The organism is Vibrio sp. HM8-C (assembly GCF_058630515.1).
On the sequence record NZ_JBMMKS010000013.1, the window covers coordinates 1 to 115,343 of the forward strand.

General features: G+C 43.6%; 95 protein-coding genes (1 of these 95 running past the window's edge). 31 read left to right on the forward strand and 64 right to left on the reverse strand.

Annotated features, from left to right (window positions below):
- Positions 1-79: 79 nt before the first annotated feature.
- The 3 genes from ACOSVQ_RS14850 to murQ form a co-directional block, all read right to left on the reverse strand.
- Positions 80-1,588 (reverse strand): MFS transporter, encoded by a 1,509-nt coding sequence (locus ACOSVQ_RS14850; RefSeq protein ID WP_491983284.1) that lies wholly within the window; start codon positions 1,586-1,588, stop codon positions 80-82.
- Positions 1,589-1,711: 123 nt separating this feature from the next.
- The gene (gene murP, locus ACOSVQ_RS14855) at positions 1,712-3,157 is read right to left on the reverse strand and encodes a PTS N-acetylmuramic acid transporter subunit IIBC (protein ID WP_491983285.1); all 1,446 of its coding nucleotides are present in this window, start codon (positions 3,155-3,157) and stop codon (positions 1,712-1,714) included.
- A gap of 26 nt (positions 3,158-3,183) precedes the next feature.
- The gene (gene murQ / locus ACOSVQ_RS14860) at positions 3,184-4,086 is read right to left on the reverse strand and encodes an N-acetylmuramic acid 6-phosphate etherase (RefSeq protein WP_491983286.1); all 903 of its coding nucleotides are present in this window, start codon (positions 4,084-4,086) and stop codon (positions 3,184-3,186) included.
- A 238-nt stretch (positions 4,087-4,324) separates the two neighbouring features.
- On the opposite strand from murQ, the gene ACOSVQ_RS14865 reads away from it, so the two are divergent.
- Complete coding sequence (locus ACOSVQ_RS14865) at positions 4,325-5,188, forward strand: MurR/RpiR family transcriptional regulator (protein ID WP_491983287.1); 864 nt, start codon at positions 4,325-4,327, stop codon at positions 5,186-5,188.
- Between the two features lie 22 nt (positions 5,189-5,210).
- Here the strand turns inward: ACOSVQ_RS14865 and cyaB are convergent, their stop codons facing one another.
- Together cyaB and ACOSVQ_RS14875 are read right to left on the reverse strand one after the other, a co-directional pair.
- Positions 5,211-5,768, reverse strand: coding sequence for a class IV adenylate cyclase (gene cyaB, locus ACOSVQ_RS14870; protein WP_491983288.1), 558 nt, complete (start codon positions 5,766-5,768; stop codon positions 5,211-5,213).
- 110 nt (positions 5,769-5,878) lie between these two features.
- Positions 5,879-6,799 (reverse strand): LysR family transcriptional regulator, encoded by a 921-nt coding sequence (locus ACOSVQ_RS14875; protein WP_491983289.1) that lies wholly within the window; start codon positions 6,797-6,799, stop codon positions 5,879-5,881.
- 97 nt (positions 6,800-6,896) lie between these two features.
- Here ACOSVQ_RS14875 and ACOSVQ_RS14880 point away from each other — a divergent pair, with 97 nt between their 5' ends.
- Positions 6,897-7,805: a DMT family transporter gene (locus ACOSVQ_RS14880; RefSeq protein WP_491983290.1), complete on the forward strand. Its 909-nt coding sequence runs from the start codon at positions 6,897-6,899 to the stop codon at positions 7,803-7,805.
- A 24-nt stretch (positions 7,806-7,829) separates the two neighbouring features.
- Here the strand turns inward: ACOSVQ_RS14880 and ACOSVQ_RS14885 are convergent, their stop codons facing one another.
- The gene (locus tag ACOSVQ_RS14885; RefSeq protein WP_491983291.1) at positions 7,830-8,345 is read right to left on the reverse strand and encodes a GNAT family N-acetyltransferase; all 516 of its coding nucleotides are present in this window, start codon (positions 8,343-8,345) and stop codon (positions 7,830-7,832) included.
- Positions 8,346-8,554: 209 nt separating this feature from the next.
- Here ACOSVQ_RS14885 and ACOSVQ_RS14890 point away from each other — a divergent pair, with 209 nt between their 5' ends.
- The gene (locus ACOSVQ_RS14890; protein ID WP_491983292.1) at positions 8,555-10,618 is read left to right on the forward strand and encodes an EAL domain-containing protein; all 2,064 of its coding nucleotides are present in this window, start codon (positions 8,555-8,557) and stop codon (positions 10,616-10,618) included.
- A complete protein-coding gene (locus ACOSVQ_RS14895; RefSeq protein WP_491983293.1) occupies positions 10,611-12,026 on the forward strand; it encodes a GGDEF domain-containing protein in 1,416 nt (471 codons plus the stop codon). The genes ACOSVQ_RS14890 and ACOSVQ_RS14895 overlap by 8 nt, the downstream gene beginning before the upstream one ends.
- Positions 12,027-12,137: 111 nt before the next feature.
- On the opposite strand, the gene modC is transcribed toward ACOSVQ_RS14895, so the two are convergent.
- The 10 genes from modC to ACOSVQ_RS14945 form a co-directional block, all read right to left on the reverse strand.
- Positions 12,138-13,235 (reverse strand): molybdenum ABC transporter ATP-binding protein, encoded by a 1,098-nt coding sequence (gene modC / locus ACOSVQ_RS14900; RefSeq protein ID WP_491983294.1) that lies wholly within the window; start codon positions 13,233-13,235, stop codon positions 12,138-12,140.
- Positions 13,236-13,241: 6 nt separating this feature from the next.
- A complete protein-coding gene (gene modB, locus ACOSVQ_RS14905) occupies positions 13,242-13,919 on the reverse strand; it encodes a molybdate ABC transporter permease subunit (RefSeq protein WP_491983295.1) in 678 nt (225 codons plus the stop codon).
- A gap of 36 nt (positions 13,920-13,955) precedes the next feature.
- Positions 13,956-14,720 (reverse strand): molybdate ABC transporter substrate-binding protein, encoded by a 765-nt coding sequence (gene modA / locus ACOSVQ_RS14910; protein WP_491983296.1) that lies wholly within the window; start codon positions 14,718-14,720, stop codon positions 13,956-13,958.
- Positions 14,721-14,833: 113 nt separating this feature from the next.
- Positions 14,834-15,679, reverse strand: coding sequence for a peptidylprolyl isomerase (locus ACOSVQ_RS14915; RefSeq protein ID WP_491983297.1), 846 nt, complete (start codon positions 15,677-15,679; stop codon positions 14,834-14,836).
- Between the two features lie 14 nt (positions 15,680-15,693).
- Entirely contained in the window at positions 15,694-16,155 is a 462-nt protein-coding gene (locus ACOSVQ_RS14920) for a nitrogen fixation protein NifZ (RefSeq protein WP_491983298.1), read from the reverse strand.
- 11 nt (positions 16,156-16,166) lie between these two features.
- A complete protein-coding gene (locus tag ACOSVQ_RS14925) occupies positions 16,167-16,460 on the reverse strand; it encodes a nitrogenase-stabilizing/protective protein NifW (RefSeq protein ID WP_102962332.1) in 294 nt (97 codons plus the stop codon).
- A gap of 10 nt (positions 16,461-16,470) precedes the next feature.
- The gene (nifV, locus tag ACOSVQ_RS14930; RefSeq protein WP_491983299.1) at positions 16,471-17,622 is read right to left on the reverse strand and encodes a homocitrate synthase; all 1,152 of its coding nucleotides are present in this window, start codon (positions 17,620-17,622) and stop codon (positions 16,471-16,473) included.
- Positions 17,623-17,695: 73 nt separating this feature from the next.
- On the reverse strand, positions 17,696-18,913 hold the full coding sequence (nifS, locus tag ACOSVQ_RS14935; protein ID WP_491983300.1) for a cysteine desulfurase NifS: 1,218 nt from the start codon (positions 18,911-18,913) through the stop codon (positions 17,696-17,698).
- Positions 18,906-19,841, reverse strand: a complete 936-nt coding sequence (gene nifU, locus ACOSVQ_RS14940; RefSeq protein WP_491983301.1) for a Fe-S cluster assembly protein NifU — start codon at positions 19,839-19,841, stop codon at positions 18,906-18,908. Before nifU ends, nifS begins: the two co-directional genes overlap by 8 nt.
- A gap of 416 nt (positions 19,842-20,257) precedes the next feature.
- Complete coding sequence (locus ACOSVQ_RS14945; RefSeq protein ID WP_165313402.1) at positions 20,258-21,166, reverse strand: aldo/keto reductase; 909 nt, start codon at positions 21,164-21,166, stop codon at positions 20,258-20,260.
- A 94-nt stretch (positions 21,167-21,260) separates the two neighbouring features.
- Here ACOSVQ_RS14945 and ACOSVQ_RS14950 point away from each other — a divergent pair, with 94 nt between their 5' ends.
- Positions 21,261-21,674 (forward strand): XRE family transcriptional regulator, encoded by a 414-nt coding sequence (locus tag ACOSVQ_RS14950; RefSeq protein WP_491983302.1) that lies wholly within the window; start codon positions 21,261-21,263, stop codon positions 21,672-21,674.
- Here ACOSVQ_RS14950 and ACOSVQ_RS14955 read toward each other — a convergent pair.
- Entirely contained in the window at positions 21,658-22,191 is a 534-nt protein-coding gene (locus ACOSVQ_RS14955) for a hypothetical protein (protein ID WP_491983303.1), read from the reverse strand. The genes ACOSVQ_RS14950 and ACOSVQ_RS14955 overlap by 17 nt on opposite strands.
- Before the next feature lie 205 nt (positions 22,192-22,396).
- Between ACOSVQ_RS14955 and ACOSVQ_RS14960 the strand changes: the two genes are divergently transcribed.
- Positions 22,397-24,457: an alpha-amylase gene (locus tag ACOSVQ_RS14960; RefSeq protein ID WP_491983304.1), complete on the forward strand. Its 2,061-nt coding sequence runs from the start codon at positions 22,397-22,399 to the stop codon at positions 24,455-24,457.
- Between the two features lie 123 nt (positions 24,458-24,580).
- On the opposite strand, the gene ACOSVQ_RS14965 is transcribed toward ACOSVQ_RS14960, so the two are convergent.
- The 5 genes from ACOSVQ_RS14965 to ACOSVQ_RS14985 form a co-directional block, all read right to left on the reverse strand.
- Positions 24,581-26,005: an ABC transporter ATP-binding protein gene (locus ACOSVQ_RS14965; protein ID WP_491983305.1), complete on the reverse strand. Its 1,425-nt coding sequence runs from the start codon at positions 26,003-26,005 to the stop codon at positions 24,581-24,583.
- A complete protein-coding gene (locus ACOSVQ_RS14970) occupies positions 26,002-26,793 on the reverse strand; it encodes an ABC transporter permease (protein WP_491983306.1) in 792 nt (263 codons plus the stop codon). Before ACOSVQ_RS14970 ends, ACOSVQ_RS14965 begins: the two co-directional genes overlap by 4 nt.
- A gap of 1 nt (position 26,794) precedes the next feature.
- Complete coding sequence (locus ACOSVQ_RS14975; RefSeq protein WP_491983307.1) at positions 26,795-27,730, reverse strand: ABC transporter permease; 936 nt, start codon at positions 27,728-27,730, stop codon at positions 26,795-26,797.
- A 5-nt stretch (positions 27,731-27,735) separates the two neighbouring features.
- Positions 27,736-29,259 (reverse strand): ABC transporter substrate-binding protein, encoded by a 1,524-nt coding sequence (locus ACOSVQ_RS14980; protein ID WP_491983308.1) that lies wholly within the window; start codon positions 29,257-29,259, stop codon positions 27,736-27,738.
- Positions 29,260-29,392: 133 nt separating this feature from the next.
- Positions 29,393-29,671 carry a hypothetical protein gene (locus ACOSVQ_RS14985; RefSeq protein ID WP_491983309.1) on the reverse strand — a complete coding sequence of 93 codons (279 nt, stop codon included), beginning with the start codon at positions 29,669-29,671 and terminating at the stop codon, positions 29,393-29,395.
- Between the two features lie 277 nt (positions 29,672-29,948).
- On the opposite strand from ACOSVQ_RS14985, the gene ACOSVQ_RS14990 reads away from it, so the two are divergent.
- The gene (locus ACOSVQ_RS14990) at positions 29,949-30,371 is read left to right on the forward strand and encodes an Hsp20/alpha crystallin family protein (RefSeq protein WP_165313394.1); all 423 of its coding nucleotides are present in this window, start codon (positions 29,949-29,951) and stop codon (positions 30,369-30,371) included.
- A 400-nt stretch (positions 30,372-30,771) separates the two neighbouring features.
- Positions 30,772-31,833, forward strand: coding sequence for a hypothetical protein (locus ACOSVQ_RS14995; protein WP_491983310.1), 1,062 nt, complete (start codon positions 30,772-30,774; stop codon positions 31,831-31,833).
- Between the two features lie 76 nt (positions 31,834-31,909).
- On the opposite strand, the gene ACOSVQ_RS15000 is transcribed toward ACOSVQ_RS14995, so the two are convergent.
- The 3 genes from ACOSVQ_RS15000 to ACOSVQ_RS15010 all read right to left on the reverse strand — a co-directional run bounded on the left by ACOSVQ_RS15000 (position 31,910) and on the right by ACOSVQ_RS15010 (position 33,973).
- Positions 31,910-32,524, reverse strand: coding sequence for a LysE family translocator (locus ACOSVQ_RS15000; RefSeq protein WP_491983311.1), 615 nt, complete (start codon positions 32,522-32,524; stop codon positions 31,910-31,912).
- Between the two features lie 73 nt (positions 32,525-32,597).
- Complete coding sequence (locus ACOSVQ_RS15005) at positions 32,598-33,527, reverse strand: LysR family transcriptional regulator (protein WP_491983312.1); 930 nt, start codon at positions 33,525-33,527, stop codon at positions 32,598-32,600.
- 2 nt (positions 33,528-33,529) lie between these two features.
- Positions 33,530-33,973 carry an Lrp/AsnC family transcriptional regulator gene (locus tag ACOSVQ_RS15010; protein WP_491983313.1) on the reverse strand — a complete coding sequence of 148 codons (444 nt, stop codon included), beginning with the start codon at positions 33,971-33,973 and terminating at the stop codon, positions 33,530-33,532.
- A 285-nt stretch (positions 33,974-34,258) separates the two neighbouring features.
- Between ACOSVQ_RS15010 and yjeH the strand changes: the two genes are divergently transcribed.
- Positions 34,259-35,512 (forward strand): L-methionine/branched-chain amino acid transporter, encoded by a 1,254-nt coding sequence (yjeH, locus tag ACOSVQ_RS15015; protein WP_491983314.1) that lies wholly within the window; start codon positions 34,259-34,261, stop codon positions 35,510-35,512.
- Positions 35,513-35,556: 44 nt separating this feature from the next.
- Here the strand turns inward: yjeH and ACOSVQ_RS15020 are convergent, their stop codons facing one another.
- The 5 genes from ACOSVQ_RS15020 to ACOSVQ_RS15040 all read right to left on the reverse strand — a co-directional run bounded on the left by ACOSVQ_RS15020 (position 35,557) and on the right by ACOSVQ_RS15040 (position 40,861).
- Positions 35,557-37,680 carry a methyl-accepting chemotaxis protein gene (locus ACOSVQ_RS15020; protein ID WP_491983315.1) on the reverse strand — a complete coding sequence of 708 codons (2,124 nt, stop codon included), beginning with the start codon at positions 37,678-37,680 and terminating at the stop codon, positions 35,557-35,559.
- Between the two features lie 500 nt (positions 37,681-38,180).
- Positions 38,181-38,978: a hypothetical protein gene (locus ACOSVQ_RS15025; protein ID WP_491983316.1), complete on the reverse strand. Its 798-nt coding sequence runs from the start codon at positions 38,976-38,978 to the stop codon at positions 38,181-38,183.
- A 150-nt stretch (positions 38,979-39,128) separates the two neighbouring features.
- Positions 39,129-39,767 carry an alanine--tRNA ligase-related protein gene (locus ACOSVQ_RS15030; protein WP_491983317.1) on the reverse strand — a complete coding sequence of 213 codons (639 nt, stop codon included), beginning with the start codon at positions 39,765-39,767 and terminating at the stop codon, positions 39,129-39,131.
- A gap of 22 nt (positions 39,768-39,789) precedes the next feature.
- Positions 39,790-40,248: a GNAT family N-acetyltransferase gene (locus ACOSVQ_RS15035; RefSeq protein ID WP_491983318.1), complete on the reverse strand. Its 459-nt coding sequence runs from the start codon at positions 40,246-40,248 to the stop codon at positions 39,790-39,792.
- Positions 40,249-40,279: 31 nt separating this feature from the next.
- Entirely contained in the window at positions 40,280-40,861 is a 582-nt protein-coding gene (locus ACOSVQ_RS15040) for a histidine phosphatase family protein (protein WP_491983319.1), read from the reverse strand.
- Positions 40,862-41,053: 192 nt separating this feature from the next.
- Between ACOSVQ_RS15040 and ACOSVQ_RS15045 the strand changes: the two genes are divergently transcribed.
- Complete coding sequence (locus ACOSVQ_RS15045; protein ID WP_491983320.1) at positions 41,054-42,172, forward strand: HD domain-containing phosphohydrolase; 1,119 nt, start codon at positions 41,054-41,056, stop codon at positions 42,170-42,172.
- Between the two features lie 28 nt (positions 42,173-42,200).
- Here the strand turns inward: ACOSVQ_RS15045 and ACOSVQ_RS15050 are convergent, their stop codons facing one another.
- Entirely contained in the window at positions 42,201-43,178 is a 978-nt protein-coding gene (locus ACOSVQ_RS15050) for an arginine deiminase-related protein (RefSeq protein ID WP_491983321.1), read from the reverse strand.
- Between the two features lie 482 nt (positions 43,179-43,660).
- On the opposite strand from ACOSVQ_RS15050, the gene ACOSVQ_RS15055 reads away from it, so the two are divergent.
- Positions 43,661-45,514, forward strand: a complete 1,854-nt coding sequence (locus ACOSVQ_RS15055) for an ABC transporter ATP-binding protein (protein WP_491983323.1) — start codon at positions 43,661-43,663, stop codon at positions 45,512-45,514.
- 163 nt (positions 45,515-45,677) lie between these two features.
- The gene (locus tag ACOSVQ_RS15060) at positions 45,678-46,382 is read left to right on the forward strand and encodes a DUF445 domain-containing protein (protein ID WP_165313383.1); all 705 of its coding nucleotides are present in this window, start codon (positions 45,678-45,680) and stop codon (positions 46,380-46,382) included.
- Between the two features lie 100 nt (positions 46,383-46,482).
- Here ACOSVQ_RS15060 and ACOSVQ_RS15065 read toward each other — a convergent pair whose 3' ends face one another.
- Complete coding sequence (locus tag ACOSVQ_RS15065; RefSeq protein ID WP_491983324.1) at positions 46,483-48,357, reverse strand: PhoX family protein; 1,875 nt, start codon at positions 48,355-48,357, stop codon at positions 46,483-46,485.
- A gap of 334 nt (positions 48,358-48,691) precedes the next feature.
- On the opposite strand from ACOSVQ_RS15065, the gene fdhF reads away from it, so the two are divergent.
- A complete protein-coding gene (fdhF, locus tag ACOSVQ_RS15070) occupies positions 48,692-52,828 on the forward strand; it encodes a formate dehydrogenase subunit alpha (RefSeq protein WP_491983325.1) in 4,137 nt (1,378 codons plus the stop codon).
- A gap of 110 nt (positions 52,829-52,938) precedes the next feature.
- On the opposite strand, the gene ACOSVQ_RS15075 is transcribed toward fdhF, so the two are convergent.
- Positions 52,939-53,775, reverse strand: coding sequence for an arginase (locus ACOSVQ_RS15075; protein WP_491983326.1), 837 nt, complete (start codon positions 53,773-53,775; stop codon positions 52,939-52,941).
- A 5-nt stretch (positions 53,776-53,780) separates the two neighbouring features.
- Complete coding sequence (locus ACOSVQ_RS15080; protein ID WP_463597955.1) at positions 53,781-54,515, reverse strand: IclR family transcriptional regulator; 735 nt, start codon at positions 54,513-54,515, stop codon at positions 53,781-53,783.
- 240 nt (positions 54,516-54,755) lie between these two features.
- Between ACOSVQ_RS15080 and ACOSVQ_RS15085 the strand changes: the two genes are divergently transcribed.
- On the forward strand, positions 54,756-55,370 hold the full coding sequence (locus tag ACOSVQ_RS15085) for a DUF2057 family protein (RefSeq protein ID WP_491983327.1): 615 nt from the start codon (positions 54,756-54,758) through the stop codon (positions 55,368-55,370).
- Here ACOSVQ_RS15085 and ACOSVQ_RS15090 read toward each other — a convergent pair.
- From ACOSVQ_RS15090 to nifE, 6 genes are all read right to left on the reverse strand, one after another.
- Positions 55,357-56,634, reverse strand: a complete 1,278-nt coding sequence (locus tag ACOSVQ_RS15090; protein ID WP_491983394.1) for an HD-GYP domain-containing protein — start codon at positions 56,632-56,634, stop codon at positions 55,357-55,359. The two genes, ACOSVQ_RS15085 and ACOSVQ_RS15090, sit on opposite strands and share 14 nt — an antisense overlap.
- 92 nt (positions 56,635-56,726) lie before the next feature.
- Entirely contained in the window at positions 56,727-58,025 is a 1,299-nt protein-coding gene (locus ACOSVQ_RS15095) for an HD-GYP domain-containing protein (protein ID WP_491983328.1), read from the reverse strand.
- Between the two features lie 300 nt (positions 58,026-58,325).
- A complete protein-coding gene (gene fdxB, locus ACOSVQ_RS15100) occupies positions 58,326-58,616 on the reverse strand; it encodes a ferredoxin III, nif-specific (RefSeq protein ID WP_491983329.1) in 291 nt (96 codons plus the stop codon).
- A gap of 94 nt (positions 58,617-58,710) precedes the next feature.
- Positions 58,711-59,193: a NifB/NifX family molybdenum-iron cluster-binding protein gene (locus ACOSVQ_RS15105; RefSeq protein WP_491983330.1), complete on the reverse strand. Its 483-nt coding sequence runs from the start codon at positions 59,191-59,193 to the stop codon at positions 58,711-58,713.
- Positions 59,190-60,596: a nitrogenase iron-molybdenum cofactor biosynthesis protein NifN gene (nifN, locus tag ACOSVQ_RS15110; protein ID WP_491983331.1), complete on the reverse strand. Its 1,407-nt coding sequence runs from the start codon at positions 60,594-60,596 to the stop codon at positions 59,190-59,192. The genes ACOSVQ_RS15105 and nifN overlap by 4 nt, the downstream gene beginning before the upstream one ends.
- Positions 60,597-60,606: 10 nt before the next feature.
- Positions 60,607-62,034, reverse strand: coding sequence for a nitrogenase iron-molybdenum cofactor biosynthesis protein NifE (gene nifE, locus ACOSVQ_RS15115; RefSeq protein WP_491983332.1), 1,428 nt, complete (start codon positions 62,032-62,034; stop codon positions 60,607-60,609).
- A gap of 246 nt (positions 62,035-62,280) precedes the next feature.
- On the opposite strand from nifE, the gene ACOSVQ_RS15120 reads away from it, so the two are divergent.
- On the forward strand, positions 62,281-62,520 hold the full coding sequence (locus ACOSVQ_RS15120; protein ID WP_491983333.1) for a hypothetical protein: 240 nt from the start codon (positions 62,281-62,283) through the stop codon (positions 62,518-62,520).
- A 187-nt stretch (positions 62,521-62,707) separates the two neighbouring features.
- Here ACOSVQ_RS15120 and ACOSVQ_RS15125 read toward each other — a convergent pair whose 3' ends face one another.
- From ACOSVQ_RS15125 to ACOSVQ_RS15195, 15 genes are all read right to left on the reverse strand, one after another.
- Positions 62,708-63,397, reverse strand: coding sequence for a DNA alkylation repair protein (locus ACOSVQ_RS15125; RefSeq protein WP_491983334.1), 690 nt, complete (start codon positions 63,395-63,397; stop codon positions 62,708-62,710).
- Positions 63,398-63,408: 11 nt separating this feature from the next.
- A complete protein-coding gene (locus tag ACOSVQ_RS15130) occupies positions 63,409-64,308 on the reverse strand; it encodes a DMT family transporter (protein ID WP_491983335.1) in 900 nt (299 codons plus the stop codon).
- Between the two features lie 288 nt (positions 64,309-64,596).
- On the reverse strand, positions 64,597-64,911 hold the full coding sequence (locus tag ACOSVQ_RS15135; protein WP_165313369.1) for a DUF6129 family protein: 315 nt from the start codon (positions 64,909-64,911) through the stop codon (positions 64,597-64,599).
- On the reverse strand, positions 64,904-65,614 hold the full coding sequence (locus tag ACOSVQ_RS15140) for a NifB/NifX family molybdenum-iron cluster-binding protein (RefSeq protein ID WP_491983336.1): 711 nt from the start codon (positions 65,612-65,614) through the stop codon (positions 64,904-64,906). The genes ACOSVQ_RS15135 and ACOSVQ_RS15140 overlap by 8 nt, the downstream gene beginning before the upstream one ends.
- 14 nt (positions 65,615-65,628) lie before the next feature.
- On the reverse strand, positions 65,629-65,850 hold the full coding sequence (gene nifT / locus ACOSVQ_RS15145) for a putative nitrogen fixation protein NifT (protein WP_102939849.1): 222 nt from the start codon (positions 65,848-65,850) through the stop codon (positions 65,629-65,631).
- A gap of 62 nt (positions 65,851-65,912) precedes the next feature.
- Positions 65,913-67,484, reverse strand: a complete 1,572-nt coding sequence (nifK, locus tag ACOSVQ_RS15150; protein ID WP_491983337.1) for a nitrogenase molybdenum-iron protein subunit beta — start codon at positions 67,482-67,484, stop codon at positions 65,913-65,915.
- Between the two features lie 77 nt (positions 67,485-67,561).
- Entirely contained in the window at positions 67,562-69,028 is a 1,467-nt protein-coding gene (gene nifD / locus ACOSVQ_RS15155) for a nitrogenase molybdenum-iron protein alpha chain (protein ID WP_491983338.1), read from the reverse strand.
- A 49-nt stretch (positions 69,029-69,077) separates the two neighbouring features.
- The gene (nifH, locus tag ACOSVQ_RS15160; protein WP_102939852.1) at positions 69,078-69,956 is read right to left on the reverse strand and encodes a nitrogenase iron protein; all 879 of its coding nucleotides are present in this window, start codon (positions 69,954-69,956) and stop codon (positions 69,078-69,080) included.
- A 287-nt stretch (positions 69,957-70,243) separates the two neighbouring features.
- Complete coding sequence (locus tag ACOSVQ_RS15165) at positions 70,244-71,686, reverse strand: coniferyl aldehyde dehydrogenase (protein ID WP_491983340.1); 1,443 nt, start codon at positions 71,684-71,686, stop codon at positions 70,244-70,246.
- A 21-nt stretch (positions 71,687-71,707) separates the two neighbouring features.
- Positions 71,708-72,184: an Lrp/AsnC family transcriptional regulator gene (locus ACOSVQ_RS15170; protein ID WP_042479512.1), complete on the reverse strand. Its 477-nt coding sequence runs from the start codon at positions 72,182-72,184 to the stop codon at positions 71,708-71,710.
- A 173-nt stretch (positions 72,185-72,357) separates the two neighbouring features.
- Positions 72,358-72,591, reverse strand: coding sequence for a hypothetical protein (locus tag ACOSVQ_RS15175; RefSeq protein ID WP_491983341.1), 234 nt, complete (start codon positions 72,589-72,591; stop codon positions 72,358-72,360).
- A 209-nt stretch (positions 72,592-72,800) separates the two neighbouring features.
- Positions 72,801-74,291 (reverse strand): sodium/proline symporter PutP, encoded by a 1,491-nt coding sequence (putP, locus tag ACOSVQ_RS15180; protein WP_491983342.1) that lies wholly within the window; start codon positions 74,289-74,291, stop codon positions 72,801-72,803.
- A 104-nt stretch (positions 74,292-74,395) separates the two neighbouring features.
- A complete protein-coding gene (locus ACOSVQ_RS15185; protein ID WP_491983343.1) occupies positions 74,396-75,094 on the reverse strand; it encodes a 1-pyrroline-5-carboxylate dehydrogenase in 699 nt (232 codons plus the stop codon).
- Between the two features lie 24 nt (positions 75,095-75,118).
- Positions 75,119-78,238, reverse strand: coding sequence for a bifunctional proline dehydrogenase/L-glutamate gamma-semialdehyde dehydrogenase PutA (putA, locus tag ACOSVQ_RS15190; protein ID WP_491983344.1), 3,120 nt, complete (start codon positions 78,236-78,238; stop codon positions 75,119-75,121).
- Between the two features lie 381 nt (positions 78,239-78,619).
- On the reverse strand, positions 78,620-79,429 hold the full coding sequence (locus ACOSVQ_RS15195) for an AraC family transcriptional regulator (RefSeq protein ID WP_491983345.1): 810 nt from the start codon (positions 79,427-79,429) through the stop codon (positions 78,620-78,622).
- Between the two features lie 451 nt (positions 79,430-79,880).
- Here ACOSVQ_RS15195 and ACOSVQ_RS15200 point away from each other — a divergent pair, with 451 nt between their 5' ends.
- Positions 79,881-80,987, forward strand: coding sequence for a PEGA domain-containing protein (locus ACOSVQ_RS15200; protein ID WP_491983346.1), 1,107 nt, complete (start codon positions 79,881-79,883; stop codon positions 80,985-80,987).
- A 167-nt stretch (positions 80,988-81,154) separates the two neighbouring features.
- A complete protein-coding gene (locus ACOSVQ_RS15205; RefSeq protein ID WP_491983347.1) occupies positions 81,155-82,978 on the forward strand; it encodes an SUMF1/EgtB/PvdO family nonheme iron enzyme in 1,824 nt (607 codons plus the stop codon).
- An 80-nt stretch (positions 82,979-83,058) separates the two neighbouring features.
- Here the strand turns inward: ACOSVQ_RS15205 and pdxH are convergent, their stop codons facing one another.
- A complete protein-coding gene (gene pdxH, locus ACOSVQ_RS15210) occupies positions 83,059-83,694 on the reverse strand; it encodes a pyridoxamine 5'-phosphate oxidase (protein WP_491983348.1) in 636 nt (211 codons plus the stop codon).
- Between the two features lie 283 nt (positions 83,695-83,977).
- On the opposite strand from pdxH, the gene ACOSVQ_RS15215 reads away from it, so the two are divergent.
- Genes ACOSVQ_RS15215 through ACOSVQ_RS15230 form a run of 4 tightly spaced genes read left to right on the forward strand, consistent with a single transcriptional unit; the run spans position 83,978 to position 90,136 of the window.
- Entirely contained in the window at positions 83,978-85,369 is a 1,392-nt protein-coding gene (locus ACOSVQ_RS15215) for an HlyD family type I secretion periplasmic adaptor subunit (RefSeq protein WP_491983349.1), read from the forward strand.
- A 56-nt stretch (positions 85,370-85,425) separates the two neighbouring features.
- Complete coding sequence (locus ACOSVQ_RS15220) at positions 85,426-86,088, forward strand: transglutaminase-like cysteine peptidase (RefSeq protein WP_491983350.1); 663 nt, start codon at positions 85,426-85,428, stop codon at positions 86,086-86,088.
- 5 nt (positions 86,089-86,093) lie between these two features.
- Positions 86,094-88,004: a bifunctional diguanylate cyclase/phosphodiesterase gene (locus tag ACOSVQ_RS15225; RefSeq protein ID WP_491983351.1), complete on the forward strand. Its 1,911-nt coding sequence runs from the start codon at positions 86,094-86,096 to the stop codon at positions 88,002-88,004.
- A gap of 17 nt (positions 88,005-88,021) precedes the next feature.
- Positions 88,022-90,136: a type I secretion system permease/ATPase gene (locus tag ACOSVQ_RS15230; RefSeq protein ID WP_491983352.1), complete on the forward strand. Its 2,115-nt coding sequence runs from the start codon at positions 88,022-88,024 to the stop codon at positions 90,134-90,136.
- Positions 90,137-90,219: 83 nt separating this feature from the next.
- Here ACOSVQ_RS15230 and ACOSVQ_RS15235 read toward each other — a convergent pair whose 3' ends face one another.
- Entirely contained in the window at positions 90,220-91,893 is a 1,674-nt protein-coding gene (locus ACOSVQ_RS15235) for a flagellar assembly protein A (RefSeq protein ID WP_491983354.1), read from the reverse strand.
- Positions 91,894-92,251: 358 nt separating this feature from the next.
- Between ACOSVQ_RS15235 and ACOSVQ_RS15240 the strand changes: the two genes are divergently transcribed.
- Positions 92,252-93,949 carry a sensor domain-containing protein gene (locus ACOSVQ_RS15240; protein WP_491983355.1) on the forward strand — a complete coding sequence of 566 codons (1,698 nt, stop codon included), beginning with the start codon at positions 92,252-92,254 and terminating at the stop codon, positions 93,947-93,949.
- A 36-nt stretch (positions 93,950-93,985) separates the two neighbouring features.
- On the opposite strand, the gene ACOSVQ_RS15245 is transcribed toward ACOSVQ_RS15240, so the two are convergent.
- Positions 93,986-96,019, reverse strand: coding sequence for a tRNA(Met) cytidine acetyltransferase TmcA (locus ACOSVQ_RS15245; RefSeq protein WP_491983356.1), 2,034 nt, complete (start codon positions 96,017-96,019; stop codon positions 93,986-93,988).
- A gap of 220 nt (positions 96,020-96,239) precedes the next feature.
- Between ACOSVQ_RS15245 and ACOSVQ_RS15250 the strand changes: the two genes are divergently transcribed.
- On the forward strand, positions 96,240-97,271 hold the full coding sequence (locus ACOSVQ_RS15250; protein WP_491983357.1) for an ABC transporter substrate-binding protein: 1,032 nt from the start codon (positions 96,240-96,242) through the stop codon (positions 97,269-97,271).
- A gap of 83 nt (positions 97,272-97,354) precedes the next feature.
- On the opposite strand, the gene ACOSVQ_RS15255 is transcribed toward ACOSVQ_RS15250, so the two are convergent.
- Both ACOSVQ_RS15255 and ACOSVQ_RS15260 read right to left on the reverse strand, forming a co-directional pair.
- A complete protein-coding gene (locus ACOSVQ_RS15255) occupies positions 97,355-98,326 on the reverse strand; it encodes a ParB/RepB/Spo0J family partition protein (protein ID WP_491983358.1) in 972 nt (323 codons plus the stop codon).
- Between the two features lie 7 nt (positions 98,327-98,333).
- Complete coding sequence (locus tag ACOSVQ_RS15260) at positions 98,334-99,551, reverse strand: AAA family ATPase (RefSeq protein WP_491983359.1); 1,218 nt, start codon at positions 99,549-99,551, stop codon at positions 98,334-98,336.
- A 1,254-nt stretch (positions 99,552-100,805) separates the two neighbouring features.
- Here ACOSVQ_RS15260 and ACOSVQ_RS15265 point away from each other — a divergent pair.
- From ACOSVQ_RS15265 to ACOSVQ_RS15280, 4 genes are all read left to right on the forward strand, one after another.
- On the forward strand, positions 100,806-102,782 hold the full coding sequence (locus tag ACOSVQ_RS15265; RefSeq protein ID WP_491983360.1) for a replication initiator protein RctB domain-containing protein: 1,977 nt from the start codon (positions 100,806-100,808) through the stop codon (positions 102,780-102,782).
- Between the two features lie 619 nt (positions 102,783-103,401).
- Complete coding sequence (locus ACOSVQ_RS15270) at positions 103,402-103,599, forward strand: PA3496 family putative envelope integrity protein (protein WP_165313347.1); 198 nt, start codon at positions 103,402-103,404, stop codon at positions 103,597-103,599.
- Between the two features lie 194 nt (positions 103,600-103,793).
- Positions 103,794-104,003, forward strand: coding sequence for a DUF3283 family protein (locus tag ACOSVQ_RS15275; RefSeq protein ID WP_491983361.1), 210 nt, complete (start codon positions 103,794-103,796; stop codon positions 104,001-104,003).
- Between the two features lie 72 nt (positions 104,004-104,075).
- Complete coding sequence (locus tag ACOSVQ_RS15280) at positions 104,076-104,795, forward strand: YebC/PmpR family DNA-binding transcriptional regulator (RefSeq protein ID WP_165313345.1); 720 nt, start codon at positions 104,076-104,078, stop codon at positions 104,793-104,795.
- Positions 104,796-104,808: 13 nt separating this feature from the next.
- Here ACOSVQ_RS15280 and ACOSVQ_RS15285 read toward each other — a convergent pair whose 3' ends face one another.
- Positions 104,809-105,063 carry a DUF2798 domain-containing protein gene (locus tag ACOSVQ_RS15285; RefSeq protein WP_491983362.1) on the reverse strand — a complete coding sequence of 85 codons (255 nt, stop codon included), beginning with the start codon at positions 105,061-105,063 and terminating at the stop codon, positions 104,809-104,811.
- An 82-nt stretch (positions 105,064-105,145) separates the two neighbouring features.
- On the opposite strand from ACOSVQ_RS15285, the gene ACOSVQ_RS15290 reads away from it, so the two are divergent.
- Entirely contained in the window at positions 105,146-106,057 is a 912-nt protein-coding gene (locus ACOSVQ_RS15290; RefSeq protein ID WP_491983363.1) for a LysR family transcriptional regulator, read from the forward strand.
- A 1-nt stretch (position 106,058) separates the two neighbouring features.
- Complete coding sequence (locus tag ACOSVQ_RS15295; RefSeq protein WP_491983364.1) at positions 106,059-106,931, forward strand: NAD(P)-dependent oxidoreductase; 873 nt, start codon at positions 106,059-106,061, stop codon at positions 106,929-106,931.
- Positions 106,932-107,014: 83 nt separating this feature from the next.
- Here the strand turns inward: ACOSVQ_RS15295 and ACOSVQ_RS15300 are convergent, their stop codons facing one another.
- From ACOSVQ_RS15300 to ACOSVQ_RS15310, 3 genes are all read right to left on the reverse strand, one after another.
- A complete protein-coding gene (locus tag ACOSVQ_RS15300) occupies positions 107,015-107,728 on the reverse strand; it encodes a DUF2931 family protein (RefSeq protein ID WP_491983365.1) in 714 nt (237 codons plus the stop codon).
- A complete protein-coding gene (locus ACOSVQ_RS15305) occupies positions 107,652-109,814 on the reverse strand; it encodes a phospholipase effector Tle1 domain-containing protein (RefSeq protein ID WP_491983366.1) in 2,163 nt (720 codons plus the stop codon). The genes ACOSVQ_RS15300 and ACOSVQ_RS15305 overlap by 77 nt, the downstream gene beginning before the upstream one ends.
- 339 nt (positions 109,815-110,153) lie before the next feature.
- Positions 110,154-111,698, reverse strand: a complete 1,545-nt coding sequence (locus tag ACOSVQ_RS15310) for a methyl-accepting chemotaxis protein (RefSeq protein WP_491983395.1) — start codon at positions 111,696-111,698, stop codon at positions 110,154-110,156.
- Between the two features lie 775 nt (positions 111,699-112,473).
- Here ACOSVQ_RS15310 and cyoA point away from each other — a divergent pair.
- Together cyoA and cyoB are read left to right on the forward strand one after the other, a co-directional pair.
- Entirely contained in the window at positions 112,474-113,388 is a 915-nt protein-coding gene (gene cyoA / locus ACOSVQ_RS15315) for a ubiquinol oxidase subunit II (RefSeq protein ID WP_491983369.1), read from the forward strand.
- A gap of 6 nt (positions 113,389-113,394) precedes the next feature.
- A protein-coding gene (cyoB, locus tag ACOSVQ_RS15320) for a cytochrome o ubiquinol oxidase subunit I (RefSeq protein WP_491983370.1) crosses the window boundary here: on the forward strand, positions 113,395-115,343 show its 5' portion. The gene runs 94 nt beyond the window's last position; 1,949 of the gene's 2,043 nt are visible here — the first part of the coding sequence; its start codon is at positions 113,395-113,397; its stop codon lies off the right edge, out of view.

Here is a 115,343-nt window from a genome sequence, read left to right on the forward strand (position 1 = left end):
AAGCGGCATAAGCCGCTTCTTTTTTTATCCTCTGAACACCTTTTTACACTGTAAAGATGTTAGTTCATGGTTATGAAAATCAACTCAAATGCGAGCTGGCTTCGCTCAATTGCTTACGGATCTTCATCGCTCTCAGAGCATGAATCACAAATAAACCTGAGATAAACACGGCAATAGTTGCTAAACCTGCTTTCAATGAAGCGAGATGGAATACATCTTCCGCATTCAGGTTTTGGATAAAAAATGCAGCGCAGAGTGCAGTACCCAAGGCGATGGAGGTTTGCTGCAAGGTCGTCATAAACGCGCTACCTACGCCAGCGTATTGCTGAGGAATATCCGAAAGACCAATTCGAAGTGAGCTGTTTACGGCAAACGCATTTCCGACACCAATAATCAGCATCGGAGCGAGCATAGTCCAAGGAGTAAGATACTCAGCGTTGTCACTAATCACCGCATACAGATAGCTATATCCAAATAGGTTCATCAGCGAGCCACACAAAATCACGCCGGTAAAGCCGTAATGAGTAAACCACTTCGCCAGTTTTCCTGCGTATAGAGAACCAACAAAATAAGAGATACCCAAGCCGACAAAAGCATTTCCAGACTCTAATGAAGTCATATGAAAGCCAGACTGTAGCGTAAGCGCCACAACAAACATGTAACCGCCATAGGACGCAACCTGAAGCATCAAACTGCCGCAACCAAGAATCACGGTTGGGCGTTTAAGCAATGATGGCGGAATCAAAGGCGTCTGTTGCTTCGCTTCTTTATCCCCTTCGACTTTCCATAACAGCAGCATCAGTGGTAACGCTAGAATAAGCAGCGACCACACCCACCAGTTCCAACCAAAATCCGGTCCTGCTGAAATGGACACCAGAATAAGCGTCACTATGATGGCGAGCAATACAGTACCAATCCAATCCAGATTTAAACTGCTCACTTCTTTGGTCTCAGGAATCCACTTCTGACCAAAATAAAGAATCAGGGCGCACAACGGCAAGTTGATGTAAAAAACGCTGCGCCATCCCAAATCAAACAGGTTGGTTGAGATAAGCCAACCACCAAATATCTGCCCAATGATGAATGAAAGCCCACCAACCGAGCCATAAATACCGATAGCTTTAGAGTGTCGTTCACCCTGCAAAGTCACATGTATGGTCGCCAATATTTGCGGCATCAGCATCGCTGCGGCAATGCCCTGTAATACGCGCGCAGCAATCAACATATGAATATTAGGCGCTAGTCCACAAAGAAACGAGGCTACAGCAAAACTGGCAATGCCATACATAAACAGTTTTTTGCGACCGTATCGATCACCCATGCGTCCACTCATTGCCAAGCTGATAGCAAACGCCAAACCATAAAGAGAAACCAGCAGACCTAGCTGTGTTTTGTTGGCGTCGAGTGACACACTGATAGAATCCAATGCCACATTCACTATCGAGAAATCCATTTGAGGCATCAACTGCCCCGCTACCAATAAAATCAGCCCTGTCGCCGTAAGATGATTCGAGTTTGTTTTCTGTACTTCCATGTAAAACACCGATGTTGAGAAAATGAAAATTGAGCCGAAAAAGATGAGCTGCATAAATTGATCTAGATCACCATAATGAACAGCATTCCACAAACGTGCAAGCGATAAACCGGAATAAAAAAAGCGCCTCTGATTTCTCAAAGGCGCCGCTATTTCATTCCTATAGGGGTGAATGAATCAGCTTAAATCGATGTCTTTGCTGCCGAAGAAGTAAGTGCTCAGGAAGCCGACAATGTAAGAGATAACCAAACCTGTAACGAACACCATCATGCCGGTGAAAATACCGTGGTGAGAGGTCATTAGAGGAATCGCAACAATACCCGATGGACCAAATACTGTGTTCAAGCCCACTGGTAATCCTAGGTAAGAGACCAGACCGATAAAGAAGCCACCAGCTGCACCACCAATACACGCCGTCACGAACGGTTTCACGCGAGGCAGTGTCACACCGTAAATCAACGGTTCACCGATACCCAAGATACCCGGAATAATCGCACCTTTAATCTGGGTACGCAGTACTGCTTCTTTCTTCGCTTTCACATACAGAGCCAATGCCGCACCGACCTGACCGCCACCCGCCATTGCAAGAATCGGGAACAGAGAGTTAAAGCCCTGAGCTTCCATTAATGCAAAATAGACAGGCACAAAGCCTTGGTGAATACCGAACACCACTGAAATCAGGAACAGACCTGCCAAAATTGCCGCGCCAATAGGGTTGTCATTCAGATTCAGGAATAACCAAGACATGCCCTTAAACAGCTCGCCACCAATAGGCATAATGACAACGTAAGTTACCACACCCATGATAAGCAGTGTGAACACCGAGGTAAGGATCATATCCAACGAATCTGGCATAAAACGACGGACTCTACGTTCAACCTGCGCACCAATAATTGCAGCAAGCAAAACACCGATGATGTTACCGCGCGGATCAATGGTGTAACCGAAGAACTCACTCATACCGGAATAAATGCCAGAAGTCGCTTCTGGGTTATAACCAAGCACAAACAGTGAAGCGAGGATCGCACCGTTAACGCCTGAGCCACCAAATGCCTGCTGAGCGTTGTAACCAATCAGAATACTTAGGAAGGCAAACAGACCTTTACCGAACACCTTCATGTAGGCAATCAAGTCAACCATAAACTGGCTGGGCTCTTGACCGATAACGAAGATTTGCTCTAACAAAGTCGCAAAGCCAAGCAGTAAACCCGCAGCGATAAAACCAGGGATCAGCGGAGTAAAAATAGTCGCAAATTTGCTGAGAAAACGTTGCACTGAACTGGTTTGTTTACTTTTTACCTGCTTCTTCTGCTCTGCGGCAATCGAAGATAAATCTTGATGTGCAGGCGCTTCACCGCCAGAGGTTAAACTGTCGATGAGCTGGTTCATCAAATCGGCTGCTTGCTGTGCTTTACCCGGGCCAAGGATGATTTGGAACTGCTCATCACTTTCCACCACGCCTAATACGCCAGGAATTTGTTTGATCGTCGCTTGCTCTGCCACTGAGTTATTCGCCAGAGTTAAACGAAGACGGGTCATACAGTTGCCGCATTTGCTGACATTACTGCTACCACCCACCGCAGAGAGAATCTGCGATATCATTGTTTCGGTAATCTTTGCCATAAAAGTGTCCTTAATCAGCAGAGAAATTATTTATCGTTAAGTGCAGCGCGAATAAAACCCTTGTGCTGCTGAAGTTTGGCTGTTGCCTGTTTAGCATCCAGTCCTGAAAGAATCATTAGAATGGCGGTTTTGCAGTGACGACCACATTCGTTAAGTGCTTGTTCCGCTTCTTCACTTGATGCGCCTGTCGCTTCCACCACAATGTTGGTTTGGCGTTGGATAAGCTTGGCGTTGGTTGCTTCCACATCCACCATCAGGTTGCCAAACACTTTACCGCTGCGAATCATCGCGCCTGTTGTCAGCATGTTCAGTACCAGCTTTTGTGCTGTACCCGCCTTCATGCGCGACGAACCCGTCACCACTTCCGCACCAACAATTGGCAGAATCGCAATTTGCGCCGCGTCAGCCATTGCACAAACAGGGTTGCACGCCACAGATACCGTCGTTGCACCCACTTGTGTCGCGTACTCTAAACCACCCAACACATAAGGGGTGCGACCACTTGCTGCGATACCCACCACCACATCTTTATTAGTTAAGTTCAGCGCTTTTAAATCGCTTTGTGCCAATTCTCGGTTGTCTTCTGCGTTTTCTACTGCTTTGAGAATCGCTTGATGACCGCCAGCAATCAGACCGACAACCATATCCGGAGAAGTGCCATAAGTTGGAGGACACTCACTCGCATCTAGAATGCCCAAGCGACCTGAAGTACCCGCACCCATGTAAATCAGTCTGCCACCTTGTGCAAATGCCGCGGTAATCGCATCCACAGCTTGAGCAATCTGCGGAAGTACCGCTTCTACTGCCAACGCAACTTTTTGGTCTTCTTGGTTGATCACTTTCAGCATGTCAGTGGTTGAAAGGGTATCAATCTCAGCACTTGCTGGATTACGGCTTTCAGTAGTCAATCGACTTAAATCAATTTTCATTAGGCATTACTCGATGGGATTATCTGAGGGGGATTCTATGGAATAAAATATTCCTTTAAGGTGACAAAAATCACAGTTAAGGTTATTCTTTAACCAGCAAAACTGTGGAATAATTTGTGGCAAAAGAGTCATACACATTGAATAACTAAGAAAATAATCAAATAAAAACATTAAGGTACAATCAGTAGTTATTATTTCCAATTTGGAATAATTTATTCAAAATAATTGAGTTTTCGTTATGTCTGTAACCAATAAAATTATCGCTAGACGCAGTCAACTTTCACAAAGTGGTCGCCTTGTCGCCGATTGGGTCATCGAAAATGCAGCAAAAGCGGCGTACATGACCAGTCAGGAACTGGCACAAGAAGCGCAAGTGAGCCAGTCGACTATCGTCAAATTCACTCAGAAAATAGGCTTTAAAGGATATAGCGAATTTAAGCTCGCGTTGTCGGAAGAAATCGGTCGCAAACAGGCGATATCAGCTACACCATTGCATAGCGGAATATTTGCTGACGATCCACTGGCGGTAATTGCCCAGAAACTGATTAAATCAAAAACCGAAGCAATGATTCAGACCACCAATGCACTCTCTTTTGATGCCTGTAATCAAGCTGCGCAATGGCTGAATGAGGCTCGCGCAGTTCAAATCGTCGGCATCGGAGGTTCAGCGCTGACGGCAAAAGATCTCGGCTATAAGTTGTTAAAGCTCGGTATCACAGCCTTAACTGAACAAGACAGCCATGTGCAAATTGCGGTTGCTCGAACCCTGACAGAAAAAGATGTTCAAATAGCGATTTCCTTTTCCGGAGAGCGCAAAGAAATTCTGGTCGCCGCTGAAGCCGCCAAGGAACAAGGCGCCAAAGTGATTGCACTTAGTTCACCCAACATCAGCTCAGCCAATAAAAGTAAGCTACGACGCATCGCAGATATAACCTTCGATACCATTGCCGATGAAGTAGAAAACCGCAGCTCGGCTATTGCATCAAGATGTGCACAGAACGTGATAACCGATCTTCTGTTCATCTATCTGGTTCAGCTTCGAGACGAAAGTGCCAGACAGATGATCAGTGATATTTCTTCGGACATTCGCCAGATACTTTAGAACCTGTTGGTTTAAAAAGATTTTAAGAACCAGCCTGAAGATCTATAAACATCTGTTTGTACGATTTGAACTCCAAATCGACCTCTGACAGACCAAACTGACTGGCTAATTTCAAGAGCTCGTGGCGATAAGTTTCGAGCTTGCTTTCATCATCAGTCATGATCGCAAATTCCGCGAACTCACCAATGCCTGCCAATGAATCAACCGTAATGTGGAAGTTATCGACAAAGTAAATACTGCGGGTTTTGGTCGCTTGCATACTGACACGATAACCTAAGTTTTCTAGCATACTCTTAGCGCTGTCGGCATCGCTAATATTGGTCGCTTCACATCGGTCTGCTTCAGGGCCTTTGACTATCCATAACTTGATCCCAGAAGGCTCCATAGTGCGAATGCATAAGCTTTTATTTTGTGCTTGAAGTACATGATCCGGAGTATCAAAAAAACAGTCACTTTCTGTATTGTCTTCCAACATGATTTCATGCGGCAGGCGTTTGAGTATCTGAAGAAAATTGTCTTTCGAAGAGAGCCTAAATTTCAATTCGACTTCGTATTTGCCTTTAAAGTGGTCACTGCTCATGGGAATACTTCTTTAAGAAAAACGCGATTCTAACACCTAACAGTAAAGAGAATGAACTGTACTGCTGTAGAGAAAGAAACTCGTACCATTTAGCTAGCGGATTAACAAAGTTATGTTTTTGCAACACTCAATCGACTCTGTAGATACTCCACTAACACTTTTAACTGGTTAGGAATAAAGCGCGATTGAGGGTATTGAGCAATGATTTGCCCTTGATAACGACTCAAAATTTCCCAGTCAGGAAACAACTCTACCACCGCGCCTGACTGCACAAGTTTGGCAATAGAAAACTCAGGAAATATTGAAATGCCCATTCCACGCAACACTGCATCTTTACGAATGTGGGTGTGGTTCACTGCAAGTCGACCGTCTACAGTCACAGTGCGGATTGTCTGATCTTTGCGAAACTCCCACTTACGGTCAAATGTAGATTCCCCCAAACGAATACATTGGTGTTTAACCAGATCTTCAGGTTCAGCAGGATAACCATGTGCGGATAGATACTCAGCACTGGCGCATAACACCAGTCGGTTCGAACCCAGCACTTTAGCGACCAAGCCTTCAACGGGTTTTTCAGTAATGTGGATGATCATATCCACTTCATGCCCGACTGGATCGATAAAGTGGTCTTCAACAATGAAATGCACAGTGACTTTTGGGTATTGCTGCAAAAAATCGAGAATAATCGGTGAAAGCACTTGGCTTGAAAACGCTCTTGGAGCCGCGATTCGAATCTCTCCTGACACTTCATCTTGCGTAGAAAATGCAGCATCTATCGCCAAACGAGCTGATTTGAGCATATCAACGCATAAACTATAGATTTGCTCGCCAGAGTTACTTAGGCGCATGTTGCGAGTCGTGCGCTCCAGTAGCTTTTTGTTCAGCGCGCTTTCCAGTTTTGAGATAGATCGGCTCACCGAGGAAGGAGCAACGCCAAGCCTTTCTGCTGCTTTAGAAAAACTTTCCTCTTCAATCACCACTACAAATGTCGCCATCTCAGGCAACAAAGTAATCAGCTTATTCGTGTCCATAGTGCAAAAATCCTTTGCATATCCTTCTATTGTTCCAAATAACGTACTAGTGGATAGTGATCCAGTCAATTTGGATGTACAGAAAAGGAACAACACAGTGTCGAGTTTAGTGATTAAAAGAAGCATTTCATTGGTGACCATGCCTGAGCTTTTACTACTCATGGTAGCGATTGTGTGGGGCACCAGCTATGGATTAACCAAAAGCGCCATCGCTTTTACAACTATCTCTTTATTTATTGCTATTCGATTTGGGCTCACGTTCCTTCTGCTTCTTCCTGTAGTCGCAAAAGATTTTAAGCAAGGCAAAAACAAGGATTGGAAAGTGGCGCTTCCAACGGGCGCAATTTTGGCACTGATATTCTTTTTTGAAGTCTACGGTGTATCTCAAACAACCGCTTCTAATGCTGCCTTCCTCATTAGTTTGAATGTGATATTTACTGCCTTGGTCGATAGTCTGCTCAGCAAAAACAAACCAAGCCAAAGCCTGATATTACTCTCGGTGATCAGTACCCTCGGTGTGTTGCTTCTGACATACCATCAAGATTTAGGTATCTCACTTAACAGTGGTGATCTCTGCATTCTCACTGCCGCAGCTCTGAGAGCTCTAATGGTAACCATGACCAAAAAGCTCACAGACAAAAAGCAGATAACCAATACAGCGTTAACCTGTTTCCAAGCCTTCGTCGTTGCATTTAGTGCTTATTTAGTCGGTGCTTTAATCACAAAAGCACCCGCCAGCCAAATCCCTTACGATAGAGAGTTCTGGCTAATTACGGCTTTTCTGGTGCTGTTTTGTACCCTTTTTGCTTTCTATGCGCAGAACTACGCGGTAAGGAAAATATCACCCACGAAAGCGTCACTGCTGATGGGAAGTGAACCTCTATTCGGAGCCATCTTCTCAATGATGTGGTTAAACGAAACGTTGACCTACGTTCAATGGTTGGGCGCGTCGATTTTGCTGGCTTCGGTGTTGGCTGCATCGGTCAACAAACCAGACAAGATTTAAAGCTCTTGAGTCACTTAGCCCACATCATAATTGCTGGGACATTCTGATCAGGTCCCAGTTCTTACCTTTGAAGTAACGTAAGCCACTGACTGTTTCATAAGGCTTAAAACCCAGTTTTTCATAGCAAGCAATCGCTGAATGATTGTGCGCGAAAACCGCGAGCGAGAGGGTTTGTGGTCCATCAACCATTTTGGCCTTGCTGATCGCTAGCTCGAGCATAGTGACAGCATAACCTTTACCGCGACATGTCGGGTGAATAAACACTCGACACAACCTTTGTTCGCAATCCGACACTTTAAACAGCTCAATAAAACCCACCATTTCGCCATTCACCACGAGTAAAAACGGTGTGGGTGCCTGTTCTCCATAGTGCGTTTCAAGTTGCTCAACCGTTAGCGGGTATTCAAACTGAGGTCCACCCCAAAGGTAATTCAACTCGTCTGAATCGATCCATTTAATCAGTAATGAATAATGCTGAGGCTCAAATGCAATCAATTGGGCGTTTAAATCACGTTGCTGCTCTGTTTCCGCTTTAATCATTTCTTTCCCTAAGCCCCTTTTAAGCTCCAAACACTAAATTGTAAAACTGAGTTCATACAGACAACCCCAATCGAGAGAGATTTTTCCTACATTCGATACGGAATTCACCGACATAAAATTAAACCGTCACGTGTAACATGCGTCATCAAAGTGTCACATTTACGTGATCTTGGTTCCAATCATAACTACAAATTTAGAGAAACCAATCGATGAATTTAACTCAGGGCAATAACATTTATTCTGACCGAATAACGAAGATTCTATATTCTTTCGTTGGTCTAATCATTATCTCACTACTTATTAATTACATTTATATTTCTAGTAAAGTCATAGAACCATCGAATAAAATAATAAGAAATGAATATGCTAACATTCAACAAAAACAACTTCAGAATGAAATTAACTTTGTTTTAAGAATATTAGAATCGATAAAATCTGAAAATAACATTAGTTCTAGAGAAATACCTGAACACTTAATAAAATATGCAACGTCGGTATTAAATAATTATAATAAAAACAGTCAAGAATATATCTTCGCTTTAGATGAAGAATGGAATGTAATTGTTCATGAAGATGTTGAGAGCATAAAAAAATATAACAACCATTATCAACATATTATATCTATCATTAAAGATACGATTGAAGCCGGTGAGAATTGGGTTATTTATGATAACAAACCCATTCACAGCTTAGACATGGATGACGAAAACATTAAACAAAGCTATGTGGTCTACTTACCAGAATGGAAGATGACTATAGGCAGTGGATATCTTAGCAAAAGCATTAAAATTAAATCAGATGATTTTGTTCAGAAGATAAACAGATTAATTAACCAGAACAAATCAAACATATTAATACTAAACATAACTCTAATTTTACTTTCTATTTTTATTGCGACAGTTTCTAATTTGTGGATAGAGTTACAGATAAATAAAAATGATGAGATTGTAAAAAAAGAAAAAACCAAAATCGATGTTGCCTTAAGAGATATAAATAATCACCTCAGCAGAGACCCAGTAACAGGCATGCTCAACAAACGAGCATTTACCTCTTATATAAGGAAGCTAAAACTTCTTAAAAACAATAGCAAATATCAGGTTCATTTATTCGAGATTGATAATTTAAACCAAAACAGTCTCATGGCTGGTTGTAACTGTAGAGTATCGATGCTGAAAGAATTCTATAGCTGCCTGACAAAACTGAATCTAACACACCACAGTTTGTTTCATATAGATTATGACCGATTCGTTTTATTTACCAAAGTAATGACAAATGAAGAGATGAATAATTTAACCAAAAAAATTAGCAATGAACTAAACAGCATCATTCTGTGCGGTAATGCTACGAAAATATTATTTAAGTGTTCAACTACTGAGATAAACGTAAATTTTGACTCGATTGAAGATGTGTTGGACAAGGGTGAATATGCGTTAAAAATAGCACGACTAAGAAAGTTAAATCACACTTACTACAATACAGAAATTAACACCATTCGAAATAGAGAATTAGGTTTGTCAGTCGAACTTATGTCCGCCATACAAAATGCGGAGTTGAAAGTTCATTATCAGCCGCAATTTTGCACGAGTACAAACAGAATCTCTGGTGTGGAAGCATTAGTTCGATGGAATAACAAAAAGTATGGCAATGTCTCCCCTGATGAATTCATAACACTTGCCGAAAAGAAGGGCATTTTAAACAGCATCGGAACACACGTTATCAGCACAGCATTAAGAGATATGAAGAAGCTAAAGGACGTGACTATGACTGTGAATATTCTGCCATCAGAGCTACTGCAAGTTAACTTTACAAAGTTTATTCGCGATCTAATCAAACAATATCAAATAGAACCGAACAAAATTATTTTCGATATCGCAAAGCAAATTGATTTTCAGGATATGGAGCCAATTTCTGTTGTTATGAACGATCTACGGGATCTTGGTATTAAATTTTCTATTAGTTCGGTTGGCATTGGACAATCATCACTGAAATATGTATGTGAGTTGCCTGTTGATGAAATAAAAGTTCCTTTAGAAATAATTAACAAAATCGACAAGAATAAAAATTATTATAACTTCACTAAATCGGCAATTAACTTTGCAGCTGAAACCGGATTAAATATCGTATTAGAAGGTGTTGAAACAAGCGACCATCTCAAATCAATTTCCAATCTACCAAATAGTAGCATCCAAGGATTTAACTTGTCCGTCGCGAAACCAATTGAGTTGATCATAAATGAAATTGATATAACCAATAAGGCTCTTTCCCATGCCTAAAAGAAATTTTGCTCAAACTATTTCAACTGGAAACTGGTTGGTCATCATTACGCTTTCATTGGTCTTCGCAATCCAACATATCAACTACTATCTGGAAGGAAGAGATGTGAATTCGCGAGTTGAAGCGAAAGAGTTGACTCGCGTAACCCTGTCAATGCAAAAAATGATGGATGACAGTACCACTGCTATTCGCCTTTACATCTATACCGGCGACAAAAAGTACAAAAAAATATTTCATAAAATTGCTGATATGAGAATGCATAAACGCTCTTGGACTGAGGAATATCACTACTATTTTTCTGCACTGGACTCAAATATCAATTACGAGCCAAAAAGAAGCAACGTCTACCAGCCAATAGACTACTACAAGAGCCTCAATGCTGATGACTATGAAATAGCCTTACTGTTTGATATCAAAGATATCTATGATCTCTTATTCGCTTATGAAAACAATATATTGAAAAGATATGATGCAAACGATGTGCTTGCCGCTAAAGCCATGATGAATGGTAAATACTACCTAGATAAAAGACTTGAGCTATCCGAAAAAATATTTACCTTGGATTCAAATATAAAGCATCGCTTAACATTGCAGACAGATTCAAAGATATACATTCAAAGAATATTAAACATTACCATCTGCTTTTTAATTATCGCAGTGGCGTTGTTCATCATTATTTTCTATAAACGAGTGTTGAAGCTGGTTCTATCAAACATTGTGGCAATCTCTGACTGGAGTGAAAAAATAGCCCATGGTGAATATCACGCAGAGCTCGAAAATGAAGTATTCGAAGAACTGCTTCCTGTAAAGAACTCGATATGTTACTTAGCGAACAAAACCGACGACCTTGTGCATCAACTTAAAGAGATCGCTGAACAAGATGAGCTCACTAAGTTGCCCAATCGACGAGCTGCAATACAGTTTCTGGTTCAGAAGCAAAAGGAAGTGTCTCGTTACTATTCGCTATGTAGTGTAATCCTCATAGACATTGATTTTTTTAAGAAAATCAATGACACCTATGGGCACCCTATTGGCGATCAAATCCTTATCAATGTCGGAAAATTGCTGACTAAACATACTCGAGATTCAGATTTTGCAGCTCGACTTGGCGGGGAAGAATTCATAGTAATCGCGCCGCAAACAGATCTTTCTGCGGCCTATATGTTAGCGAGTAAGTTGAAAGCGAAGATTGAGGGGTATATCCACCAATGCAGCCCTTATGAAATACAAGTTACCATTAGTAGCGGTGTATCTTCACTCATAGCAGACGGTTGTGTAGAGGAAACGTACAAAGAAGCCGATGATGCGTTATATCTGGCAAAGAGTCTCGGTAGAAATAATGTTCAGGTTTATTCGAGCTCAAGTACCAAGAGTCTTTATAATGACAGCATCAACGCCAGTTGCTAACCATCTGATATAACGTCTGATTTATGAAATAACATCTAAAGCCTAGTAGCAACGCGTTCACTTCGAACGCTTTTTCTCCTTGAGTTTGCTTAACCGTAAGTTTGTTTCTCCTCAAGACAGCGCGACGGATTTCACTAACGCCCACACCTTTAAGCCTTGGGTGAGGTTCAGTTCGTACAGCGATTTGAGCGTGATTTTAGAGAGCAGACGCTGTTGATTTTCCAGCTCTAACACCACCAGCGCCTGTCCATCTTCGGCAAGAGTGGTCTGAATATCGATGATGGTGGCGCGAAAGCGGTTTAGCACTGTGGAAAACTTAGGTTCTTCAAGAGAAAGCCCTACATCGGATGCCAGAATACGACAGCGATAAGTAACACCCTGCTCGGCAATGTATCCTACCGCCCATATGGTTAAGCCGTCACAATCCAGTTCAGTCATCCGATTTTCATGCATCGCAACCACTTTGGTATCAAACACACTGCCAATTTCATCGCCGAACAATGCATCAAATTTGGGGTCAGACATAATGCTGTAGGCACTGCCACTCGCCAGTATCGATCCTTTATCAAACAACACAATGTGATCCGCGAGTCGTGCCAGTTCTTGCATGGAATGAGTGACGTAGAGAATAGGCAGATCTAATTCTCGATGCAGACGTTCAAGATAAGGCAAAAACTCCTGTTTGCGGGGTTGATCGAGTGCCGATAGAGGCTCATCCATCAATAGAAGTTTAGGGCTTGTTAGCAGAGCTCTTCCTATCGCAACGCGCTGCTTTTCCCCACCAGAGAGCTGAGCCGGATAGCGATTTAACAGCGGAGTGATACCCAGAAGTTCTGTCACTTCATCAAAACTGACGTGCCGCTTATTGACCGCAATACGTTTTGCACCGAACTGCAAGTTCGCTTCCACTGTTAGATGGGGAAACAGTCCCGGCTCTTGAAACACATAGCCTAAATCGCGCTTATAAGTAGGCACAAATTGTTGGCTATCACTGCATTGCCACACCTCTCCCGCAACAGACACTTTGCCCTGATCCAATTTTTCTAACCCAGCAATGGCTCTAAGGCAGGTGGTCTTTCCGCAGCCAGAATGACCAAAGAATACGGTGATGCCCTGCGCGGGTAGAGTCAGGTTGGCGTCCAAACTGAAATCCGCATAACGAATAGTTAACTCTGCGGTAATGTGCGACCTAGACCTAGAGACAGACATAGGCATCTACCCTAGCCTTTGCTGATGTTTTTGGTTTAACCAATGAATCAGCAACAAAGCGACAAATGAAAATGCCACTAACCCGCCAGACAAGATATGCGCATTCAGATATTCCAATGCTTCGACATTGTTGTAGATTTCAACCGACATAACCCGAGTCTGTCCCGGAATGTTCCCGCCTATCATTAACACCACGCCAAACTCGCCGAGGGTATGACAAAAACCCATGATGGCAGCGGAAAAAACTCCCGGCCAAGCCAAGGGCAAGGTGACGTTGAAAAAAGTGTCAATTGGAGAAGCTCGAAGTGTGGCGGCCACTTCCATCGGTCTTCGACCAATAGCGAGAAATGAATTTTTAAGAGGCTGAATAACAAAAGGAAACGAATGTAAGGTACAGGCGATGGCAATGCCTGTGAACGTAAAGGGCAGTTGAGCAACGCCAAGTTGATTTAAAGCTCTTCCAACCCAACCAACCGGTCCCAACAACAAAAGCAGATAAAAACCTAGAACGGTAGGTGGCAAGACTAATGGCAACATCAACACTGCTTCTACGACACCTTTCACGCGTGAACCAGAATGGCAGAGCCACCACGCGATTGGGACACCAATCAGTAGCAGTGTCACCATAACCACAAAGGCTAGTTTGAGTGTGGTTGTTATCACCACCGTATCGACGACTAACATAGCGCTTTGCCTCTGTCTTCCGTGCCGCTTAATTCACTACTGCAAGTAGCCAAAGCTAGAGACAATTTTCTGTGCGCGCTCCGTTGAATAGTATTCAAGGAAAGCATCAATTGCGGCTTTATCAACACCGGATTTGAGCGTTACCGCAGCCTGTTCAATTGGTTCATAATCGGATTCCGGAACTTCCCAGAATGAACCGCCTATGTACTGACCATTTTTGAACACTTGAGATTTAGCCACCATCCCTAACTGCGCGTTGCCAGTAGAGAGAAATTGATAAGTAGGATTCAAGCCTTTACCCATCACAATTTTCGGCGTCATGCTCTCCCATAATCCCATTTTGGTTAGCGCTTGTTGAGCCGCCAAACCGTACGGCGCAAGTTTAGGGTCGGCAATGGCGAAGTGGGTGTAATCACCTGACAGCATGTGCTGTTTTACGTCATAGTTAGCTTCATTTGACCACAGTACCAATACCCCTTTCGCATAAACAAACTGCTCGAAACCCAAGCCTTCATTGACCAATTTTTCAGGGCGAACGGTATCTGCAGCAAGAAACAGATCAAACGGAGCGCCGTTTACAATTTGAGCATACAACTGCCCTGTAGAACCTGTACTGACATTCAACTGAAACCCCGACACTTTAGCAAAATCTTCTACCAGCATCTGAATCGGTCCATAAAAGTTATTGGCAACCGCTAAGATGCCATCTTCTGCATGAACAGATAACGAGCCCAACATCAGGCTGACAAAACAGAGTGAACGCACAATAAAACCGACAATAGCGCGATGAATTCCTTTCATTTATTTATCCTTACCTAAACATCAAAAAACGAAGCTTCAAAGAGATATCTTTCTAACCTGCAACCTCGCTGTCACTGCCTAAAAGAAACAGGGGCAAAAAGAAAAATAGAGCTTCAACTGCACAGTGGATCAGAGTGCAATAACTGGCTAATCCACTGCTTTTGCAAAAATTGGCGCGCACGTTGCTCATGCTTTCTTTGCAAAAACGGATAAGCCTCTTCAAACGTAGCGGTTCTAGCGCCCTTATGTTGATGCACACGCACCAGATGAAAGCCGAGCTCGGTCTCAATCACCTCACTCACTTCGCCGTTGTTCAAATCAAATAGGCTTGCGGCAATTTGTGGGTAGAGTTTGGTCTCTTCACACCAACCTAAATAGCCGTTAGACATGGCACTCGGGCATTCCGAATACTTCAATGCCAGCGTGCCAAACGCTGTGTACTCACACTGCTTTTTTATATCATGGATACGACGCCAAGCTTCATCGCGGTGGTTTTCTGAAAATTCGTCGTTGACCGTGATGAGAATTTGGCTCATTTCCCACACATTGCTACGGGAAAACTCATTCTGATGGGTGTTGAAGTATTCCATCGCTGTTGCAAGTTCAAGCTCTGGAATGTCTTGAGAAATAAGCTCCATGACTTTTTCACACTTCAGTTCTTCACTTAGAACCTGCTTGAGCTGGCCTTCTGTCAAATGCTGCCCCTGCATTGCAGTTTTGAACTCACTGTGGGATTGATAACCTTCAACGAGCTTGTCAAAAGCCGCTTCAATTTCGAATGCGGATACTGAAACAAGATTGGCTTCGCTGCTACCAAGTATGGCTTTTTGCACCCGAAACAGACGTTCAACTTGCTCATCCACTTTGACTCTTTGCATGCTTGAAAGCCATTCAGGGTTAAGTTTGTACATATCGGTGGCGATTTTGGCGGTTAAATAATTGCGTTGATAAGCTTCCATGCTTTCCTCCCTAATTAAGCGACAGGCTCCAGTCGGGTTGAATCGAGTTTGACTAAATGCGCACCAAATTTAACTTCGAAACTCACCGTGCCATCTTCTAAGTCTCGATAGACTCGGTGAACCTCAATCACATCGCCCTTGTTGGCTAATGGTTCACCAAACATACGTAGGCTACAGGTCAGTTTGGCTTTGTCTAATGAGCGAAAATGACATGGAACCCAAGCCAATTCAGCATCGATCACTTCGCTATCTCGTACTCCGATCACTCGATTTTGCGTTGGAATAAATACCTGGTAGATCACCTGTATTTGCAAGAAATATCCGTAGCTACGAACAATGCCGACGCTTCCTGCTTCCACTAACAAGTCCCCTTTAGCAAAGTCCTGAAAGCTACCGTCATTACGGATATTACGCACAATTCTAACTTCGCTTCCTGGAGCAAAACGCACTGTGTCGGAGCCGTAATCCATGTCCATTTCGTTCACTCCTATTCACCAGATTCACTGCAATCGGAGGCACAGCTCGCGCAACCTCCTGCCGAGATCATAGGCTCATGCCCTAGGCTGATTTGCTTATAAGCTAAGCGAAGCGACTTCTGATAAGTGGCGTAATCAGCGTTTGGTTTGCAAGCCAATAACTTCTGAAACAAGCGCAGCAGTGGTATATGTTTTTTCTCCACCAGCTCTGGATCGTAATCCACAACGAAGTAGTCGAGAAAATCTTCTGCGGTTTCCAACAACGCCAGTTGCTCGGTGAAATCACTCTCTAACTCTAAATACATACCTGTAGCCCTACGCGATTTGCTGGTGATGGATTGCAAACTCGAGCAGATCGTCAGTGGTCGGAACGCTTTTACGTCGCTCAGACCAAACACGAAGCTGATGCTTTATCTGCTCGCACTGCGATTCAGTGAGCACTATCCCCATATCGCGATAGATACGCATAATGGCACTGACACCGGAATGCTTGCCCAAAACAAAGTGATGTTCGCGCCCCACTAATGAAGGCGAGAAACCCTGATAGTTATTGATGTCTTTCAGCAAGCCATCAACGTGAATTCCCGACTCATGGGTGAACACCACATCGCCTGTGATCGCTTTTTGCGCTGTTTGAGGTCGCCCAGAAGCCAGATGTACGTAATTGCAAATGGTCGGTAGCTGGCGCAAATCAATGTTGCTTGGTGTCTGCTGCAACACGGTAAGCGCAACGGAGATCTCCTCTAATGCAGCGTTTCCCGCACGTTCTCCTAAGCCATTTACCGTAGTGTTCACTGACGCAGCACCAGCTCGAATGGCAGCTAACGAGTTCGCCGTCGCTAACCCAAGATCGTTGTGCGCATGCATTTCAATCTCAAGATCCGTATGGGCATGTAACTGAGTGATAACGTGGTAAGTCGAAAATGGGTCGAGGATGCCGTTGGTGTCAGCAAAACGAACTCGTTTTGCACCGCAACGTTCCGCCACTTCTGCAACCCGATAAAGCATATCGACGTCTGCACGCGAAGCATCCTCCATTCCCACACAAACCTTCAAACCTGCATTTAGCGCTTGGCTAATCACTCTTTCACAGCGTTCGAACAACGCTTTAGGCGTCAAATTGAGTTTGCTGCGGATCTGCTGACTTGAGACTGGAATAGAGAGATCCACCCAATTTAAACCAAGACCGGAAGCGCAATGAACATCGTGCTCCAGCATCCGACACCAGCCCATAGTTCGCGCAGTACTAAGGGAGTGGCACACTGAACTGATGACGTATTGCTCTTCCGCTCCCATTGCGGGAATGCCCACTTCCAATTCAGGCACACCCGCCATTTCAAGCAGCATCGCAATATGCATTTTCTCTTCTATGGTGAACGCCACACCAGGTCCCTGCTCACCATCCCGAAGCGTGGTGTCATTAATAATGACTGACCTATGAATGGGTTCTGCTATCCCTGTAACCATACATGCACCATCCCTTTGCTCACTGATATTTACTCACTACAGGGAATCCTTCCCTAATCACCGCACACCTCTATCAGGCATACGTTGGAGCAAACTCTTCAACGTTACCCGCATTGGCGGCGTTATCCCAATAAGGAGACATCTGGCGTAAGCGATGCACAATCGGTGGCAGTTGCTCAAGCACATAATCGATATCGTCATCTTTGGTAAAACGAGACAGCGAGAAGCGCAAAGTGCCATGTGCCGCAGTGAATGGAATCTTCATCGCTTTCATCACGTGTGAAGGTTCTAATGAACCGGATGTGCAAGCTGAGCCAGACGACGCCGCGATACCCACTTGGTTCATCATTAATAAAAGGGCTTCACCTTCTATAAACTCAACCGCAATGTTGGTGGTGTTAGCGACACGCTGTTTAGGATTACCCGTGACAAACGTATTCGGAATGCGAGCAAGTAAACCTTGCTCTAATCGATCACGCAGCAGTTTAATGCGATGAAGCTCGGTATCAATAGCTTGATAAGCCAGCTCTGCCGCTTTACCCATCGCTATTGCAGATGCTGCATTTTCAGTTCCTGCTCTGCGACCACGCTCCTGATGACCGCCGCGCAGTAATGGACGAAAACGCGTACCACGACGCAAGTACAAAGCGCCAATCCCTTTTGGAGCATGGAACTTGTGACCAGAAATCGACAGCATATCAATTTCGGTTTCATGCACGTTGATTATGCGTTTACCTGCCACCTGTACCGCGTCAACATGCATTTGTGCGCCGACAGTTTTTGCCATCATTGCCATCGATTCCACAGGAAACAGAGTGCCAGTTTCATTGTTTGCCCACATCATCGAAACAATCGCGACGTTTTCACTTAATGCTTGGGCATACGCTTCCAAATCGATATTGCCTTTTCCGTCGACGCCAATCCAATGCACCTTGTAGCCTTTACGTTCAAGGTTTTGACAAAGCTGTAAAGTAGCGGGATGTTCAACCACAGATGTTACGATTTCTCTGCGCTCGGAGTTGGCTTCCAATGCAGACAAGATAGCCGTTGTGGTCGCTTCAGTAGCACAAGAGGTAAAAACCACTTCACTTGAGTGCTGCGCGCCAAGAAGTTGCTGAACCTGTTCTCTTGCAATTTCCAGAGCCTGACCCACGCGAGCGCCTAAGCGATGAATGGATGAAGGATTACCATAAAATTCATCAAGATAAGGAATCATGACGTCCAAGACTCGTGGGTCTATACGAGTGGTAGCGTTGTTATCTAAATAGATCATCGGTTGGATACTAGACATTGTAAGTTCCCTCTTTCTTTGCGGTCATTTGTGGGTCTTCTTGTACCGGAAATACGGTGTAAGACTCTCCCAAAGCTCGACTGATCTTATGTTCCACATTTGCCAATGTCAGACCTGATAAACCACATCCGGTACACGCACCAGTGAGTGAAACAAACACAACATAATCTTCCACATCGACTAAGCTGATATCCCCACCGTCGGCTTGTACCGCAGGGCGAACTTCTTCGATAATTTTCTCAATCAGCGCAATGATCTCAGGACTTACAGACGCATCAACTCCAGAGTCTTTACTTGCTTCAACCGGTTTTATGGCAGGTTTCACGCTAGATGTTTTAGATAAGGCAGGGGCTTTTGCTCTTTCTGCCAAACATTCTTCCAGCACCCATTCGATCTTTTCGTGGCAAGAGGTGCAAGCGCCGCCCGCTTTGGTGTAATTGACGACTTCCTCTAGAGTGGTGAGATTATTAGCGGCAACCACGCGTTTAATCATCAGGTCATCAATCGCGAAACACTTACAAATCAGCTCACCTTCTTCATGATCATCTTCCAGTGTTTCTCCGCGATAGTTCGCGACTGCTGCATGCAACGCTTCCATCCCCATAACCGAACAGTGCATTTTTTCTGGCGGTAAGCCATCAAGAAAGTCGGCAATGTCTTTGTTAGTGATAGCTAACGCTTCATCAATGGATTTACCAATGATCATCTCAGTTAATGCAGAAGAAGAGGCGATTGCACTACCACAACCAAAAGTTTGAAAACCTGCATCCTGAATAATGTCTGTTTCTGGGTCGACTTTGAGAGTCAAACTTAGAGCATCACCACAGCTCAGCGAACCCACATCACCTCGGGCATTTGCCTCCGAAACCAATTTGGCATTTCTTGGGTTAAAGAAGTGCTCTTTAACTTTCTCTGAATAATCCCACATAACCGCTCCTTCGTTTTTTGCCGACACCCGCTTCCAATGCGTTGACTTGGTGTTACACAGGTTTGTTTTAAAACCAGTTTTCGGATTGAGGCTGCAATAACTACTCCACAAGGGATACATTTCTAACGGCTTGATTTATTGAGAAATTTGAGACAGATCACATAGTGGAATATGCCAAAAACTACAAATTGTCACTTTGTTTGTCGGCTTACGAACAAAGGGGACTGACATAAATACGACAAATGAGCGCGCTCTTTGTCACCAATCAGCTTTTGATACATAAACGTTGGGTACATAAGCGTTGAATACATAAGAATTGGATACTGCTAGCCATGACTTAAAGCCAGACAATAAAAAAGCTCCCAACCTGTTTTAGGCTGGGAGCTTTTCTAAACTAGATAGTATTTAAATACTTTCTATGGCACACCGTGACCTTTAGAAGCCACCCAAACTCGGTACCATTGTTCGCGAGTGAGTTCTAACTCAAGTGCCGCGACTGCTGAACGCACGCGTTCAATCTTACCTGAACCGATAATCGGCAGTGGCTTAGAAGGAAGGCGACGAACCCAAGCGTAAATCACTTGGTCAATGCTCTCTGCACCAATCTCTTCGCGCAACTCTTCAAGAACTTTACGTACTCGCACCGCCTGCTCTGACTGACCATTAAAGATCTCACCACCACCTAAGCATGACCAAGCCATAGGGATAGTTCGCAGCATCTGCATTTGATCTAGCGTGCCGTCATGTGCCACATCAAAGTTAAGCGGGTTAATCTCAACCTGATTAGTCACAAGAGGTTTACCCATGCGTGACTGTAGCAAGGTGAATTGTGAAGGTGTGAAGTTTGATACACCGAAGTGTTTAACCTTGCCCACTTTGTGCAGCTCAGCAAACGCTTCTGCTACTTCATCAGCGTCAAGCAATACGTCTAAACGGTGGATCAACAAAACGTCAATTTCACTCACACCCAAACGCTCCAGCGAATTATTCACTGATTGGTAGATGTGTGCGGAACTGGTGTCATAGTGATTAATTTTGCGCTCTGGGTGCTTATCACTGCAAAGCTTGATATCACACTTAGTAACGATCTGCATTTGCTCACGAAGAGAAGGCTCTAAGGCTAATGCTTCACCAAATAGAGATTCACATTGGTAGTTACCGTAGATGTCTGCGTGATCGACCGTCGTGATACCTAACTCTAGGTGCTGTTTCATAAACGTTAAGCGTTCTTGAGGTGTCATTCCCCAATCAGCTAAACGCCAATACCCTTGAACCAGCTCTGAAAACTCTGGTCCTTGTGGGGCAATTGTCACTTTTGCAACCATAATATTACTCCTTAATCCGACGGGCACATCCTAAGCTTGTTTATTCCTTGCCTCAACCGATAAACTAGAGAAGTTCGAACTGGAGTACGAAGTTGTGAGTTTTTCTACACGTTTACAAGAATTGATTGGCGAAGAAAGCATCAGCGGGTTTGCACGACGCGTTGATTTATCAGAAGGCCTCATCCGAAAATATCTCAAAGGCAGTGAACCTAGCTTAGCAAAGGCAAATCAAATTGCCATTCGAGCCAACTGTTCGCTCGAATGGCTGGCTACAGGTTGCGGTTATTTGTATCGAAAAGCCGAAGTGGTTGATATGGAAGCCTATTGCCTTGCGCATAAGTTCGTCACCGGAGAAACCTTAACTCAAGACAAACAGCATCAGCAGCGCCAAGTGATTGCTGGCTATCAGTATTTGCGAGCGCATAAAAAGGCAGATGGGTACTTGGACGAATCGTCGATGGCAACCTTCCTTCAGCGCCAGCCCTCAGCGATTACTCCAAACGAGTAAACTGCAATTGCGTTTCTTTCCCCTCTGTTGCGAGCAGAGCCTGAATATGCTCTTTCTGCCAAGTAAGCGCTTTAGGAAAGGACTGGGCATAACGATTGATGAACAAGATTAACGCTTTATCCACTTCTTGAGTTGTCGCGGTTTTCAGCTGCTCAGCAATGGAAAATTGCTCCTCACCGAGCTGAATGCTTTGTAACTGAAAACCATCTTTACGTAAGTTTAATTGGAACAGACTCCAACTGTTTGGCGAATATTCACCATGCAGCGTGAGGGAGTGAACTCCCCCTTCTTGATTGCCTTTCACTTCAGGCCAAACAGGTAACGTGTAATAGCTAAACTCATCCCCACACCATGATGGAATAAAGATATTGTCGCTACACTCTAGCCATTCCCTTGTCTGGAGAAATTGTTTTTGTTCTGACCAAGTGCTTTCACCACCGATAAATGGCAGCAAAAAGTCTGGGTGTGCAGCTATCGACGCTCCACTCCAAAACAGTATAACTAGCCATTTCCACATAATATTTCCTCAAATAACTATCCTTAGTGTTAGCCTTTTGCCTGCTTTCTACAAGTGCCCGATGAACTACGCCCCCAAATTCTCTTTTGTGAAGCACTTCAAGCTCTTAAGGCGTAGGGCAAGGAATGATGTGTCTAGTCTTTAATCGTTTTATTCTAAAGTCTGTTTACCTAGAGGGACTTTAAGATCCCATACGGACGTGACGATGAAACTGAAAATCTTAACCTTTGCCTTATGTGCAATTATCCCAAGTGCTTTTGCAGCACCCAATTTGACAATAGCCACGACAACGAACAGTCGTGACTTTCCGCTCGACAGCCAGAATCTTTTAGTGATTCCACTGACCAAAGATGACTACACGCTGACTGTTACAGGTGTGGAAGGTAACTGCCAGCCTGAACAAGTATCGAGCATCAAATTCAATACGCCTGTTTCACTTAACTGCTCAGAAGCGACCACACTGCCACTTAAAATTCGCTTCACTGGCGATTACGCGTTTAGCTATGACGATAAAGCACAGACACTGACTTTTACTCGTCAAGCCAAAAAAGCAGCAAACAGCGAGTTTAAGCGTCCTATTCCCGACGTGACTTGTGAACAATATTCTGGCGGCGAAGTAACGTTGACCGTTGGAGAAACCTTCGCAAACGGTACTCAATTAAAAGATGCGATCACTGGCAAAGTAGTGACGGTGAAGCAAGGTATGGTGACCTTAACTCCAGATGCCAATAGCGGCGGTTTGATACTGCTGGAACCTGTTGAAGCAAAGCCTCAACCCTTTAACTACCGTAATGCCAACATTTATTTTGTAATGGTCGATCGTTTTAACAACGGTGACACTAAAAATGACAACAGCTACGGTCGAAAAAAAGACGGCAAAGATGAAGTCGGTACCTTTCATGGCGGTGACCTTAAAGGGGTTATCGAGAAACTCGACTACATTCAAAGCTTAGGCACAGATGCTATTTGGTTATCTCCAATCGTTGAGCAAATCCACGGTTTCGTTGGTGGTGGAGACAGTGGTTCTTTCCCGTTTTACGGCTACCACGGTTACTGGACACGTGATTTCACCAAAATTGATGCAAACTTCGGCGTTGATGAAGACTTAAAAACACTGGTTGAAGAAGCCCACAAACGTGGCATGAAAATTCTGTTGGATGCCGTTCTCAACCACTCAGGATATGCCACATTAGCCGACTTACAAATCGATCATATTGATGTGGTAAACAGCGCTAATTTGCCACAAAAATGGGCTGATTGGTCGCCAACCAACAGTGAAAACTGGCACAGTTTCCACCAGTACATTGATTACAACAGCAACAACTGGAAAGACTGGTGGGGAGGTGATTGGGTTCGTGCAGGATTACCCGGCTATCCTAAACCCGGTTCAGGCGACATCACAATGACACTGGCAGGTCTGCCCGATTTTCGCACCGAATCAACAGACTTTGTGAAGCCGCCAAAATGGTTGCTTAAAAACGAAGGAACTCGTGTGATTGTGCGGGATAATTTTACCGTTTCAGACTATCTCATAGAGTGGCAGAGCGATTGGGTGAAACGTTTTGGTATTGATGGATACCGTGTCGATACAGTGAAGCATGTTGAAGGTGAAGTGTGGAAACGCCTAAAACAGGCAGCCAGCGATAATCTGAATCAGTGGCGTAAAGAACATAACAAACAAGGTGAACCGTTTTGGATGATGGGCGAAGTATGGGGGCATGGCGCGTACCGCAGTCCTTACTTTGACGATGGGTTCGATGCGCTGATTAACTTTGATGTGCAGAAAAAAATGGACAAAGGGGCTACCTGTTTGAGTCAGATGGAAAGTGTTTATCAGGAGAATGCGAAAACTCTGCAACAACAGGCGGATTTCAACCCAGTAAGTTATATGTCTTCTCACGATACCGAGCTGTTTTTCAGCCGTTTCAAATCCTTTGAAATGCAACGTAACGCCGCCAACGCCTTATTGCTAAATCCGGGAGCGGTGCAAGTGTATTACGGTGATGAAGTGGCTCGCGGCTTAGGCCCATATGCTGACGATTTCCACCAAGGCACACGTTCAGATATGGTTTGGAAGTTGGATGCCGAGCGCGAAACGTTACTGAAACACTGGCAAACCGTTGGGCAGTTCAGACAGCGTCACCCTGCGGTGGGAGCAGGTAAACACCAAGTGATTAAGCAGCAATCATCAACGGAGAATACACCATACGTATTTTCGCGATCGCTAGGTGAAGACAAAATCATAGTTGCATTTGTGGGTAAGTAAATACTTACAGCTTCAGCTTTAGGAAAGGAAACAAGGGCGTCCCTGCCCTTGTTTGCCCTTGTTTTTTATTGGCGTTATCTACTCATATCAGTGTTCTCTTTATAGAGAACTACTTATAGAGAACTACGCAATGCACTCTTGCAAACTGACAGTTTGCGGCACGTAGTCACTGATGTTGATGACTTTATCCGCAATAGCGTCTATCAAATCAGGATCATGGCTGACAATTAACAAGCCACAGTTTTGCTCACGAGCAAGCTGCGCCAGTTGCATCGTCACCTCTTTAGCAATAATCGGATCTAGTCGTGATGTCGGCTCATCAGCAAATAAAAATACTGGATCCATCATTAAAGCGCGTAAAATCGAAAAGCGTTGTAGCTCGCCACCAGAAACCTGACTGCTGTTACAAGTAAGCACCTGCTCACGCAACGCGAGTTTTTCCATCAGTGGAGCTACTCGGCTAGCATCCAATTTATGCAATGCAATCAAATCATCTAACATCTTACCGAGAGTTAAGTGCTGAGAAAGCGATGTAAATGGGTCTTGATAGAGCTTTAGCCATTTCGCTTTGCCCTGCGTTTTTTGACGTTCAATCTCACCCGATGACGTTTTAAGATGCCCTAAAATCGCATCCCCCAAACTGCTTTTGCCACAGCCGCTGTCGCCGACAATACCAACAATTTCACCTTGCTGAACGTCAAACGACAGTGACTCGAACAGCTTTTGCTTACCACGTTCTATTGATAAATTTTCAACACGTAAAATGCGCGGTTGAGTTCCCTTTTCACATCGGCTCTTAGACCAGTTCTTCGGTGTCGCACGAATCAACTCTTGCGTGTATTCTTGTTGAGGGTTAGCGAGTACTTGCAACGTTTGCCCTTGTTCAACCACCTTTCCGTAATGCAGAACAAGTATTTGCCCGCCAAGACGCTGTGCAACATCAACATCATGGGTAACGACGATTAAACCGTCATCTTTGGTTTTGTCACGCAGCATATCGACCACATCATCTCGGCGATTCACATCCAAACCTTTGGTTGGTTCATCAGCCAGTATGATAGAAGCGTTTGCAGCCGTTGAGACACATATCGCCATACGCTGAGCCATACCACCAGAGAGCTGACCTACTCGCTTTTGATAAGCATGAGATAAACCATAACGTTCCAGTTCTTGTTGCGCCATATAACGAGCTTGGTGCTTACTGAACCCCAAAACAAATCGAGACACTTCAGCGACTTGCTCTCCAGACTTCATTAATGGATCGAGGGTTGTCATTGGCTCTTGAGGAAGCATTGCCATCTGAGTACCCCATAAAGTGCGGCGCTGCGCCATATTCACAGCTTCACCATGGATGCTAATGTCGCCATTGCAATTCAATGAGGAATCAATGCTCGCCATAATCCATTTCATCAATAGACTTTTACCCGAACCCGTTTGACCAAGAATGACCAGAGGCTCACCTTTCTTCACTACTAATGACACATTTTCCAGAAGAGGACGTTCACCCACTGCAATATTAAGATTCGAAATTCTCAACAATTCACTCATCGTTTCTCTCCTGCAATTAAGTGGAACGCCAATACAATCAACGCCAACATAACGAGAGGTTGGATCAACAACCATGGTGCATCACCGTAATACGGGAAAAGTTCGACAATCATTTGTCCGAGTTCGCTCGTCGGCGGCTGAATACCTACGTAAACAAATCCAAGAGATGCCATATAAAGCACAGCATTAGCAGCGCCGAATGCTGCCATGGTCAATACTGGCGAACGTAGCGTCGGCCACAAGTGATGACGGAAAATATAGACTCGACCAAATCCGAGCAATAGAGCATTTTGAATTTCAGGACTGTTCGCCAGTGATTGCGTTAATGAGCGGCTCACTCGGAAGTATTCCACCCACTGAACCAATGCAATCGCAATATAAATTGCAGTGAAAGAACCTGGTACTAGAGCTGCAAAAAGCAACACGAACACCAAACCCGGCATAGCCAACAGGATATTAACGACGATGTTTAACCCTGTATCAAACCAGCGTCCATACCAACCAGCAATCACTCCCAATACACAACCAACAACACTTGCACTTAATACACAAATTACGGCTAGAGTGAGAGACAAATGCAGCGCCTCACTTAAACGCGCAAACATATTGCGACCATAGTGATCAGACCCGAACCAGTATTCCGCCCCTGGGGGTGTCAGCACCGCAGACAAATCTTGTTCGGCAGGATCAAAATTCATCAGCCAACCGACAAACGACATGGATACCAACAGGCACAAGAGCAATATTCCCGCGGCTCGTGATTTATTACTATACAGCGCAGACAACATCTTATTGCTCCTCCTTAATGCGTGGGTCAATCCAGTAGCAGAGAAGATCAACAATCGTATTTAACAACACGAACATAACCCCTAAACACAGTGCTGTTCCCTGAATCACAGGAATGTCTCGGGCAAAAATCGCATGAGCTAAGCCATGCCCTACTCCCGGCCAAGAGAATAGAGACTCTATCATCACAATCCCTTCGATCACGGTAATAAACTGGATGCCGATAAACGCCACCACAGGGAGCAAAATGTTGCGAACGCCATGTCGTTGGAAAGTGCGCCAAGGAGTCAAACCCTTCATCATTGAAAACTGATAAAACGGCGCTCGGATTACCTGACGCGTGGACGTTGCAACAATACGGTTTGATGTAGCGGCTAAGGCGATAGCGAGAGTTGCTGTTGGCAAAATCAGGTGTTGCGGCGTATCAAAGCCCGCCACGGGTAGCCATTGCCAGTAGAGAGAAAAAATCAGAATCAAAACCAAACCAATCACGAAAACTGGCAGTGCTCGCACAGCTATTGATAAAGTGACCGCAACAGGTTCAAACCAGCGCTGCCATTTCACACTGGCGAAACCCAGTGCAAATGCAATCAACACAGAAAGCACAATCCCAGCAACCGCTAGCAGCAAAGAATGTCCTAATTGGTGACTGACGATTTCACTAACAGGCTGGCCACTGACTAGAGAGTTGCCTAAATTGAACTGCGCGAGATCGACAAGCCATGAGAAAAAAGTCGAGATTCCCGACTGGTTCAAATTCAGTTCTTGACGAATATATTCCGCAGCTTCAGCACTGACGTTGTCCTGTCCATATCGACTTGATGCGATACGAAATGCCATATCACCCGGAAGTGAACGCATTAACACAAAGGTCAATGCGCCAACACCAAATACCACGGCGACAAGCTGCAAAAGACGGTTATAAATTAGCTTCGCCACGAGCGTTAAAACTCCAAGTCACTGAGATAGAAATTGCGACCAAATGGATCGAAGCGGAAACCTTTCAATCGTTTATTAACAGATACTTCTTCTGTGTAAGCGGAAACAGGAATAACAGGCAACTCAGTTGCCAGAATTGTCGCCGCTCTTTGCGCTTTTTCGCGATAGTCTGCAGCATCTAATGTCTTGTTAAGCTGTTTAATCAATTGGTTAAACTCTTGATTTGACCAATTCATAGCGCCCCAATCACCACCTTGCTCAGAAAAATCATTACTCAGTACCACAAGCGGGTCCACAATCACGCCGTAATTACGAGCCATCAGAGCAACTTCTAAAGAACCATCCTGATGACCAGCCGGAATGGAACTTGAACTAGTAATGTTTACATTCAGTTTCACGCCCAGCTTCTTCCATTGCGCCTGAAGCGCAGTGGCAACGTTGGTCAACTCTGGTCGGTCTGCATAAGTGATAAGGGTTAGCTCAAAAGGTTTACCGTCTCGCTCAAACATTCCTTGGCTATTTTCACTCCAACCGAGCTCTTTCAGCATGGCTTTGGCTTTTTGGACATCCGATTGTGGGTTAGCAAAAGACTCCAAATACCAGTCTCCCATCGAACTTGGCAATAGCTGAGCGGTTGCAGAACTTGGCGTACCCAGCACTGCACTAGCGATACCTTTACGATCAATAGCAAGGCTCAATGCTTGACGCGCTTCAACAGTGTTCATAAATGGATGTGCGTTGTTCAACTTCAAAACAAGAGTGCGAGGTAAAGAGTAAGAGTGAACATCAGTTTGCGGATTCATTTTTAGACGCATAATACTTGCTGGCGGCAGCTGCAAAGCAATGTCTGCTTGACCACTTGTTGCTTGTAACACACGGCTCTCACCACGGTGCCCAGTCAAATAAGTAGCGTATTCAATGTGCGCTTTTTTACCCCAATAGCCATCAAATTTCTTAACCGTCGCTTTGTGTGGCGGTGCAAGCTCAAATAGCTGGTAAGGTCCGGTTCCGATCAACGCCACAACGTTGCCATCTTCGTCATATGCAGCACGACTTAGAATCACATTCGAATAGTTCGCTAGAACAGCAGGCAGGCTTTTGTAAGCTTCGGACAGTTCAACAACCACTTGATGCTTACCCCGCGCCTGAATTGAAATCACTGGCACTTTGCCTAATGAGCCATACTTGCTCAACGCGATGTTGAGGCTATTAACCACAGCATCAGCATCCATCAATGAACCATCTTGGAAATGGACACCGTCTCGCAGAGTAATAGTCCACTGTGTCAGATCTTTATTTGGGGTCGCTTCCAATGCCAAACCCGGCAGAAGATTACCCGAACTGTCTACATCAAATAGCGTTTCAATCACCTGTAACTTGGTAAAGATATAGCCACTTGATGAAGGGTCAACGTTCGAAAACTCTAATGCTCCGCTGACAGTAACAGTGTTTGATTTATTAGGTGACGTGTCAGCATTTGCTTGAAAAGCAACCATTAATGCCAACATCGCTGTTGAAAATATTCTCATAGTTATGACTCTACAATCTGAAAAGTGTTTTGTTATAACATAACAATTGTTTGAGTTTCAATTTAAATGAGAATAATTTTCAAAACAGAAATGCGTTATAAAACAGGATGTGTTTTCAAAAAAGCCGTGAGTGCTAACTCGTGATTTCAAGTTGTTTCACCGCACGAGAATCTAACTGTTTGGATAGTTTGTTAAATAGCGTTTCTCTGCGTAAATCCAGTATTTCCTGAATCAATTTTTCCTTCGCCGACAAACCAAAATGCGTTGCGTAATTTTTGATTTTTTGAATTTCTTCCGCTTCCAGACGATAGACTTCGTTTTTTAGCAATGCTTCCGCTTCTTTTTTGATAAATCCCTGCTGTTGCAGTAGTTCAATAATCAACACATCAAAATCGTGAATCGCTCTAGCCATTATTTCCTGCTTAATGAATAACCTAACTCTCAGCTTTATCACTTTGAGAGCTATCTTTTTAAGACCGGCATAACCTACGCAGCCAGCATTAAAATTGGGTTACAGAAAAAAGGCTATTTGATGACAAAACACTAAGATGCCGACAAGGTTTGAGTTCAGATTTTTGTCGCTTGAATTGAGCTTGATTTTGATCAACCAGATCGCAATTTCCCCTTCACAAAACCCAACAAGAACTACAATTAATGAGGTAGTAAAAGATAGAAAATAGGAGGTTATGATGAGCTTAATTCCTCGTGATTCATGGTCTGATTTCTATCGCGTATTTGATCATGCATTCCCATCAATTCGGACTCGATTTGATGCAGAAGCTTTTTCACCACGCGTTGATGTGATTGAAAAAGAAACCGCATTCGAAATCATTGCTGATTTGCCGGGAGTTGCCAAAGATGACGTTGTCATCACCTATAAAAATGGAGCGCTCACAATAGAAGCCTCCACCAGCAAAACCGAAGAAAAGAAAGATCAAGACAAAGTCATTCACAAAGAACGCTATGAAGGAAAAATGGTGCGCAGTTTTTCTTTAAGCGACAACGTAAATCCAAAAGACATTTACGCTGAATTTGGGGATGGCGTGTTGGTTGTGGTTGTTCCTAAGTTAGAAACACAGCCAGTGGAAGACCACCGTATCCCTATTAGCTAGTCGATTTCTGACTAGCATGTGCAACGTTTCAAACTAGGTGATACGAAAGCCTACATTCACAAAAGCAAATAACAAAGGGGCGAAATGCCCCTTTTCTTTTGGATCTTCACTCATAAATTGCACGAATAATCAGGTCAATTCTTAAGCTCATTATCGAAGGTTTCTTTTGTTCATTTTTCAGCATTTTCTGATGCAACATGATGCAAATGGCTGCATTCAGACAAGAGAAATTTCGGCAAAATGACAGGCTAAAACGTTCTGTCTACCACGTTTACAGCTTCGCAGAAGGCTTGATGAAGAGCTTTGGTTACAGCTGATTTGATCCAACACTAGGGACCATTTGATTGAGTGATCCAAAAAAGCAAAGGTGGCAACGATAACTTTGAGGTAATGAGAAACGATGAGCACTTTGCATACCGACACTTTAGTCACCCTAGGTAAACCCATTGATGGTTCTGAACCAGTAGCGGCACAGACACGAATCAATACCACTGAATCATCATCAACTCCGAAAGATCACTTAGAAGCAGAAGAGCTGATCATTATTGAACCTGTGATTGTTTCACCGAATATTTCGACAACAACGGTAATAGAACCCGTCAAACCTGCTGTTGAAACGAACAAAACGGATACAAAGGTAAGTGAGATCTTACCCGTTGAGGTAAATACTGAAGCCAAGCAACAAAATATGAAGGCAGAAAGTACGATTGCAGCAGTAGAACGATCAGAATCCGAGCCAAGACTAGACGCAGAAGTACAAACAAATCAACGAGCAGAGCCACTACTGATGACTGATTCCGCCCATCAACAGCTAGCTTGTGTTGAACCCAAAGATACGCTGAAAACCACTTCAGCTTTAGAAATAGAGCCAGCGCACCAAGAAGAAGGGCTACCTTTGAATACCGATTGGTTATTGGTGGCTGTTTTTCTTCTAACGTCATTGATCGTGCTGGCATCTAATAGAAAAGCCATCAAAAAAGCGACTGTTTTAGCAAAAGAATCGTCTCGCCCCATCATGCCTACTATCAACCCAACTATCGATGTAGAGTTTGAAAAAGCAAAAATTGTCGCGCAAAGCAGACAACAATGGATTCAAACACTACGGTGTGAAATTGCCGAATTTGTGTCAGCCACTAACGCGATTTGGGATCTCCATAAAATCAAAGACGGCTTCGAAGACATTTTGACGGATATGAAAGACCCGCAGTTTGCAATGAAAGAGCTGTATCAGTGGTCTTGCACCTACAACAAAGCCGTTCAAGACACTGAAAAACTGTATGCAAAAATTCACTTGCTCATCAATCCAAACGAAGAGCATTCGCAATCACTTTCAAGCTTGTTAGATAAGACTATGGTTGCTATCGAAGCGAAGAAATCACCGTCAAAGCTTAACGATGAAATCGTCGCCATCACTCAAATCATTTTGAAACAAGAGTGGCAAAGAGTGAAAAGTTTTAGTTGAACTCGGTTCGTATTCAAATAAAAAGCCCTTCCTATTGAGGAGCTTTTCAATCTTCATGAAGTAACAACTGAAAGAACTACACGGTAAGCACTACTCGTGCCGCTAGCAACAACAATACAATGCCAGACAATCGGTCAATCAAAACAGCCCTTGCGCGCAGTTTATCGATAATCAACGGGCTCGACAAAAGGAAAGTAATAAAGGTATACCACAAACCATCCACAACAAAGGGCGTAACGACGATAATCGCTTTGCTGCTTAGTTCATGCCCTACTGCAACAAACTGGCTAAACAGTGCAATAAAGAACAACGCGATTTTTGGGCTTAACAGTGAAATAAGAAAGCCTTCACGTGCAGATTGCCAAGCACTTACTGTTTCTCCTGACTCTAGTTTCGCTGCCACACCACCTTTCGAGCGTAACGCATTGAATCCTAAGTAGGCTAAGTAACCAGCACCAGCATAACTGATGGTTTTAAATAACAATGGCGACTGATGAAGTAACACTGCCAGTCCAATCAAGGTAATAAAGGCGTAAATGCCGATACCAAATGCATGTGCCCAAGCGGTAGCTAAGCCATTGCGACGCCCACCCGCGAGACTGTGTTTTGCCACCATAGCTAAGCTAGGTCCCGGTGACATTGCGCCCAATAGGCAAATAGTGAAAAGTGATAGCCAAACTGTAAGTGTCATTCGAACCCTCCTGGTTAGAGCCTAACCCTACCCATGTTCCATTATTATTTGAAATCATCTTTTTTCATTATCGCTATGATTTTGAATCATAACCTATCGAATATTCAGAGTGATTCATAATGTCGTAAACAAGTTGTCTAGCCCATACATGAGAAGGTTCGTTATCGAATTTCGAGTGCCATAGAAGCCAATATTTATGTTTTGGCGTTGTCACTGGTAGCGATTTAAATACGACGTCAAAATGATTCTGCATATTACGTGCGATATGCTCAGGTACTACCATTAAATAATCACTTAAACATAGCGAACGAAAGGCGGCGGAGAAGAATGGCACTTTTAATCCGATGTGTCTTGCTTGACCATGCTCTGCCAGTGCTTGATCGATATAGGTATCTTTGTCTCCACCACCAATAACCTTGATATGCGAGTAAAGCAAAATATCCTCAATAGAAAGGGATATTTTCTCTGCCAAAGGGTGGGAGGTCTTCATTACACAAACAGGATAGTCTTCACCAATTTGCCGAGAAGAAACGCCTAGAGGCGGTTCAGGTGACATAGTAGAGGCGAGCTGAATTTCAGAATTTGCCATTTGCGCCAACAAAGCCGGTTGCCAAAGACAATACTTGATAGATACGTTCGGCGCCTGTACCGATAGTGCTTCCACCATCTCTGGCAAAAGATACTGCGCGACGTAGTCACTGGAGGCAAAGACGAATTCGCCTTTCCAAGCAATAGGCGCAAATTCCGCTTCGATCATTAACTCATCAAGTTCTACAAACCAATGTTCCAGTTTTCTTAACAAATCAACCGCTTTCGGAGTTGGTACTAGCTGATTTCCATCCCTGACGAGTAAAGGATCTGCAAACATTTCCCGCAGCTGACTTAACTGGCGACTCAGAGCTGATTGTGTAATGTTTAACTTTGCTGCCGCCTGACTGACATGGCATTCTTCGAGTAAAACTTTCAGTGAGCGGAGCAGATTGAGGTTTATTTGCGACATCATCGCTACTTCGCTGTGTTAAACAGTTCTTTTAAAACCGTATGTGTCATGAGGTGGCGCAGTTGCGGATAGCTTTGCAACTCATCTCGAATCGCATTCAGCTTCGCCATACTCTCCACTTCAACATAAAGCATCATGTCAGTTTCACCACTGATCGCATGACAGCGTTTTACACCCGGAATCAAATAGATTTTCTGCGCGTAAATTTCGCAAGAATGTAGACTCGCTGAGGTATCAAACTTTAAGGCGAAATAAGCGCTCACATTGTTAGTGTGATCGGCTTTAGCAATTTGAGCGTGATAGCCCAAAATCACTTTGTCCTGTTCGAGCTTCTTAATTCGTGCCGTAACGGCTGATCGAGAAAGGTTTACTTCACGGGCAATGTCACTTACTGATGCTCTAGCATCCCCTTGCAGTATCTCTATGATTTGTCTGTCAAATTTATCCATCGCACATTCCCATTTTTATCGTTTTTCAAGCGCTTCTTTTCAACCAGAAACGTCGAAAAATAACCAACTTATCCCGTTGATTCACGGTTAATTTGACACAATTTGTATTTCTAGACTACTGAGAATTACCAGCAAGTTTTTCTATGAATACTGTTTCACCGTCAAAATGGCGGAAATTAAGAAAAAAAGTGTCACTTTGACGCTCAAGCACACCGTTTTGCAAGATGCACTGCCCCCTCATTTTCAGTAAGCTTTGCGACATAATAAGAATCAGGGAATGAGATCATGAATCAACTCAAACAAGAGATCACTTTGCTGTCCGGCATTGGTCAACTTTCGACCACACTAATGGGAACTGGATTGTTCATGATTCCAGCGATTGCAGCGGGTATTGCCGGTCATTATTCGCTTTGGGCTTGGTTAATCTTGTTTGTGGCGGTCTGCCCTGTTGCTTTAACTTTTGCAGCGTTAGGTAAAAAATACCCAAGCGCTGGAGGCACTGCATACTTCGTTCGAAAAGCGTATAACGCCCGATTAGAGCGTGCTGTTGCCTGGTTATTTGTAAGCGTCATTCCTGTAGGCGTACCCGCGGCTGTCGCCTTAGCTGCGGGCTTTTTACAGCAATTGTTACCTGCTCAGTTCAATAATGCCATTCTGGCTCAAGTGCTCACATTGGCACTTCTTATTGGCGTTAACCTAGCAGGAACAAAATCTTCTGGCCGATTACAAACGGCCATAGCAATAAGCATTTTCGCCCTAGTTATTTCATTTGTTTGGATTGGTGATGTTGGGGTAACGGATTTATCGATGCCAGCACTCTCCACCGACTCCATGTGGTCAATCGGTGCAGCATTAGGTGTAATGTTCTGGTGTTTCGTTGGCATTGAGGCCTTCGCACACATGGGTGAAGAATTCAAAAATCCACAACGGGATTTTCCCATCGCTATCTTAGTGGGATGCTTTGTTGCAGGTGCCACATATTGGGCTTGCTCAGTGGTTATATTGAAGTTTGGTGCTTTTGGTACCCCAGAGTTCGACAGTACATCCATCCCTTGGCTGAGTGACAAACTTTTTGGACCACGTTTGGCAACGATCATAAGCATTATTGGCTTCTTTGCATGTTTCGCCAGCATCAACTTATACACTCAAAGTCTGTCGAGAATGGTTTGGGCCCAAGCTCGTGAATATCGTCCCAATAGTTCCCTTGCTCAATTATCCAAACGGGGCGTTCCAGCAAAAGCAACGATGCTTGTATTTAGCGTGTTGCTAGTGTCATGTTTGGTTGGCGAGTTTTCTAATTTGGATCTGGAGTTTTTCCTCAAACTCGCCAATGGCGTCTTTGTATTGGTTTATCTGCTTGCCATGTTAGCCGCTTACAAGTTGCTGGCTAGCTTTCAGAAGCTTCTTGCTACTCTTGCCCTGATTCTTTGCACTGGTGTGTTTATCTGTCTTGGTTGGTCAATGCTGTACGCAGTAGTTATCTTTACGGCGTTTGCATTTCCTTGGCAGAGGGAAGTGAAAACTCATCACCCCGCCTAAATCCATTACAAAGCCAAAATAAAGGCGGGATATCCCGCCTTTTCTTATGATGCTTTACGCACTTCAAATCGACCAACCAATTGGTCAAGCCTATGAAGCGAGTTCTGCATTAATGTTGTTCTGCGTGACAGCTGTGAAGAGGCTTCCTGAAGCTTCAGAACGGTCGATTGTGCTTCGTCAGCAGTTTGCCTGTGCTCTTCACTGTTACGAGCGATCCCTTGAATCAAGGTGAACAATCCTGTTACAGACGTTTGTAAACGCTCGCTGCGAGAAGATTCATCAACAACTTGAGTGCTGTTCTCAACGTTAGTAATGCCTTCTTGCATATAACTCACTGCTCGTTCTGACTGAGTATGCAGCGCAGTCATCAACTCACCGATGCTATTCGCAGCTTGCGACGTTTTGTTCGCCAATACCCTAACTTCATCTGCAACGACGGAGAACCCTCTACCGTGCTCACCCGCACGTGCAGCTTCAATCGCCGCATTGAGAGCAAGCAAATTGGTTTGTGCGGTGATTTCCGTAATAACAGAGACAATATTGCCAATTTTCTGCATCTCCGTGTTCACTTCGTTCACCGTATGTGCAGACGATTGGACGATATTCTTAATTTCCTGAGCACTTTCAGCCGCTTTTTGGTACTCCAGCTGTGCTGCATGAACAGTTTGCTGCATCAGCTCATGCATCTCCGTAGCCGTGTCATTCGCACTATTGATCTCCTGACTCTGCACACCGGCGAGAGATAGCATATCCGTTATGGAAGTTGCCGTCATATCACTACTGGTAAGCATGAGCTGACTACGACGGAACATGGATTCAGAAACGTTTTTTACTTCTTTGCTAGCAAATACCAGTTCCTGAATAATACCCTCAAGGCTATCAATAAAACTGTTGGTCCACCGCCCCAAATCTCCCGTTTCATCAGCTTTAAATTTACTTGCCTCTAAGCGTCGAGTTAAGTTGCCATCACCTTCAGCAAGTACTTGCATTACTTGGGTCATACTCTCAAGGTTATTTGCCATAGGTTTGGCGGTTAGTTTGTGGAACAAACCAATCGCGATTAAACCTAGCACAACCGACAGGGACAAAAACTGCTCTGGTGCAAGCGGGTAAAATATCTGTACAAAGAAAGGAAGAAGCAACGGCCCAAAAACACTCAATGCAAATTGTTGGTCGAGTTTTTGCGAAATTGAACGATGACGATAAACCTCTTCGAGATCGGATTCACACATCATACCCCAACGGTCTTTCGAGCCGGGCATAGTAAACGTCACCCCTTTTCCTATCACTGGAATATGTCGGTAATCAGAGTACCCCGGATAGTCGATGTATAGGTTATGGCCATTTTTAATGGTTTCCCGAACGCCAGGATGAAGCTTGTTAGTCGCTGGGTCATTAAACACAATCTCAAATTCAGTATGGCGACTCACTCGAACCACACCCCATTTTGTATTCACCCCATCTTTTAAGTTCTCACCATGAGAAAAATGATTGTCTTCAAATCGAGAACGTGACAGTGCGACACCTTGTTTGATAGAGGGATCAAAATGAGAATTCACCATGAACAAGTAGTTGTCACCAGATTCACTGTAAATATGTCCTGCCTCTCGTTGGATCAGGTCACCTATAACATCGTTTGGAATTCGCCCACATAAACACCCTTTGGAATTATCACTAAGATCCACAGGCTGATAGAACATCAATGTCACTTCATCATGAAAATGGGAGCTAGAAGGACCAACCGCTAAAGTCACATCATCACGGTAGGGACCGTGCAAAAATGGTTTCACTAAGCCTTCGTTTAGCGCTTGAGTTGAAAAAACCTTTTTGTTTTTCTGGGATGGGAAAGTCGATTCAAGAATATCTCCTTGAGCAGATACGATGAATAGTTCAGAAAGATCCGCGCTGCGGTTTAATAGACGGTTTAAAGTTTCTTTATACTCTTGGGGAGACTTCGTCGATACATATAGGGATGCGTCGTGCAAAAACGACCATTGGTTTTCAGCCCAAGTCGTTAAAATCTTCACTCGAGTATTTGCGATGTTCTCAAAAGTTTGTTCTAGAGAAGCTTTGCGTTTTCTGTTAAACCAACATGCTTTGCGCATAGCCAGTTTTCCTGTTTTACCAAACCAGGGCAGCCACCCTTTTTCCTCAGGCGTTAAGTGCATAAAATTTCCTTATTTTTGTATTGTTATATGCACAAATGTGCAATCTGCGTTCCAAAAATAAGACAAAAGTACGTTGTTCTGTATTTATTTCATATATCAAACAGGTTAACTATATAGATAAAAATCAAGCAGTTAATATCACTACCACCTACAATAGCATTCACTAAATGAGGGATTTAACCTCATTAACTTGCACCATGTTAGGGAGGAATGATTAGATTTATGTAAAAAGCTACCTACAAGGGGCCTATAAGACATCAAGTGATATAACTAGCGTCGGGGTATGATTTAATATTCAACTCCACGACAGATAGCATCCATTACAATCCATATTTTTGCAGATTTATAACTTTTAAGCGCTATTTGTATACTCAATCCCTTGAAACCTAGGCTAAGCAAAGGACAATCACCACCGTCATAGAAAGTGGTTTAGTGGTAAATCAGAAAGGGAGAGCCAAATGCTCTCCCTTTTCTCAGTCAGATCTCAGTCAGCCATCTTGTTAAGCGGCATACCCGTTACTCATTGCCTTAGCAAAAGTTCTTTCAATGATCGCCTCATACACATCAACTAATGCGGCTGAAATTTCCGAGCTGAGTTCAAACAACTTCGCTTGATATTCTTCGGTGTGTTTCTGCTCAGTCAGGTATTTTTCTAACTGAGAGATACAGTCATTCAATTCAGGATGGTAATCAGCGTACACAGCATCCACTTTCACCAATTTGGCGTGCAGCAAATTAGCCTGTTTAACCAATAGTGCCGGTTTAAAATTCATGTTCATCGCCATGATGCCGAGACGGTATTGAGTTAAAGCCTCAATGCCAGACATAACTGTTTGCCACTGATCGTTGTAGTCGCCTGCACACTCCAGTTTATTCGCCTTATCTAACGAGATTAGAATTTGGCTGTCTACTTGAAAAATGAGTTGGCGAATCATCTTACCGTGAACCACTAAATTGTTAGATATTGAACGATTTTTGTAGTTGCTGGTTAGCTGAAACAGCTTGTTTCTCAGCGCTATTCTCTCAATAGAATTGCCGATATAACGATCGCTGGCTAGCTTGGTCGCCGCTTTGATCATCTCATCATCGAGCTGTGAAATTTTCTCAGCGACATCTTGCTGATGGTTGAAAAGATATTTATGGGTTAAAGAGCGGTGCTGCCTTACTAAATCGATCATATCCAATAATTTGGAAATTGAAGCTTGGCGCTTAACCAAGCTACGACGTGAACTTTTTGAAACTAAAGAAGAAACGTCACCAACTAAACCAAGAAAAAAGTTATTACCAATCACTTCCATGTCACTGATCTCCTGTAGACCTATCTATAGAAAGGAATTGCATAACCAGTGCCAATAATTAACCTATTGATATCAAAGGATTTATATTTAATAAAGCGATACGACTTGCACAAAAATGTGACCAATCGCACTTTTTTGGTGATTTTGTGATCAGAGTACAGTTATTTCAACCCGTTCTTTTCCTTTGCCTAAGTTCGCGCGCTTGAGGTTAATTTGCCCTACTTCTGAGGTGTTTCTGAGATGAGTACCACCGCTGGGAACTTGTGCGAAACCTGCTACTTCCCAAAATCGGCGCTCCTCAACCTCATTAGAAAATGCACTTTCTATCTGCAGTTGGGCATCAATGAGTTGTTGCGCATGCAAAGTAATATTCGCTAACAACGGCTTGATATTTTCGGGGGAAAGAAAATCAATACGGCTTTTATTTTCGGAGATATGTGCGCCAACTTTCTCTATTTCAGGGTGAAATTGAGTAAAAAGAACAAGTACCACTTCTGCGGCAAAATGCAATTTCATTAAGGCATAACGACGTTGCCAGTCAATTATGGTTTGCACATCGTCACCCACTTGAAATGTGGGCGATGATGCCAAGGTATAAACGATGCGTTTACCTATTTTTTCGGTACAGGTGACAGAGATACCCGCAATAGTTCCAGCATCACTTTCCTGCCCACCAGATTCAGCATAAAAAATGGTTTCGGCCAGTTCTATTTTGTTACCATCAATCGCATCAACTTTTGATATTAACTCGGTCTGGTATGGGTCTTGCCAAAACAACTTCCGTGTCATCTTGCTGTCCTACTTTGCTAGGCTAATTGAGCTCACATGTCATGAACTTACTGTTCGGATCAGGTTTGTAGTTGGCAAACGGTTCGCAGTAAGTAAAACCAAACTTCTCATAAAGGTTTCGCGCCGCTAGGAAGTAATCTTCCGCGCCGGTTTCTAAACTGATTCGACGATAACCACGCTCCGATGAAACATTTAAAGCGTGTTGCAAAAGTAGTGTTGCCACCCCAGACTTTCTAGCATGACGTGAGGTACGCATTGACTTAAGTTCTACGTGTGACTCGTCCAGTTGTTTAATTGCCACACACCCCATTAACTGTCCTTCTCGCCAACCGCTGAAGAAGGTGATTTCTGGAGATTTAAGTGCATTAACATCCAACGCATGAACACTTTCTGGCGGTGAAGTCGCGTACATATCCGCTAAATGCTCTTCCAATAGGCCAATAACCTCGCCGCCATCAAGGCTATCTATAATGATTTCCATATCAACTGTTCCGTACATCTGTTAGTGAATACTATTCGGTTAAGTTCTTGGTTATATCGAATATTTCAACCAACTTAAAGGTTTTGTTCTCATACTCATATTTAAAAACACAGCAGTTCGGGATAACACCTTTCAGTACTTCATCCAAATCATGCCACAACGACAAAAAGTGCTTACAGGCGCCAGAATGTGAAACCGCCAGCACAGTGTTATTGCCTTCTTGCTCCATGATGTCAATGCAGGTTTTTAAAACACGATCTTTCAACTGCTGACGAGACTCTCCACCATACTGTAAATAATGGGTTTCACGAGCTTCGTAACTTGGGTGTAGATCTTCACTTTCACCTTCATAAATACCAAAGTTCATCTCTTTCAACCCTTTCAGGCGAGTGAGCGGCATTCTGTTGCGAGTCACAATCTCTGCGGTGTCACTCGCTCGCTCAGTGGAAGAGCTGTAGAGACGATCAAGCTCAATGGAATCAAAAAACTCAGCAGCAAGTTGCGCCTGACGAATGCCTTTTTCAGTTAGCGGTGAATCACACCAGCCTTGGATTTTTCGTCTCACATTAAACAGCGTCTGACCATGACGCATCATGTAAAAGGTTTTAACCATTTCGAACCCTTATACCCATCTTAAAAACTAATGCGCCATTATAAACAGATATGAAACCGATGTTGTGGTTTTCGATACTGGTAACAGTTTGTGCTCAATCTCACGAAACTAGTTCAATAGTCGAGATTTAAAACCGCTTTCTAGAATGCCATTTATAATTATCTTTACTGGCACAACTTGTGGGGCTAATAAATGGCAAGCATCTTATACGAACCATTAAGCAACATAGAACATTCGTTGACTGAACGGCTTAAAGATCTTCACGACAGTATTCTAGAACGCTCACCGGGCGTGTGCCGTATCGCTTGCGCGCTTTATGACCCTCAGACTGACTTGCTCAAAACCTACATCAATAGCACCCACTCTGGACATGCTATTAACCGATACGAATTCCCTTTGAGTAAGAGCTATCAATTGCAAAAGCTTAGGGAAACAGGCACTTGTAGAGTCATTGATAAAATTGCCGACGAAATTGGCTCTGGTACTGCCCACTCTGACTGGCTACTAGAGCAAAAATATCGCTCTTCTTTTACTATCCCGATGATGACGGATCACCATTTCATTGGTTTTATTTTCATCGACAGTGAGAACGAAGGTTACTTTGACGATCAGGTTCAACGAGATTTAGTACTGCTAACTCAGCTTATAACACTGACCATAGCCAGTGAGATCTCGACCATTCAAGCCTTATTAGCCACAGCTCAAGCTGCAAGAGATTTCGCCCATCTTAGGGACTTCGAAACAGGCATGCACCTCAACCGCATGGCGTTGCTTTCACGCATGATCGCCCGTTCTATCGCTGAACAATTTGAGTTCACAGATGAGTTTATCGAACATCTGTATCTGTTTAGCCCTTTGCATGACATCGGAAAAATTGGAATCCCCGACAAGATATTGCTTAAGCCAGGGAAATTAACAGAAGAAGAATTTGAAATAATGAAAGGACATGTCGATAAAGGGATACAAATCATTTCCAAAGTATTGGAAGACTACCAACTCTCCCACCTCAGTGACTCAAAACTGATGCTAAACATTGTTGCTTGCCATCATGAATATTTGAATGGGACGGGTTATCCAAAAGGATTAGTAGGGGATGAGATACCAATAGAAGCTCGCATTGTCACGGTGGCAGATATATTTGATGCCTTAACCAGCAAACGCCCTTATAAGGAGCCCATATCCATTGAGGATTCCATCAAAGAGTTGGAGTTGCTAGTCAACATCGGCAAACTTGACCCCATTTGTGTCAACGCACTGATTGAAAACATCGACCAAGCTACCGATATTGTGACTAGATATAGAGACGATTAAACCTGTTACTCACGCTCTATAGAAAAGATTACAAAGTATGGCTGCGAGCAGGCAAGAACACTTCGCCCAACATACAACGCACGCTACCACCACCTATGTTTTCAATGGTTTCAACGTTGAAAGACAGTAACTTACCATGGCTAGAAAGCTGATTTCTCTGAGTTGGAGAAAACGCATCATAAGCCGATTGAGACATAGCGATAACCTTGTCGCCATTTACGGTTTCTAATTGCAAAATGTTGCCGCAGAAACGATTCATTTGATCGAGAGAAATAGAGATAACTTGCTTGTCTTTCGCCAGTGATTTCACGACAAAACGGCGTTCGTATTCAGGAATCACTTCATCGCAAATCACACAAAAGTTCTCACCAATCGCCATCATCACGTTGGTGTGATAAATCGGATAACCTGATGGTAATGAGGTTTGAAATGAAACTACCCGCTCGTAGCCGATTCGTTGTGCGTAATCTTCCAACACTTCTCGGTCACAACGCTGGGAAAGCGCAGCATAAATGGTTCGGTTGATATGATCGATCACCATAACACCAGTACTTTCCAGATAGGCACTCTGCTCTTGATAAGCCACCAGCGAATCTTGTTGAACAACCGCGCGTCCAGCAAGTGAAAGCTGCTGAATCAACTCGTCTGGGCGAACTTCGAACTGGCGGTTGGTACACGCCATAGGGAAGGTATAGAAAGTGCCATCTTCGGTGGTACTAAACCAGTTATTGGGGAACACTGCATCAGGTGTTGCTACATCACCTAACGCATAGTCAAACACAACCACTTGCACGCCTTCTTGGCGCAGTTTAGCGACCATTTCATTAAACTCAGCCATAACAGATTGCGTGATCTGCTCATCGGACAGGGATGATTGATTTTGAAACTCGTTGTCCTGTGCTGTTTCCGCATTAAACTTAAACTCTTTAGGCGGAACCATAACTACGCAGTTGGCGTTCTGGGCAACATCGGAATGAAATTGTGAATGTTTTTTAGGTTGTAGCATGATTGAAACAGATCCATTTGTTCAGCAATGCTTCGAATTGTAAGCAGTTTGTTATAATAACTTTCACTGAATTTAAGTTAACAATGGCAAACAATCATTATCATTTACTGCCTTATTGAATATTCTCAGTAAATATTGCTGAGCAATTTTTATCTCTGATGTATATATGCACATCTTATGCAGTAATAACTTAAAGTATTCATTTTATTGAATGCATCACTATTGAGTCGCAGTGTTTTACACTGATGATTATTTGTACTCTGAATCGATTGGGTTTAGAGATATACTGCCGAGTGTAAAGCACTCGATTGCATATTATTCTGTTGGCTAAACTGTTAGTAACGAGAATCTCATCTCCTCTACATCGCTATTCATCTTCCTTCACCATGAAAACTGCCTTTCAGTGATGGTTAGATGCAGCTCACACACTGCAGTGATGTTTCGATTAATGAGATGAAAACTAATAACTATAAGGATCTTCAATGTATAAAAAATTTGAAAGCTTCACAGAAGCCTTCCCTCAAAAAGAACCAGACAGACCACCTAACACGCTACTCGCATTCTGCCTGCACTACACAAAAGGGTTTGAAAAGCCACTGATGTTACTGGCGTTAATGAGTACTACGATTGCCATCATTGAAGTGTCACTTTTTGGCTTCATGGGGCAATTGGTTGACTGGCTTTCATCGAGCAATCCTGAAACGTTTTTAGCCGATAACAAAGACACCTTGATCGGTCTATCTGTGCTCATCTTGGTTGCGATGCCTATTTTAATTAGCTTTTATTCGCTGGTGATTCATCAAACCATGCTTGGCAACTATCCAATGTCGATACGCTGGCTGGCTCACCGCTATTTGCTAAAGCAAAGCCTCTCTTTCTATCAGGATGAGTTTTCTGGTCGTATCGCGACCAAAGTCATGCAGACTTCTCTGGCGATTCGCGAAACCGTAATGAAAACGCTCGACGTATTTGTTTACGTAGCGGTGTATTTTACGGCGATGGTGGTGATGTTGGCTCAGGCAGACTGGCGTTTAATGATGCCAATGCTGATATGGCTGGTTGCGTATGTCTCAATCCAGCTCTACTTCGTACCACAACTAAAAAGCGTATCTTCAGAGCAAGCCGATGCTCGTTCCCAAATGACTGGGCGTATTGTCGATAGCTATACCAATATCGCAACAGTGAAGCTGTTTTCACACAGTAAACGGGAAACTGAATACGCAGAAGAGGGTATGGGCAACTTCCTTGATACCGTGTATCGACAAATGCGTTTGGTCACTGGTTTCAACATTTGTGTGGAGTTAGCTAACTACATTCTGGTGTTTGTGATTTCGGCTATGTCTATCTATCTGTGGATGCAGGGAGCAATTTCTGTTGGTGCGATTGCAATCGCTATAGCACTGGCGCTGCGTATTAACGGTATGTCGAAGTGGATCATGTGGGAAGTAGGCGGTCTGTTCGAAAACATGGGCACCGTGGTTGATGGTATGCAAATGCTTTCTAAGCCGATTGATATCCAAGACAACAAAGACGCTAAAGACCTCGTGGTGACTAAAGGTGGAATCGAGTTTAACGACGTTAGTTTCCACTATGGTGAAAACAAAGGCGTGATTGACCACTTGAATCTGCATATCAAACCCGGCGAGAAAGTCGGCTTGGTTGGGCGCTCCGGAGCGGGTAAATCCACTCTGGTTAACCTGCTTTTGCGCTTCCATGATGTTGAGAGTGGTGAGATAAAAATCGACGGTCAGGTGATTTCAACAGTTACTCAGGATTCATTGCGCAGCGCAATTGGCATGGTGACTCAGGACACTTCGCTACTGCACCGCTCTATACGCGATAACATCCTATACAGCAGACCTGACGCAACCGAAGAAGATCTGCTAAAAGCGACCAAACAGGCACACGCTCACGAGTTTATTACGGACTTAACCGACCCTCATGGCAATACAGGCTATGACGCTCAAGTGGGTGAACGCGGAGTGAAGCTTTCAGGCGGTCAACGTCAACGTATCGCAATATCGAGAGTATTACTTAAAGATGCGCCACTACTGGTGTTGGATGAAGCGACTTCAGCATTGGACTCAGAGGTTGAGGCAGCCATTCAGGAAAGTCTGCTTGAGTTAATGGATGGCAAAACAGTTATTGCGATCGCTCATCGCCTGTCCACCATTGCCGCTATGGATAGATTGATAGTTTTAGATGACGGTAAGATTATTGAGCAAGGCACGCACCATGAGCTTATCGAGCAAGATGGCATTTATGCACATCTCTGGGCGCATCAAACTGGTGGTTTCATTGGCTGTGATGAACTTGAAGAAGAGAACGTTGCCTGAAGCCTCAGTCTCACTGAGCTAAACAAAATAGCGAATAACAACTAAAGTTAAAGAGCCAGCCATAAGGTGAAATCCTTAAAGGCTGGCTCTTCTCTTTTCACGTCGATGAAATTCTCTTAAAATTCTGCCAATTTCTGTTTTAGCTAAATGAATCTCATCGATCATGAATAAAAGTCTTATCACTAACATTATCTCACTCGTGCTACTGGCAGTGGGCTACGCCACACAAAACCAGTTTGCTTTGTATGCAGGATTGTTCGCTTTTTCAGGCGCAATTACTAACTGGCTTGCCATTCACATGCTGTTTGAAAAGGTTCCCGGATTATACGGTTCGGGTGTTATTCCGGCTCGATTTGAAGCATTTAAAAATGCGATTAAAACCCTGATGATGGAGCAGTTCTTTACTGACACCAATATCGATCGTTTCCTTAATCAAGAACTCAGCGGCAAACAGCCACTCGATTTAACGCCAATCATCGCCAAAGTGGATTTCAATCCAAGCTTTGACAAGCTGGTAGATGTGATTGCGAACTCTCAATTTGGTGGCATGCTGGCGATGTTTGGTGGCACTGAAGCACTTCAGCCGATGAAGCAGCCATTTGTTGAGAAGATGCAAGAATCTATGGTGGAAATCAGCCAGAGCGAATCGGTGAAAAACGCACTCAAAGAGCAGCTAGAATCGCCAGCAATGCTTGATGAAATCAAAACCAACATCGAGGGCATTATCGACCAACGCTTGAGCGAGTTAACGCCGCAACTGGTCAAAGAGATGGTGCAAAAGATGATCAAAGAACACTTAGGATGGCTGGTTGTTTGGGGCGGTATTTTCGGTGGTGTGATTGGATTGATTTCTACTTTCATCGCATAAGTGGCCACAGCATCAGAAGTATCAAAAAAAACTCCCAAGCAAGCTGAGCTTCTTGGGAGTTTTTATTTCATTCATTCGCTACGTTTTAAGCGGTGAAGATTTAAGCGCCGATAATGCCGCCATCTTCACGCGTAATCATCATAATGGTTGAACGAGGTTTGGAGTTGCCGCCTGCAGGGAAGTTCGACGCTTGCAATTCTTCGCCCGGATGCTGAACGCCAATAAACATAGTTTTCTGATCGGCAGAGAATGTTAAACCTGTGATTTCACAAGCCACTGGACCGGTTAGGAAACGGTGTACTTCGCCCGTGATTGGGTCACCACACAACATTTGGTTGTTGCCCTGCCCTTCAAACTCACCCTTATTCGAGTAGTTACCGTCTGTTTGAATCCACAGACGACCTGCTTTATCAAAACCAATTCCATCAGGGCTGTTAAACATGTTGTTGGCATTGATGTTTTCACTGCCTGCGTACAAGTTACCCTGATTAACCGTTGGGTTACCTGCAATCAGGTATAAATCCCATGCAAACATCTCAGCTGTGTGATCGCCTTTGACTGGCATCCAACGCACAATCTGTCCGTAATTATTTTTCTCACGTGGGTTTGGACCACCAACAGGCTGACCTTCTTTGCCACGGTTTTTGTTGTTCGTTAGTGTACAGAACACGTATTCATTGTTTGGATGAACGGCAACCCACTCTGGGCGGTCCATGGTTGTTGCACCAACTTGAGTCGCAGCACGACGAGCAAAAATCAATACTTCTGCCTGACTGTTAAAACCGTTTTCTGGTATTAAGCCATTCTTGCCAAACGTCAGTTCTAACCAACGCCCCTGACCTTTCAACGCCTTATCTTCCATATCGAACTGAGCCACATACAAGGTACCTTCTTCAAGCAAATCACGGTTTGCTGCGTCATTACCTTTTTGGTATTTGTTTTTCGATACGAAGCGGTACAGATGTTCACCACGTTCATCATCACCCAGATAGACTACAACGTGGTTGTCTTTGTTAATGGTTAACGCTGCGTTTTCATGTTTGAAGCGACCAAGAGCAGAGCGCTTGAGAGGCGTTGAATTTGGATCATTCGGGTCAATTTCCACAACCCACCCATGACGGTTTGGTTCGTTCGGGTTCTTAGTCACGTCAAAACGTTCATCAAACTTTTGCCATTGGTAGTCACTTGGCTTTGCTGAAATGCCGTAGCGTTTCTGTTCAGCATTGACACTGCCTTCTGTATTCGCGCCAAAGAAGCTGTTGAAGTTCTCTTCACACGTTAGGTAAGTACCCCAAGGTGTTTGACCGTTCGCACAGTTGTTAAACGTACCCTTCGGCACAGTGCCTGAAGGATCTGCCGCTGTTTTTAACAGATCATGACCAGCGGCTGGACCTGTCATTTTCATTTGTGTATTTGCAGTAATACGGCGGTTGCGTTTGCCGTTACGGTCAATCATCCACTGACCATCTTTACGCACGATTTCGACAATCGTGTTACCCACAGCCGCCTGCGCTTTTAGCACATCGTCTGCGGTCATGTTCTTGCCTTGATGATCAAACAAATATTCGTAGTTGGTATATTCATTGTTGATCGCCAATACTGCGCGATCTTCACTGATTGGGAATAGACTCATGCCGTCGGTGTTGTCACCAAACTGAAGTGCTTGAGCCGCTGATTGCTGCTTACCACTTGGGTCAAATTCTGGTGCATTAGCGAAAATTGGATCGCCCCATGAGATAAGTGGAGTGGCTTTATAGCCTTTTGGCACAACTACCGTATCAGCGGTTGATGCTGGTACTGGCTCAAATTTTAACAACGACGATGTCGGTTTTGCTGCTACAGCTTTAGCTACTGGGTTAAGCGCCAAAAATGCACCTGCACTCACTGCTGCTGTTCCAGTTAGGAAACCACGGCGAGACAATCTCGCTTCGATCATTTCACTGAACTGAGAATCTTGCTCATCACGATTCCACATTGGAGACTCCTTGACTTTAATAGTTATTGCTTCGTTGCAACTTAGATTTCTAAGATTCAGGAGCTTAGCTTTCAAATGTGACTAAAAGGTGAACGATATGTTTCTAAGCGATGACAGGAGCAACTAAATTTGAGAACCACGCCCGTTCACATTTCCTTTATTTTCCTTATACTCAATAACAGTAACCACATTTTTATTGCCGTTATTTCCTACCCACGTTAGTGAATTTATTAGTAGGAACTCTTATGTATAAACCAGAGTTAAACGGACAAAACGAAACAATAAAATCAGAACCTAAAACCTAACCTCCCCAAAAGGGTATTAAGAGGTCACTATGAACGTGGTTATTGACGGGGTTTCCTACGCCTATGAGGCAGGGAGCACTGTATTTCAATTCATGAAATCTAAAGGGATAGACATCCCTAGTCTTTGCGCTGCCAGCCATCAACAAAACAAGCAACCTTGTGGATTATGCGTCGTAGAAATCGACGGACTAGGCACCGTACGCTCGTGTGAACAAGAACTCACACCAAATATGCACATTAAAACGCATACAGATTCTCTGAAAACACAGCGCCATCAAGCATTAAAAAGAATTTTGTCTGACCACAACGCCGACTGTGAAGCACCGTGTCAAGTTGCATGCCCAGCTCATGTGGACATTCAAACATATTTGCACCACATCGCTAAAGGCGAACCACAAAAAGCCATCGAAGTCATTAAAAAGCACTTACCGCTTCCTGCATCTATTGGTCGAGTGTGTCCCGCTTTCTGTGAATCCGAATGTCGCCGTAGTGTGGTTGATGAACCTATCGCGATACGCCATTTAAAACGTCACGCTGCAGACATTGATTTAGACGCGACACCTTACCAAGCTGCAATCCAGCCAAGTAATGGTAAGAAGGTGGCGATTGTCGGCGCGGGTCCCGGTGGATTGGCGTGCGGCTACTATCTGAGCTTATTGGGCTTTTCAACTTCAGTGTATGAAGAGATGCCCAAAGCAGGCGGCTGGCTACGTTACGGCATTCCAGAATATCGCTTACCAAAAGACGTTCTTGATAAAGAAATCGAGCTACTCACTCAAACCGGTATGCAAATTCATTGCAATCAGAAAATTGGCGAGAATTACACCCTCGCTCAACTAGAAGACGATTATGACGCCGTTTGTCTCGCGATTGGCGCTAGTCTAGCGGTGAGCAGTGATTACCCTGGCAGTAACTTAGGCGGATGCTATTTGGGGGTCGATTATCTAAAAGATGCTGCAATCGATCGCAAATTAACAACCGGCAAACGTGTCGCTATTATTGGTGGCGGTAACACGGCTATTGACTGTGCTCGTACCGCATTGCGTCTCGGAGCTAAAGTAACGCTGATTTATCGCCGTACCATGGCTGAAATGCCAGCAGAAGAGTATGAAATTGAAGAAGCGAGACACGAAGGCGTTACTTTCCAGTTCCTAGCCAACCCAATTGAAAATCTTGCTGATAAAAACGGGCATGTGCGAGCTGTAAAACTTGAAAAAATGATGCTGGGTCAGCCAGATTCTTCCGGCCGTAGACAACCAATTCCAACTGGTGAAGTGGTTGAGATGAAATTTGATACGGTCATCTCAGCGATTTCACAACGATCAGATACGGTACTTATTGCGGGAGCAGACCTGCCATTAACTCGTCGCGGCACAGCAGACGTCACCGAAGAGACCATGCACCACGCACGAAATGTCTTTTCGATTGGTGATTTCAGACGAGGACCAGCAACGGCCATTGAAGCGATTGCTGACGGCAAACGCGCCGCTGAAGCGATTGCTGAAAAACTTCTGCTTGGTGGCATCGCGCCTAAGCCTCACCAGTTTAGTAGCAGAAAAGAGCCATCTCTTAGTCGGGTAAAACAGATTGAATATCGCCTAGAAGCAGTAAAACGCAGAATCGAATTCCCGCATTTGTCCGAGTCAGAATCAACCACCAGCTTTAACGAAGTGGAACTGGATGCCGGTATTGAAGCATCCATGCAGGAAGCTCAACGCTGCTTAGAATGTGGCTGCCAAGCCAGTACTCAGTGCGATCTGCGTGATTACGCCAGTGAATATAAAGTCACTCACGAAGACGTTGAGTGTTCATCAGGTAAACATCGCTTCCCAGTGGATAAAAGCAGTGAGTTCATTGTCTTTGATGCGAACCGCTGTATCAGTTGTGGCTTGTGTGTACAAACTTGCCAAGAAGATACTCAACACGGAGTACTGCAATTTACAGAAGGCACGTTGCGCCCTCAATTCGCTAACGGTGAATCTATGGGAGGCTCTAACTGCGTGCAGTGTGGCGCTTGTGTCCAAGTCTGCCCAACGGGTGCTCTGGCAGACAAACGAGACAAATCCTATTCACGAGTAGAGATTCTCAAACCGGTGAAAACCGTCTGCACCTATTGTGGTGTCGGTTGTAACGTCGTGTTGTATGTGGATGAGAAAGCGAATAAAGTTCGCTACGTAGAAGGGGATAAAAGCTCGCCAGTCAACCAAGGCATGTTATGTGTGAAAGGTCGTTTCGGATTTGACTTCATTCATAGCCCAGAGCGGCTAACTCAACCTTTGATTCGTCAAAATGGAAAGTTAGTACCCACTTCTTGGGAGAATGCTATTGAGACTATCGCTAAACGCTTTACTGAACTGAAACAACAACATGGTAGCAACGCGTTGGGCGGGTTCTCCTCTGCGAAAACCACCAACCAAGATAACTATCTATTCCAAAAGCTAATCCGTCGTGAATTTGGCACCAATAACGTCGACCACTGTGCGCGCCTTTGTCATGCTTCAACCGTAACAGGTTTAGAGGCATCGATTGGTAGCGGCGCTATGACCAACGATATCGCCAGCATTGAGCATTCAGATGTGATTTTTGTTATCGGCTCGGATACTACTTCGGCTCACCCAATCATCGCATCTCACCTCCAACAAGCCGTGAGCCGTGGTGCGAAACTGATTGTGGCAGACCCGAAACGTATCGGTATGGCAGATGTCGCAACCCTACATGTTCAGCAACGTCCGGGTACAGACGTAATGCTGCTTAACGGTGTGATGCAACAGATCATTCAAAACGCCTGGTATGACAAAGATTACATTCGCGAGCGCGTTGACGGCTTTGATGACTTAGTGATGGAAGTAATGTCCGATGCTTACCTGCCTGAAAAAGTAGAACTGGTCACAGGGGTTAAAGCACAAGACATCAAGCGAATGGCTGAGATGATCGGCACAGCCAAAGTCACTGCGGTTTATTACGCGATGGGTATCACCCAGCACACCACAGGTCACGATAACGTACGCTCTATTGCAAACTTACAAATGCTGTGCGGCAACATCGGCGTTGAAGGCGGTGGTATCAACCCACTGCGCGGTCAATCCAACGTTCAAGGCGCTTGTGACATGGGCGCATTGCCAACGGATTACCCGGGTTATCAGAAAGTACTCAATCCTCTGGTGCAAACCAAATTCGCCAAAGCTTGGCAAGCAGACCATCTCTCTACCGAAAATGGTTTAACTCTGACAGAGATGATTGATGCAGCGTACCGTAAAGAGCTTCGCGGTTTGTACGTTATGGGTGAAAACCCTGTGCTTAGTGATCCAAACCAAGCGCATGTAATAGAAGCACTGAAAGACCTCGATTTTCTGGTGGTTCAGGACATCTTCTTATCAGAAACCGCGGAGCTTGCGGATGTAGTATTGCCTTCTGCCTCTTTTGCAGAAAAACACGGACATTTTACCAATACGGAAAGGCGCGTTCAGGCACTCTCTCCTGCAATTGAATCACCGGGTGAAGCGAAACAGGACTGGTGGATCATCACTCAAATCGCCAACACCATGGGCGGCGACTGGCACTACCAAAGCGTTGAACAAATCAATGCTGAGATGTGCGAAGTAACGCCTCAGTATGCAGGAATTACCTGGGATAAAGTGGGTAGCGAAGGTGTGCAATGGCCGTGTAACGACCAAGCGCCAAACGGCACGCGCATTATGCACCAAAGCACGTTTAAACGCGGGCGTGGTGAAATGGTTGCAGTACCTTTTATCTATGCCGCAGAAATGCCAGATAATGAATTTCCATTGATTCTGACCACTGGTCGCTTACTTGAACAGTTCCACACAGGCACCATGACTCGTAAAACCCAAGGACTCGACAAATTAGCGGGTCCACGAATTATGATCAGCGTTCAAGACGCAGAAAAAATGGCTATCAAAAACAGTGAGACAGTGCGCCTATGCTCTCGCCGAGGCGTTATTGAGGCTCCCGCCTTTGTAACCAAACGAATGCAAGAGGGAGTGGTTTTTGTTCCGTTCCATTTTGCAGAAGCACCAGCTAACAGGCTCACATCCGAAGCGAGAGATCCTTACGCTAAAATACCGGAGTTCAAGGTATCTGCGGTAAGGCTAGAAAAAATTGAGCAAACAAGTAAAAAGATGCCGAAAGTACCATTGAAAGAATAATCTACGTCTATACTTAGTTAGGAAACACCCTCCATTAACTGGCTCTAAAAAGCAAAAACCACTCTATCGCTAGAGTGGTTTTTTCTCATCGGATTCTCGTCGAATATAGATTAAGCAGCGTGAATGATATCTGGAGATAGAGAACAAAGTTCGTCGACGATTTCTTTGGTTTGTTTTGAATAAATCAGTTTATCTTTCGAGCCAACCAACTGTACCAATTTGACTTTTTTAGACAAAATCGCATGTCTTAAAATTCTCAGCACCATTTGATTGTCCAACACATCATCATCAGCCAATCCAGTACTTGGTACCAACGAAGCCAAATCAATATTGAGCACTAGCTGATCGCAGTGATCCATAAAGTGATTTAGCTGATTTTTTAGCTGTGTGCGATGACGGAAACTGCATTCGTCCGAACTCAACCAATCGCATCCTAAGTCTTCGGCATACTCCAATACTTGATGCGAAGTACGTTTGACATCTGCGCCAATGAAAAAAGCTCTGCTGTTTTGAAAACGCGACAACATAAAGTGGAATACAGAACCCAAAGTTGGTTCAAGGGACTGTTTTAACTCAAAACCGTGACCGATATGAATAACGCCAATCTCTTCGTTGTCCAGCGCTAACACGGGCATTGCTTTAAGCAGCAACTCATGGCAGTTCGCCAAAGTTACTGGTACAGAACAGAGCGCAAAATTGCGACTCAGTAGTTCTGAATAACCCGAGTCTTGATGATCTTGCACTACGAAATGACCAGCATCACTGTAGTTAAGATTTGATTGCTGTTTATAAAGCCACTCTGAAGATAACTCTAAACTCTGCTGAGCAAATTCAAACTCTACCTGTGTCATAGGTTTTACACGTTCGCAAACCGTTAGGAAAGTGAACGGAGAGATCGTATGTACCGCGCTGCGGTTTAAACGATAGCGTTTGAATAAACTCAACATGATGATTACCTCTCTGGTGGCAACGCGCGAGCGGCCTGTAACACATGCAAAATGATTCGCTGTTTATTAGCATCTACGCGATGGGCAGGAGCCATAACTGTAATCGCGCCAATCAATTTGCTTCCTTTCATCACCGGAGCACTGATCCCTGAAACACCCGGATCAATCTCAGAAGTACTCACGGCATATCCTCGTTGCCGTATTTTTTCCAACTCAACTTGCCACTTGTCCAATTGCTCTTCTTGCCCGAAGTATCGCAATATTTTTTCACAACGCTGAGTTGGCATAAAAGCCAGCATAGCTTTGGATGAGGCGCCACGAAGCAGGGGTTGACTTTGACCCTGGACGTAGCTGCATCGAAGCGCCTGCATACTTTCTTTCTGGATGACACACAGTGCTCGATAACCTACCGGCACCATGAATGCAGCCATTTCACCTGTCTGTTTCTGTAACCGAGTGAGTACCGCATCCACTTCGTCTAAGTTGTGTTGGCTGGTCTCATAGCTGTGCATTAACAACAACGCCGCCGGACCGATGATCAAGGTTTTGTCATACGGACTCTCCTCAATCAAACTCCACTCTTTCAACAGCTTTAAGTGTCGATAGAGACTACTTAAAGGGACTTGTAATTGTTCACTCAGCGTTTTTGCTGAAACAGGTTCACTGTTTACTGCCACTTGCATCAATAGCTGCAGTGACTTTTCGTTCACCTGATTGGAAGACAGTTTTAATTCATTCATGGGATTGTTTTAGCCTTTAAAAGTAAACGCCTCAAACTCAGATTCTTATATAACGAGAATCTAATTCAAATTAAAGCATTACATTCTCACTTGGTGAGAATGTTGCAAAATAAAAGCAGATTTAACACCAATCGCAATTTCTATGTAACGCTCAGATGACTGCTTGCATTTAGCGCCAACTATCGGCAACCTCATGACTTCCTAGCTTAAAACTAAGTTGGCGCATCAAGGACTCTTTAAATGAAACTAATCAAACCACTCTCGTATTTTCTCGCTATCGCATTCAGTGCTACAGCCGCAGCCAAAGTAACTCTCGAAGTTCCTAGCTCTATCGATGTATTAGTGGTGAATGGCGCAAAACCAAAAACGTCTGGCAGCTTATTTTCTTCAACAAAAAACCTTGAATTAGAAGATGGGCAAAACCAAATCGTCTTTCGTTTTGAGCCATTTTTTAATGAAGGGAATGACCGAGTTATCGTTGAAAGCGACGTGGTAATAGCTAAATTTACCGCGCAAGATAAAGAACTGACTTTCTCATTACCTGATTATCGCGATGCAAAAGCTGCAAAAGACAATATCAAGTCATTCGAATGGTCATTAATCGATAAAAGCGGCGTTGCCGTGAATATCGACCAAGACCGTTTGATTAAGAAGGGCATGCAACTGGGTCGTAACTACCCTCAAGAAACCATTGAGTACAACCGCACAGGCGCAGTAGCTTCAGTGTCCAACGGTACTGATTACTCACCGGCAATGACAGATGGCACTACAGCAGAAGAAATGCTGCATTTCTGGTACAACAAAGCGGACGAAAAAACTAAAGCTCGATTCAAAGACTACGTTAACGCCCAGTAACCCAACCCGGCGAGCTCTCTTGAATAGAGAGCTCGTAATACTCTTTATCGCTCTTCGCTATCACTTCAAACACTTTGCTATCTAGACGCCCACAGCTCACCTCGTGAGACATAATGTGCATCACTTCTTCCAGCGTCATTCGTCCGCGATAAGGTCGAGCCTGAGTCAAAGCCTGAAACACATCCGCGACAGCAATTATGCGTGAAGGTAAATCGATTTCAGCGCCTTGTAAGCCTTTCGGATAGCCTGAACCGTCTAAGCGTTCATGATGGTTTCCAGCCCAATCACACACCGCTGATTGACCAAACATCATTTGTAGCGTGTAACGAGAGTCGGTTGAGTGACGCTGAATACACAGATATTCACTCTCATTCAATTTTCCCGGTTTATGCAGAATATCTTCCGGCGTATGCAGCTTGCCAATATCGTGCACCAGTCCAGTTAAATAGAGAGCCTTTTGCATCTCGGAATCTAAACCCATTTGATGCGCTAAGCTATGGCAGATCTCAGCCACTTTCTGCGAGTGATAAAACGTAAACTGACTCTTCGCATCGACGATGTTTGCCATCAACATCGCAATGGCAACGATATCTTCAACAGCCAAAGTTTGTTCGAAAAATGGAATAGACGGAAGGTTATGGCCAAGAGCTTCAATGTGATGATATTCCATCGAGAACCAGATGAACTCTTTACTTAACAGAGCTTGCATTTGACGGACTAAATCTCGCTCAAACAAGGTGCCACTGAGTCGACCAATTTCAAGACAAACCTCGTTGCGCGCTTCCTGAGTCACGTTGCCAAATTCGTCTCGTGGATATAGTTCTTTAAGATAATCAACACGGTCTGCTAAGAAAATCAAAGCGGCAAACCGTTTATCTCTGTCTGAGATATCAATATTCTTGAGTTCTTCCCAAGGAGTATGGTGATAGAGAATAGCATCCGCGAAAATGGCCAGTGGTGGGCATTGAGACAAAAGCTCATGACCTCTACGGCAATGCTGACGCACATTTTGTGGCTGCATATTTTCCAACAGATTGTAGAAATCACTTTTTTGCGCGACACCACAATCGTGAATCAAGCCAAGTGAGAAAACCAACTGACACTCTTCTTCGCTCCATTCCATAGCTTTTGCGCAGGAATAAGCCATATAGCCTACCCTATGCCCATGATTGACATCATCAATGCCGATGGAGTCTAACGCTCTCGCGATACAAAAGAATGTTTGTCTTAAATTAACATGCCATTCGATTTTTACAGGTTTCATCATATGCAGCTCGTTTCTACTATTCCGATTGAATACTTCAAACCTAAATAAAATGTAGTAGATCAGAGTTCAGTTGTTAAACCAAAGTTCACTTAGTTTTTGCCAACTGTTAGGGCTTCCGCATAATCCAAAGTTTCAGAATTTTCCCCAATGGACAACTGATAACATTCGTGCGAATGGCGTTTTAAACAATCAAAAATTTCGCCGTCGAGCTGATTGTTTTCAACCAGAGTTTGGACAATTTCCAAAGCCTCATCCAAAGGCATACCGGCTCGATAAGGGCGTGATTGAGTCAGGGCTTGGAACACGTCCGACACCGCAATAATTCGACTTGGTCTGTCTAATTCGTGCGCCATTTTGCCAAGGGGATAGCCAGAACCATCCAAACGTTCATGATGATTCGATGCCCACTCTAAAATACGTTGAGAGCGAAAAATACCTTGTAGGATAAAACGCGTATCCGTGGCATGGCTCTTGATACAGGTGTACTCTTCAGACGTTAGTTTACCAGCTTTGTGCAACACTGAATCAGGAGTATAAAGTTTACCGATATCGTGAACTAAGCCTGCCAGGTAAAGCATTTTCTGCACTTTTGGCGAGTATCCAAGCTGCTTTGAAATGAACTGAGCAAGCTGAGCGACTTTGAGTGAGTGCTGAAACGTAAATGAGCTTTTAGCATCGACGATTTTTGCGAAAAACTCTGCAATTGCAATGGTGCCATCAAGGTCGATTCGTGCAGAAAAAAACGGTATAGGCTCCATTCGAAAATACATTTCTTCAATGTATCTCGGTTTCATCGAAAACCAGAAATCGTCTTTATCCACCAGCTCAGTCATATGCTGAACCATATTGGGCTCGAACACAGTATCAGCGTGATTCACCAGCTCATCACAGATGGCTTTCTTTTCTGTCGCAGATAAATTTCCAAATCTATCTTTCTTGTTTTGGCGATGAAGGTGATCTAATCGGTTAGCTAAAAACGTCAGTGATGCCAGTTGTTTATCTGTTTCCGATATCGTCAGATCTTTGAGCTCTTGCCAAGGTGTGTGGTGATACAAAATAGGGGTAGCAAAACAGGACAATGGCTGACACTCTTTGAGCAGCAAATATCCTTTTTCACAATGGCGAGAAAAACTGCCTGTTAAGCAATGTGGAAATAGTGGTAATAGATTGCTGGATTGTGTGCCTCCGCAATCGTGCATTAAACCGATTGAAAACGCCAACTGCGCTTGTTCTTCATCCCAACCCATAAAAGTTGCACATCGGTAAGCGATGTAAGCAACATTGTAACCGTGGTATGGGGATTCAAATTCCACCGCATCTAATGCTTGTGCGATACCTAACAACGCCTGACGCAAGTTTACTCTTGCATCTTCATTTGCCATATCCATATGAACGACTACATGTCTCACCTAAACTATAAGACTAGAAAATATAAATCAATGTGACTATTTTGTCCCTCATATATTTAAGGTTATCGAGCAAACGCTTAAAAATTGTGACACGTAATTTTCACAGGATGTCATATTGTTTTATATGCAACTTCACGTATCTAAAATTCGTGATCTAAATCCAACTTGATGCATATTAGCGAACGCTTAATCTAGAACCTGAAATGAATGAACTAGAGGGAAAGAGCCAGCACTCTTTCCCCTAATCAACTGACCACATATCATGGCACTCTATAAGATTTAAGCGCTTGCAGGCGCAAAGCTCTGACAGTTCTTCGGACACACTTTCGAACAAGCGACACAGCCAATACAATCTCCTGCATTTTTCAGCGTCATGACCATCATCACTTCATCGTCGTCAAAATAATCGTCGTCTTCGTCAATATCTTCGTTTTCAACCAAATCAAACACATCTCTTGAACAAACCTTGTAGCAGCGTCCACAACCGATGCAGTTTTGTTTGTCGATGGCCTGTATGAATTGCGGCACCCATTCATCACCGCCTTGGGTATAACCTACTCTATTACTCACCGTTCTCTTCCTTGTTGATATTTAAACATTCCTGTTCATGTCTTATTACATAAGCCATTATTACGTCAGCCATTGCTTGCAAAGTTCAGTGCCGCTACCACTCTTCATCCATCAGTTGGGATAAACGTTGCTGGCTATTTTCAGCCGTTTGCACATCTTCACGTTGCTTCATTGCCCTAGCCAACCAGCCAGAAGGCCCTTGCTGCAATTCTTGTTGCATTTCCGACAAGAGCTGATGAATGTCGTACCCCTGATGCACTTTGATTGGCTGGATACTCTGCTCAATAAGCTGCCTTATCGCAGCTGCCCCACATGCGTTACAAAACACCGCAGAACAATCCGCAAGATCATTGATTCGGCTTGGTAGTTTGTCGTGAACACGATCCGATACTGAATATTCAATGGCTTCAATCAAATGCCAGTCTTGTTCGCAGATGCCATAGATCAACATACCCAACGAACTGCCAAAGTGCTGATCAACGGTCTGTCTATCATGGGTCGCAAAGGCGACTTTCACTTTGAAGCTACTGGCATCTGGGCTCGGTTCGACGTGTAATCTGCGTTTTCTTATACTCATCGCGCCTCCTTAGAATCAAATCCAGCCATCTCGTTTTGCATGACTTCATGAGCTTCAAAGCGGTAAGCGCTGATATGAACGGGGACTTCATCTTTGTGATTACGTAATAGCAAATTGGCTAATGCAAACAGGCGCTCACGAATTCCCTCATAGCCAAACTGACGTATATCCATATTCCCGTACTGATCGTGGCAAGGATAACCAGCACGCAAAACCGGAACTAGCGGCTCACACATCTGCGCAGCATGAGTGTTACTGATCACCGCTTTCAGATGTGAGTTGTTCAGGTCAATCGCAGAGAGGTCGCCGATAACAATGTCATCCGCATCGATATCCGATAGATGAGGCGCATCAATTGTGGTGATCAGTTGAGAAATTCGGCCACCAACGGAGAGAAGCAATTCGGCGTAACCTTTCGCAAGGTCGGGTTCTAGCGCAATCACATACTCTTCTCGACTGAGCAGAAAATGAGTATCTAACATTGCATCTTGCACCCGTTGTCTGGCTCGAGTCATCCAACTCGGTACATCGTGTCCACTGATGCGGGATAAGGTCATCACGAGGTCATCCACCACATCCATATTCATACCCATCCCAAACGACTGATAAGGAATATCAAAACGCTGCTTGAGCCATTGGGCAAGATCAAGCAGACCATCACCCAGTACCAAAGTCATGATGCTATCAGACATCAATTCCACTTCCATCACTGACGTACCACCAGTGCTGGTTGCGTTGTATTCCGCTTCGTCCAAATGTCCATCAAGTGACAGAGATAAATCGGGTACGACAACCGCATCAAGCCCAAACGCTTCGACATATTGCTTGATGGTTTCAATGTCAGCTGCAGTCATCCCCAATGAACAAAGCACATTGACTTGTTGACGCTGGCGATGACGCAAGGTTGGAGGCTGAACAAGCTGCTTCACTACGCTTCTAACAGCTTCGCAAAAACCTGTTTGCATTGAGCCCACAAAATCAGGCGTTGCCATTGAGACGATACGGGTATTAGCAAACTGCGGATGGTTATGCTTGAAATCCGCGATCACCCGAAACAGATCACAGCCCTGCATCTCTGTCAGACCTGTCGTCATTACTGCAATAAGCTCTGGGCTTTGTTTTTCACACAGCAGTTGTAAAGCTTCGCTGAGGTTATCATCGCCGCCCATCACCGCTGAGACTTGGTCAATTGCTGTGTTTTGCAGAGGGATGGGCTCGCGCAAATGCTGAATCAAATAAACTTTGGCAAATGCACTGCATCCTTGAGCGCCATGCATTAAGGGAATAGACCGATGAAAACCGAGTGACGCCAGAGTTGCCCCTGTTGCAGGGCTGGTTTTCAAAGGCTGAGAAACCAAAGGAGAATTCATTTTTCTTACTTTCGCTTTTCTTTCAGTCACCATTTGAATCTCCTTACTTAGCATTCACAACAGCATTGTTTGAGGACAAGCTAGCCGATGATGCTTGCAGCGACCAAGGCGCATCGCTGCGAACTTTTGCCCAAATCGGCGCTTCTAAAGTGCGACACAGTTCCTGAGCAAGGGTGATCATTCCCTTATACCCCGCGTAGGCATGTTCACGTTCTTGGTTGATGTCGAGAAATGGCAGGCGCGCTTTTAACGCGGTGTACATGTTGCGGCCACCCGCAATCATGATGTCAGCGTTGTAACGATGATAGGTATCGAGAAGCAGTGACGCTCCGCCTTCATCAAGCATTAGAGCCTCTTCGCCCATGATATCCATAATGCGTTTCTTATCTGACTGAGTGGATTTACGCGTGCCTGTTGCAACACATTCCACGCCAAGCTCTTTTAGCGCACTAACGACCGACCAGGATTTCACCCCACCGGTATAAAGCAGTGCTTTTTTACCGTTAAGGCGTTCAACATAAGGCTTTAATGCTTCTCGAGTTTGGGCTTCTTCTCGGGCAATTAAAGCCTCCGTCTCTTCGATTAAACGCTCATCTTTGATTAAACGAGCGAATGAACGTAGCGCTGCAGATGTATCTTCAATGCCGTAAAAGCTGCCTTCAAACCAAGGAATATGCCATTTTTCTTCAAGTTTTCGGGCAACGTTGACTTGTGCTCGGGCGCAAACCACCATCGCCGCATCGGCGCGATGCATGGTTTGAATTTGATGAAACTGAGTGTCACCAGCCAAGCAACACAACACTCTCAAACCCAACTGTTCAAACAAAGGAGAAACATGCCAAAACTCACCGGCGATGTTGTATTCACCAATCAAGACAATGTCGTGCACGTGACGAGTTGCGTCATGCTTCATCAAAGGTTTCGGTGGTGGCTCTGCACTGCCGATGACCCGTTCAAACATCACATTACCCGCAATACGGTTGCCAAGATTTTTATTGCCATAGAAGCCTGCGGCATCAACAGGGATGACCGGTATATTCCAGCGATTTTTCGCCAACTGGCATATCGCTTCAATGTCATTGCCCTCTAGAGCCGGAACGCAGGTCATGTAGACAAACACTGCGGGCGGAGCGTGTTTTTCTATCAACTGTTTAATAGCGTGAAGCAATCGCTTCTCGGCTCGCCCCATAATCACGTCTTGTTCATTAAGATCGGTAGTAAAACCATAACGAAATAGATTTGTACCTGTTGCCCGCGTTCCTCGATTGTTCCAACTGTTTCCGGCACAGCCAATCGGACCGTGGACAATATGTCCAACATCGGCAATCGGTAACAAACTGATTTGCGCACCGTCAAAAGTACAGCCACCAGCCGTAGCACCCGGTTTGGAGCGACTGCAGCCACTCTTGCTGCCTGAGTTATGCTCACAGGCAGGTTCATCTTGTAATAGCTTGATTTCGGACTGCTTCATGGTGCCTCCAACTGTCTACATCTGACGATGTTGTTACATTCAATCCCTGAATGTCGTTTTAGGCAGAAGAGTTGCAATTAGAAAGCCAAAAATAACTTATTGATAAATTGAGCTTATTTAGAAAATGGGACGAATAATTGTCGTAAAACGGACAAAGCCAAACAGAAGGAGCGACAAAAAAGAAATAAACATGAACCTTAGGCTATGTTACCGTGAAATCGATTTTTAATTTGATGGAGATAGAGAATGAGCGGTAGTTGGGCTAACTTCTTTCCGTACTTTGCTGGAGCTTTGAAGATTATCGTATTGGGTATTGGTGGCTACTTAGCCATTAAGTGGCATTTTGATGAAGAAGCAAGGGTAAGAGAACAAGAAGGCGTCGTATTTGATAGATCAGGCTATATGAAAAAGATGGCGATGATACTAGCCTTTCTCGTTACTCTCGTGATTGTAGTCATTTATGCAACTAACTGGCTGCTCTACTAACGGGCTTTGTCGACAGTCTATGTCCAGCAAACTCCAATAATCTACTCAATACGTACCCTGCTCAAATACAAAGCCCTTGAAGAAAATAAAACAAAGAGCAAGGTAAAGCGGACATGGAGGTTATGTTAAAAGTTCTGAATTCCTACATCCAATAACGCGACAACTCTAATTCCTATCACTCTGATTCCTATAATGACCATTGGCAGGTTTTATTCACAATTTTCAACCCTTCACGCTTTGCCAGTCCTTGTATATTTTGTTTTTTAATAAACGAGATGACTGTGGCAGGATCGGTTTTAGATAATTCTCGCAAAGCCCATCCTATTGCTTTTTGAATAAAAAACTCGTTATCACGCTGATTTTCTTTGATTATTTCAAACAGTAGTTGGACATCAGTATTCTGTTTGAACTTGAGTTGATAGAGAATTGCCGTGCGTCTCAACCACATATTGTCAGCTTTACGCCATCGCTCAATGATCAAAGCCGTTTGTTCTGGGTAATTAATAAAAAGAGCTGCGACAATATGTGAAGCAAGCAAATCAACAGTATCCCACCATGATTTGGTTGTAATTAACCACTCAACGTCATCCAAGAATAACTCTGGTAACGCCTTCTTATATTTGATTAACAAATCGACGGCTACCATTTGAAACTCCCTTTCAGGAAGCAACCAGAGCTCCCGACAAACGCTCGGCACATCCTCTATGTGAGGCAACTGATTTTTCGAAAATAGAGGCTTTAGTGCGTCTCTTCTCTGCGGTGAACGAACTCCATAGAACTGAAATTGGTCACGCAGGTAGGCGCGCATTTGTGCTGCGTTTTCTTTATCACTTAATGGTTCAAGAACAGCTTTTACTGACATATTCCATGGGTGCATAGGTCAACCTTTCACGCTTTTACAGCATCTTGCTTTACCGGACGAACAATCAACCATACTGCTATTGCCACTATCAGTGAGCCTAAAATAAACCCTTGGCTAATTTCTTCATCAAGCACCACGAATCCCCATAAGATGGCGAATGGCGGAATTAAAAACGTTACTGTCATTGCTCGGAGCGGCCCGATGTCACTGATTAAGCGGAAAAACACTATGTAGGCACAAGCCGTGCAAATTACGCCAAGAGCGATAATACAGGCCCATACTTCGCCCTGCGCCCAGTTAATCGAGGTATCAGTAGTGCTGGTAAAAAGGAACAATGGCAACAGAAATGTGGTCGCTCCTATCTGGCTACCAAACGCAACGATTTTAGAATCCAAACCGCCTTGATTGTTGATCCATTGGCGGGTAAGAAAACCAGACACCGCATAACAACTCGTTGCAACCAGACAAGCAAGACCGCCAAATATCAACGCTTGTGTCGATTCCGCCTCACCAAAGGTCGTGATAATGGTAATTCCCACTGCGCCAAGAATGACTGCCGCCCACTTACTGATAGTCAGTTTCTCGGCAAAAAAAGAGAATCCAATTAGCGCTCCCATTAAAGGTGTAGTGGCATTGAGTACCGCAGAATAGCCGGCAGGTAGCCATTGCGCCGCGATGCAGTACATCATGAACGGCACACCAGAATTAATGATTCCAAGCGTAAAACACGCGCGGAATTTACCTTCAAATCGAATCGGACATCTAAGCACCAACAAAATCGCAGCCAAACCGGCAAAGCCAAAAAACACGCGCAAAAATGCGCTATTAATGGCGCCAAACTCTGGAACCGTTATACGCATAAACAGAAAACTCGCACCCCAAATTGCCGCGAGAGCCAATAATCGAGTGTAATCAGATAACCGCATTTTTAATCCTATCGAATGCTGAGCAACTAAATTTGAAAGATTTATCTAGCTGCTATTTGATGTTGGAGCTCGGCGAGCGATAAATTCAGCGCAATCAAGCCGAATCGATGACAAGAGCTTAAATTAGAATGAGTCATTAACGAACAGGTATTTCTATCACAATTAACTATTTCTAATCTATGGCATTTTATAAATGAGAAAGCGCACTCTTTGCATGCTCAGAGGCGCTTTAAATAGATAGGGTTAGTACTGATTGTCCGTAAAAAGCAGGAAATATTTTTAAAGGTTTCACTCATCGCGAAGCGCAATCACAAGACCACTGCATGCGGCTAAATCAAATGTCAATGAACTGCAGCCCGACAAGCTGTGCGAGACTAAATGAAGATCAAAGTGATTCGCTTCAAGATACGCTTCACGCGTTCCCATCTCCTGCTCAAAACAAAGAGTAAAACGCAGTTCAGGATAGCTTAGTTTCAAGCTATCCAACGTGTGCTGATTGATGTCGGACTGTGCCTCAAGCTTGGCAACGATGTCCGACAATACCATCGGAGAAAGATGCGCAAGCTGCATGGGTGCAGAAGCCTCTATCGCTACATCACTCATAGCTCTCCTCCAGCTCCAATTGCGCAAACTCAACGGCACTCTTTTCGAAACCAAGGATTCGTTTCACCCATGGTGGTGGATTGGTTGCAATCACTTGCGAGAGTTCCTTCAACACGGCAGAAGCCTCTGCAGGCGCAGTTTTCTTGATGGGATGGATATTAGCGCGCGTAACACGAGCAGCGGCAGGCCCGCCAATCGAAAGCGTAAACAGCATATGGCAATCGCGGATTCTATCCAGCATTGCAATGGCTCGCTCCTCGCCTTTTTTCTCGGTTGGCATTTCACGCACTTCAATCAGTTGATGCTCGGTTGCATTGACTTCATATATTAAAACGCGCAAGCAGGAACCGTAGTGCCCATTGACCATCTCGCCTTGGTTTGATGTCAACGCCACGCGCAGTTTTGGTCCAGAGATAGGCGTTTGCGATGCGACTTCTGGAGCAGAAACATCACTGATTTCTGGATTACAAAGCACATGCAAAGCGTTGGAAACGTCTTTGCGAGTTGGTCCTGAACCTAATGAACCAACCATTAAACGAAAAGCCTTTGGAGACAAACCGACTAACTTCGTTTCAGTCAGAGGCTCACCAAGGTGCTGAATCAACAGCCCCAATAGCGAGCGCAGTTCGATATTGGGCAACGACTTAGACGCTAAAGCAATGCGTATCGCCGCTTGGTCGGAAATGGTATTGTCCATCATCATATCGTCCTCCTAAATCACGCTGCTTGTAGCCGTCTGGCTTTTACCGTGATTGGCAACTTAGGTTTTGTTGCCATTGGGTCAATGTGATAGATCGCCCCGTTGGCTAAACGCACTTCACCACCCCATTTGCTGTCGCTATCAAACTCAAAGTAAGTGATCACTTCTTCTAAGTCTTTCTTTGGTAAGTAAAGTGAAAGCGCACCATTTTCGTTGTACTGAATCATTACATTCGCCATAACTTTTCCCTCTGTTAGGCTGATAAAGAAAGGCCGACAGAACACTCCGTCGGCCATTGTCACTAGCGAACCAAGTCAAAACCAAGGTCAGTTTTGCCTAAGTCGCTTGTTTCACGATCCAGCTTCGCCAGAACCTCGTTCACCAAAGTGGTTAAGATGGTCATTGCACCTTCATAGCCGAGAGTAGACTGGCGATGAAGATGATGGCGGTCGAAAATTGGGAAACCGATACGAACCAAAGGAACTTCAAACTCAGGACCTTTCGCTTTGGTATCACGTTCGATGAACTTGCCGTATGAGTTACCAATCAATAGATCCGGTTTGTCAGTAAACATCAGAGAACGTAAGTGCCATAAGTCTTTACCCATGAACACTTCTGCGTTTTGACCATATGGCGTTTCAGCAAGCTGAGCTTCCATTTGTTTGCGCCAACGCTTCGCACCGTTGTTACAAAGCACATGCTTAATTTCGCAACCAAGCTCGGTTAGGAACTTACACATACCCAATAGGTAATCAGGATCACCGTACAGTGAAACTGTCACGCCGTGCAGCCAAGTGTGAGAGTCAGTCATCATATCCACAAGACGACCACGCTCTTTGGTGATTGACTCAGGAATAGGTTTGCCTGTGACTTCAGATACTTTCATGATGAAATTATCTGTCCACTCCAATCCCATAGGGATGTTGAGTGCTGGCACGTCTTGATTCCAAGTACCTTCAATGAATTTCTTCGTTTTCACAAGTTGATCAGGTTGAAGTAAGAAAGTTGCTTTAGAATTCGGTGCATCTTTAACTTCTTCGACTGGCGTACCGCCTGAATACATACGGTATTCACCGTCTGCTGGGGTATCCAATACTTCTGATGGGTCGCAAAGGAAAGAGTATTCCACCTTCATGTCGTCCAACATACGACGAATGACACGGTAGTTACCAAGATAGGTTTCGAATCCAGGAACAATGTTAATTTTGCCATTGCTTCCAGCCACTTTGCCTTCCATTCCATTGCTAGTGAAATAGCGCAGAATGCCTTCGAACATGTTATCCCATCCAGTAACATGGCTACCCACAAACGAAGGTGTGTGTGCAAATGGAACCGGTAAATCCGCTGGAATATGTTCATTGTGTTTGGCGTTATTGATGAAAGCATTTAAGTCGTCACCGATAACTTCCGCCATACACGTGGTAGAGACTGCTATCACTTCAGGTTTGTACAAGGCGTAGGCGTTTTTAAGTCCGTCAAACATGTTCTCCTGACCACCAAACACCGCTGCGTCTTCTGTCATTGAGTCAGAAACACACGCAATTGGCTCTTTAAAGTGGCGGTTGAAATAAGAACGGAAGTAAGCCACACAACCTTGTGAACCGTGCACGTAAGGAAGTGTTTTTTCGAAACCAAGAGAACACAAAACACTGCCTAATGGCTGACACGCTTTCGCAGGGTCAATCGTAATGTGCTTACGGGCAAAGTTAATCTCTTGGTATTCTTTCGTTGTTGTCCATTCAAAGGTTTCGCGAACCTTCTTAGCATCAACGGCATTTTCAAAAGTTGCGCGCTTGTTAGCCATCAACTCTTGATACTCTGGTTGCTGAAATAGCGCATAACCAGTTTTAATGTCTTCAACTTTTTGAGTCATGAGTATTCTCCTACCGTGCCACTAATCTGTGAACGCCGGCTCGGGTTACATTAATTGGAAATCCTTTCCAACTCACTTTAAGCAGATTTAGCTAGCGCTTCGTCTGATGCTTCTTCCAACCAAGGTGCTTTCATGCTCTTCCAGCATGGGTTGTTCAGCGTTAAATCCATGTCGCGTGCGAAGATAGCGAAACCATCGACACCGTGATAAGGACCGGAATAATCCCAGCTGTGCATTTGGCGGAATGGGTAACCCATTTTCTGGAAGACATATTTCTCTTTCACACCAGAACCAATCAAATCTGGGTTCAAGCGTTTAACGAACTCTTCCAACTCATAGGCACTGGCATCATCGAATAGCAAGGTTGAATCTTTGACATCTGGCGTGGTTTTCACGTAGTCATCGTTATGAGCAAACTCATAACCTGCACCGACGATTTCCATACCCAAATCTTCGTACGCACCAATGATGTGACGAGGACGCAAACCACCGACATAAAGCATCACAGTCTTGCCTTCTAGGCGTGGGCGATATTTATCAATTACCGCTTGCCATTGCTGACGATACTTCGCGATCACTTCTTCAGTCTGCTGCTTAATTTTGTCATCAAAGAATGCGGCAATCTTACGCATAGACTCTTCGATCTTGGTTGGACCGAATAGGTTGTACTCAACCCAAGGAATGCCGTTTTTCTCTTCCATGTAACGCACGATGTAGTTCATTGAGCGGTAACAGTGGACAAGGTTTAACGCCACTTTTGGTGTGTTTTTCATCTCAGGTAATGTGCCATCACCTGACCATTGAGCCACAACGCGCAGACCCATATCTTCGAGGATGATGCGAGAAGACCAAGCATCGCCACCGATGTTGTAGTCACCGATGATTGCCACATCGTAAGGTGTGGATTCAATGGTGCTCTCTTGTTCGGCATCCAACACATAGTCACGAATAGTATCGTTCGCAATGTGGTGACCCAACGATTGAGACACGCCGCGGAAACCTTCACAACGTACAGGCACAATGGTTTTGCCCGTTTCAGCACTCTTTGTTTTCGCTACCGCTTCGATATCGTCACCAATCAGACCCACTGGACACTCTGATTGAATCGAGATGCCTTTCGATAGCGGGAACAATGACTCAAGCTCATCAATAGCAGCAGAGAGTTTTTTGTCGCCACCGAATACGATGTCACGCTCTTGGAAGTCAGTGGTAAAGTTCAACGTACCAAAAGAGTCGATGCCCGTTGTACCTGAGTAGTAGTTACGACGACCAGCACGAGAGTACTGACCACAACCGATAGGACCGTGAGAAATGTGAATCATATCTTTCACAGGTCCCCACACTACCCCTTTTGAACCTGCATACGCACAGCCACGAACCGTCATAACACCTGGCAGTGTTTTACGGTTTGAAGTGATACAAGTGCCTTCAGCAGAGCTATCACTGATCGCAATGTGCTTCTTGCGATCTTCACGCGCTTTCTCAGGATAGACATCTAAAACCTCGTCTATCAGCGCCTGCTTTTGTTCTTTGTTCATAGACATAAGTGAATCCTCATTGTCTTTAAGCAAATAAGAAGAATCAGTGCTTAACTTACGCTGTTAGCTCTGCCGCTGTTTTACCGATGATTGACTCGTCTTCTTCTTCAAGAATACCGAATTCCATCAATAGCTCTTCCAGCTCATCCATTGTTACTGGCGTTGGAATAACAAACATTTGGTTGTTGATGATCTTAGAGGCAAGTGAGCGATACTCGTCCGCTTGTTTGCAAGTTGGGTCGTATTCGATAACGGTCATACGACGAATTTCAGCGCGTTGTACGATGTTGTCACGAGGTACAAAGTGAATCATCTGCGTACCGATTTTCTCAGCCAGTGCCATGATGAGTTCATCTTCACGGTCTGTGTTACGAGAGTTACAAATTAGACCCGCAAGACGCACACTACCGGTCGCTGCATATTTGCAGATACCTTTAGAGATGTTGTTTGCAGCGTACATTGCCATCATCTCACCAGAACATACGATGTAGATTTCTTGCGCTTTGTTTTCACGAATTGGCATCGCGAAACCACCACACACAACGTCACCCAATACGTCGTAGAAAACGAAATCTAGGTCATCTTCATACGCGCCTTCTTCTTCGAGGAAGTTGATTGCTGTGATAACACCGCGACCGGCACAACCTACACCTGGCTCTGGACCGCCTGATTCAACACAGCGAACATCGCCATAACCGACTTTCAATACATCTTCTAATTCGATGTCTTCAACCGTACCGGCTTCCGCTGCCATTTCCATGATGGTGTTTTGTGCTTTTGAGTGCAGGATGAGACGAGTTGAGTCCGCTTTAGGGTCACAACCGATAATCATTACTTTCTTACCTGCTTCAGCCAGAGCTGCCACTAAGTTCTGAGTGGTAGTGGACTTGCCGATGCCGCCTTTTCCGTAAATTGCACATTGACGAATTGCCATGGTCTATCTCCTTGTTAAATTAGACTCACGGTCGTTATTGCGAGATCTGTACCATCAGAAAATCAACGATTTTTCAATCAATTAGCAATTAGTGTTAGAAGCAACAATCAAACATTGTCTGCTTTACAACAAGCCTTTGTCGGCTGATTGTTCTAGGGGGGAATAGTACAAGCGACTAATAGTACGAGGAGCTAAATGCGCGGTGGGATGGTTAGAAAAGTCAGTTTCGAAGGTCTTTAAAAGACAAAAGGCGCATTCAGCGCCTTTATATATTGGTCGGGTTCTAACTATCGAATCAAGAAACGATTGAGAAGATACAAAATCGATTTACGATGACTTAGTATCCAAGAACTGCGCGGCAATTTACTCCACGAACGCACCACCGTTTTAGCATGGGTAAAGGTCTTGAAACCTTCAACTCCGTGATAATGCCCCATACCAGAATCTCCAATACCACCGAATGGTGCTGAATCTGCAGCAACATGCATCAAGGTATCATTGATACACATACCGCCACTGTGCGTGTGCTTGAGAACATATTCAGCAATGTCGTTGTCGTCTGTCATTAGGTATAGAGCTAAAGGACGAGAATGAGAGTTCACTCTTTCAAGTGCTTGTTCAATGGTTTTATAACCAATGACGGGTAAGATTGGACCAAAGATTTCATTTTGCATCAGCCACATATCGTCAGTGACGTTAGTCACTAGACTTGGCACCATCTGTGTGGCTTTCAGTTCAACCGACTGTTTTACAGTGTAAATCTGCGCACCTTTCTGTTTGGCATCGTCAAGATAGCCTTGCAGACGCTCTAACTGAGCTTGATTAATGATACCCGCACAATCCAATACGCCATGTTTGTTGATAAAACGTTTAGCAAAACGCTTCAGATACAATTCAACAAACTGCTCAACCTTCTCTTCTGGTAGCATTACATAGTCTGGAGCAATGCAAATCTGCCCAGAGTTAATCGCTTTGCCTTGCATGATGTTGTCAATGCTACGCACTAAGTCTGCATCCGGAGCGATAATCGCCGGTGATTTACCACCCAGCTCAAGGGTTACCGGAGTTAAGTTTTTCGCCGCAGATTGCGCCACGATTTTACCTACCGGAGTTGACCCTGTGAAAAGCAAATGGTCAAACGGCAAAGAGCTAAAAGCAGTGGCGATGGTTAAATCCCCTTCAATACACACTGCAATATCACCTAACGAACTGATAATTCGTGTCAGTACCTTGTTGGTTGCAGGCGTGTATTCACTAAACTTAATCATCGCTTGGTTGCCCGCCGCGATAGCAGTAACAAGCGGAGACAAACTCAGCATGGCAGGGAAGTTCCAAGGAACCACAATTCCAATTACACCTAAAGGTTGATAATGCACTTGAACTTTCGACGGCAAAACCAACAAACCGGCGTGTCGGCGCGATGGCTTCATCCATTTTTTAAGGTGCTTTAGGGTGTACTTAATCTGATTAATAACTGGCAATAAATCACAAAACGTACTGTCAAAATGAGGTCGGAAGCCAAAGTCTGAACTGAGAGCTTCTACTAAGGCTTTTTTCTCTTTTAACAAGGCAGTTTTTAACGCTGATAGACGTTGCAGCCTCTGATCTAAGCTTGGTGAAGGGTTATTAGCGTATTGAAGGCGAAGACGGCTGTATTGCGCATGCAGTACTTCTAGCTCAGTTACTTGCAGTTTTTTCCATTGAGCTTCTACAGCGGATACTCGGTTCATAATATCTCCTACCAGTCCGTGTTATAACGTGGACAGAAGTTCTGGGTTGATGCCAAAACTTGTCTTGTGTTCTTCAATCACAAACTCACTTCTTGTCTGAATTACGCCCGGCAGTGTGCCGAGTCGTCCGGACATAAACGCTTGGTAAGCTTTCATGTCTTTTACGCGAACTTTAATCATGGTGTCGAAATCACCCGATAGAGAATAACAAGATTCAATCTCGGGAATATCTTCCACTGCACGAGCGAAGCGTTCAAAAATAGAAAAACAGGTTTGGTCTAAACGAATATGAATAAACACTTGCACATCTAAACCTAACTTCTCTGGATTTAATTCCGCGTGATAGCCTTTGATGTACCCTTCTTTTTCAAGTCTCTTAACTCGGTCAGAACAAGGTGATGTGGTGAGGTTCACTAACTTTGCCAGTTCAACCACTGGCAGTCTGCCTTTAGTATGTAAAATGCGTAGGATTTGTTGATCCACACGGTCTAGATTCATAGCCCAATACTTTTTCAGGAGTTATTGCGCCATACAATACTGGCTAATAACAGCGGGATGAACCTCATCATTATGTGTTGTGAGCATAGTCACAATCAAAAACAAAGGGCATCAGATGATGCCCTTTATTCACGAGAAAATTCTTAGTTTCATTTTTAATCAGCAAGAGACATTTAAACCTTAACGGTATTCGCCCCAGAGAACTCATTACTGGAAACGACCAGCTTATGGTTGCATTCACGACAAAACATCTGCTGTTCCATCTGATAGTAATGTTCGCCGTTTAAAAGTTTCGAAAGAAATGCATTAACGGCTTGCCAACTTGATTCTGATTCCGCTGTACAACGTCTCATAACAACTTTGTGCTGTGTAGTTTTACGGCAACAGTTACAAAACGCTTCTGGCATAACGGGATCCTCTCTTATTGACTAAAATGAAAAACTCGGTGCTTATTTAATCACTTTCGAGCAAACACTCAAATATTTCATTTCGAAATGTGACAAATGTCCAATTCATCCTACATACACTCTAAGTTTATTCTGCTACTGAACGTTTCAATCAGTGACAAAAAAGCCCCACAGTGTGGGGCTTTCAGTGCAATATTAATGTTTGAAACCTAGTCTAGGTCAACCAATTGCTTTTTGTAGGTTTGGTACTGTGATTTCACCGCTTGTTCTGGTTCACCAGTCAGTAAGCTTACAACCACGATAGCGATGGTAGACAGGATGATTCCCGGTACGATTTCGTACACGTCATACCAACCACCAGAAAGCTGTTTCCACACTACGATAGTCACACCACCAACAATGATACCCGCTAGAGCACCATTACGGTTCATGCGAGACCAGTACAGACTCAGTACTAGCGCAGGACCAAATGCCGCACCGAAACCAGCCCAAGCGTAAGATACCAGGCCCAGTACTGAACTGTCTGGCGTCATTGCTAAGATAAGCGCAATAACAGATAGGATGATTACCGCTAGGCGACCTACTCGCACAATCTCTTCTGAGCTTGCGTCAGTTTTAAATACCTGTTTGTAGAAGTCTTCAGCCAGTGCAGAAGAAGAAACAAGTAACTGAGAGTCTGCAGTACTCATGATCGCAGCAAGAATCGCAGCCAGAAGAATACCAGCGATAACTGGGTGGAATAGCGCGTTAACAAGTAGCATGAAGATTTTCTCGCCATCTTCAAGCTGAAGCGTGCCATGGTTGGTTACGTATACCAATCCAACAAAACCAACTAATAGAGCGCCAAACATTGAAAGACCAGTCCACGCAACGGCAATACGGCGTGCAGCGGTCAGATCTTTATTCGAACGTGATGCTTTGAAACGAGCCAAGATATGTGGCTGACCAAAGTAACCTAGCCCCCAAGCAACCAGAGAAATGATTGCGATTGCAGACAGTGGCTTACCGTCAATACCATTCCAAAGAGTCAGAAGTTCAGGGTTAATTGTCGTTAGCTCAGAGTTCAGTTTACCGAAGCCACCATCAAGTGCTGCAAACGGCACGATCAAAAGAGCTGCTGCCATCAATAGACCTTGAACCAAGTCAGTCCAAGATACAGCAAGGAAGCCACCAAACAATGTGTATGAAACCACACAAATTGTTCCGATAACTACCGCGATGGTGTAATCAATGCCAAATACGGTTTCAAACAATTTACCACCAGCAACAAGACCAGAGCTGGTGTAGAAAAGGAAAAATAGAAGGATAAAGAAGGCTGAAATCGTTTGAATTAGCTTAGATTTGTCATTGAAACGACGAGATAAGAATTCAGGTAGTGTTAGCGCATCCGTTGTTACACTGTACGTACGCAGACGTTTTGCAACCAATAACCAGTTAGCCCAAGTACCTACTAATAGGCCACCAGCTAACCAGAAAGCTTCAAAACCGGCAGCGTAAGCGTAGCCAGGTAAACCAAGTAGCAACCATCCACTCATATCAGATGCACCCGCTGATAACGCTGCAGGCCAAGGGCCTAAAGAGCGGCCACCTAGGAAATAATCCGATGAGCTTTTCGTTCGCTGATATGCGTAAACACCAATCGCTAACATCAAAATGAGGTAGACGATAAAGGTGGTCGTAATAGCAAAGCTATTTTCCATTATGTTGAGTCCTCTAAATATAAATTATCTTCCATGCCCCCCTCAAAGGGAGGGGGGAGAGATAAAAGATCTAAGGTCTGAAAGATCTTTTACGGCCATCAGACCTAATGAGATTCGCTCCCAAGCTCAAGCAAGGTTGCGTTACCACCCACTGCTGTAATATTGATTGTACGAGTACGTTCGGTAATAAAGCGCAGTGATAGGTGTGGATCGTATGCCACAGGTAGGGCATCCAAATCCGTTTCTGATACCAAGCTAACGATAGCGCCTGTGCGTTTTGCCAGTTCACGGTTAAGACGACGCTCAACCGATGTTTTACCGACATAACCTACAGCGCGAACATCCGACTCTATCAACTGGTGATGAGCATCAAATGTCGCGAATTGCAAAACGTTTGCTGGCATTGTTGACTGCTCGAAAGCAGCCTTTAATGCTGTAAATAATTCAGCATCATCGCTACAAAATACTGCGCTGTTACCCGCAACTAATGCAGCCGTTAACTGAGCAATTACAGCTTGTTTCGCAGTATAGCTACTGTCATCTTGAATGATCAGAGCGACACCACGACCCGCTGTATACAGCTCGTTAGTTTCTCCTGTCGGGCCAATAAGTTGGTGCGTATGCGCCAACAATGTTGAAGCCTGTTGAAGATGGTAAGAAATCACTTTCGCTAATTGAGGCGAAATGTTTTCTAAATTTGATTTCAATGAAAGTAAACACTCACATTTAGAATCAAAACTTGTCAGATTCCAGTTTTCCCAAGCCGAAAAAGCGTCAGAAAAACGAGTTACTTGATGAACCATGTTTGGTCTCCTTCGCCTAATCGATTAACAGTACTGAACTTTAGAAAAACGGTATAAGTAGTGTGGGCCACCCGCTTTCGGACCTGTGCCCGACAAGCCTTGTCCACCGAATGGTTGAACGCCAACCACAGCACCTACTTGGTCACGGTTGATGTAGCAGTTACCTACTCGAGCGTGTTTTTCAATCCAGCGATAAGTTGTTTCGTTACGGCTATGGATACCCATAGTAAGACCAAATCCAGTTTGGTTAATTTGATTAACCACATCCGCCAGTTCATTCGCTTTGAAGCGAACAATGTGCAGAACCGGACCAAATTTTTCTTCGGTCAGACATGAAATGTCTGCAATCTCAAACGCGGTAGGAGCGACAAAGTCACCGTGTTGACACGCTTCGCTTAGGTTTAGCTGTGCCACCTTCTTCTGTGTTTTGGTCATGTGTTCGATATGATCAAGCAAAGTTTGCTTTGCTTTAGCATCAATAACAGGACCAACATCTGTGGTGTGCAGATAAGGCAGACCAATCGACAGCTCTTGCATCGCACCTTGAATCAAGGTGGTAATACGATCTGCGATGTCTTGCTGAACGAAAAGCACACGAAGTGCTGAACAACGTTGACCCGCTGAAGCAAATGCAGAGCGCAGAGCATCACGAACCACTTGCTCTGGAAGAGCAGTACTGTCAACGATCATTGCGTTCTGACCACCGGTTTCTGCGATAAATGGAACAGGATCTGCATCGCGCTCAGCCAGTGTTTGGTTGATACGTTGTGCCGTTGCGGTTGAACCTGTAAACGCAACGCCAGCAATGCTTGGATGCGACGTTAACGCACTACCAATTTCTGCACCTTTACCAGGAAGAAGTTGAATAACGCCCGCAGGGAAACCCGCTTCAAGCATCAATTCAACCGCACGAACAGCGATTAAACTGGTTTGTTCTGCAGGTTTTGCTACAACCGTGTTCCCTGCCACCAACGCCGCAGAGATTTGGCCTAGGAAAATAGCCAGAGGGAAGTTCCAAGGGCTGATGCAAACAAACACACCACGACCTTCACGGCGTACTTTACGCTCTTCACCATCAAAACCATCAACCGTGAACTCACCTAAACAATCCACTTGTTTGGCGTAGTAACGGCAGAAATCAACTGCTTCGCGAACTTCATCAATGCTATCGTGAATGGTTTTACCCGCTTCGTGATGACAGATTGCTACTAGCTCAGCCAGATTTGCTTCTAATAGATCCGCAAGCTTGTCTAATTTTTCGCTACGAACAGATGCTGGTTCTTGATTCCAGCTAGCAAATGCTGCTTGCGCAGATTCGATCGCTTCGGAAACATGATCATGGGAAGCAAAGTACGCTTGACCCACTTCGATACGACGATCATATGGCGCTGTGACCACTACAGGTTTAACACCATCCTTGATCATGCTTTCGATCTTTGAACTGCCATTGATGATTGGCGCAGCCTTCCACTGATGACCAATGAATGACTCCACCTGTTTTTCAAATGGTGCCGCTTCACTTTCGATATCAATGTTCACACCGTATGAGTTACGACGCTCAGCAAAGATCGCTGGTGGCAATGGAATTTGAGTATTATTAAACGTTTCAAACTCTAGCAGCATGTCCACTGGGTGCTGAGTCAACGAAGAAATCGGACAACGAGCATCCACCAAACGGTGAACGAATGAGCTGTTTGCACCGTTTTCTAGTAAACGACGAACAAGGTAAGGCAACAGATCTTTGTGGCTACCAACCGGAGCATAAATACGAACCGATTGCTTATACGCTGCCATTGCATGGTTGTACAACGCATCGCCCATGCCGTGAAGACGTTGGAATTCGAAATCTTTGTGCTTCGCCATCACCGCAATAGAAGTCACGGTTTGCGCGTTATGGCTAGCAAATTGTGGGAACAAATTGCCGCGTACTGACTCACTCAAAAGGAAACGAGCACAAGCTAAGTACGCAACATCGGTCGACTCTTTACGAGTGTAAACAGGGTAACCAGTGTAACCTGCTTGTTGAGACCATTTGATCTCACTATCCCAATACGCACCTTTAACTAGACGAACAGGTATTAAGTCACCCTGATCTTTTGCAAGCGCAGTTAACCAAACTAGAACAGGAAGAGCACGTTTTGAGTAAGCTTGGATTACTAGGCCAAACTTGCCCCAACCTTTTACAAGTTCACTACGGTAAACTTTTTCAAACAGTTCAAGAGAAAGTTCTAAACGGTCTGCTTCTTCCGCATCAATCGTGATAGCAACATCAAGCTCAATCGCTTTCTCAAGCAATTGTATTAACGTTTGGTACAACTCACTCATTACTCGATCGCGGTTTGCTACTTCGTAACGAGGGTGTAGAGCAGAAAGCTTGATAGAAATAGACGGTGCAGGACTGGTATCTAAACCATATTTGTCACGACCAACAGCTTCAATTGCCGTTAAGTAGTCTTGGCAATACTTTTTCGCATCTGCTGTCGTTAGCGCGGCTTCACCCAACATATCAAATGAGTAGGTAAAACCTTTGTCGCGCATCTTGCGACCATTTTTTTGCGCTTCAGCAATGTTACGACCAAGAACAAACTGGTGTCCCATGATCTTCATCGCTTGATGCATTGCTTTACGAATAACAGGCTCAGTCAACTTGTTAACTAAACGGTTAACCGCTTGGATTGGACTGGTGCTTTCTACATCAGAAAGGCCAATCACTTTACCTGTAAACATTAAGCCCCATGTTGAAGCATTAACGAATACAGAATCTGAATTCTTTAGGTGTGACTTCCAATCTGCAACACCCAGACGGTCTTTAATAAACGCATCCGCAGTTTGTGCATCTGGAATACGCATCAAAGCTTCAGCAAGGCACATCAATAAGATGCCTTCTTGCGTATCTAAGCTGTACTCAAGCAGAAGTGCATCAATCATTTGGATCGATTGCTTATCTTTACGAATGGTCTCGATAAGCTCGGTTGTCTTAACCGCTATCGCTGACTTTTCATCTTCCGTTGGGGTTGCTAGGGGTAAAAGTTCCTTTAGCCATTGGGATTCGTCCACCATATAAAGTGGCGAGATCTGCGACCATAATTTGCTAAGCGGTTGCTCTACAAATTCGGCTTTCAACACATCAGTTGCTGTAAACACGCGTTTTCCTCAATCTCATACCCGTATATCCAATCCGGGCTTCCTACAATGGCTGCAGTGTATTTTGAGCGCGCGAGGATTACTTGTCAAAAACTCCGAGCTTTTTGCCAAAAACTTGGTTTATTAACAAAGCAAAAACAGAATCACATCATTTACAACAAAATAAAATGCTAATTTTTTACCAGTTAACGCAAATAAATAACTTTAAATAGCTATCTCAGCATTCTAAAGAAGAATAATTATCATTAAATTTGAAGATGAATAGCGAACAACACTGCTGAAGAGCATCAGTGACCAGAGGAAAAAACAAAATTATTTCGAGATTTGTTAATTTTTAGTCGCAACGACAGCAATTAATAGATAACGCTAAGAAGTAAAAAACTAGTTACGACAGCTTTTTTTGAATTGCGAAGGTGAAATTCCCTGCAATCGCGAGAAGGTATGAGTGAAGGTACTTTGGTTAGAAAACCCTGTTAGCTCTGCAATTTGACCTAAATTGAGTCGCCCTTGTTCAATCAAAGATTTCGCCATATCAACACGTTTACCCAACACATATTGGTGCGGTGTGATGCCCAACTGTTCTTTAAACAAGCAGTGAAACTGACTCTCACCTAAAAAGACGCTGCCCGCCAATTGAGCAACAGAAATACGATGACTTAAATGCTGTTCGATATAACGATCCACCGCTTCTAAATCAAAGCGTGAATCTTTTCTATGTGTTGAAAAACTGGATATATGTCTTTGCAGTAAGGCTGTCACTGTATCGCTGCATGCGCGACTTAACAGAAGATCATCGGGATGGGTTTGCATTTCCAAAACCAAAAGTTGAATTAACTTTTGAATTTGTCCATCGAGTTGGAAATAGACATCGTTACGAGAAAGATCATTGATTTTCTGTAGTGCGAGAGGATCATCATCCGAAGGTAAAGGTAAGTTCAGCACTAAAATATCAGACTGCCCAACGATGCCGCCAAAGGCATGATCTGTACCCGATGTAACAACGCACCCCTGACCCGGACCGACAATATTTCCGCTTCCGCAGACTTCAAACTCCGCCTGCCCCTTTAAACCAATAACGATTTGGGTGTAGCTGTGATCATGGCACTCCATATACGCAGGCAACGTAATCAGCTGCGCCGGACGAGGCGACAAAACTTTGGCTCTTTGTTCTGTAGAGGCAGAAGTTGTCATATGTTGCTCACTCAAGACCATGTGATTTTTTAAAATAGGTTCGCATTTTATACCAAAATTTCTCGCAGTGATATTGCTGAACAAAACGCCCTCAATTTTAATCAACCACACACATATGTGATAATTTGAGGTTATGAAATGGGGGTTATTAATCTAGTCGGAACAATGATCAAGTGCACATAAATTACGGTCAATGTGTATTCAATCGAAAAACAACGCTGCGAATCGGAAATCGGTGCTTGCATATTTTATGAATCTGCTCAAAATGGGAAATGCACATTTATAAGATTTACAAAATCAGAGACCTAGTAGCAGGTTTCGGTAAGTTTTAGTGCTTTGAAGCTATAAAAGCTACAGAGTTTGCATTATGAGTCGGCTTATTTAAAAGCTGTCAAAAGATTGTCTTTCCCACTATATTCGGTGGTTAAATGTTAAATTGTTGCAGGGACCTATGATCAAATATCGCATCCCAGCGCTATTGCTTGCGCTAAGCCCTCTTTGGGTAACTGCATCGGTGAACGCAGAACAAGTAACACAGGCTGATCCTGTGGCGAGCATCGATGAGAAGATAAGTATCAAACAAACTGAAATTGACACGATTTCTTCAGAATATGAAGCGGAAGGTGCCAAACTTCAACAATTAAAAAATGAAGAAGAACGCCTCCAACGTGAAGCAGATGAACTAGATGCGAAGCGTAACAGAGCGAAATCCGCTCTAGATAAACAATACTCACGTCTACTGGATGATCCAGAAACTGATCTGGTGACTTTCCAAAAGAAATACCAAGAAACTTGGGCTGCAGTTAAGCAGAACCAATCTGATAAATTAGCCAATGAACAGTCAGTGACAGAAAGTGAAATGCGTCTGTCTCAAATTAAGCAAAAACAAGCTCGCTTAAATACTGAATTCGCTAATTTGGAAGAGAGCCGAATTGAAGCTCGTGTTAAGCGTCTTGAAGCTGAACTTCGTGAAAGTAGTGTTTTGGAAACAAGTTACAAAACGGCTTGTTCTACAACAATGACACTGGGTGAGTGTGCTAGCCAAGGTAAATACCTAACTAAGCAAAAAGCGGTAAAAACGTTTCGTGCTAAGTTGCTTGATGGTGTAACAGAGTCAGCGCTTGTTAAGCAAAATACGAACGGTGTAGAACTAAACATTCACGTTCAAGAGAGCCAAATCATCAAAAGTGGCTTTGAAGGTAATAGTGATTACACCACTCAAATGCAAGCTCAGCTCCAAGCGAAACCTGAAGCAGTCGCAGCTTGTAAACTACTGAACGTTGCAACTCGCTACTGTCTGCAAGGTGCAGCAGATGAAAACGCAACTAAAAAGAACGATAAACAGTGGGCAAATGTGACTGTTCGTTCAGATCAGTACAACGATTCTGTTACTATCAACGGCATTAACTACGGTAGCACCCCTGTAGAGATCGTTCTGCCGGCTGGCCGCCATCAAGTCACAGTGTCTAAAGACGGTTTTGAAACATATAACCGCGTTATCACTGTGAATGGTAACGATTCGGTTTGGGTAAAACTGAGACCAAATAAAAACGGCTAACCAACGAATAACACTGATTTTTCTGTGATGATTCACAAAGCTGAAAAATAAGGCTATGTTAAAACGCCATTTTGTTACCAAGTTATTGAAAGATAACTTCTGACAAAATGGCGTTTTCGTTTAGAATAGCCAAAACATTTTTTAAAACTTAACTGAAGTAGACAACAATGCGACAAGGTTTATCCGCTCTTTTAATAGCACTCTCACCTTGCTTAATGGCGACATCGACGTTGGCAGAAGGAACGCCTTCCTCTGTAATGGCCATTGATGACGCGCTGTTCAGTAAACATTCAGAGTTGCAGGATGCAAAAAAAGCGACCCAGTCTGATCAGACTGCTGTCGACAATCAACAACAAGAATTGGATCGTCTTAATCAACTGACAGCCAAACTCGATGCCAAGCTAAAAACAGCGAAAGCAAATTTGGAGCGTGACTATCTTAAAATGATTGATGAGCCAGATCTTGACATAATGCCTTCGCAACAGGCGTATCAAGATGCATGGTCTGAAGTAAAGCAGAACCAGAAGTCTCGCCTAGAAGCTGAACAAAAGCTGCAAGAATTGCAAGTAGTCTTGTCTCAGAAAAAATCTGCGCAGGGCATTATTGAACAAAACATTGCAAGTTTAGAACAAGACAAACTTCGAGCTCGTGTAGAACGTTTACGTGAAGAACTCAAACGTACAGGCGAACAGAAAGTCAGCTTTACTAATACTTGTAACGCCGATATGACTTTGGCTCAGTGTAGCAACCAAACAAACGAGCTTGGCCTTCAGAAAGCCGTTAAGCAGTTCCAAAGCTGGCTTGTCGATGAAACCAGTGAATCTGCGGTTGTGAAACAGTATCTGTCTGATGTCTCTCTCAACATCCATGTCCTAAAACATTCAGTTGTTGAGTCTGGATTCTCTGACGGTAACAAGTTCCGAACAGTGATTGCAGCGCAGCTTGATGCACGTCCAGCTGAAAATGCGCCGTGTAAACTGCTCAATCTAGAGTCACAGTATTGTTTTGCTCCAGGTGAAAGCTCTCAAGCGGGTGAGAAACAGAAAGAAGTGGCTTGGGTAAGTCTATCTGTTCGTTCTAACCAATACGCAGACAGAGTGATCGTTGATGGAGTTCAATATGGCAGCACTCCTGTTGAAGTACTCATGCCTGTCGGTAAACATCACATCATCATCGAAAAAGAAGGCTACCGCGCTTTCAACAGCGAAATTGAAGTGACGGCCGACCAAACTCTGCGAGCAGTTCTGCATGAGTATGAAAACGTTCTTCAACCGGGTCATAAATTTGCGGATTCGCTGAAAGGCAGTGCGAAAGCTCCTGAGATGATCACCATGGTTAAAGGTGAATATCTGCTAGGTGAACAAGCTTCTCGCCAAATTCGCCTTGATCATGCTTTCGCTTTGAGTGCAACTCCGATTACCGTTGGTCAATTTGAAACTTTCGTAAACCAAACCAGCTATCAAACTGATGCCGAGCTGAAGAATATCTGTATTACAGTAGACAACTCGGAAATAACTCCTGTAGCAGAAAGCTATTGGCGTAATCCAGGATTTAAGCAGTCAGCTCAATCTCCAGCTGTATGTATCAGTAAGAATGATGCCGTTGCCTACACACGTTGGATATCACAACAAACTGGCTTCAAATATCGTTTACCGAGTGAAGATGAGTGGGAAATTGCCGCTCGCTCAGGAAGTCAAAGCGGTTACTGGTGGGGTGATAACTTCGGCTCTGGTAAAGCAAATACAGGCTGGGGTGGAACTCAGTGGTCGAATAAGAGCACATCTCCAGTGCGCGCTTTCGAACCTAACCGTTTAGGTTTCTACGATATGGTTGGAAACGTTTGGGAATGGACCAATGATGAAAGAGGCATGGCGAAAGGCGGTGCTTGGATCTTTTCACCTGAAATGGCAAAAGCTGACAAACAGCTATTTGTAGGTCCATCAACTGCCGCAAACTATGTTGGTTTCCGAATTCTTCGCGAAATTCAATAATGAAATTTGAGATGTAAAAAGGGGGAATTCAATTCCCCCTTTCTTTTGTCTATTGCATCTCGCCAAGAGAGCAAACTGAATTACGGCGCTAAACGATCTACAGACCACTCGTCATTAGTTTTGCTAAATAAGAAACGGTCATGTAAGCGGTGTTCCCCACCCTGCCAGAATTCGATGCTTTCAGGCTTGATACGGTAACCACCCCAGAAGCTAGGAACAGGTATTTCGCCATTAGCAAATTTCTGTTTCAACTCCAAGTATTTACCTTCCAAAATACCGCGAGCTGAAATGCGGCTACTTTGATGGCTAGCAATTGCAGCTATTTGGCTATCTTTAGGGCGAGAAGTGAAATATTTCATGTTTTCCAGAGCAGTGAGCTTTTCAGCCGTACCTGTAATGTGTACTTGTCTTTCAAGAGGATGCCATGGGAAATGGATACTAACTTTATTATTGTGTTCAATGTGCTGTGCTTTTCTACTGCCTAAATTGGTGTAGAAAACAAAACCATTTTTATCTAGGTTTTTAAGTAACACAATACGTTGAAAAGGTTGACCATTTTGATCCACTGTCGCAATCGTCATCGCTGTCGGGTCAGTCAATTTTGCATCGATCGCCTGTTGTAACCATAAGTTGAACTGGTCAATAGGATCAGCAAGCAAATCCTTACGTCTCAAACCACCTTGAATGTACTCACGGCGAATATCTGAAAGATCCATTTCTACTCCTCGTAATTTTTTGCCGATTGTCCTCTGAACTGTTACAGAACTCAAGTCATTCACCAGCAAATGAACAATAACCCAGACAATTTATGATCTTAACTAAAGTTAAGAAAAGTGACGATTCGACAATGTCAGTACCAAACAGATACAGGAAACCAATCGAAAAAACGAATGAATTCAAAAATTAAATGGAAATAGCTATACGCATTCCATAATTAACATTTATTCTTATAGGTAAATCAATAAACGATCAGTTACGAACACCATAGCAAGGAACACCATGAGCAAGAGTAGTTATAACAAGCTCTCCGCGACAGAATTAGATTATGTCGACGACCAAACAGCTGCACTTCTTCTAAACACACCGAGTAGTGCACGCGTCATGCTTTGGGTGATGATTGTTTTTTTTGTAGTTGCTTCTGTATGGGCTTCTTGGGCTGAGATCGACCAAGTTACTCGTGGTCAAGGTAAGGTCGTGCCCTCTTCTCAAGTCCAAGTGATTCAAAACTTGGAAGGTGGCCTTGTAAAACAAATCCTTGTGCGTGAAGGTGAACAAGTCACTAAAGGGCAACAACTGATACTGATTGACGATACACGTTTTCGTTCAGACTTCCGCGAGCGCGAGCAACAGGTTGCAAACTTAACCGCAAACGTACTTCAGCTTTCAGCGTCTCTTTCCAGCGTGATGATTGATGAAGATTTCACGGAAAACAACTGGGAAAACAGCGTTCGCATCGATTACAACAAGCTCGCATTCCCACCGATTTTAAAAGATACACAGCCAGAACTGGTAGCTCGTCAACGTGCTGAATACCAACAAGATTTGGATAACCTTAGAAACCAAATCTCCGTTGTTTCACAACAAGTAAAGCAGAAACAACAAGAGTTAATTGAGATTCAAGCGCGTATCAAAAACCTTCGTCAAAGTTATGATTTCGCCAACAAAGAGCTGGAAATCACTAAACCTTTAGCTGATGAAGGCGTTGTACCTCGCATTGAGCTTCTAAAACTGCAACGCCAAGTGAACGATACGCGTCGCGAACTAACATCAAGCGAATTAAAAGTACCAGTGTTGAAATCAAACATTCGCGAGGCGATGTTAAGCCGTATTGATACAGCGCAGAAATTCCGTTCCCAACAGCAACAAGAACTCAACCAAGTACAAGATAAGCTCTCTTCTATGACCGAGTCTGCCGTGGGGCTAGAGGACAGAGTAAACCGTACGGTAGTGATTTCGCCAGTGACAGGTACGGTAAAAACACTGAATGTGAACACTGTGGGTGGTGTTATTCAACCGGGTATGGATATTGTTGAAATTGTCCCAACGGAAGACACTCTGTTAGTAGAAGCGCAAATCGCACCTCAGGATATTGCTTTCCTACGCCCAGACTTGCATGCAATTGTGAAGTTCAGTGCTTACGACTTTACCAAGTATGGTGGTCTGGAAGGTACTCTGGAGCACATCAGTGCCGATACGACTCAAGATGATGAAGGTAACAGTTTCTATTTGGTTCGTGTTCGCACCAGCGAGACTTCATTGGGGCACGACGAAAATCTACCGATTATTCCAGGTATGACAGCCTCCATCGACATTATTACGGGTAAACGTACTGTGATGGAGTACTTACTTGAACCGATTCTTAGAGCAAAGAAAAACGCCTTGCGGGAATAATAGACAATGCTCAAGCACAAATTAATCAATTACAACATCAGTAACTGGAATCGGTAATGAAGCGCTGGCTAGCTGCGACGCTGATCCTCATTACCTCATCCTTCTCTCTGGCGCTCAGTACACAAGAGCAACAGTGGATAGATGCTGTCTCTTCGACTTATGGTCAAAGGGCTGGCAAGCGCGTGGCTACCTGGCGTTCAGAGATGACTCGATATAAAGGGTTGTCTGAAAAAGAACAACTAACCCAAGTTAACCGCTTCTTTAACCAACTGTATTTCGTCAACGACATACAACTCTGGGGTAAGAACGATTACTGGGCAACACCTTTGGAATTTTTAGGCAGTAATGCAGGCGACTGTGAAGACTTCACGATTGCGAAGTATTTCTCGTTACTGGAACTGGGCGTGTCGGATATCAAACTGCGCCTCGTGTACGTTAAAGCGATTGAACTAAACCAGTTCCACATGGTTCTAGCCTACTACTCAACACCGAATGCAGAGCCGTTGATTTTGGACAATATCAACGGCGAAATAAAACCCGCTTCAACCCGTAGAGACTTATTACCGATATACAGTTTCAACGGTAAAAACTTGTGGCTAATGAAATCTAAGAACGGCCAGCTTGCTGGTGACTCTTCACGCCTTAGCCTTTGGAATGATTTACGCGCTCGTGAGCGCTCTCTTAAACTGAATAAACCACTAATCAGTTACGATGAGTAGGTACTATGACACTATATAAACAACTGGTCGCAGGGATGATAACTGTATTTGTTCTGCTGTTAGCTTCGGTATTCGTTATCGAATTTAACACCACTCGGGACAACTTAGAGCAGCAGCAACGCTCTGAGGTGAGTAATACGATCAATACCGTTGGTTTAGCTCTTGCACCTTACCTTGAGAAAAAAGATACCGTCGCAGTTGAGTCGGTTATCAATGCATTGTTCGACGGCAGTACCTACTCGTTAGTTAGACTGAAATTTCTCGATGATGACCAACAAATTGAACGCGCTTACCCTATCAAGCCAAGCTCCGTTCCCGCTTGGTTTACTGAATTGAATTTGTTCCAACCGATCCACGACCAACGAGTAGTTACGAGTGGTTGGATGCAGCTTGCGGAAGTTGAAATTATTAGCCATCCGGGTGAGGCATATGCTCAATTTTGGAACGCTCTAATCCGTTTATCTATCGCGTTCTGCGCAATTCTCTTTGCTGGCTTAGTCGCGATTTCAGTTATTGTTAAGCGCGCACTGCGTCCGCTACATATGATCGTCAATAAGATGGAACAGGTTGCTCGCAATTACTTTGGCGATCCGCTGCCATTGCCAAAAACCAAAGACCTTATTTCCGTAGTTGAAGGCATCAACAGCATGTCTGCACAAGTTGAGAAATCTTTCAAAGCACAAGCACAGGAAGCTCAACAACTGCGTGAACGCGCCTATATTGACCCTGTGTCGCATCTAGGCAACCGTGCTTACTACATGAACCAATTGAACAGCTGGCTGGCTGAGAGTGCGATAGGTGGAGTAGCGATTCTTCAGGCTCAATTTATTAAAGAACTCTATGAAGAGAAAGGCTATGAAGCTGGCGACGGTATGATTGGTAATTTGGCTGAGCACTTGAAAGTCACGCTTTCTGCGCCAAATACTACGATCGCTCGTATCTCGACTGACGAATTTGGTTTTATTCTGCCGAATATGGATGAAACAGAGCTGAAGATGGTTGCTGAAAGTATCTTCGGCTGTGTGCAGGATATCAGCTCAGATCCTACGGGTATGACTCAAGAAAAAGTCTATCTGGGCTTTGTGCATAACCAAAGTAAGAAGACCTCAACACAAATTCTTTCACTGCTCGACAACGCGGTAGCCGCATCCAAAGCAAACGCAGAAGTGAAGTACGGCTTTATCAAAGCGGAAGCAGACCAAGTCATCATGGGTAAACAGCAATGGAAAGCATTGGTTGAAGAAGCTATGCACCACGACTGGTTCCAATACCGCTTCCAAGCAGCAAATGATGGTTGGGGAGAAACCTTCCACCGCGAAGTGTTCTCAGCTATCGATAACGGTGAACAGCGCTACACAGCGAACCAATACCTATTTGCACTAGAGCAGCTCAATGCGAGCCATCAGTTTGATGAGTACGTCATCGAAAAAATGATTGAGAAGCTGGAAGCAAATGAGTTTAACGCGCCACTAGCGATCAACATCGCTCAAAGCAGTATTGAACAGCCGAGCTTTATTCGCTGGATCACTCAAACTCTGGCCAAACACAAAGAGGTGTGTGCCCTACTCCACTTTGAGATTCCTGAAAGCTGTTTTATCAACGCGCCTCACCATACCGCACTATTCTGTAACGCAGTGCGCTCTGCTGGCGCTGAGTTCGGTGTTGATAACTACGGTCGTAACTTCCAGTCGTTAGATTACATCAACGAATTTAGACCAAAATACGTGAAACTTGATTACCTGTTTACTCACCACTTAGACGATGAGAAACAAAAATTCACGCTAACATCGATCTCTAGAACTGCGCATAACTTAGGTATTAAGACCATCGCTTCTCGCGTTGAAACTCAAGCTCAGTTGGATTTCTTATCGGAGCACTTCATTGAAGTATTCCAAGGTTTCATCGTCGATAAATAAGGAAAAAGGTCAGTTTAATGCACGATACGCTACTCAATTCACTGGTCTATGTGAGCCGTTATTATGGATTGGCGAATTCACCTGATGCGTTAATCAATGGATTACCGCTGACAGATGGCAAGCTGACACCGTTTCTTTTCCCTCGTGCTGCAGAGCGCGCGGGACTCATAGCTAAAGAAAACCGCTCTAATCTGAAAGACATTCCTCACTTAGTTTTTCCTGTCATTCTGCTTCTACGAGGGAATGAAGCTTGTGTTCTAAACAGTATTAATGAAGAGAAACAGGAAGCGGAAATTGTTACCGCTGAATCAGGTATGGTGCCAATTGCTTACCCACTTGAAGAATTAAACGCTCGCTTTATCGGGCGTTACTTCATGGTAAAAAAACAATTTCGCTATGATGAGCGTTCGCCAGAGATATTAAAAACACGCGAAGGACATTGGTTCTGGGGCACAATTTGGCAATCAAAACGCATCTATCGTGACGTCGTGTTTGCATCGCTTCTGATTAACCTATTCGCCATTGCCGCACCTATGTTTACACGTTTGGTTTACGACAAGGTACTTCCCAATCTTGCATTTGAAACCTTGTGGGTTTTGGCCAGCGGCGTGTTTGTCATCTTCTTATTCGACTTCACCTTGAAGATGCTGCGGAACTACTTTATCGATATTGCTGGGAAAAAATCAGACATCCTCATTTCCTCAAAGCTGTTTAGCAAAGTGATGGGGATTCGGATGGAATCCCGCCCGCCTTCGGTCGGAGCTTTTGCTCGTCATTTGCAAGAGTTCGAATCCATTCGTGAATTTTTTACTTCGGCAACGATTTCATCACTGATTGACTTACCGTTTTCGATTTTGTTCTTAATCATTATATGGCTTATGGCTGGTGATCTGGTTTACGTACCGATTGCTGGTGTTTTGATTTTGGTCGTTTATTCGTTGCTGATCCAAGCGCCGTTACGCCGTGCAATTGAGGAAGGTTCTCGCCTTGCTTCACAAAAATACGCCAACCTGATTGAGAGCTTAGCCGGACTTGAAACGGTGAAACTTTTTGGTGCCCAAAGCCAGTTCCAATATCGTTGGGAAGAAGCCATTTCTCACATGGCTAACTGGAATATAAAAAGCCGCCGCATAACAGATGGTATTCAAAGTACCGCTGGATTGGTGCAGCAAGCGTCTAACGTCGGAATGATTATTCTAGGTGTGTATCTGATTGCTCAGGGCGATCTCACCATGGGTGGACTCATCGCCGCAACGATGCTCAGTGGACGCGCGATTGGTCCAATGGTTCAGCTGTCACTGCTTTCAACCCGCTATAACCAAGCAAAAGCTTCTTTGAAGATAATCGAACAAGTCATGGCTATGCCTGACGAGCAAGAACAAGGGAAACGTTACATTCACCGCCCTATGATCCAAGGCAAGATAGAGCTCGATAAAGTAACGTTCCACTACCCTGATTCGCCAATTGCCTCAATTCGTGATTTGAGCTTAACTATTAACCCGGGTGAAAAAGTCGCGATCATTGGGCGTATAGGTTCAGGCAAAACGACGTTAGAGCGTCTGATCATGGGCTTATACAAGCCAACCGAAGGACACGTACGTATCGACGATACCGATATTGAACAGCTCCATCATATTGATGTTCGACGTAACATAGGTTGCGTCCCACAGGAGAGCATCCTTTTCTATGGCACTATTCGAGACAATATCACCCTTGGTCGCCCACTAGTGGACGACAGAGAAGTAATGGACGCAGCAAACCGAGCAGGTGTAACGGTATTTACTCAGCAAGACCCAGCAGGTTTAGAGCGTCAGGTGGGCGAAGGTGGTATGTTGCTATCTGGAGGCCAACGTCAGGCAGTATCTATCGCTCGTGCTTTATTAGGGCGTCCACCAGTGCTGCTGATGGATGAGCCAACCAGCGCGATGGATAACCGTTCTGAAATGCATATTAAGAATCAGATGAAACAATTAACACCGAGTGAAACACTGATTCTTATTACTCACAAAACGTCAATGTTGGATGTGGTAGACCGCGTTATCGTTATGGAAAAAGGGACAATTATCGCTGATGGTCCAAAATCTATGGTGCTTAGCGATCTCAAGCACGGCAAGATACGGGCAGTGCACTAGCCTCGACACCATTTATACCAATGAACAAAGGGGAGCATATGCTCCCCTTTTTAGTCTTCAGACGTCCATAATAAACAATAGTTTTAGACGCCGACGTCTTCATCTTCTAACTTGGATGAAACTTGAATTTCGTATTGATTGAAGGCGAATATTGAAGGGCCACGTACACGTTTAGTCACGACTTTTTCATCACCAAATTGAACAGTGACGTGGGTAAAGACTTTGCTTTTCGCATCTACCGTATTGGCAGCCAAAGCAAGTTCGAACTCCTCATTAAGCAAATCGAGCGAGTTTTTCACTTTCTCTAAGCGATCATTGGCTTTTTCTTTTTTGTCACTAATCTCGAGTTCTTCTTCTTCAGAACGTTCAGCTTTAGGACGTTTCTTAAATTCCAATTCTTTGCGAATAACATCCATTGTGCCTTCTTGAGCTTGCTTATACTGCTCTTTATGACTCGCGATGCGTTCTTTGTAGCGCGCAAAACTTGCAAATGCTTCAACCAACGTAATGGTGTCACCCTCAACGCCTAAGTTAAAACACACTACTTTGCCACCAACCTTCGCGGTGCCACCGCTTAAAGTACCTTGCGTTTCTTTCTCATCAAGAACGATCAAATCTTTACCGCAGCGAATAACGTTACCCATGCTATGCACCGTTAGATGAATGTCTTCGCCAGCTTGAAGTTCAGCATACTGCGCATAATTGGCTTTAATTGTGCTGCCTGATTTAACCGTACAGCTTTTTTCTTCGCCTTCTGTGGCAGTGTGCCCAATAATGCCTTTGCCTACCTCTATATTACCTTGAGCTTGCACATCCGCGGATTCAATGAAGCCACCCACAGTCACAGAACCCGTAGCACGCACTATCATTCCCGGCTCAACATCTCCGGTAATCACCACATTACCTTTGAACTTAACATGTCCTGTCGCAACGCTAACGTTGTTTAAACATATCGCGTTTTCAACATCGATGGTTTTATTTCTAAATACAGGCATACCATTGATGGACGCTAGCAATAGATTGGGATTGGTAGGACTGAGATGTGTTCCGTTGCCAGCAACAAGCGCGGCATCGGTTCCTGGTTTTGGGAGAATGATTTTGCCTTGAACCGTATATCCAGGTTCACCTTTGGTTGCCGGTTGGCGACGCATTACAGGGTCGTTCTCACTGACAGTAATCGTTTCACCCAAATCACGCATGTCGATTTTATCTTGGCCTCTAGCTGACTGAGGGGCAAGAATGCGTTTATTGACATCCTCGACTAACGGCAAAAATTTCGCATCTTTACCATTAATTGCTTCTTTACCTTGGGCTATTGGCTGAGTAAACGTTTCACCGCCAGCCAATCTATTGCTGACTACGAATACTTTTTTCAGTGCCGCTTTATTGATTCCTTTAACAACGTTAGCGTCCGCCAAAGCTTGGATGATTTCACCACTTTGCAATCCACGTCCGCCATAAGCGCCGGTAACCACCATACTGGCAATCATGTCGTGTTCACTTAACACAACCTCAACCGTTGCATTGCGTACTTCAGCAATGACGATACCTTCATAGGCTTCGCCCTTACCTTCACTCGCACAGTTAATAAAACGCGTTACAGCATCATCCATTAGAATAAATTTAGACGCGCCAAGACTTTGTAGTTCATTCACAAGACTTTCTTGTGAGAACTCTTTCTTGACGAATTGCTCATCCGTTAATTTAGCGACTACACGAGTTTTATCATCCGTGAGCGTAATGACATCCTTCCACATACGACTAAACCTTTACGGTACACATAACGTTAGTCTCCAGTGTATCGAAACTGAGACGCATACCAAACATCCATTTATTCAAATTAAGGCATGTATCACCCTAAAGTCATACAATACACGCCCCATGAAGCAACTTTACACTGTAAATTGTAGCTGCTCGTTTACTCACTCTCATTCAACAAAGTTACATTATTCTTAAAGGCATCAATCAACAACAGGGTAAACATCAGTACCCATGAATAATATTAAGAATATTAATGATATAAATATAATTGATACAGATAATGTAACACATGTATTATGATGTTCATCGTACTGTAAAGTTAGCCAACTAGTGAGAGAAAGGAAACTTCCTGATATGGATGAGTTAATCCAAAGACGTTTTAACAACATGTTTAATTCAGCTGTTGAAGGACTCTGGATGATGATGCCAGATGGGAAAATCTCCTTTTACAATCAAAGTTTTTACGAACAGTTCGACCTCCAACGTCAAACAACTCTCGATCAGTGGGTTGAGTTAATACACCCAGATGACAGAAAACCATTCAGTCATAATGTGAGTACACATGTTAAAGCTGTCGGTGACGATACCCGTGTGATAACTCAATATCGCGTGAAAAAGAAAGACGGTACTTATATCTGGATTGAAGCGACAGGTATCAACCAAGTTGATGATTCAGGTGAATATATGGTGGGTAACCATAGAGATATTACTGACCAAAGAAAACTTGAAGAATCTGTTTTTCAGCTCGCTTACTACGACAAGTTAACTGGACTACCCAATAGAGATAAACTCTCACTAGATTTATCAAAACGCACTTCAAATATCACAGTAATGACTTTTCATGTGTCGGGGATCAAGTCTTACGTCAGCCAGTACAGTGAATTTATTCTCACCGATTTCATCTCTAGTCTGTTGGAGTGTTTTCATATATTCAACCGCTATGAAAGTCAGTGTTATCGAAGTAGCCTAGACACCTTTACAGTTTTGATAGCGAACGATTTAACTGACGATGTCGTTGGAGAACTGGCTAAAGAATTTATCCAGCAATTTAAGTCCATTACACGCAGTAACATCTCATACTTTGGTGATGTTTATATCGGCATTTACATCTGTTGTAACGGCAGTCTTTCATCCGATGAAATCATCAACTCAACGTACCAAACCTGTGAATACGCTATTCTCAAATCCGAACGCAATTGGGTTATTTATAACGAGCAGATTAAGCCGGAAGTAGACAAATATTTCTATGTTGAAAACCACATTAAGCAAGCCATCGAAAATGACGAAATAACCATTCACTTGCAACCGATAGTGGATGCAACTTCTGGCCAGTTAAAGTCTTTTGAAGCATTAGCGCGCTGGGAAACAGCGCAGTTCGGATTTATTAGACCTGATGAATTTATCCCTGTAGCAGAGACGCTAGGCCTAATATCTCAGCTAGGCAAAAAGGTCTTTGCAAAATCGGCAGAATTCATCGTGCGATACAACCAAACATGGAACAGCGAGTTAAAAGTACATATCAACATTTCAGCGCTTCAACTGCTGAAAGATACTTTCCCTCAAAAGCTGTTGGAAATTGCGCACAGCAAACAAGCGCAACCACAAAGCTTAGTTTTGGAACTTACTGAATCCGTGCTTATTGATAACAACCAACAAGTGTTGGATGGACTAAAAGCGCTCACTCAAATGGGATTCCCACTCGCAATGGACGACTTTGGTTCGGGCTATAGCTCCATTACCTCTCTCTTTAAAACACCATTTACGATGCTAAAAGTAGATAGGGAACTCGCTAATCAATCTATCATTGAGCAAGAAGCCTTCGAGTACCTTCAATTTCTCTCAATATTATGTGAGAACAAGCAGATGGAAATGACCATTGAAGGTATCGAAACTCATGAGATGGCACAAGCATTTGCTCCGTTAAAAGCTAGCTCATATCAAGGTTATTTGATTGCTAAACCTATGCCAGTGGAGCAAGCAATGCTGATTGATGGTTGTAGCCCTCAATATTTCAAACAAAAAACAACAAACCTCGATATATCAAATATATAAGTTCAATTTACAGTGTAAACGATGTTTGAAATCAGCTTAGTTCTTCACTTTACACTGTAAATTGTTTAATAAAGTTAGTAGCTCTTTTCTAATGTGCTCTTCAACTTGCTTTCTACCTGTAAGTTGATTTCTCCGAGCGCATTCAGACCAAGATAAACGTTGTACCAATTTGGCAATAAGCACATCAGATAAATATCTCAGTTTTTCATCATCGATAGAAAGAACAAACAACCTCAACCAAACCGCAACACTCTCAAAATTTGCGCCCCCATAAGCATACTGTGTGACTAACGCTAAAGGCAGGTCGACTTCTCTCGATGGACGATCTCTCAACAGTACTTTTACCATCACAGGCTCCATTTCCTGCAGAGTATCCATCAGTTCAAAATCAAACATCTGATAGCTTCGCAACCTTGCAATGTCTAGCCATGACAAATTGATACCTTTAGCCATAAGCACAGAATAACAGCCACTTGCCTGGTCTCGCTGAGAACCAACTTTGATGACTTGAAAACCACATTTGCTCCAGAAATTAACCAAAGCAGCGGTTGCACCGAAGCTGGTGGATAGATAAGAGCTTTCAATTTCAGAAGAAAAATGATTAACCAACTCACTACCAATCTTATGGTTTTGTACATCAGGATGAACAGCAATCCGCATAATACGGTGGCAGGTCTGTAGTGCAGCTTCAGATATACCCAACTGATTAGCGATAGTGACAGGCGTTAAGTGTCCTTTAGGTCTGCGTTTACCCATCTGAATATCATGTACGAGTGATGGCTCTAAGCCACCTTCTTCAACGGAAAGTATGCATCCAACAAGGACATCTTGATGAGTGGCAATATATACCCCCATTTTATCGTCACCCAACAAATGAAAAAGGTCATTGGGTGTAGTCTGATAATGAGCATTAACCAATAGGCTAAAGACACTGTGTAGCAAATCAGGGTTTTCTAGCAGCTCATTCTTAGCTACAGCTCTGAATATCAGAGCATCCACCTCGATGGTTAGGTTGTTGAGTGGTTGAAATTCAAAATCAAGTAAAAAGCACTCCCGATGCCATGCTTCCAGCGGATCTCCTTCGCTCCAGCGAATGGGTTGAGAGATACTCTGTACTTTCATATTGGGACGTACGCTTTTCAACCACGATTGGAACTTAAGAGAAAAGCCACGACCACACCCCTCATAACCGTGAACTGTCGAAGAGAATACTGCGCGATGATAATGATTCACCATTGACTGCAAAAGAGGCAAAGGTAAAGCTGCAGCTTCGTCTACCAATAACAAATCACATTCAGGTAAGCTTCTTAATAGCTCATCAGGAGCAATAAAACGTAAACTAGACTGAGCTACTTCTACAGATCCCTTTGAAGTAGATGCACCTTCTATTAGATGATTTGCAAACTGAAACACGGGGTAAACGGAAGCAAGACTAGGGGCGGTAACGATGATACGAATATTACGTTCCGTCATTAGCTTCGCAGCAGCCATACCCAAAGCACTGCTTTTCCCACGTCCTCTGTCAGCGGTGAGAATCAGAGGACGTTTTCTATGCCCTGTCACCACTTTCACAATGTTATCTACCGATAATTGTTGCTGAGAATAATCAATTTGATGCTTTACTTCCGATATAGATGGGAGCGTAAGATGGGCATCTGGTGATAAAGATATAAGTTTATCCAAAGAAGACTTGAGCCATTTTTCTGCCGGATTAACAGAAAGAGAACTAGCACCCAAAACGAAAAGAATACCTCCGCCAGTAAGTGTACCGAGCGCAGCGCTAAAACTATTGGCATCCCATCCTGATGAGAGGTCGCAAATCAGCACTTCAGATTCTTGTCCCAACAATTGTTGTCCTTTGTTAAAAGGGACGTGTCTTACATTTGAAAATGGATCGTCGCCAATTTGGAACACAGTGCGATTGTTCGAAGCAACTAACCATTCTTCAAGCAGAAAACGGTTCCACTCTTCTTCGCCTTGCATAGCAATACCAAAACGAATTTGATGCTTGGAAGCAAGCTGACTAAGCGACGATAAATAAGACAATATTTGTGTGGTTTCAGAAGACATAAATTGACGTAATCGGTGAAAGTATTCGTATGGTAACACACCCCAATAATAGACAATAAGATGCGATGCGTCTTATCTATAAGGTCTTGTTGGCTTTAGCAATTTAAGGTTAAAAAATTTTTCCCTTACGATAAATTATATTTGCTTTATTGAGCACACAATTTGCCTAATTATTCATTAGAACCCCAGTATGGTACTGGCTGTTAGGACTAGATTATTAATGAAGACTTTCATCAAAGGATTGGTATTAGCTGCAACAATTGGATCTGCTCAAGTAAATGCAGAAATGCAGACTTTAAACGTTTATGCGTGGGGCGGCTACTTGCCAGAAACTTCACTTAAACAATTTGAAGAAAAAGAAGGCGTAACCATTAACTACTCTACATTTGAGAACAACGAGTCTATGTATACCAAACTCAAGCTTCTTAAAGGTACTGGGTATGACGTTGTTTTCGCTTCAGCTTACTTTATTGAAAAGATGGGCCGTGAAGGCTTACTTGCTGAACTAGATCATAACCAAATTCCAAACATGAAAGATGCGCTACCAGCACTGCTTGGACAAGCACACGATCCTGAGAACAAATACTCTCTACCATACATTTTCGGCGTAACAGGTATGAGCTACAACTCAGCAGCTCTTCCTGAAGGCGTAACACGCTGGGCTGATCTATGGGATAAAAAATACGCTCAACAAGTTATGTTGATTGATGACATACGTGACGTATTCGGTATGGCGCTGAAACTGAACGGTTACAGCATCAATACTAAGAATGAAAAAGAGATCGAAAAAGCATACCAATCTCTAGTTGCGCTTAAAGACAACGTTCTACTTTACAACTCAGATGCGCCACACGTACCTTACGTTTCAGGTGAAGCATCAGTTGGTATGCAATGGAACGGCAACGCATATCAAGGTCAGGCTGACATGCCTGAGCTGAAATTTGTGTTCCCTAAAGAGGGCTCTGTATTGTGGATGGACAACTTTACCATTCCATCAGGCAGTGAACACAAAGAGCTGGCACACAAATTTGTTAACTTCATGTACCAAGCAGATAACCAAGCAGAAATTGTTAACAGCTTAGGTTACGCATCTGCTACAACAACAGGCCGTGCTTTGCTACCTGAAGAGTTAAGAAACAACACTACTATCTTCCCAACTGATGAAGACATCGCAAATGGCGAGTTCATTAACGATGTTGGTCCAGAAGCGTTGGCGATTTACGAAAAATACTGGCAGCGTCTAAGAAACTAATGTTGCTATAGCTGTTGTGAACATACAGCGTTAAATAAAAGAAACCCGCGATATTCGCGGGTTTTTTATTGTTCAGTTTTTTATTAGTCGATTTTATTCGCTAAAAACTCGAGGATATCTTTCATCAAACTATCATCGATTTTCTTCAGATTCAGGGTAAGGTTATTTCCTTTACGAGCATAGCTCACACGACCTTTAATTAAATCCACATTACTGCTTACAGCACGTTTTGGCGGAACTAAATCGTGAATCCACTCTTCAAGCGTTTCGGTGACTTCTTTAGTAATTCGCGCCACACCTTGAGACTGACAGCGTTGCCATACAAAACCATCTTCCTCGTGGCATTTGTTTAATAATGCTGAACGTTGGCTATCACTTAGTTCATTGAATTGTTTATGTAACTTAACAATGGTAGGACGGCCAAGTTCAACCACGTTAGGGTAAGCTTGTAGCAACTCTAATGGCAACGCAGCAGCTTTAAGTGCACCACTTACAAGCGCTTCACTACACTGGAACATTTTCGCAAGTGCTTTCTGATCTTCAGCTTCGCCAGAATCAAGCTTTGCTTGCATCTCTTTTCCTTTCTCATATAGAGAAAGAGGCTTGTGAGCATTCGCTACATCAGAAAGAAACTTCGCATGTTCTGCGTTGATATCATCGGCAACATAAACCAGAAATTCTTTTTCTGCCAAGATACATGACATACGACGTCGACTACCATCAAGTACCTCAATGGTGCCATCAGCCATACGACGACCAACAGCCGGATATTGCTGCCCACGTTCGCGAAGAGTACTTAGAATGTCAGAAAGCGCATGTTCGTTCAGGAAACTCTGCTCACGAGCATTGGCTGCGAAGACCTTTGTTTTTGCTTCTACTTCAGCAGCAGGGATTCGCATCAATTCGAATGTGACAAGTTGCTCACCTGCTACTGCTAGCTCTATAACTTGCGCCTGGGCTTTAGCGGCTGACTGTGCTTCTTTAGGTGTAGTCGCACGGCGCTTATCAACTTTACCAAACAATTTTGCATTCAGATCAGATGTCTTAATTGCCATAACTTACTTACCCCTGATTTAGTGAAGTCCAATGACTGTGAAGCACACGCTCTAGTTCTAAGGCGCTTTTCTGGACAGAATCCTGAGCGGTAGCTAATGTCTTTTTACCGCCTTCAAAATCGCTTACAGTCAAATCAAATACAGTGCTATAGGTATCTGCACACGTTTCAAATGCACGGCTACGTGGAATCGTCGCCATCATCACTTGGTCACCCAATAGATAGTTCATCTCGGTTAATACCGAAACTTGCTTCTTGTTGTCGTCTTCAAACATGGTAGGCATTAAGCGTACAAACTCCAAACCTTTCCAATCGTCTGGGAACATCTCGTAAACAGTAGGCAAGTGTTGGAAGAAGTTTACTGTTGAAGCCCAGTCCAAACGCTTAGCTGCACATGGGATAAGCAGTGCATTAGACGCATACATCGCATTCCATACTAGGGGATCAACGTGAGGGCCAGTATCAATCATAATGACATCGAAATCGTCACCAATTTTGTCAATCAGCTTGTCTTTCAATAAACGGACAATGTCTAACGACTGATTTTGAGACAGGTACTGCCATGCTTCTGCGTTGAACATAGCATCTTCTGGAAACGCGGAAATGGTCTTTAAGTTCGGGTATTGAGTAGGAAGCAGCACATTTTTATGCAGGAACGCTTTATCCACTTCAACATCTTCAGGAACGTTATCTAGCATGACATCAACAGCTGAGTAGATGTTGCTATGTTCGGTAACACTGATTTGTGGATTTAAGAACAAACGCAATGAACCTTGTGGATCCAAGTCTATGAGACAAATACGGTAACGCTTATCCAAATTTAGAGCTAAGCAAGCAGCCAAATGAACAGCGGTCATCGATTTACCGGTACCACCCTTTTGGTTCTGTACGTTAATGATCCAAGGCTTATTCTCTGAGTTCTTCTTACGCTCATGAAACTTAGGAACACCTGCGGCATCCATCAGCATATGTGCTTCAGATAGAGAAATAGAGTAGTGGTTAGCGTTGTTTTTAGTGAACTGATGACCTGCTTCTTCCATTTTTGCAATCGCTTCGTCCAACTTACGTCGAGTCAAACCTGAGCGGGTTTCCATCAGGGCTTTCGACATCGGAGGAAAATGTTCATCGCGACGTTCTTCTAAAACAATCTCAATACGGTCAGACTGCACCTGTTGTGTTTGTTCGGCGAGCTTGTAGAGATTATCGATTGTTTGTTCTCTTTTCATAGCCAATTTCCGTTATTAGTTTCTTGCAAAAGATTGTACAGCATTGAGTGGTATTTACAATAAAAAGGTGAACAATCACTTTAAGATAAAAATCACATTAAATTGACAAAATAATATCGTTTAAATGAATGAACGAAGAAATGGTCAAAATATGTGTTAAAAACTTCGTTTACTAAACTGAAGAACAGTGAGTAAAAAGTAAAAGATTAAAAATATTACGGTGTCACTTATTTACAATGTAAACTGATATTGCTCAGAGAAAAAGTGCAGATGATTCGGAACGATTAAAGAAGAGCGGTAAATTACGGTAGGTGTAATTTCAATTAGAAGAAAAATTTCAATATAGGAAAAATAGAATTGCCTCTCGCTGTAGTCAAAACTATTAATAATACATTTATCAAAACATTAATTAGGGAAACATGATCAAGGAATCAATGATGATCATAGTTCCAAGAGATTTTCATGGTTAAGGAACGATGATCAAGGTAATTCCGATATGCAAACTTGTTGCCTGACTTACTTGATCTAAAGATCGAATTTCGGATCAATGATCAAGAGAAAAACCGCATACGGAAGCATGGAAAAATATCGATAAACTACGGGCAATGTCAGTTGTAATAGGGGATATAGTCAATTTGGACAGAAAACACTGATATTTTGATTAGCATTAGAACGGCAAGAGAAATATTCATTTATTTCCCTGATCATGCTTTCAACAATTGTCTGTTGTCTCAATGGATACATGAAAAATACCATAGACATGCATTTCAACTTACTATGGATAAAATTTAGACTATAAATGGGCAATTACGAACTAACCGTGATCATGCGTCCGTATGATTTAGATTGAGAAATCATAGTTATGCTTAACAAACAGAAAGCAATTGATTCTGATTTGTGGATAAGTTGTGTATCCCCCATGATCATGCTTTGAGATTTGTTTTGATCATTCATTCGTTATCATCATGATCATTGTTCTAAGTAATATTGATCATGCTTTCAAAGAGTTAATGATCATGGTTTCGATAAGTTTATGATCATGCTTCTGATGAGGAAAAATAAATCTTTTTATATTACATAAAGTTACAATCATAATTTCGTTCAGATCATATGATCACTCTAATCACTATTAATCATTATCATCAAAAAGATCAGTTATTTAAGAGCAATAACTTTTTCTTTATTTATGATCTTTTTTTCTTTATTCTTTTGGAACTATAGCGATATTACGGTTAGTGTGGGATAGATCTAATAATGGCATCAGAAGAAAAAATACTGATCAAAGCACCAAGAAGCCATAAAGATGGACATCTTTTTGCTGTTTCTGAATCTGCGATCGACTGGATAGAGCAGTATCAACATTTTAAGGGTGTAACGAAAAGTATTATAGAGTTGCTTAATCTTATCTCACTACGTGGTTTTAGTAGTAAAGATGGATTGGTTTCAACAACAGAGCTAATCGACGCTACTGATGGTCAACTTACACGGGCAGCAATTCAACAAAGACTTCGTGCTGCTGTAAGTATAGGTTTATTTCACCAAATCCCAGTGCGCTTTGAAGAAGGTCTAGCGGGTAAAACCATGCTTCACCGTTTTATCAATCCTAACCAACTTATCTCGGTTCTAGGTTCAACAAGTCTCGTTACTGAATCCGTTAAACAGTCAGAGAAGCAAAAGCGCTCCAAAGCGCTAGCTCAAACGCAAGTCAATAAGCGTTTACTGAATGAGCACGGACTTAATACTCCACCAGCTATGAAAGATGAAACAGAGCAATTCGTCGTTTCTCCGACTAACTGGGCAGGGATCATTGATCAAGCGTTAGCGCCACCAAGAACAAGAAAAAGTTACCAAAAATCAATGGTATCTATTTCAGGAACACGAGCTGTAATTGAAACACGTTCATCGAAGAACATTATGACGGTTGATGATCTTATGACGTTGTTTGCACTGTTTACGTTAACAGTGCAATACCACGATCATCACCACGAAGATTACCAACTTAATGCAAGCCACGTACCAAACAAGACGCCACTGTATATCACAGACATCCTTTCATTAAGAGGTAAGAAAGACAGCGGCCCAGCTCGAGATTCTATCCGTGACAGTATTGATCGTATTGAATTTACCGATTTCCAACTGCACGAATTAACAGGTCGTTGGTTGAGTGAAAACATGCCTGAAGGGTTCAAGAGTGACCGTTTCCGTTTCTTGGCCAGAACGATCACAGCATCGGAAGAAGCACCAACAGAAGGCAGTGACGGTGAAATTAAGATCAAACCAAACCTCTACATATTGGTTTGGGAGCCGTCATTTTTTGAAGAATTAATGACTCGTGATTATTTCTTCCTATTCCCGCCAGAGATTCTGAAACAGCACACGCTAGTGTTCCAACTGTATTCCTATTTCAGGAGCCGAATGTCACGCAGACACACAGATGTGATGATGTTAAGCGAATTAAATCAAAAGCTTGCACGTAATATCGAATGGCGTAGATTCTCTATGGATCTGATCAGAGAGCTGAAACGACTGTCTGATGGCAAAGGTACTGAGGATCTATTTGTGGTTAATCTGTGGGGCTACCATCTGACGATTACAACTTCGATCGACAAAGGTAAAGTCATAGATTATCAAGTTGATATTAAGTGTGACGTCGAAGAAGTGTTGCGTTATTCGCGTGCGAAAATGACAAACGCTGGCAAACGAAATATGGCGCCAACGCTTCCTAACCCGCTCCGTCATGAAATGGTGTCAAAGCAAAAATTAGCTGAACTATCAGAGATTATTGATGGTGAGTTCGAGCCTATTCAACGTAAATCGCCATCTCCACGCGGCAAATTGGGACGTCGAGTGAAGCAGCGTAAACACTTAGTTGAGATCAATGCTGACGAGATCACTATTACTTTATCTAAATATACGTCTCCAGAAGCCCTAGAACGCAGTATAAGCGCTTTAGCCGCTATGACTGGACATGCCCCTTCATCAATTAGAGAAGAGTGCGTAGAGCTGATTGACAAGCTTGATTGGCTCAGAGTGGATGATCAAGTCATTCCATATGAAACGCTAAGCAAGATGATCGAGCTTTATAATTCTCAGAACGAGAATAAGCATTTGTCGATCGAACGTTTGATCTCAGGTTTAGCAGTGAGAAGAAAGGTGTGTAAGCAGGTCTATGATGGTCATCTGGATGAATCAGTGTTCAGAGCACTTGATGAAGTGGCTATTGGCATTTAACTCAGCAAATGAACAGACATTGAACACAACGTTGACATATGCCTGACAATGCGGAGCCTCTTGTTGGCTAAAGTTACAAGCGAATAGACAACCTTTTGCCCTATCTGATGAATTTAAAGATTGGCTCATATTGTTACATTCATTCTGAATTTTTTATCGAGTTCTCCCCAAGGACTCGATTTTTTTTGTCCAAAATTTGTGTTTGCACTGGTTTCCTATGATCATGCTTTCGTAATTTTGGCAGCATCCATGATCATTCTTCCGAATTCATCGCTATAGGTTCGAACAACCACATAAATGCAGGTCTGATTTTCGTCGAAAATTGCATGACTTATCTTTGGACATTTTTCGTCAAAAATGGAGAAAGGTTAGTCGGCGTTGTGCTAGAAAAGACGTGGCTTAGAAGAGAGAAAAGTTGAGCTGGATCAGGTTTGATTTTTGACAGTGAATTCTCTAAATGTACTGCCAGTTTTCAGCTTGCACAAAATATAATTGAGCGATTTGTAAATTAGATTTCTGAACTATCGCCTAAATCACAATATTGCTCAAATGTGCTTAACAGCGATTTGGACCTTTGCTACAGATTACATGTCCTTGCATGGTTTGTTCGGAGGTTACAATGTCCATTAATTCTATTAACCATGATGAAATCACTGGCATCACAGAAAAGTGGGACTTCAAAGAAGAAGTTGATACTCACATTCCAGTAAATAAACAAAAATCAGCGGAAGCTCGTCGTCGCATTGAAGCATTAAGAGAGATCCGTGAAAGTGGCTTGTCTATTGAAGAGGCAAAGGAACTAGGACTCCTTCATTAAGATACTCACTTATTAGGTTTACAAGGGTGGCTTTAGCCACCCTTTCTATTTAGACCTGACAGCAATTTTTCCAAGAAATCGATTTTTTGTACGCTTAGTAACGAAAGTCATAGAATCCGACATTTTTGACTCTTAATTTTTGCTATTCCTATGCTATATTTCGCCCCATGTTTTTATCGACTGTGGGTTTACTAATGTCTTTCAACCTTGCTCTGCTTGATGCTAATGAGAAAAACAAAATAGAACTGGATAAACAGGCTTCTTTTTTGATTTGGAAAATGAAGCAGGCAAAAGGCGGACCGGAAGAGATTACTAAGCATTTAACCACTCTTACTTCTGTGCAAGATAAAGAATGGTTTCAACAGTCGGTGGACAAATACAAAAGGGTTATGGGCGTCATGTAATGCTCACCCAAGCAGAAACCTTGCTTTCTGCATGAATCCGTCGCATTAAATTGAACTAGAGAGAACATCCCGATGGGAAGAAGTTTCGAAGTGCGCAAAGCCTCTATGGCGAAAACTCAAGGCGCAAAAATTAAGGTTTACTCAAAATACGGTAAAGAAATTTACGTTTGTGCAAAGAATGGTGGTATCGACCCAGACATGAACTTGTCTCTACGCCACCTAATCAGCAAAGCGAAAAAAGACCAAGTACCAGGCCACGTTATTGATAAGGCTTTAGACAAAGCTAGTGGTGGTGGCGGTGAAGATTACCAACCAGCTCGTTACGAAGGTTTTGGTCCTGGTGGCGTTAGCGTGATTGTTGACTGTCTAACAGACAACGGCAACCGTACCTTCCAAGACGTACGTCAATGCTTCGTAAAGACTGGCGCTAAAATTGGTACTCCAGGTGTTGTTGCACACATGTTCGACCACCAAGCAGTATTCCAATTTAAAGGCGAAGATGAAGAAGCCGTGTTAGAAGCGCTGATGATGGAAGATGCAGACGTAACTGATATTGAACTTGAAGATGGTGTAATCACTGTATTTGCACCAAACACTGAGTTCTTTAAAGTGAAAACAGCACTGAATGCAGCTTACCCTGATCTAATTCTAGACGTTGAAGAGATCACTTTCGTTCCTCAGAACCAAAGCCCAATCTCTGGTGAAGACGCTGAGAAGTTCCAGAAGTTCCTAGATCTACTAGACGACTGTGACGACGTTCAGCAGGTTTACCACAACGCTGAAATCCAATAATGAAAAACCGAGCTTAGGCTCGGTTTTTTGCTTTTATGTCACAGGAAATTTTAGGTTCTGCTAACCAAAATGCCAGTTTCCTGATCTGAGGGAGGGCGGTTAGGTTTAGTAACAATGCTAACGGCCAAGCAATAAGGAAGCTGTTGAGCCAGTTTGCCGGCCATTCACTGCTAAATCCGATTTTATATCCTGACAAGACACCCGACATGATGATTGCCATCGTGAATGATGAAAGCAATGCGGTGTACCAATACTGTTTTTTATTCATGAAATGTTATCGAGCTGTTTAATAAATCTAACAATCAGGATATAACTGTCTAGAACTGAAAAACAGAACCAAGAAAAGAACTATGAATTCCATATTTGGAAACGTTGATGATCTCTACCTGTTTTTTTGCGTGGTAGAAGAAGGTTCTCTTCTGGCCGCTTCCAAAAAACTGCATCTTCCACCTTCAACGATGTCTCGCAGATTATCGGCCTTAGAAAGCCGACTGAATTTACGGCTGCTTGAGAAGCAGGGGAGGGAGCTTGTTGCTACGCAGACTGGAAAGGAAACTTTTCAAGCAATACGCAGCGGTATGGAAAACCTTGAGAGCACGTTTACTCAGATCATGACTCACAGTCAGGAAGTCGCTGGCAGCATCCGATTAGCTATCCCTCATAACTTCTACCGAGCATTTGTTGGTGACGTTGTAGAAGACTTTGTAAGAAAGCATCCGAGAGTGAATATAGAACTGGCTTTGAGTCAGGAATACTCTATGCCGGAAACAAATCGAGATCTGTTAATGACGTTTGATTTGTCCGGATTGGATGGCATGGTCGCTAGACCGCTGTTTCGTGCTCAGCACGGATTTTTTGCCAGCCCAGAATATTTAGAAAGAGTTGGGCCAATACAAACACTAGATCAGTTACAACAATTGGATTGGCTATCTGTTGATAGGCAGCGTGAAGTGCCCGTTTATCAAGATGACGAGTTCATTCAAGTTTTACAAATTAAGCCTAAATTAGTCATTAATGACATTAACGCTATTGCTGGAGCTGTGGTGAGAGGTTTAGGTGTAGCTTCACTACCATATCGACATATTTCAAAGGATATGAGGGTGGTACAGGTTCTACCACACTATCATCGCAGTGATAAACAAGCTTATTTAGTTTATAAAGAACGAAAATATCAGCCTAAGGCTCTTACTTTGTTAGTTGAAGCTCTATTGGAGGCTTCCGCTATGTTGAAGTATGGCAAGCCCGTTGTTCAAGGAGATTAAAATGAAAGTCAGTTTTATTGGTTTAGGTGTTATGGGCTATCCCATGGCTGGTCATTTGGTTAAAGCGGGATTCGATGTAACGGTATTCAACCGTACAGAAGCAAAAGCAAAAGTTTGGGCTGAACAACACGGTGGCGCCTATCAATCAACCGTTGCAGAATGTGTGAAAGATGCAGATGTGGTTTTGCTATGTGTGGGTAACGATGACGACGTTCGTAGTATGACCACCAGCGAAACCGGTGCTCTAGCTTACATGAAATCAGGAGCTTTACTTGTAGACCACACCACAACCTCTGCTCATCTTGCAGAAGAGCTCTCAGAAGCTGCGCAGGTGGTTGGTATCCGTTTTATGGATGCACCTGTGTCTGGTGGTCAAGCTGGCGCTGAAAACGGCGTACTGACGATTATGTGTGGTGGTGAGCAAGCAGATTTCGACGCGCTTCAGCCAGTATTTGATGCTTATGGTCGCTCTTCGGTGTTGATGGGGCGAGTAGGTCAAGGGCAACGTGCAAAAATGGTTAACCAGATTTGTATTGCTGGAGCACTAACAGGTATTTCTGAAGGTTTGATTCTGGCTGAAAAAGCAGGCTTAGATGTTGAAACTTTAGTTGCTTGCCTAAAGAATGGAGCTGCGGGTTCATGGCAAATGGAAAATCGCGCAGTGACTATGGCACAAAGTAAATTCGATTTTGGTTTTGCTATCGATTGGATGATCAAAGATCTTGGATTTTGCCTTGATGAAGCGAAACGTCAGGGCGTGACTTTACCTATGACGCAAAAAACAATGGAGTCCTATAAAGCGTTATCTGATCAAGGTGACGGCCGAATGGATACTTCAATACTGATCAAAGCGATTAGAAGCGAAGCAGAGTAATAATTAAACACACTCCACCTCTATCAAGACACCATATTTTAACTGCATGAATATGGTGTTTTTTTGTTTATAAGAAGGTGTTGTTATTTGTTTTCAGGAGGCACTACGTCTTCAAGGTTTTGTAATTGGTAATTTTTATGAATCCAAATTTGATTCACCTTATCCCAAGGAATCGGTTTGTTTTTTGCGAGTGTTGGGTTCTCTGGTGGTATTGATTTCGTTGGCTGATATTCGCCGATGTAGGTGTAATAGTCGCAACCTTCTAACCACAACTTTGCTCTGCCATCGGGTAATAAACCAAAGATAAAGTCCGTTTGATAGCAATTTTGCCCTTCAAACGTCCCCCACTGACGGATATATTTTTTTGTCATGGCGCTTTTGATTTGTGGGCTGACGTTAACTTCAGTGAAGTATCTGAAATGGTTATTCGATGAACGCCAGATGATATAGATGGTATCCGGTAAGGTCTTAATTCCTAACCCCAGCTGATTGGGAGTAAAGTTAATTGCGTCAGTAAGCGGTAGTTCCTGACCACTGTATTCTGGGTAAGTATATTTACGATAATTTTCTAGTGTAAAACGAGACCCAAGAACTAGATTTCCGTATGGCAACATCATGCTTGTCCAATCTTCTTTTTCATTAATCCCATAGGCTTCTAGAACACCCGCAGGAAACTCATAAGAGATTGCTGCCCCAATACGCCATGGACGAAAACGTTTATCATCCGGATAATCCTGATCGGTACATGCGGTGATAGTGGTAAATGCCGTCATTATCCAAATAATTTTCTTGTTCACATTCGTATTCCTCTCGGCAATAGTAACCGTGGTTCTGAAAAGGGGCGTTTGCTTTAATCATTCCCGCCGTTGTATTTTCGTCTGATGAGTGATGAATTAGGCTTAGATCCATAAAGTTTGCCCTTTGTGTTTCTGACCCTAGTGTTTGCTGTATTTTGTTTATTTGCCCTTGCTTGGCTGCGACTAGTGTCTGCGCACATAGCTCTCCAAATGGAAAAAGTGATTTAGTTCTGGTTGTTGAGTAAATTAATTGATTTGAAACTGCATAATTGGGTTTGTAATCGGGATGATCTGTGTTCCAAACTATTACACCTTGTTTTACTTCTTGAATGGGAACCCCTGCAAACTCCGCTAGCCCGTACATCACCCGTAAGTACAAGCGAGATAAGTCTCCTTGCGTGGTTTTGCGATAGAGTAGGTGTGCTTGGGCTGTGCAGAATTCAGAATGTTTCTCAATCTCTTCCGGCGCTGTAATGATGTAATCTTCTTTTCTCCACCCCTGATTGGCCTCAACTTCCAATGCTTGCTCAAGCTGGGTGGTTAATGCTGCCAGTCGTTTGGCTTTTGCTTTTCCCCATGTAGGCAAGTTTGTATCTTTTACTGTCTTGATCAGTTTGTTTTCTAGCAATGGTAATAAATAATCGTTTTGAGCGAAGGCGAGGCTTGAGTGATAACCGCCGCCTAAGTCAGAGTGTGCGCCGGGAAGCGTAAGCTCGTGAAAGTTAGGAGCAGTATTGAGTTTGTTTAAACTGAAGTTTTTACGGTACTCGGTATGTTTGTGGGCAGTTAAATGTATGGCTTTTCGAACTCGTTTTGGGTCTAACCACAGTTGTATTGGGTCATTATCTTCGTTATGTGCAGAAACGTCACCCCAGTCTAGAACCGCTGCAACGGTATCAAATAGTCCTGCAAACATCACTTCACAACATTCATTGCTGCTCCAGTCAAAGCCGCTGGTTAGTTTGCTGCCTGCTTTTAACTCTCTGCACGCTTTGTTGAATTCGATGGCAAACAAGCTCTGTTTACCATGAAGAACGGTATTGATGAAATGCCTAGCTGCTGCCGCTCCTCGACTAAAACCAAACACATCAAATTCTAGCTTGCGAAAGCCATCAATTTTTATCCCTAACACTGTTTCTATGTGTGAAAAAATATCCCCTAGCTGTTCACACACCTGCTCAATTCCGGTTTCAACTTTGCCTATAATTCCGTAGTCGCCTCTTCCTGTTCCAAGCCCAATGCTGGATTCATCGGCTTTTTCATGCGCAGTACTGTTACCTGTGCCAATTCCTGTAATGTACTGAGCGTGGGAAAATACTGTTTCGGTATCGTTGAATTCGTCGTTTCGATATAAATCAAATAGCTTTTGGATGTTGGTTAGTTCATTGGCTGCACTGCTTTCTACTTTTTTCGGTTTAGTTGGATAGTTAAAACACTCCTCAGTTAACCTTGTTGGAGATGTTTCTAGGTGCTCAGGTTGCGGGTATAGAGACGCAGCATAGATACCTTTCCACTCTTGATAGTAGTTTTCAAGGCGTTGTTTTCCCCATTTCGCACTGTAGGTATTGTTCGCTGTACCATCGAAAAACATGCCTAATCGAAGGGTTATGTAGCGGCATCCTTGAATGGTAACTAGGTAGCTTTTGTTGGTTGATAGCTCAACTACACCAAGCGCTTTCTTTTTATGGCGTGGCGGTAAATCTCGGTTTCTAAGGTTGTTAACAAAGTGCCCTAAAGGTAGATGATGGTAAATTCGAGGTGCTTCTTTGTAACCCGTAGGATGTTCGTTTAACCAATCATCAATAGCCGACTGGCGTGTCGCATTGGGTTCACGGCGTTCTGCTTCGCTTTGCCATGAGGTTGAATCTAACTGTATCTGAACAAATCCGGGGGCTAACGCCTTTAGTAATATAGGAGCTTCGCCAACAGTAATTGAATATACAGCACCGCTAGCGTCAATGAGTTTACCTTTGATGTTTGGGAATGGTTGATTGTGTTCATCTCGAATAAGAATTTCTATCCAGTTGGTATAGTTTTCACAAGCTATACAGTAAGGATTGGCTCCCGTTGGCCCGGTTAATCTCATACAATCTCCTTGTTAGGAGTTTGCTGTTGCAAAGTGCTATTGGCCAACTTAGTTATCTGAACAATCGACATTTATTAACCTGTGTGAATGATGGTTACTAGTTGACGATCAAGAAATGAGCCAGAGCCTAACTAGTCTACATTCAATAAGTTAAAGATATAACATCAGTTTTACGGGCGAGAGTTTACTTAAAAGGAGCAAAAAGCTGCCTGCAATTTATATTCAGCGAAGAAGTTGTCTCGAGCGGTGGCGGCATATAAAAACCGCTATGCGGTAGGCTATAGCGGTTCAATAAAAGAAACTTCGTTCTAATTGATCAAAGCTTTACACTGTAAATCACTAAACTTTGAATCTTGCTACTAAATCGTACAGTTCATGTGCTCGACCGTTTAGACTTTGACTGCCTTGGCGGTTTTCGTTTGCTAAACTCGCAGATTGACTGCTTTGATCTGATATCACGACAATACGTTCAGAGATTTCTTGTCCTACAATGCTCTGCTCTTCGGTCGCCGTCGCGATTAACGAGTTCATATCCATAATCATGTTGATTGATTGCTGGATTTTCTCTAGAGCTTTGGCTGCGGCGTTGGCCTCATTTACAGCAGCTTCACTTCTGCCTTGGCTTGCATCCATCGCGTTCACTGCGGCATCTGAAGCGGTTTTTAGCTGATTGATCACTGCATGTATTTCACCTGTGCTTTGCTGTGTTCTACTTGCTAACTTGCGCACTTCATCTGCAACAACAGCAAATCCACGACCTTGGTCTCCCGCTCGAGCCGCTTCAATTGCAGCGTTCAGTGCTAACAAGTTAGTTTGTTCAGCAATGTCTTGAATCACTTCCAATGACATGGAAATGTTTTTCACATCGCCTTCGAGTTTGGAAATCACATTGCTCGCTTGTGATACCTCTTGAGCCAGTGCTTGAACAGATTGCGCCGCTGAATCTACGATTTTGTGCGCTGCTACTGCGTTATCATCAGCATCTTTGGCAGATTGCGCTGCCTGATGAGCGTTATTGGAAATCTCATTGGCTGTGGTGGTCATTTCGGTCATTGCTGTGGCGACTTGTTCGGTTTCTCCACGTTGATTTGCTGCTAAGTCATCGACTTGAGCCGCTCGCTGAGTCATTGAGTTGGTTTCATCGACAACTTGAAGGCCGACGTCGTTCACACGTTTTATGATGTCTTGCAAGCTGCCCACGAAGGTATTGAAGTTGGTGCTGAGAGAGGCAAATTCAGGAACTGTAAATTTTTCCATTCTCGCAGTGAGGTCTGCATCGCCACTTGCGAAAGAGCGAATTGATGCATCGAACATTTCTATCGGGCGCATGATGGTACGATTGAAAAACAGGGTGAAAACTCCCACCACGAGAATGATCACCACTGTCACTGTGGCTGATGTCCAGACGCTTTGCATCAATTGTTCGTGCGCATTTTTATCCATAATGGCAATTTCAGCGTCTATATCGTCGGTGTAAAACCCCGTACCTATCATCAAATCCCATTGAGGTATGTAAACTGAGTAGCTCAATTTAGGGAGAGGTGTTGATTCACCCGGCTTAGGAAAGTAATAAGTTGTAAAGTCTCCTGTTTTGGCGTTGCGGAGTAGATCTTGAACCAAATAGTTTCCTTGGGTGTCTTGCAGCGTCCAAAAGTTATCACCAATTCCGGCAGTGTTTTTTCCAAGTAGAAGTCGTGTGCCTTTGGCATCGTAGCCAAACAAGTAGCCGCTCTGACCGAATTGAATTTCTTTCAGGATCTCTAACGCTTGCTCCAGCGAAGCGTTACTGTTTTTCAGGGGCGTTAAAGCGGACTCAGCCACTTGCAAGTAAGCTTTCAACTCAGATTTTTTCATCGCCATCATAGATTTATGAGTCGATGCCATTTGATGCTGATTTAGGCTGGTGGATTGAGTAAAGCTAACAAACATCATGCTAGCTGCGATCAGTAGCAGTGGAACAATGGACAGAATATAAAGTCGGGTGCGAATAGTTAAGTTCATGGTCACTTCCTTTTAGTCAAAGACCATAACAACTGGCTTTATAGTTGTTAATGTTGTTATCAATAAGACTAGACCAGAAGTTGTAGAAACTCTGTAGATTAGGGTTAGAGCTAAGAGGTATTCGCGGGTATTTCTGCTTGAGATCTTGAAGTTTTTGCAACTATGACGAGAGGTTACATTCTGACCGTTATTCAGATAACGGAAGTCCGGAAAAATTTAGTCATGTCAATAAGCTGATAAAAATTAAAAATAATTGAGTATGATTTTTATGAAATACATGCTGGTTTATTGATTTAGATCAATAAAGCTTTTGTCTCATTATTACAACAGGTTAAGGTAAGTAACCACTATTTATAAGTGGTTAATTTTGAAGGTAAATTTCATTTTTGAAAGGTTAGATTCCATTTTGCTGCACTTTGAAAGCCCTTTCAATGTAAGCATAATGCGCCGGATGTAACCAAACGTTTCTAATTGTAACCTTTACGTTGATGTGGTTATTGGTGAGTGTGAATGACTTATCAATGACTTGTCATAAGTAAAATAGCATCAGAATCATTCGTTACAAGCTCAACACAAGAAAAAACTCATATAAATTCATACGGATTCTTAAAGTGCCAACTTTTGTTATGGAACTCCGTAAACATAATCGAGAAAGTCAATGGAAGCCTCAAGATATAAAAGCATCTTGTCGCGAGTGGGATTGTTTTGTGCAATTTTGCTCCTGTCTGGATGTCAGTCTGCTTTGCTGGATCCCAAGGGCCTAGTAGGAGTGCGTGAGAAAGAGTTGATCATTACCTCTCTTCTCTTGATGTTGATTGTTGTTATCCCTGTGATTTTAATGACAATTTACTTCGCCTATAAATACCGTGCTAGCAATACCGAAGTTGAATACGCTCCTGAGTGGTCTCACTCAACTAAGATCGAGTTGGTTGTTTGGACAATTCCAATCATCATCATTGCGATTTTGGCTGTGATTACTTGGCGTTCAACTCACGAACTAGAACCGTCTGTGCCTCTGAAAAGTGACATCGAACCAATCACAATTGAAGTGGTTTCACTGGATTGGAAATGGTTGTTCATCTACCCAGAACAAAAAATCGCTACGGTTAACTACGTTGCTTTCCCTAAAGATGTTCCTGTTACGTTCAAAATTACGTCTGACAACATCATGAACTCTTTCTTTATTCCTCGTTTAGGTAGTCAAATTTACGCTATGCCTGGCATGGTTACTCGTCTGCACCTAATTGCTAACCATGAGGGAGAGTACAAGGGAATATCGTCGAGCTATAGCGGCGAAGGTTTCTCACACATGAAATTTGTCGCTAATGCGCTACCAGACGAGCAAAGCTTCGATGAGTGGGTTAGTGAAGTGAAGAAACAACCATCCATGCTACACGCTTTCAGTGATTACCAAGCACTTGCAGAGCCAAGTGAAAACGTTCCGGTGACTTACTACTCTCATATCCCACAAGACTTATTTGAGTCGGTTGTAATGCAACATATGGGTTCACTCAATATGGGTGAAGAAGAGTCTCAACACAGTCACATGGACATGGCAGAACATAAAGGGTAACAGACGATGTTTGGAAGACTTACATTAGACTCCATTCCATATCATGAGCCAATTATCATGATCACTATGGCAGTGATCGCGGTAGTTGGCCTTGCTGTTGTTGCTACCATCACTCGTATGGGCAAATGGCAATACCTTTGGAATGAGTGGTTTACATCTGTAGACCATAAAAAGCTTGGCTTTATGTACATTGCCGTAGCGATGATCATGTTACTTCGTGGTTTCGCTGATGCGGTGATGATGCGTAGCCAACAGCTACTCTCATCAGCGGGTGAAGCAGGTTATCTGCCTCAGCACCACTATGACCAAATCTTTACTGCGCATGGCGTGATCATGATTTTCTTTGTGGCAATGCCGCTCATCATTGGTTTGATGAACATCATTGTTCCATTGCAAATTGGTGCTCGTGACGTTGCGTATCCATTTTTGAACAACTTAAGTTTCTGGTTGTTTATTGTGGGTGTGATTTTGACCAACCTTTCTCTTGCTGTAGGTGAGTTTGGCCGCACAGGCTGGCTAGCTTATCCACCTCTGTCTGGTATTGATGCCAGTCCGGGAGTAGGGGTTGATTATTGGATATGGGCACTGCAAATTTCTGGTGTCGGTACTACGTTATCAGGCGTGAACTTCTTCGCGACCATTCTACGTATGCGTACACCAAGCATGCCATTGATGAAGATGCCAGTCTTCACATGGGCATCGCTATGTTCGAATATCCTTATCATTATTTCGTTCCCAATTTTAACGGTTACCATCGCGCTTCTAACGCTGGATCGTTACCTAGGAATGCACTTCTTTACCAATGACATGGGCGGCAACATGATGATGTATGTCAACCTGATTTGGGCATGGGGTCACCCTGAGGTTTACATCCTAGTGTTACCTGTATTCGGTGTGTTCTCAGAAGTGACTGCGACATTTTCTCGTAAGAAATTGTTCGGTTATACGTCACTGGTATGGGCAACGATCGTCATTACTATCCTTGCATTCGTTGTTTGGTTACACCACTTCTTTACTATGGGTGGCGGTGCGAACGTAAACGCCTTCTTTGGTATCGCAACCATGATCATCTCAATCCCAACAGGGGTTAAGATTTTCAACTGGTTGTTCACCATGTACAAAGGCCGTATTAAGTTCACGACGCCAATGATGTGGACTGTTGGCTTCCTGATCTCATTTACGATTGGTGGCATGACAGGCGTACTGATGGCAGTACCGGGTGCAGACTTCGTACTGCATAACTCAGTATTCCTAATCGCGCACTTCCACAACGTAATTATCGGTGGTGTAGTATTCGGCTGTTTCGCTGCAATTACTTACTGGTTCCCGAAAGCGACAGGTTTCATGCTTGATGAGACTTGGGGTAAACGTGCTTACTGGTGTTGGATCACAGGTTTCATCCTAGCATTCCTACCACTATACGCACTGGGCTTTATGGGTATGACTCGTCGTATCAGCCAAAACCTAGATCCAGAATTCTTCCCACTCCTTGCAGTGGCAGCATTCGGTACTGCAATTATTGCTGTTGGCGTACTGTGTCAGTTCATCCAGTTCTACGTAAGTATCCGTGACCGTCACCTTAACCCAGATGTGACTGGCGACCCGTGGGATGGCCGTACGTTTGAGTGGGCGACATCTTCTCCACCTCCGTTCTATAACTTCGCTGTGATTCCAAAAGGCGATGAGCTGGATGCATTCTGGTACCAAAAAGAACGTGGTGAACACGACATCAACAAAGAAGTGGACTATCAACCAATCCATATGCCAAAGAACACACCGACAGGTATGTACATTTCAGCATTTGCATTGATTTTCGGTTTCGCGATGATTTGGTACATCTGGTGGCTGGCGGCAGTAAGCTTCTTCGGTATTGTTGTGACTGCAATTAAGCACAGCTTTAACGAAGACATTGACTACTACGTACAACCAGAAGAGATCCGAGCGATTGAAGAGGC

Bases quoted from the DNA above. Each gene is read 5' to 3' on its own strand.
- ACOSVQ_RS14850 (WP_491983284.1), bottom strand. From the start codon at position 1,588: ATGCAGCTCATCTTTTTCGGCTCAATTTTCATTTTCTCAACATCGGTG.
- murP (WP_491983285.1), bottom strand. From the start codon at position 3,157: ATGGCAAAGATTACCGAAACAATGATATCGCAGATTCTCTCTGCGGTG.
- murQ (WP_491983286.1), bottom strand. From the start codon at position 4,086: ATGAAAATTGATTTAAGTCGATTGACTACTGAAAGCCGTAATCCAGCA.
- ACOSVQ_RS14865 (WP_491983287.1), top strand. From the start codon at position 4,325: ATGTCTGTAACCAATAAAATTATCGCTAGACGCAGTCAACTTTCACAA.
- cyaB (WP_491983288.1), bottom strand. From the start codon at position 5,768: ATGAGCAGTGACCACTTTAAAGGCAAATACGAAGTCGAATTGAAATTT.
- ACOSVQ_RS14875 (WP_491983289.1), bottom strand. From the start codon at position 6,799: ATGGACACGAATAAGCTGATTACTTTGTTGCCTGAGATGGCGACATTT.
- ACOSVQ_RS14885 (WP_491983291.1), bottom strand. From the start codon at position 8,345: ATGATTAAAGCGGAAACAGAGCAGCAACGTGATTTAAACGCCCAATTG.
- ACOSVQ_RS14890 (WP_491983292.1), top strand. From the start codon at position 8,555: ATGAATTTAACTCAGGGCAATAACATTTATTCTGACCGAATAACGAAG.
- ACOSVQ_RS14895 (WP_491983293.1), top strand. From the start codon at position 10,611: ATGCCTAAAAGAAATTTTGCTCAAACTATTTCAACTGGAAACTGGTTG.
- modC (WP_491983294.1), bottom strand. From the start codon at position 13,235: ATGTCTGTCTCTAGGTCTAGGTCGCACATTACCGCAGAGTTAACTATT.
- modB (WP_491983295.1), bottom strand. From the start codon at position 13,919: ATGTTAGTCGTCGATACGGTGGTGATAACAACCACACTCAAACTAGCC.
- modA (WP_491983296.1), bottom strand. From the start codon at position 14,720: ATGAAAGGAATTCATCGCGCTATTGTCGGTTTTATTGTGCGTTCACTC.
- ACOSVQ_RS14915 (WP_491983297.1), bottom strand. From the start codon at position 15,679: ATGGAAGCTTATCAACGCAATTATTTAACCGCCAAAATCGCCACCGAT.
- ACOSVQ_RS14920 (WP_491983298.1), bottom strand. From the start codon at position 16,155: ATGGACATGGATTACGGCTCCGACACAGTGCGTTTTGCTCCAGGAAGC.
- ACOSVQ_RS14925 (WP_102962332.1), bottom strand. From the start codon at position 16,460: ATGTATTTAGAGTTAGAGAGTGATTTCACCGAGCAACTGGCGTTGTTG.
- nifV (WP_491983299.1), bottom strand. From the start codon at position 17,622: ATGGTTACAGGGATAGCAGAACCCATTCATAGGTCAGTCATTATTAAT.
- nifS (WP_491983300.1), bottom strand. From the start codon at position 18,913: ATGTCTAGTATCCAACCGATGATCTATTTAGATAACAACGCTACCACT.
- nifU (WP_491983301.1), bottom strand. From the start codon at position 19,841: ATGTGGGATTATTCAGAGAAAGTTAAAGAGCACTTCTTTAACCCAAGA.
- ACOSVQ_RS14945 (WP_165313402.1), bottom strand. From the start codon at position 21,166: ATGGTTGCAAAAGTGACAATTGCCCCACAAGGACCAGAGTTTTCAGAG.
- ACOSVQ_RS14955 (WP_491983303.1), bottom strand. From the start codon at position 22,191: ATGTGGAAATGGCTAGTTATACTGTTTTGGAGTGGAGCGTCGATAGCT.
- ACOSVQ_RS14960 (WP_491983304.1), top strand. From the start codon at position 22,397: ATGAAACTGAAAATCTTAACCTTTGCCTTATGTGCAATTATCCCAAGT.
- ACOSVQ_RS14965 (WP_491983305.1), bottom strand. From the start codon at position 26,005: ATGAGTGAATTGTTGAGAATTTCGAATCTTAATATTGCAGTGGGTGAA.
- ACOSVQ_RS14970 (WP_491983306.1), bottom strand. From the start codon at position 26,793: ATGTTGTCTGCGCTGTATAGTAATAAATCACGAGCCGCGGGAATATTG.
- ACOSVQ_RS14980 (WP_491983308.1), bottom strand. From the start codon at position 29,259: ATGAGAATATTTTCAACAGCGATGTTGGCATTAATGGTTGCTTTTCAA.
- ACOSVQ_RS14985 (WP_491983309.1), bottom strand. From the start codon at position 29,671: ATGGCTAGAGCGATTCACGATTTTGATGTGTTGATTATTGAACTACTG.
- ACOSVQ_RS14990 (WP_165313394.1), top strand. From the start codon at position 29,949: ATGAGCTTAATTCCTCGTGATTCATGGTCTGATTTCTATCGCGTATTT.
- ACOSVQ_RS14995 (WP_491983310.1), top strand. From the start codon at position 30,772: ATGAGCACTTTGCATACCGACACTTTAGTCACCCTAGGTAAACCCATT.
- ACOSVQ_RS15000 (WP_491983311.1), bottom strand. From the start codon at position 32,524: ATGACACTTACAGTTTGGCTATCACTTTTCACTATTTGCCTATTGGGC.
- ACOSVQ_RS15005 (WP_491983312.1), bottom strand. From the start codon at position 33,527: ATGATGTCGCAAATAAACCTCAATCTGCTCCGCTCACTGAAAGTTTTA.
- ACOSVQ_RS15010 (WP_491983313.1), bottom strand. From the start codon at position 33,973: ATGGATAAATTTGACAGACAAATCATAGAGATACTGCAAGGGGATGCT.
- yjeH (WP_491983314.1), top strand. From the start codon at position 34,259: ATGAATCAACTCAAACAAGAGATCACTTTGCTGTCCGGCATTGGTCAA.
- ACOSVQ_RS15020 (WP_491983315.1), bottom strand. From the start codon at position 37,680: ATGCACTTAACGCCTGAGGAAAAAGGGTGGCTGCCCTGGTTTGGTAAA.
- ACOSVQ_RS15025 (WP_491983316.1), bottom strand. From the start codon at position 38,978: ATGGAAGTGATTGGTAATAACTTTTTTCTTGGTTTAGTTGGTGACGTT.
- ACOSVQ_RS15030 (WP_491983317.1), bottom strand. From the start codon at position 39,767: ATGACACGGAAGTTGTTTTGGCAAGACCCATACCAGACCGAGTTAATA.
- ACOSVQ_RS15035 (WP_491983318.1), bottom strand. From the start codon at position 40,248: ATGGAAATCATTATAGATAGCCTTGATGGCGGCGAGGTTATTGGCCTA.
- ACOSVQ_RS15040 (WP_491983319.1), bottom strand. From the start codon at position 40,861: ATGGTTAAAACCTTTTACATGATGCGTCATGGTCAGACGCTGTTTAAT.
- ACOSVQ_RS15045 (WP_491983320.1), top strand. From the start codon at position 41,054: ATGGCAAGCATCTTATACGAACCATTAAGCAACATAGAACATTCGTTG.
- ACOSVQ_RS15050 (WP_491983321.1), bottom strand. From the start codon at position 43,178: ATGCTACAACCTAAAAAACATTCACAATTTCATTCCGATGTTGCCCAG.
- ACOSVQ_RS15055 (WP_491983323.1), top strand. From the start codon at position 43,661: ATGTATAAAAAATTTGAAAGCTTCACAGAAGCCTTCCCTCAAAAAGAA.
- ACOSVQ_RS15060 (WP_165313383.1), top strand. From the start codon at position 45,678: ATGAATAAAAGTCTTATCACTAACATTATCTCACTCGTGCTACTGGCA.
- ACOSVQ_RS15065 (WP_491983324.1), bottom strand. From the start codon at position 48,357: ATGTGGAATCGTGATGAGCAAGATTCTCAGTTCAGTGAAATGATCGAA.
- fdhF (WP_491983325.1), top strand. From the start codon at position 48,692: ATGAACGTGGTTATTGACGGGGTTTCCTACGCCTATGAGGCAGGGAGC.
- ACOSVQ_RS15075 (WP_491983326.1), bottom strand. From the start codon at position 53,775: ATGTTGAGTTTATTCAAACGCTATCGTTTAAACCGCAGCGCGGTACAT.
- ACOSVQ_RS15080 (WP_463597955.1), bottom strand. From the start codon at position 54,515: ATGAATGAATTAAAACTGTCTTCCAATCAGGTGAACGAAAAGTCACTG.
- ACOSVQ_RS15085 (WP_491983327.1), top strand. From the start codon at position 54,756: ATGAAACTAATCAAACCACTCTCGTATTTTCTCGCTATCGCATTCAGT.
- ACOSVQ_RS15090 (WP_491983394.1), bottom strand. From the start codon at position 56,634: ATGAAACCTGTAAAAATCGAATGGCATGTTAATTTAAGACAAACATTC.
- ACOSVQ_RS15095 (WP_491983328.1), bottom strand. From the start codon at position 58,025: ATGGATATGGCAAATGAAGATGCAAGAGTAAACTTGCGTCAGGCGTTG.
- ACOSVQ_RS15105 (WP_491983330.1), bottom strand. From the start codon at position 59,193: ATGAGTATAAGAAAACGCAGATTACACGTCGAACCGAGCCCAGATGCC.
- nifN (WP_491983331.1), bottom strand. From the start codon at position 60,596: ATGGTGACTGAAAGAAAAGCGAAAGTAAGAAAAATGAATTCTCCTTTG.
- nifE (WP_491983332.1), bottom strand. From the start codon at position 62,034: ATGAAGCAGTCCGAAATCAAGCTATTACAAGATGAACCTGCCTGTGAG.
- ACOSVQ_RS15120 (WP_491983333.1), top strand. From the start codon at position 62,281: ATGAGCGGTAGTTGGGCTAACTTCTTTCCGTACTTTGCTGGAGCTTTG.
- ACOSVQ_RS15125 (WP_491983334.1), bottom strand. From the start codon at position 63,397: ATGCACCCATGGAATATGTCAGTAAAAGCTGTTCTTGAACCATTAAGT.
- ACOSVQ_RS15130 (WP_491983335.1), bottom strand. From the start codon at position 64,308: ATGCGGTTATCTGATTACACTCGATTATTGGCTCTCGCGGCAATTTGG.
- ACOSVQ_RS15135 (WP_165313369.1), bottom strand. From the start codon at position 64,911: ATGAGTGATGTAGCGATAGAGGCTTCTGCACCCATGCAGCTTGCGCAT.
- ACOSVQ_RS15140 (WP_491983336.1), bottom strand. From the start codon at position 65,614: ATGATGATGGACAATACCATTTCCGACCAAGCGGCGATACGCATTGCT.
- nifT (WP_102939849.1), bottom strand. From the start codon at position 65,850: ATGGCGAATGTAATGATTCAGTACAACGAAAATGGTGCGCTTTCACTT.
- nifK (WP_491983337.1), bottom strand. From the start codon at position 67,484: ATGACTCAAAAAGTTGAAGACATTAAAACTGGTTATGCGCTATTTCAG.
- nifD (WP_491983338.1), bottom strand. From the start codon at position 69,028: ATGTCTATGAACAAAGAACAAAAGCAGGCGCTGATAGACGAGGTTTTA.
- nifH (WP_102939852.1), bottom strand. From the start codon at position 69,956: ATGGCAATTCGTCAATGTGCAATTTACGGAAAAGGCGGCATCGGCAAG.
- ACOSVQ_RS15165 (WP_491983340.1), bottom strand. From the start codon at position 71,686: ATGAACCGAGTATCCGCTGTAGAAGCTCAATGGAAAAAACTGCAAGTA.
- ACOSVQ_RS15170 (WP_042479512.1), bottom strand. From the start codon at position 72,184: ATGAATCTAGACCGTGTGGATCAACAAATCCTACGCATTTTACATACT.
- ACOSVQ_RS15175 (WP_491983341.1), bottom strand. From the start codon at position 72,591: ATGCCAGAAGCGTTTTGTAACTGTTGCCGTAAAACTACACAGCACAAA.
- putP (WP_491983342.1), bottom strand. From the start codon at position 74,291: ATGGAAAATAGCTTTGCTATTACGACCACCTTTATCGTCTACCTCATT.
- ACOSVQ_RS15185 (WP_491983343.1), bottom strand. From the start codon at position 75,094: ATGGTTCATCAAGTAACTCGTTTTTCTGACGCTTTTTCGGCTTGGGAA.
- ACOSVQ_RS15195 (WP_491983345.1), bottom strand. From the start codon at position 79,429: ATGACAACTTCTGCCTCTACAGAACAAAGAGCCAAAGTTTTGTCGCCT.
- ACOSVQ_RS15200 (WP_491983346.1), top strand. From the start codon at position 79,881: ATGATCAAATATCGCATCCCAGCGCTATTGCTTGCGCTAAGCCCTCTT.
- ACOSVQ_RS15205 (WP_491983347.1), top strand. From the start codon at position 81,155: ATGCGACAAGGTTTATCCGCTCTTTTAATAGCACTCTCACCTTGCTTA.
- pdxH (WP_491983348.1), bottom strand. From the start codon at position 83,694: ATGGATCTTTCAGATATTCGCCGTGAGTACATTCAAGGTGGTTTGAGA.
- ACOSVQ_RS15215 (WP_491983349.1), top strand. From the start codon at position 83,978: ATGAGCAAGAGTAGTTATAACAAGCTCTCCGCGACAGAATTAGATTAT.
- ACOSVQ_RS15220 (WP_491983350.1), top strand. From the start codon at position 85,426: ATGAAGCGCTGGCTAGCTGCGACGCTGATCCTCATTACCTCATCCTTC.
- ACOSVQ_RS15225 (WP_491983351.1), top strand. From the start codon at position 86,094: ATGACACTATATAAACAACTGGTCGCAGGGATGATAACTGTATTTGTT.
- ACOSVQ_RS15230 (WP_491983352.1), top strand. From the start codon at position 88,022: ATGCACGATACGCTACTCAATTCACTGGTCTATGTGAGCCGTTATTAT.
- ACOSVQ_RS15235 (WP_491983354.1), bottom strand. From the start codon at position 91,893: ATGTGGAAGGATGTCATTACGCTCACGGATGATAAAACTCGTGTAGTC.
- ACOSVQ_RS15240 (WP_491983355.1), top strand. From the start codon at position 92,252: ATGGATGAGTTAATCCAAAGACGTTTTAACAACATGTTTAATTCAGCT.
- ACOSVQ_RS15245 (WP_491983356.1), bottom strand. From the start codon at position 96,019: ATGTCTTCTGAAACCACACAAATATTGTCTTATTTATCGTCGCTTAGT.
- ACOSVQ_RS15250 (WP_491983357.1), top strand. From the start codon at position 96,240: ATGAAGACTTTCATCAAAGGATTGGTATTAGCTGCAACAATTGGATCT.
- ACOSVQ_RS15255 (WP_491983358.1), bottom strand. From the start codon at position 98,326: ATGGCAATTAAGACATCTGATCTGAATGCAAAATTGTTTGGTAAAGTT.
- ACOSVQ_RS15260 (WP_491983359.1), bottom strand. From the start codon at position 99,551: ATGAAAAGAGAACAAACAATCGATAATCTCTACAAGCTCGCCGAACAA.
- ACOSVQ_RS15265 (WP_491983360.1), top strand. From the start codon at position 100,806: ATGGCATCAGAAGAAAAAATACTGATCAAAGCACCAAGAAGCCATAAA.
- ACOSVQ_RS15270 (WP_165313347.1), top strand. From the start codon at position 103,402: ATGTCCATTAATTCTATTAACCATGATGAAATCACTGGCATCACAGAA.
- ACOSVQ_RS15275 (WP_491983361.1), top strand. From the start codon at position 103,794: ATGTCTTTCAACCTTGCTCTGCTTGATGCTAATGAGAAAAACAAAATA.
- ACOSVQ_RS15280 (WP_165313345.1), top strand. From the start codon at position 104,076: ATGGGAAGAAGTTTCGAAGTGCGCAAAGCCTCTATGGCGAAAACTCAA.
- ACOSVQ_RS15285 (WP_491983362.1), bottom strand. From the start codon at position 105,063: ATGAATAAAAAACAGTATTGGTACACCGCATTGCTTTCATCATTCACG.
- ACOSVQ_RS15290 (WP_491983363.1), top strand. From the start codon at position 105,146: ATGAATTCCATATTTGGAAACGTTGATGATCTCTACCTGTTTTTTTGC.
- ACOSVQ_RS15295 (WP_491983364.1), top strand. From the start codon at position 106,059: ATGAAAGTCAGTTTTATTGGTTTAGGTGTTATGGGCTATCCCATGGCT.
- ACOSVQ_RS15305 (WP_491983366.1), bottom strand. From the start codon at position 109,814: ATGAGATTAACCGGGCCAACGGGAGCCAATCCTTACTGTATAGCTTGT.
- ACOSVQ_RS15310 (WP_491983395.1), bottom strand. From the start codon at position 111,698: ATGGCATCGACTCATAAATCTATGATGGCGATGAAAAAATCTGAGTTG.
- cyoA (WP_491983369.1), top strand. From the start codon at position 112,474: ATGGAAGCCTCAAGATATAAAAGCATCTTGTCGCGAGTGGGATTGTTT.